The organism is Streptococcus sp. 27098_8_148 (assembly GCF_041432105.1).
Taxonomy (GTDB): Bacteria; Bacillota; Bacilli; order Lactobacillales; family Streptococcaceae; genus Streptococcus; species Streptococcus parasanguinis_AE.
The window spans coordinates 1-93,899 of record NZ_JAPVYY010000009.1 but is presented as its reverse complement, the minus strand read 5'-3'; the positions used below and the strand labels follow the sequence as shown (position 1 = coordinate 93,899).

The 93,899-nt window shown below is 42.9% G+C and carries 64 protein-coding genes, 1 tRNA gene, 1 other RNA gene and 2 pseudogenes; 11 read left to right on the top strand and 57 right to left on the bottom strand.

What is annotated here, in order from left to right:
- Nucleotides 1-200: 200 nt before the first annotated feature.
- The 3 genes from O3646_RS08415 to O3646_RS08405 all read right to left on the bottom strand — a co-directional run bounded on the left by O3646_RS08415 (nucleotide 201) and on the right by O3646_RS08405 (nucleotide 2,105).
- Complete coding sequence (locus tag O3646_RS08415) at nucleotides 201-965, bottom strand: ABC transporter ATP-binding protein (RefSeq protein WP_371609037.1); 765 nt, start codon at nucleotides 963-965, stop codon at nucleotides 201-203.
- A complete protein-coding gene (locus O3646_RS08410; RefSeq protein WP_003008955.1) occupies nucleotides 962-1,828 on the bottom strand; it encodes an ABC transporter permease in 867 nt (288 codons plus the stop codon). The genes O3646_RS08415 and O3646_RS08410 overlap by 4 nt, the downstream gene beginning before the upstream one ends.
- 124 nt (nucleotides 1,829-1,952) lie before the next feature.
- The gene (locus O3646_RS08405) at nucleotides 1,953-2,105 is read right to left on the bottom strand and encodes a hypothetical protein (protein ID WP_368385453.1); all 153 of its coding nucleotides are present in this window, start codon (nucleotides 2,103-2,105) and stop codon (nucleotides 1,953-1,955) included.
- A 264-nt stretch (nucleotides 2,106-2,369) separates the two neighbouring features.
- On the opposite strand from O3646_RS08405, the gene O3646_RS08400 reads away from it, so the two are divergent.
- Nucleotides 2,370-6,257, top strand: coding sequence for a glycoside hydrolase family 66 protein (locus O3646_RS08400; RefSeq protein WP_371610776.1), 3,888 nt, complete (start codon nucleotides 2,370-2,372; stop codon nucleotides 6,255-6,257).
- A gap of 435 nt (nucleotides 6,258-6,692) precedes the next feature.
- Here the strand turns inward: O3646_RS08400 and O3646_RS08395 are convergent, their stop codons facing one another.
- The 6 genes from O3646_RS08395 to O3646_RS08370 all read right to left on the bottom strand — a co-directional run bounded on the left by O3646_RS08395 (nucleotide 6,693) and on the right by O3646_RS08370 (nucleotide 21,955).
- Nucleotides 6,693-18,080 carry a Spy0128 family protein gene (locus O3646_RS08395; RefSeq protein WP_371610775.1) on the bottom strand — a complete coding sequence of 3,796 codons (11,388 nt, stop codon included), beginning with the start codon at nucleotides 18,078-18,080 and terminating at the stop codon, nucleotides 6,693-6,695.
- Between the two features lie 250 nt (nucleotides 18,081-18,330).
- The gene (locus O3646_RS08390) at nucleotides 18,331-18,825 is read right to left on the bottom strand and encodes a carbonic anhydrase (RefSeq protein WP_003008959.1); all 495 of its coding nucleotides are present in this window, start codon (nucleotides 18,823-18,825) and stop codon (nucleotides 18,331-18,333) included.
- 288 nt (nucleotides 18,826-19,113) lie between these two features.
- Nucleotides 19,114-20,472, bottom strand: a complete 1,359-nt coding sequence (gene radA / locus O3646_RS08385; RefSeq protein WP_195623606.1) for a DNA repair protein RadA — start codon at nucleotides 20,470-20,472, stop codon at nucleotides 19,114-19,116.
- Nucleotides 20,473-20,485: 13 nt separating this feature from the next.
- On the bottom strand, nucleotides 20,486-21,025 hold the full coding sequence (locus tag O3646_RS08380) for a histidine phosphatase family protein (RefSeq protein WP_195623598.1): 540 nt from the start codon (nucleotides 21,023-21,025) through the stop codon (nucleotides 20,486-20,488).
- An 18-nt stretch (nucleotides 21,026-21,043) separates the two neighbouring features.
- The gene (locus O3646_RS08375) at nucleotides 21,044-21,499 is read right to left on the bottom strand and encodes an isochorismatase family protein (RefSeq protein ID WP_049491772.1); all 456 of its coding nucleotides are present in this window, start codon (nucleotides 21,497-21,499) and stop codon (nucleotides 21,044-21,046) included.
- A gap of 9 nt (nucleotides 21,500-21,508) precedes the next feature.
- Nucleotides 21,509-21,955, bottom strand: coding sequence for a dUTP diphosphatase (locus O3646_RS08370; RefSeq protein WP_023919767.1), 447 nt, complete (start codon nucleotides 21,953-21,955; stop codon nucleotides 21,509-21,511).
- A 427-nt stretch (nucleotides 21,956-22,382) separates the two neighbouring features.
- On the opposite strand from O3646_RS08370, the gene O3646_RS08365 reads away from it, so the two are divergent.
- Nucleotides 22,383-24,203: an LPXTG cell wall anchor domain-containing protein gene (locus tag O3646_RS08365; RefSeq protein ID WP_023919769.1), complete on the top strand. Its 1,821-nt coding sequence runs from the start codon at nucleotides 22,383-22,385 to the stop codon at nucleotides 24,201-24,203.
- A gap of 92 nt (nucleotides 24,204-24,295) precedes the next feature.
- Here O3646_RS08365 and O3646_RS08360 read toward each other — a convergent pair whose 3' ends face one another.
- From O3646_RS08360 to O3646_RS08340, 5 genes are all read right to left on the bottom strand, one after another.
- Nucleotides 24,296-27,223 carry a YfhO family protein gene (locus tag O3646_RS08360; RefSeq protein ID WP_371610774.1) on the bottom strand — a complete coding sequence of 976 codons (2,928 nt, stop codon included), beginning with the start codon at nucleotides 27,221-27,223 and terminating at the stop codon, nucleotides 24,296-24,298.
- 17 nt (nucleotides 27,224-27,240) lie between these two features.
- Nucleotides 27,241-28,200: a glycosyltransferase family 2 protein gene (locus tag O3646_RS08355; RefSeq protein WP_023919773.1), complete on the bottom strand. Its 960-nt coding sequence runs from the start codon at nucleotides 28,198-28,200 to the stop codon at nucleotides 27,241-27,243.
- A gap of 70 nt (nucleotides 28,201-28,270) precedes the next feature.
- Complete coding sequence (locus O3646_RS08350; RefSeq protein ID WP_371610773.1) at nucleotides 28,271-30,331, bottom strand: Ig-like domain-containing protein; 2,061 nt, start codon at nucleotides 30,329-30,331, stop codon at nucleotides 28,271-28,273.
- A 163-nt stretch (nucleotides 30,332-30,494) separates the two neighbouring features.
- Entirely contained in the window at nucleotides 30,495-32,498 is a 2,004-nt protein-coding gene (locus tag O3646_RS08345) for a DUF2079 domain-containing protein (RefSeq protein ID WP_049491183.1), read from the bottom strand.
- Between the two features lie 114 nt (nucleotides 32,499-32,612).
- Entirely contained in the window at nucleotides 32,613-33,302 is a 690-nt protein-coding gene (locus O3646_RS08340) for a gamma-glutamyl-gamma-aminobutyrate hydrolase family protein (protein WP_003002057.1), read from the bottom strand.
- A gap of 273 nt (nucleotides 33,303-33,575) precedes the next feature.
- Between O3646_RS08340 and O3646_RS08335 the strand changes: the two genes are divergently transcribed.
- Entirely contained in the window at nucleotides 33,576-34,592 is a 1,017-nt protein-coding gene (locus O3646_RS08335; RefSeq protein ID WP_118227777.1) for an NAD(P)H-dependent glycerol-3-phosphate dehydrogenase, read from the top strand.
- 45 nt (nucleotides 34,593-34,637) lie between these two features.
- Nucleotides 34,638-35,546, top strand: a complete 909-nt coding sequence (gene galU / locus O3646_RS08330) for a UTP--glucose-1-phosphate uridylyltransferase GalU (protein ID WP_118396341.1) — start codon at nucleotides 34,638-34,640, stop codon at nucleotides 35,544-35,546.
- A gap of 161 nt (nucleotides 35,547-35,707) precedes the next feature.
- On the opposite strand, the gene O3646_RS08325 is transcribed toward galU, so the two are convergent.
- The 24 genes and pseudogenes from O3646_RS08325 to O3646_RS08210 form a co-directional block, all read right to left on the bottom strand.
- The gene (locus O3646_RS08325; RefSeq protein ID WP_371610772.1) at nucleotides 35,708-37,726 is read right to left on the bottom strand and encodes a C69 family dipeptidase; all 2,019 of its coding nucleotides are present in this window, start codon (nucleotides 37,724-37,726) and stop codon (nucleotides 35,708-35,710) included.
- A 449-nt stretch (nucleotides 37,727-38,175) separates the two neighbouring features.
- Nucleotides 38,176-38,853: a rhomboid family intramembrane serine protease gene (locus O3646_RS08320; protein WP_049514399.1), complete on the bottom strand. Its 678-nt coding sequence runs from the start codon at nucleotides 38,851-38,853 to the stop codon at nucleotides 38,176-38,178.
- Entirely contained in the window at nucleotides 38,837-39,376 is a 540-nt protein-coding gene (locus O3646_RS08315) for a 5-formyltetrahydrofolate cyclo-ligase (RefSeq protein WP_195189310.1), read from the bottom strand. The genes O3646_RS08320 and O3646_RS08315 overlap by 17 nt, the downstream gene beginning before the upstream one ends.
- Before the next feature lie 109 nt (nucleotides 39,377-39,485).
- On the bottom strand, nucleotides 39,486-40,619 hold the full coding sequence (locus O3646_RS08310) for an N-acetyldiaminopimelate deacetylase (RefSeq protein WP_195189309.1): 1,134 nt from the start codon (nucleotides 40,617-40,619) through the stop codon (nucleotides 39,486-39,488).
- Nucleotides 40,620-40,827: 208 nt separating this feature from the next.
- On the bottom strand, nucleotides 40,828-41,526 hold the full coding sequence (gene dapD / locus O3646_RS08305; protein WP_368385444.1) for a 2,3,4,5-tetrahydropyridine-2,6-dicarboxylate N-acetyltransferase: 699 nt from the start codon (nucleotides 41,524-41,526) through the stop codon (nucleotides 40,828-40,830).
- Nucleotides 41,527-41,591: 65 nt separating this feature from the next.
- Nucleotides 41,592-42,833, bottom strand: coding sequence for a hypothetical protein (locus O3646_RS08300; protein WP_371610771.1), 1,242 nt, complete (start codon nucleotides 42,831-42,833; stop codon nucleotides 41,592-41,594).
- A 38-nt stretch (nucleotides 42,834-42,871) separates the two neighbouring features.
- The gene (locus O3646_RS08295; protein ID WP_371610770.1) at nucleotides 42,872-43,777 is read right to left on the bottom strand and encodes a hypothetical protein; all 906 of its coding nucleotides are present in this window, start codon (nucleotides 43,775-43,777) and stop codon (nucleotides 42,872-42,874) included.
- Nucleotides 43,778-43,791: 14 nt separating this feature from the next.
- Nucleotides 43,792-44,469, bottom strand: coding sequence for a hypothetical protein (locus tag O3646_RS08290; RefSeq protein WP_368397771.1), 678 nt, complete (start codon nucleotides 44,467-44,469; stop codon nucleotides 43,792-43,794).
- 17 nt (nucleotides 44,470-44,486) lie between these two features.
- The gene (locus tag O3646_RS08285) at nucleotides 44,487-45,185 is read right to left on the bottom strand and encodes a hypothetical protein (RefSeq protein ID WP_371610769.1); all 699 of its coding nucleotides are present in this window, start codon (nucleotides 45,183-45,185) and stop codon (nucleotides 44,487-44,489) included.
- A 117-nt stretch (nucleotides 45,186-45,302) separates the two neighbouring features.
- On the bottom strand, nucleotides 45,303-46,391 hold the full coding sequence (locus tag O3646_RS08280; protein ID WP_371610768.1) for a hypothetical protein: 1,089 nt from the start codon (nucleotides 46,389-46,391) through the stop codon (nucleotides 45,303-45,305).
- Nucleotides 46,392-46,667: 276 nt separating this feature from the next.
- A pseudogene (gene pgi, locus O3646_RS08275) lies at nucleotides 46,668-47,144 on the bottom strand (glucose-6-phosphate isomerase); the annotation flags it as partial.
- 440 nt (nucleotides 47,145-47,584) lie between these two features.
- Nucleotides 47,585-47,956, bottom strand: coding sequence for a PTS glucitol/sorbitol transporter subunit IIA (locus tag O3646_RS08270; RefSeq protein WP_008808177.1), 372 nt, complete (start codon nucleotides 47,954-47,956; stop codon nucleotides 47,585-47,587).
- A gap of 98 nt (nucleotides 47,957-48,054) precedes the next feature.
- Nucleotides 48,055-49,035 carry a PTS glucitol/sorbitol transporter subunit IIB gene (locus tag O3646_RS08265; protein WP_020992831.1) on the bottom strand — a complete coding sequence of 327 codons (981 nt, stop codon included), beginning with the start codon at nucleotides 49,033-49,035 and terminating at the stop codon, nucleotides 48,055-48,057.
- 13 nt (nucleotides 49,036-49,048) lie between these two features.
- Nucleotides 49,049-49,594 (bottom strand): PTS glucitol/sorbitol transporter subunit IIC, encoded by a 546-nt coding sequence (locus tag O3646_RS08260; RefSeq protein ID WP_001015684.1) that lies wholly within the window; start codon nucleotides 49,592-49,594, stop codon nucleotides 49,049-49,051.
- On the bottom strand, nucleotides 49,591-50,088 hold the full coding sequence (locus O3646_RS08255; RefSeq protein ID WP_001086645.1) for a transcriptional regulator GutM: 498 nt from the start codon (nucleotides 50,086-50,088) through the stop codon (nucleotides 49,591-49,593). The genes O3646_RS08260 and O3646_RS08255 overlap by 4 nt, the downstream gene beginning before the upstream one ends.
- Nucleotides 50,088-51,914 (bottom strand): PTS sugar transporter subunit IIA, encoded by a 1,827-nt coding sequence (locus O3646_RS08250; RefSeq protein WP_080981318.1) that lies wholly within the window; start codon nucleotides 51,912-51,914, stop codon nucleotides 50,088-50,090. Before O3646_RS08250 ends, O3646_RS08255 begins: the two co-directional genes overlap by 1 nt.
- 62 nt (nucleotides 51,915-51,976) lie before the next feature.
- On the bottom strand, nucleotides 51,977-52,777 hold the full coding sequence (locus O3646_RS08245; protein ID WP_001000837.1) for an SDR family oxidoreductase: 801 nt from the start codon (nucleotides 52,775-52,777) through the stop codon (nucleotides 51,977-51,979).
- Between the two features lie 186 nt (nucleotides 52,778-52,963).
- Nucleotides 52,964-54,313 carry a glucose-6-phosphate isomerase gene (locus tag O3646_RS08240; RefSeq protein WP_008808173.1) on the bottom strand — a complete coding sequence of 450 codons (1,350 nt, stop codon included), beginning with the start codon at nucleotides 54,311-54,313 and terminating at the stop codon, nucleotides 52,964-52,966.
- A 485-nt stretch (nucleotides 54,314-54,798) separates the two neighbouring features.
- An RNA gene (ffs, locus tag O3646_RS08235) (signal recognition particle sRNA small type) lies at nucleotides 54,799-54,894 on the bottom strand.
- Between the two features lie 38 nt (nucleotides 54,895-54,932).
- A complete protein-coding gene (gene tadA, locus O3646_RS08230) occupies nucleotides 54,933-55,442 on the bottom strand; it encodes a tRNA adenosine(34) deaminase TadA (RefSeq protein WP_003016809.1) in 510 nt (169 codons plus the stop codon).
- Between the two features lie 302 nt (nucleotides 55,443-55,744).
- Nucleotides 55,745-57,322, bottom strand: coding sequence for an ATP-binding cassette domain-containing protein (locus O3646_RS08225; RefSeq protein ID WP_371610767.1), 1,578 nt, complete (start codon nucleotides 57,320-57,322; stop codon nucleotides 55,745-55,747).
- 144 nt (nucleotides 57,323-57,466) lie between these two features.
- Entirely contained in the window at nucleotides 57,467-57,745 is a 279-nt protein-coding gene (locus O3646_RS08220; RefSeq protein WP_003009004.1) for a hypothetical protein, read from the bottom strand.
- Nucleotides 57,746-57,863: 118 nt separating this feature from the next.
- Nucleotides 57,864-58,508: an HAD family hydrolase gene (locus O3646_RS08215; protein WP_070665064.1), complete on the bottom strand. Its 645-nt coding sequence runs from the start codon at nucleotides 58,506-58,508 to the stop codon at nucleotides 57,864-57,866.
- Nucleotides 58,509-58,722: 214 nt separating this feature from the next.
- Nucleotides 58,723-60,015: an adenylosuccinate synthase gene (locus O3646_RS08210; protein ID WP_070594607.1), complete on the bottom strand. Its 1,293-nt coding sequence runs from the start codon at nucleotides 60,013-60,015 to the stop codon at nucleotides 58,723-58,725.
- A gap of 375 nt (nucleotides 60,016-60,390) precedes the next feature.
- On the opposite strand from O3646_RS08210, the gene hslO reads away from it, so the two are divergent.
- On the top strand, nucleotides 60,391-61,263 hold the full coding sequence (hslO, locus tag O3646_RS08205; RefSeq protein WP_368397767.1) for an Hsp33 family molecular chaperone HslO: 873 nt from the start codon (nucleotides 60,391-60,393) through the stop codon (nucleotides 61,261-61,263).
- Nucleotides 61,250-62,227 (top strand): tRNA dihydrouridine synthase DusB, encoded by a 978-nt coding sequence (dusB, locus tag O3646_RS08200; protein ID WP_368397766.1) that lies wholly within the window; start codon nucleotides 61,250-61,252, stop codon nucleotides 62,225-62,227. The genes hslO and dusB overlap by 14 nt, the downstream gene beginning before the upstream one ends.
- A 304-nt stretch (nucleotides 62,228-62,531) precedes the next feature.
- On the opposite strand, the gene O3646_RS08195 is transcribed toward dusB, so the two are convergent.
- The 12 genes and pseudogenes from O3646_RS08195 to O3646_RS08140 all read right to left on the bottom strand — a co-directional run bounded on the left by O3646_RS08195 (nucleotide 62,532) and on the right by O3646_RS08140 (nucleotide 82,267).
- Nucleotides 62,532-63,218, bottom strand: coding sequence for a YoaK family protein (locus O3646_RS08195; RefSeq protein WP_070594610.1), 687 nt, complete (start codon nucleotides 63,216-63,218; stop codon nucleotides 62,532-62,534).
- A gap of 129 nt (nucleotides 63,219-63,347) precedes the next feature.
- Nucleotides 63,348-64,124: an NUDIX domain-containing protein gene (locus O3646_RS08190; protein ID WP_371610766.1), complete on the bottom strand. Its 777-nt coding sequence runs from the start codon at nucleotides 64,122-64,124 to the stop codon at nucleotides 63,348-63,350.
- A 24-nt stretch (nucleotides 64,125-64,148) separates the two neighbouring features.
- Nucleotides 64,149-64,340 (bottom strand): annotated as a pseudogene (locus O3646_RS08185) (hypothetical protein); the annotation flags it as partial.
- Nucleotides 64,341-64,350: 10 nt separating this feature from the next.
- Nucleotides 64,351-65,412, bottom strand: a complete 1,062-nt coding sequence (locus O3646_RS08180; RefSeq protein ID WP_023919820.1) for an AAA family ATPase — start codon at nucleotides 65,410-65,412, stop codon at nucleotides 64,351-64,353.
- Between the two features lie 163 nt (nucleotides 65,413-65,575).
- Nucleotides 65,576-66,301 (bottom strand): hypothetical protein, encoded by a 726-nt coding sequence (locus O3646_RS08175; RefSeq protein ID WP_023919822.1) that lies wholly within the window; start codon nucleotides 66,299-66,301, stop codon nucleotides 65,576-65,578.
- A gap of 320 nt (nucleotides 66,302-66,621) precedes the next feature.
- Complete coding sequence (locus O3646_RS08170; RefSeq protein ID WP_070506050.1) at nucleotides 66,622-67,029, bottom strand: DUF4430 domain-containing protein; 408 nt, start codon at nucleotides 67,027-67,029, stop codon at nucleotides 66,622-66,624.
- Nucleotides 67,007-67,495, bottom strand: a complete 489-nt coding sequence (locus O3646_RS08165) for an ECF transporter S component (RefSeq protein WP_118227762.1) — start codon at nucleotides 67,493-67,495, stop codon at nucleotides 67,007-67,009. Before O3646_RS08165 ends, O3646_RS08170 begins: the two co-directional genes overlap by 23 nt.
- A gap of 9 nt (nucleotides 67,496-67,504) precedes the next feature.
- On the bottom strand, nucleotides 67,505-69,934 hold the full coding sequence (locus tag O3646_RS08160) for an ATP-dependent Clp protease ATP-binding subunit (protein ID WP_371610765.1): 2,430 nt from the start codon (nucleotides 69,932-69,934) through the stop codon (nucleotides 67,505-67,507).
- The gene (locus O3646_RS08155; RefSeq protein WP_003009029.1) at nucleotides 69,935-70,399 is read right to left on the bottom strand and encodes a CtsR family transcriptional regulator; all 465 of its coding nucleotides are present in this window, start codon (nucleotides 70,397-70,399) and stop codon (nucleotides 69,935-69,937) included.
- A gap of 217 nt (nucleotides 70,400-70,616) precedes the next feature.
- Complete coding sequence (locus O3646_RS08150) at nucleotides 70,617-74,327, bottom strand: alpha-L-fucosidase (RefSeq protein WP_371610764.1); 3,711 nt, start codon at nucleotides 74,325-74,327, stop codon at nucleotides 70,617-70,619.
- A gap of 104 nt (nucleotides 74,328-74,431) precedes the next feature.
- Nucleotides 74,432-81,256, bottom strand: a complete 6,825-nt coding sequence (locus tag O3646_RS08145) for an Ig-like domain-containing protein (RefSeq protein WP_371610763.1) — start codon at nucleotides 81,254-81,256, stop codon at nucleotides 74,432-74,434.
- A 489-nt stretch (nucleotides 81,257-81,745) separates the two neighbouring features.
- Nucleotides 81,746-82,267 carry a DNA starvation/stationary phase protection protein gene (locus O3646_RS08140; protein ID WP_003001978.1) on the bottom strand — a complete coding sequence of 174 codons (522 nt, stop codon included), beginning with the start codon at nucleotides 82,265-82,267 and terminating at the stop codon, nucleotides 81,746-81,748.
- Nucleotides 82,268-82,421: 154 nt separating this feature from the next.
- On the opposite strand from O3646_RS08140, the gene O3646_RS08135 reads away from it, so the two are divergent.
- Nucleotides 82,422-82,892 (top strand): small multi-drug export protein, encoded by a 471-nt coding sequence (locus O3646_RS08135; RefSeq protein ID WP_003002130.1) that lies wholly within the window; start codon nucleotides 82,422-82,424, stop codon nucleotides 82,890-82,892.
- Between the two features lie 327 nt (nucleotides 82,893-83,219).
- On the opposite strand, the gene tsf is transcribed toward O3646_RS08135, so the two are convergent.
- The gene (gene tsf, locus O3646_RS08130) at nucleotides 83,220-84,260 is read right to left on the bottom strand and encodes a translation elongation factor Ts (RefSeq protein WP_003001949.1); all 1,041 of its coding nucleotides are present in this window, start codon (nucleotides 84,258-84,260) and stop codon (nucleotides 83,220-83,222) included.
- An 82-nt stretch (nucleotides 84,261-84,342) separates the two neighbouring features.
- Complete coding sequence (rpsB, locus tag O3646_RS08125; RefSeq protein ID WP_003002189.1) at nucleotides 84,343-85,125, bottom strand: 30S ribosomal protein S2; 783 nt, start codon at nucleotides 85,123-85,125, stop codon at nucleotides 84,343-84,345.
- Between the two features lie 264 nt (nucleotides 85,126-85,389).
- Here rpsB and O3646_RS08120 point away from each other — a divergent pair.
- Nucleotides 85,390-85,460, top strand: a tRNA-Cys gene (locus O3646_RS08120).
- Nucleotides 85,461-85,604: 144 nt separating this feature from the next.
- Nucleotides 85,605-86,363, top strand: coding sequence for a hypothetical protein (locus O3646_RS08115; protein ID WP_371610762.1), 759 nt, complete (start codon nucleotides 85,605-85,607; stop codon nucleotides 86,361-86,363).
- 50 nt (nucleotides 86,364-86,413) lie between these two features.
- Here the strand turns inward: O3646_RS08115 and nusG are convergent, their stop codons facing one another.
- The 3 genes from nusG to rpmG all read right to left on the bottom strand — a co-directional run bounded on the left by nusG (nucleotide 86,414) and on the right by rpmG (nucleotide 87,627).
- Nucleotides 86,414-86,950: a transcription termination/antitermination protein NusG gene (nusG, locus tag O3646_RS08110; RefSeq protein WP_003002077.1), complete on the bottom strand. Its 537-nt coding sequence runs from the start codon at nucleotides 86,948-86,950 to the stop codon at nucleotides 86,414-86,416.
- Between the two features lie 338 nt (nucleotides 86,951-87,288).
- Nucleotides 87,289-87,465, bottom strand: coding sequence for a preprotein translocase subunit SecE (gene secE, locus O3646_RS08105; RefSeq protein ID WP_003002261.1), 177 nt, complete (start codon nucleotides 87,463-87,465; stop codon nucleotides 87,289-87,291).
- A gap of 9 nt (nucleotides 87,466-87,474) precedes the next feature.
- On the bottom strand, nucleotides 87,475-87,627 hold the full coding sequence (rpmG, locus tag O3646_RS08100; RefSeq protein ID WP_003009043.1) for a 50S ribosomal protein L33: 153 nt from the start codon (nucleotides 87,625-87,627) through the stop codon (nucleotides 87,475-87,477).
- A 144-nt stretch (nucleotides 87,628-87,771) separates the two neighbouring features.
- Between rpmG and O3646_RS08095 the strand changes: the two genes are divergently transcribed.
- Nucleotides 87,772-88,683 carry a neutral zinc metallopeptidase gene (locus tag O3646_RS08095; protein ID WP_049492562.1) on the top strand — a complete coding sequence of 304 codons (912 nt, stop codon included), beginning with the start codon at nucleotides 87,772-87,774 and terminating at the stop codon, nucleotides 88,681-88,683.
- Between the two features lie 41 nt (nucleotides 88,684-88,724).
- Here the strand turns inward: O3646_RS08095 and pbp2a are convergent, their stop codons facing one another.
- Nucleotides 88,725-90,959, bottom strand: a complete 2,235-nt coding sequence (gene pbp2a, locus O3646_RS08090; RefSeq protein ID WP_371610761.1) for a penicillin-binding protein PBP2A — start codon at nucleotides 90,957-90,959, stop codon at nucleotides 88,725-88,727.
- A 103-nt stretch (nucleotides 90,960-91,062) separates the two neighbouring features.
- On the opposite strand from pbp2a, the gene O3646_RS08085 reads away from it, so the two are divergent.
- Entirely contained in the window at nucleotides 91,063-91,926 is an 864-nt protein-coding gene (locus tag O3646_RS08085) for an RluA family pseudouridine synthase (protein WP_070661561.1), read from the top strand.
- A gap of 447 nt (nucleotides 91,927-92,373) precedes the next feature.
- Here O3646_RS08085 and O3646_RS08080 read toward each other — a convergent pair.
- A partial coding sequence (locus O3646_RS08080; RefSeq protein WP_371610760.1) for a GBS Bsp-like repeat-containing protein occupies nucleotides 92,374-93,899 on the bottom strand: 1,526 nt, incomplete at its 5' end.

Genomic DNA, 93,899 nt, shown 5'->3' with positions numbered 1-93,899 from the left:
GCATGCAGACAAACTACTTCTCTATCAAACAACCTAAGTGATGTCGCTTCTGTCCTACTCCCATTTTACGGGCTTTGTATCTTAGCGGAATGCGACAGGACGAAGGTGGATCGATACCATCCACCTGAGGAGTTAGTGAGTCGTGTAGGCAAGATACCATAGTACTTGCCGTTATACGAATTGAACACGGGCTTTGTATCTTAGTCTTTCTCAAACAATTGATAGTAGTCTGCGATGGTCATTTGGGCTTTTTCTTCTTGATTGAGATCTTGGACGATGTGTCCGTCTTTCATGACAATCAAGCGATTTCCATATTTCAAAGCATCTTCCATATGGTGGGTGATCATAAGAGCTGTGAGGGCATCTTGTTTCACAAACTCATTGGTTAAGGTCATGAGCGCCTGACTGGTTTTTGGATCCAAGGCTGCAGTGTGTTCATCTAAAAGTAAGAGTTCTGGACGTTTCAGTGTCGCCATCAACAGACTCAAGGCTTGTCGTTGCCCCCCTGATAGAAACTCAACGGCTGTATCGATATGATTTTCCAAGCCATTGCCAATCTTAGCAAGGACTGTTTGAAACTCTTCTTTATAGCTGGCCAAGTGACGCGGAATCAAACCACGTTTTTCTCCACGAAACTTCGCTACCAAGAGGTTTTCCGCTACTGTCATGCGAGGCGCTGTTCCCATTTTAGGATCTTGAAAGACCCGCGATAGGTACTTGGCTCTCTTTTCAGGAGAATAGTTGGTTACATCTTCTCCCAAAATATAAATCTTTCCACTGCTCACCGGAAGCGTCCCAGCAATGGTATTAAAGAGGGTTGACTTTCCAGCTCCATTGCCCCCCAAAATCGTGATAAAATCATGCTCTCGAATTTCCAAGGAAACATCATCCAGAATGACTTTTTCTTCGTTCATCCCATTGCTCACGGCTTTGGTTACATTTTTTAATTCTACAATTGCTGTCATTTACTGAGTTTCGCTCCTTTCATGATTTTTCCCTTAAAGGTTGGAATCATCAGGCAGATAGCCAAGATCAAGGCACTGAAGATTCGAATATAGCTGGTATTGATGCCAAGCGCAATCACGGCCCAAATCAAAAATTGGTAGGCGATCGATCCGATCGCAATACTGAGCAAGCGCTCTGTCAAAGTGACATTTGAAAAGAGCACCTCTCCAATAATAAGGCTGGCAAGCCCAATAACGATGACACCAATCCCACGTGAAGCATCCGCATAGCCTTCTTGCTGGGCCATCAGTGCACCAGAAAGAGCAATAATCCCATTTGAAATGACCAAGCCCATCAATTCCATCCGGTCGGTGTTGATCCCAAAGCTCTTGGCCATATCTGGATTGTCTCCTGTCGCAATATAGGCTTGACCCAAGCGTGTATCCAAGAAGAAGATCAAACCAAGGATCACAAGCGTTACGAAAATTAAACCAATCAGGATCTCATTGAACCCACTGGCAAAAGGAAGAAATTCCTGAATTTTTTTATAGCCCAGAAGTCCCAAATTAGCCCGCTGCATGACAAAGAGAATAACCGAGTTACAAGACGTCATTACAAGGATCCCTGACAAGAGTGTCGGGATTCTCCCTTTTGTGTAGAGAAGGCCCGTCGCAAGTCCCGCCAAGCACCCTGCTCCAATAGCAGCCAGCGTCGCAAGGAGTGGATTGACCCCTTTGGTAATCAAGGTTACTGCCACCGCTCCTCCAAGCGGGAAGGAGCCTTCTGTTGTCATATCTGGAAAATCTAGAATTCGGAACGTCATAAAGATTCCTAACCCTAAAATGGCCCAAATCAAACCTTGTGAAACAATTGAATTAATCATAGTTTCTCCCTTCGATAATAGTAGTTTAATTGTAACATAAATATGGAAGAGAACCTATAGGAAATTGTTATCAATTCCCTTTTCATGCTTTATAAAAAAACCAAAAGGTTGTGCCTTCTGGTTTTTAATCGTGATATTTTTTTAAAGGATTAAAAGAAAATCTTAGTCTTCTTTTTTCTTTTGAGCAAGACCAAAGCCTGTTGCGATCACACCAAGCAAGCCAAGGCTCGTAAGAGCTGTTGCTGATTTCTTTTAGTAATAAGGTTTGTACAAGCATTTCTCCTCTATTTACTTTTATCACTAATTTGTACCTTTTTTAAAATGCGAGGAAATTTTGTGTCACGCTTTTCGTTTGTTTATTTTTCTGAATCAAAAACCCTTATTTAGTACGGTTTTCTAACAATTTCATGAAAGTTTACACGCTGGCTTTCTTTCTTAAATTGACACTATCTAGTGAAAAATCGTATACTAGTTAGTATTAAATCGACATTATTGAAAATACTGTTGAACAAACTATAGAAACAGTATGTGGGAGAAAAAAATGAAACAAGAAAAAAATAGTGTCTCTGAAAAAGGGCACGGCTATGTCCGCAAACGCAACAAGGCATTGGTCTCTATGATCACCCTTTTTGGAGCCTTGATGGTAAGCTCTGTTGCCATGGCTGACGAAGTCAATACCAATCCGAATTCTGAGATCCCAGCAACCGCTCAACCAGTAGCAACCAATAGCAGTACTCCTACCACTACTAGTGAGGAAGGTGCTACGACGGAAGCAACTTCTTCGCCATCGGAAACAACACCAACTGTAACTGCCACTCAACCGGTCAGTGCAGCTCCAGCAACTACTTATAATACTCCAAAAATCACCAACGACGTCACCTTTGATAAAGCGACTTATAAAAGTGGAGAAGATGTTCGGATCTCCATCAACAACCCTGAAGTGGTTTCTTCTGATGTCACTGTCTCTCATTTAGATCAGGTCATTTATGAAAAGAAAAACGTTGAAGGTAGCGAGCTGACGATTCCAAGTACGGTCTTTTCACCTAATGCTGGATTTATCGTTGATGTCCTTGGTAAGAAAGCAGATGGCTCCCAAGCCTTTCATAAAGCAGCGGGTCTTGCTGTTGAAGATGACTGGACGATCTACCCACGTTATGGGGTGGTTGCCGGCTCAAAAGACAATCACAACTCCATCACCAATGATCAGGTAGAAGGCTACAAAAATAGTATTGACCAATTGGCCAATATGCACATCAACAACTACTTCTTCTACGACGTTTACAATACACCTGCCAACCCATTCCCAGCAAATGTTGAACGTTTCACTCAAGACTGGGCGACTTTCTTAATTCCAAATAGCGAAACAGATCCTGACAAGCGCAAGTCTTACTTACCTGTCATCGATACAGAAGCAGTCAAAGAGCTGGTGGCTCATGTCCATACAACTGGTGCCAAAGCCATGCTCTATAACATGATTTACGCAGTTTCCCTGGAAGAAGGGGTTCCAAATGAAGTGAAAAGCGCCATCGTTCGCAATCTAGAAGACCATTTCAATTTTGGCAAAAAGGGTGATGTCACAGCGACTGATATCCAACAATTTCTTGATCCAGGCGATCCAAATTGGCAAAAATTTATCATTGAAGTCATGACTAAAGCCATGAAAGAAGGGAATTTTGATGGATGGCAAGGGGATACCATGGGATCTAACTGGGTGGAAAAAGTCAGTGAACCTGGAAAAGGCTTCTCTTTGAGCGAACACTATCCGGAACTAGCCACAGCTGCGACAGAGGCCCTCAAAAAAGAAGGCTATGACTTCATGATCAACGATATCTCCACTGGAGATGCTGATCGACTAGGAAAGACCAATGTCTCTGCACCTTATGCGGAAGTTTGGGGAGATAGCATTGCCTATGACTCTACCTACCAAGCCTTGACGCGTCTCACCGAACGGATGCGTGATTTATACAAGGGGAAATCTCCTATCATCGCAGCCTATACCCATCGTGGTAAAAATGCATCAGCCCTCAGCAAAGACAACGAATTGCTGACAGATGCCATCATCGCAGCGAGCGGTGGTTACCATATGACGACTGCAGCCCTCAATACTTCTCAGGATGCTAAAGGTTTTGGGGTGATCCAAGCAGAATGGTATCTCAATCAAAACCTACCAGTCAATGCCGACTTTGCCAATGCAGAATTCAACTACCAAGAATTCATCGTTGCTTACCAAGAACTTCTCCGTGGGCGCGACACCTTGGCGCATGATACTCGTCGAATTGTAGACAATACAAATGTACTGGTAAACGGCAACTTCATCGGATCCAACCTGGATAATGCTGACGGGGTTCAACCTGGAACCGTTTATACCATTACAAAAGAAACCAAGACGGGTGATCGGATTGCTCACTTGATCAATTTGGTCGGCATCACTGAAAACAAATGGAACAGCGCTGTGAATACAACCGAAAAATTGACCAATATTCAAGCTTTTGTTCCACTCGGAAAAATCACAAAAGACCAGGCTGAACACGCCAGCATTTACTGGGCAACACCTGATGCTGTTGAAGGAAAATACAACATCAACCTCCGGGAAACAAGCGCAAATGTTTATTATGACGGAGGGGCTGGCCAATGGATGGCTGCTATCGATGTTCCTAGTCTAGATGTATGGGATATGCTCTATGTCAAACTCAATGAAGCCGCCCATGTTCTTTATCAAGATGAAAACGGAGTTGAGCTCGAGCGTTCCAGTGACTTGGTTGGTCATACAGGTGAAAAGATCAACTACTCTACAAAAGAAACCATTGCCAACTATTTGAAGAAAGGCTATGAACTAGTAGAGAATGGCTTCGATGCAGAGGGACAACCAAACTTTGACCGCGACGCTACCAACACCAATGAAGATGGAGTTCAAGAGTTTATTGTCCGCTTGGCACCAAAAATTGTAGAATTTTCTGCAACACAGCCTATCCAAGCCGGTCAAGTTGTTCCAGGAGATAGCGAAGGTCGTGTCTATCCAACTCCTCTAGCTCCAGCTGGTCAAACAACTGCTGATCTGGATCATTTATCTGAAACAGTGACACGTACAGTGACCTATGTGACAGAGGACCAGGATGGATCTAACCGCCAGCCTGCAGGAATAGCTGACCAAACTAACAGCCTTCATTTCACTCGCAAAGGTACCATCAATTTGGTGACAGGCGAGACAAGTCTTGAAGACTGGACAGCTCAAGACGGCACAAGCTTTGCAGCTCTTGAAAATCCCGTCAAAAAAGACTATGTTGTCGTAGCAGAAGAATCGACTGATGCCGTCACTTCTGATCTGACAAAAGCAGGAGAACATACTGGCATTCATGCTGATGCAGCAGACATCACAGATACGGTCATCTATCACCCAGTCGGTGCCTATAGGATCAGCTATGCTACTGGTAAAGAACCAGCTCATGCTCAAAAAGAGATCACTTATCTAAACGATCCCACAAATCCAACCGCCATCGCATCTCCTACTGCTATCCTTCCTTACGTAGAGGGATTAGAGCCAAAAGATGCTCGTGGACAAGTCTTAAACCTTGTGGATCCTCTTGACGAAACAAAAGGCTATCTTCTTCCAAGCCCTGAGTCTCCAACAGTTGATACTGCTATTTCCTACACTATCACCAAAGGATCGGTCAGAGTACGATTCCTCACTGAGGGAGGCGATACTGATCTGCAAGAGGCGCAAGACCTCGCTACAGAGGTAGATTTCGGCACCAAGTACACCAGTGAGGCCCCAACAGAAATCACAAAAGATGGTCGTATCTACCATCTAGTTGGACACCGTGCTGATTCTGCTGATCCAAGTGGCACAGTCACTAAGGGAACGAAAACTGTCATCTATGATTACAAGTTAGCTACGGGAACGGTCATCGCGCGATTTGTCATCCAAGATACTAACACTGAATTGCAACCAGAGCTTGCTATTGCAACAAATGTGGACAATGGAACCCATTACGTCGCTAGCGCACCAGATGAGATCTCCTACGACGGCCACATTTACGAACGGATCGGTGCAGCTGAACAAACTGGGAACGTAGAAGTGGGAACAACCATCTTGATTTTTGCCTACAAGGTCAAAGAAATCCCTACTCCACAACCATCCCCAGAAACAGAAAAAGAAGAAACAGTTAGCCCTCTTCCTTCCGTGACAAAAGCAAACACGACTGATGCTCATGAAGAAAAGGGATCAACACTTCTCTCTAACAAAGAAGAGGAGAAACCTCTTGAAACAACAAGCCAAAAAGAGGAACTCCCTGAAGTTGTTCCTAACACCCCTCAAGAAGGAACTCATCTACCTGCAACAGGTGAAGAAACCTCTCAGCTAGCCCTACTTGGACTTGGCCTCTTAGCAGGTTTGTCCAGTCTTATCCCTTACAAAAAGAAACAAGAGTAGATCCCAAACACAAAGAAACTTCCTATGGAATTCTGTTCCAAGGAAGTTTTTTTATATTTATACAACTCATTCAGAGTCTAGATCCCTTTTATGAGGGTGACTGACGACAATAAGGGTGTGAAGTACTACCACTCCAAACCCTACTGTATTCCAATTCAAAGTGGATTCATTCCCCTTGTTGCCGGCAGTTTGAAAGATCAAATTGCTTTACTAGTATACTGTTTTCTCTACTTCAAGTCAATGGAATTTTACTGAAACTAGTAACCGAATGAAATGAATATATAGAATTTTACTGAAACTTTTTCATCACATTTATGCATGTTTTTCTAAGTTTCCAATACCAAACAAAGAGGCCTTGCTCTTTCGAGCAAAGCCTCTTCCTGTTGGATCTAAAATTGTCACCTCATCAACAAGTTTGCTGATGTCACCTCAATTTTAGTCTTCGCGTTTTTTGCGTTTTGCAAGTCCCGCAAGGCCAACCATACCAAGTGCAGCACCTAACAATGCAGCAGATGCTGATTGTTCTTCACCAGTTTCAGGAAGTGCTGGAGCTGGAGGAGTTGTAGGTGTTGGTGGCGTTGGTGGTGTTGGCGGTGTTGTTGGTGGTGTTGGTGGTGTTGGTGGTGTTGGTGGCGTTGTCGGCGGTGTTGTCGGTGGTGTATTCGGTGGTGTTGTTGGTGGTGTATTTGGCGGTGTTGTTGGCGGAATAACAGTATTGTTAAACTCTGTATCTTCTGGCAACTGAGTAATAGCCGTCAATACTTTACCGTCTTTGTTAATCATAATACCCACAGTGGCAACCATCTTATCGTATTCAACGCTAGAATCTGTGCCACGGATTTCTTCTACATGGTAGAGATGAGTTCCTTCTTCACCACGTTTGAATTCAAGATTTGAGAAGGTGATCTTACCAGCCGCATCATTGGTTACGGTTTCGATCACATTTCCTTTTTCGTCCTTAAGAACGAAGCTGAATTCACCAGCCTTCAATGCCCGACCTTCCAATTTCTTAGTGAATTGGAATTGAACCTTAACTGGAATGTTGACTACACGTTTTTCAGTTGGTTTTTCTGGTTTTTCTACAGTCTTCTTAGTTGGATCGTATTGGTGTACGATTTGTGAAGCTGTATTTTCAATGTCCACACCATCTTGAGCAGATTGTTTAATTTCTGCAGGAATTTCAAACTTGTAGTAACGTCCAAAGGCCAACTTAGTTGTGTCGATAACTTGTGTATTTTCTGCGTCTCCAAGTGACTTAGTCAAGTCTGCTTTAGATGTTGCAGTAATCACACCGTTTTCAACCTTGATATCAAACTTAGCTGTTACATCTTCTCCTGTTACAGAGTCGTATGCCTTAATATCAGCTCCGTTGACAGTCAAGTTTGCACTGTCATATTTATCTGTCACACCAACAGATTGAATATTGTGTGCTTCAGTGAATTTAGTTGTATCCAACCATACTTGGTAGTATACTTTATCACCTTTCTTGAGTGTCTTCGTATTGATATTTTGAGCTTCGTTGTTATCAGTCTTATCAACGTAAGGATTTGCATTTGTGTCCGCAACCTTATCCTTCAACTCTTTATCATCGTCGAGAAGTTTCACACCTGTAAGATCGAATTTAGATTCGTTCAAGATGTATTTCTCTGGGTTGAATTCTGGAGTTTCAGGTGGGCGAACAGTGTTATTGAATTCTTTGTCTGATGGATCCGTTACCTTAGTAAGGAGAGCTTTCGCTGTTCCATCATGAGAAACTTTAACTGTCACAACTGCTTTCATCGTGTCATAAGTAACGGTTGTATCAGTTCCTTTGACTTCTTCTACAGTGTAGTTGTAAGTTCCTTCTTGACCTTTCTTGAATTCAAGAGCTGAGAACTTAACGTTACCAGATGCATCGTTCTTCACAGTTTCAAGAGTCTTACCATCTTTATCCTTAAGAACGAAGCTGAATTCGTTAGCTTTAAGCTCACGGCCTTCCAAGCGTTTCGTGAAGTTGAATTCTACTGAAACAGGGATGTTCACAACACGTTTTTCAGTTGGTTTGTTTGGTTTCTTCACTGTCTTGCTTGTTGGATCGTATTGGTGAACGATTTGAGCTGCAGTGTTTTCAATATCCGCACCACCCTTAACAGTATCTTTCACTGTTGCTGGGATGTCGAACTTGTAGTAACGTCCAAACGCAAACTTAGTTGTGTCGATCACTGGAGTATTTTCTGCGTCTCCAAGTGACTTAGTCAAGTCCGCTTTAGAAGTTGCAGAGATCACACCGTTTTCAACCTTGATATCAAATTTAGCAGTCACATCTTCGCCTGTTACAGAGTCGTAAGCTTTGATGTTTGCAACATTGATGTCAAGCTTGTCTTCTTCGTAGTCATCAGTAACACCAACAGATTGGATGTTGTGCGCTTCAGTGAACTTAGTTGTATCCAACCATACTTGGTAAACAACCTTATCGCCACGTTTCACAGTCTTAGTATTGATGTTTGCTGCTTCATTATTGTCAGCCTTATCAGCGTAAGGATTTGCGTTTGTTTCCGCAACCTTGTCTGCCAATTCTTTATCATCATCAAGAAGTGATTTACCAGTAAGGTCGAATTTCTCAGCGTTCAAGATGTATTTCTCTGGGTTGAACTCTGGAGTTTCTGGAGGAGTCACCTTGTTGTTAAATTCTTTATCCGCAATGTCGCCAACTTTCGCGATCAGAACTTTAGCTTTTCCGTCGTGTGAAACTGTGACTGTTACATTCGCTTTCATAGTGTCGTATGTAACGGTTGCGTCTGTTCCTTTAACTTCTTCTACTGTGTAGTTGTGAACGCCTTCTTGACCTTTCTTGAATTCAAGTTTAGAGAACTTAACGTTACCTGAGGCATCGTTCTTAACAGTTTCAAGAGTCTTACCTTCTGAATCTTTAAGCACGAAGCTGAATTCATTGGCTTTAAGCTCACGGCCTTCCATACGTTTAGTAAAGTTGAATTCCACTTCAACTGGTACGCTGTTTACACGTTTTTCAGTTGGTTTGTTTGGTTTTTCAACTTTCTTAGTAGTTGGGTTGTAGTAGTTTACAACTTGAGCCGCAGTGTTTTCGATGTCTACTCCGCCTTTAACGTCAGCTTTCACTGTAGCTGGGATATCAAACTTGTAGTAACGTCCGAATTCGAATTTAGTTGTGTCGATGACTTGTGTGTTTTCCGCATCGCCAAGTGACTTAGTAAAGCCATCTTTAAGGGTTGCAGTAATCACACCGTTGTTCACAGTAATATCGAATTTAGCTGTTACATCCGCACCAGTCTTACCGTCATAAGCTTTGATTGCTGAACCATCAACATCAACTTTAGCCTCATCGTAGTCATCTGAGATTCCTACTGATTGGATATGGTCTTTGTTGTTTGCATCAAATTTAGTTGTATCCAACCATACTTGGTAAACAAGTTTTTGACCTGGTTTAACTGATTTAGTATTGATATTCGCTTTTTCGTTATTAGATGCATCGTCCGCATATGGGTTTGCATTGGTATCTGCGTACTTGTCTGCCAACTCTTTATCATCATCTAATAATGAAGTTCCAGTCAAATCAAATTCTTTTTCGTTTAGAACATATTTTTCTGGATTGAATTCTGGAGTTTCAGGAGGTGTTACACGGTTGTTAAATTCTTTATCCGCAATTTTGCCTACAGTCGCTACGAGAATCTTAGCTGTTCCGTCGTGTGAAACTGTGACTGTTACATTCGCTTTCATAGTGTCGTATGTAACGGTTGCGTCAGATCCTTTAACTTCTTCTACTGTGTAGTTGTGTACGCCTTCTTGACCTTTCTTGAATTCAAGAGCTGAGAACTTAACGTTACCAGATGCATCGTTCTTCACAGTTTCAAGAGTCTTACCTTCTGAATCTTTAAGAACGAAGCTGAATTCGTTAGCTTTAAGCTCACGGCCTTCCAAGCGTTTCGTGAAGTTGAATTCCACTTCAACTGGAACGTTGTTTACACGTTTTTCAGTTGGTTTGCTTGGTTTTTCAACTTTCTTAGTTGTTGGGTTGTAGTAGTTTACTACTTGAGCTGCAGTATTTTCGATGTCTACACCACCAGGTACATCAGCTTTCACTGTTGTTGGGATGTCGAACTTGTAGTAACGTCCGAATTCGAATTTAGTTGTGTCGATCACTTGTGTGTTTTCTGCGTCGCCAAGTGACTTAGTGAAGCCATCTTTAAGAGTTGCAGTGATCACACCGTTGTTCACAGTGATATCGAATTTATCTGTTACTTCTGCGCCTGTTACTGAATCGTAAGCTTTGATCTTAGTAGAATCAAGTTCCAATTTAGCTTCATCGTAGTCATCTGAGATTCCTACTGATTGGATGTTGTCCTTGTTAGCTGCGTCAAATTTAGTTGTATCCAACCATACTTGGTAAACCAACTTGTCGCCACGTTTCACAGTCTTAGTGTTCAAGTTTTCTTTTTCGTTGTTTGATGCATCGTCCGCATATGGGCCCGCATTGGTATCTGCGTACTTGTCTGCCAACTCTTTATCATCATCAACGAGTTTGTCGCCTGTGATATCGTATTTCTCTTCAGAAACAACATATTTCTCTGGTTGGAACTTAGGTTCTTCTGGAGGACGAACTGTGTTATTGAATTCTTTATCAGCTGGTTCTGTCACGTTTGTGATCAAGGCTTTCGCTGTACCATCATGACGAACTTCAACTGTTACAACAGCTTTCATTGTGTCATAAGTTACGGTTGCGTCAGTTCCTTTAACCTCTTCTACTGTGTACTTGTAAGTACCTTCTTGACCCTTCTTGTATTTAAGGGCAGTAACAGTTTCACCAGCTTTATTAGTGTAATCTACTGGAGCAAACTTGATCTTACCAGCTGCATCGTTGGTTGCAGTTGCAATCACAACATTGTCGCTGTCTTTCAACTCGAAAGTGAATTCGCCAGCTTTCAGTTCACGGCCTTCCAATTTCTTAGTGAAGTTGAATTCTACTGAGATTGGAACGCTGTTGACACGTTTTTCAGTTGGTTTGTTTGGTTTTTCAACAGTCTTGCTTACTGGGTTGTAGTAGTTAACGACTTGTGCTGCCTTGTTTTCGATATCTGCACCAGCTACGACATCGTCTTTCACTGTTGCTGGGATATCAAATTTATAGTAGCGTCCAAATTCGAACTTAGTAGTATCAATGATTTGAGTATTTTCAGCGTCGCCAAGTGACTTAGTGAAGCCATCCTTAAGGTTAGCTGTCAGAACACCATTGTTATCAGAGATATCAAATTTAGTCGTAACATCCGCACCAGTAACTGAATCGTAAACCTTGATATCTGAAGCATTAACAGTCAATTTATCCTTGTCGTAGTTATCTGTGATTCCTACTGTTTGGATATTGTCTTTGTTGTTTGCGTCAAATTTAGTTGTATCCAACCATACTTGGTAGTAAAGTTTTTGACCACGTTCAACTGGTTTCGTATTCAAGTTTTCATCTTCGTTGTTGGCAGTTGTATCGACATATGGGTTTGTATTTGTTTCACCATATTTATCTGTCAATTCAGAATCGTCATCAACGAGCTTCGTACCTGTGATATCGAATTTCGCTTTAGAAACAACGTATTTCTCTGGTTGGAACTTAGGTTCTGTTGGTGGAGTGACACGGTTGTTGAACTCTTTATCAGCAGGTTCTGTCACGTTTGTGATCAAGGCTTTGGCAGTACCGTCATGAGACACAGTAACGGTTACAACTGCAGACATTTCATCATAAGTGACAGTTGAGTCTGTACCCTTAACCTCTGTTACAGTGTAAGTGTAAGTACCTTCTTGACCCTTCTGGTATTTAAGGGCAGTGACAGTTTTACCAGCTTTATTTGTGTAATCAACTGGAGTGAACTTGAAGTTACCAGCTGCATCGTTGGTTGCAGTCGCAATCACAACATTGTCGCTATCTTTCAACTCGAATGTGAATTCGTTAGCTTTAAGATCACGACCTTCCAATTTCTTAGTGAAGTTAAATTCTACTGAGATTGGAACATTGTTTACACGTTTTTCAGTTGGTTTGTTTGGTTTTTCAACTTTCTTAGTCGTTGGGTTGTAATAGTTTACAACTTGAGCCGCAGTATTTTCGATATCTGCACCAGCTACCACATCGTCTTTCACTGTTGTTGGGATATCAAATTTATAGTAACGTCCAAATGCGAATTTAGTTGTATCGATGACTTGTGTGTTTTCTGCATCGCCAAGTGACTTCGTGAAGCCAGCTTTCAAGTTAGCAGTGATCACACCGTTGTTGACAGCGATATCGAATTTATCTGTTACTTCTGCGCCTGTTACAGAGTCATAAGCTTTGATGTCAGCTTTATTAAGATTTAATTTAGCTTCATCATAGTTATCTGAGATACCAACTGTTTGGATGTTGTCCTTGTTAGCTGCATCAAATTTAGTTGTATCCAACCATACTTGGTAAACCAATTTAGAACCACGTTCAACAGTCTTGGTATTCAAGTTTTCTGCTTCGTTGTTTGATGCATCGTCTGCATATGGGTTCGCATTTGTATCTGCGTACTTGTCTGCCAACTCTCTATCATCGTCAACGAGCTTGTCACCAGTGATATCATATTTCTCTTTAGAAACAACATATTTCTCTGGTTGGAACTTAGGTTCTTCTGGAGGTGTTACACGGTTGTTAAATTCTTTATCAGCTGCATCTGTTACGTTGGCAACGATTGCTTTAGCTGTACCATCGTGTGAAACAACCACTTTAACAGTAGCAACCATTGTATCGTATTTGACAGTTGCATCTGTACCAGGAGTTTCTTCTACTGTGTAGTTGTAAGTCTTACCAAGATCATCACGACCGAATTCAAGAGTCTTGAAGACAATCTTACCAGCAGCGTCATTCTTCACGCGCTCAACTTCAACGCCGTCTTTCTTCAATACGAATTCGAATTCCTTGGCTTGAAGTTCACGACCTTCCAAACGTTTCGTGAAGTTCATTTCCACTGGAACTGGAACGCTGTTGACACGTTTTTGTGTTGGTTTTTCAGGTTTTTCAACTGTCTTGCTTACTGGGTTGTAAACGTGAACTGTTTGGTTGGCTGTATTTTCAATATCAGCACCAGCTTTAACAGATTCTTTCACAGTTGCTGGAATATCAAATTTATAGTAACGTCCAAATTCGAACTTAGTTGTGTCGATAACAGGAGCATTGACTTTATCTTTGATAAATTCATCTTTAGAAGTTGCAGTGATTGTACCATTTTCAACTTTGATGTCGAATTTATTGGTTACTTCTGCACCAGTTACTGAATCATATGCTTTGATGTCCGCTGCATTAACGTCCAATTTTTCTGCATCGTATGTATCAGATACACCAACGTATTGGATGTTGTTCGCTTCAGTAAATTTCGTAGTATCAAGCCATACTTGGTAAACCAATTTAGAACCACGTTTAACTGTCTTGGTATTCAAGTTTTCTGGTTCGTTGTTAGTTGTCTTGTCTACATATGGATCCGCATTTGTTTCAGTGTACTCATTTGTCAACTCATTGTCGTCATCCATCAACTTGTTACCAGTGATGTCATATTTCTCTTTAGAAACGACAAATTTTTCTGGTTGGAATTCTGGAGTTTCTGGAGGAGTAACTTTGTTGTTGAATTCTTTATCTGCAGTACCATCAGTAGCGTTACCATTGGCATCTTTACCACCAGTTGATGTCACGTTTGTAACAGTTGTCAATGAATGACCGTTCTTGGCAACTTCAACAGTCACTGTAGCCTTCATTTGGTCGTAAGTCATTCCAAATTCTTTGTTTGCCGGAATCACTTCTTCTACAGTATATGTGTGGGTACCAACTTTTGTATTGTCAAATGACAATTCTGAGAAGGTTACGTTACCGTCAGCATCATTTTTCACAGTTTCAACTTCTCTACCAGTTGAATCTTTCAATACGAAGCTGAATTCGCCTGCAGCCAATTTACGACCAGCCAATTTCTTAGTGAAGTCAAACTTGGTCACAACTGGTGAAACCACATAGTTGTTGAATTCCGTGTCTTCAGGCATTGTAACAGCTGCGCTCAAGAGACCTGTAGCTGCATTTTTGGTTACATTAACGGTTACGACTGCGTTCATTGGATCGTAATCGATGTTTGTATCGTTACCAGCTTTTTCACGCACAGTGTAAGTGTGTTCACCTACAGCGTTGTATTCAATCGCATCAAATGTAATAGATCCGTCAGCTTTGTTTTTCTTAGTTTGGATCACATTGCCATTTTCAAGCAATTCGAATGTGAAGGCATCCTTTGTAAGCTCTTTCCCTTCAAGACGTTTAGTGAACTTGAATTGAGCTTGAGCTGCAGCAGGTGTGAAGGTGTTGTTGAACTCTGTATCTGCAGGAAGTGTGTTTGTTGCTTTAAGAACATGACCTTCCTTAGTAACAGTGATTGTTACTTCAGCTTTCATTGGGTCGTAAGTCATGCCAGTTTCTTTATTTTCTGGGATAACTTCTTCTACAGTGTACTTGTGAGTACCAACTTGAGTATTATCAAAGGTCAAATCATCAAAGGCTACAACACCTTGTTTAGTATTGGTCTTGGTTTGAAGAGTCTTACCATTTGAATCTTTCAATACAAAGCTGAATTCGCCTTCTTTCAACTCACGGCCTGCAAGGGCTTTGCTGAAGTCGAAACGAGTCTTAACTGGAGCTACTGCAAAGTTGTTAAACTCTGTATCTTCAGGCATTGTAACCTTAGCAGTCAAGACACCAGATGCAGCATCTTTCGTAACGTTAACTTTTACGACTGCATTCATATCATCGTAGTCGATGTTTGTATCTGTTCCAGCTACTTCACGTACAGTATAAGTGTGTGAACCTTCTTTATCGTAAGAAATCGCGTCGAATTGGATGGTTCCATCAGCCGCATTTTTCTTCGTTTGGATGACATTACCATTTTCAACCAATTCAAATGTGAAGGCATCCTTCGTGAGCTCTTTCCCTTCCAATTTCTTAGTGAACTTGAATTGAGCTTGTGTAGCAACAGGTGTGAAGGTATTGTTGAACTCTGTATCTGATGGAAGAGTGTTAGTTGCTTTAAGAACATGACCTTCCTTCGTAACTTTAATCGTTACTTCAGCCTTCATTGTATCGTAAGTCATACCAGCTTCTTTATTTTCTGGAATAACTTCTTCTACAGTGTATTTGTGATTACCAACTTGAGTATTGTCAAAGGTCAAATCATCAAAGGCTACAACACCTTCTTTAGTATTTGTCTTAGTTTGAAGAACTTTGCCAGTTGAATCTTTCAATACGAAACTGAATTCACCGGCTTTCAACTCACGACCTGCAAGAGCCTTGCTGAAGTCAAACTTGGTCTTAACTGGAGCTACAACGTAGTTGTTGAAGACTTTATCATCTGCGCTTGAGGCAAATCCACCAGTACCACTGTATTTAACTGCAGCTTGCAAATCACCTTTAGAGTTTTCAGTTACAGTAACAGTCATCTTAACTGTCATACCATCGTAATCGACGTTTGTATCTGCCCCTTTAACCTCAGTGATTGTGTAAGTGTAAGTACCAACTTTATTGAAGGTTAATTTGCTAAATGTTGCTTTACCGTTTTTGTTCGTAACAGTTTCTTCATATCCTGGAAGTGATTTATTTTCTTGATCTTTTTTAATCTTGAAGCTAAATTCACCATCAACAAGTACACGTCCTTCCAGTTGTTTTTCAACTTCTGGAGTGACTTCAACTGGTTCTTGTTTGACATAGTAGTAAACCGGTTGTTTATATGGTGTCAAAGTGTTGAGCAAGTCAACGTTTGTACCAATACCATTTACTCCTCGAATCAATTGCTCGTTTGGAGAAAGGTGACCGATATTGTCTCCTAAGAATGGTACGAATACAGTTTTATATGGTGTATATCCAGCAGCTTTTTGGAAGTCAAATGGAACTTCTTTACCATTTGCATAGGTTACACCTTTACTATCAGTGAAAGGAATTGTGTGAAGTGGTGATTTCTTAACTGCTAATTCTTGTTTGTTATAATCACCAGGTTTAATAGGCTTTGTTTCTGCTAGCAACATGTAGCCATCGGTGCTCAAGGTACCGTCAGAACGTTTGCTTTGTTGTTTTGGATCTAGAAGATAAACGCGAACAACTACAGTTCCATCTTCACCTACGATTTCTTTAATCCGTTTAATCCCTGCACGCTCAGCGTCCATGAATTTCGTACCAACAGTGTAAGGGCGACTTACATAACCTGATTGATCATTTTCATCAGCTGCTTGATACAATTTGTAACCATCAAATTGACGCTCTCCAGATGCTGTGAAGTTTTGCCCTTCCATAGCTTTAAGAGTGTATGAAGCTAAGTCTACTTCATTACCATTTGCTTTATAATCTTGAACAGTTACATCAGTTTTATTCGCATTAAATGTTGGATTATTTTTATCAACTACTTTATAGTAAGTTGTTTTATTAACTGATGCTGGAATCTTGGCATTAGTATCCGTAATCGTACGACCGTTATAAGCTGGTTCTACAACGTTGATAATATCTGTTGATGTACGAGCAGCATAAACATCATCGTATAATTTTTTCTCATCCGGAGTAAGGTTATGTCCTGGAGCTACTAAAGCTTGGATACTTGCCCCAACTTCATACCCTAATTGGATGAATGGTTGGTCCGTTTTACCAGGGCCAGCTCCTGTACCTGGATCGTAATCAACTTGCCAAGTTAATTCTCCTCTAGATGCAGTAGCAGTAGTAGTGAATTTTTGAATACCACTAGAGGCAGTAATCTTTCTGGTTTCTACTACATTGCCAGTGTTTTTATCGATCAATTCAACAGTCGTATCTGTCGAAGCATCAAATCTCTTATAAGCACGTGTGTAGTAGTTTGTATGATACCGTTCGTTAAAGCGAGTAAGGTCTACGATACTGTATGTATAGACATCGCCTTCTTTAGCAGCATATCCTGATGGTACTGTTTGTGAACGAACACTTGCACCGTTAGGATCCGTCATATCAGGTGTAGCAACTTCACCGTCTTTTAAGAAAGTTGCTACAGCAACTGGCTCGTTATTGTGGTCTGTAGCAGCACGACGGCTACGACGACGACTACTTACTGCTAAAGCTCCTGCATTTGTACGTTCTGTAGCAGCGTTTGCTACAGCCGCAGCAGCATCTGTACTTGTTGCTTTATCTGTTTGAGCAGCTGCTCCCGTACCAGTGATTGGAGCTGCTGAACTTACAGTTGCTGAAAAAGTAGTTGTTGCAGCTGGTGTAGTTGCTTCTTCTCTTGCAGCTGCTCTTTCTGAGCTTTCACCTGCTGCAGCACGAGTTGCAGTAGGTTGTGCTGTAGTAGAAACTGTGGTAGAAGCTGGTTTAGAGCTGGTTTCTGCCATTTTCGCTGTTGGTAGAACGATTTCTGGCAATGAACCAACGTTTAGTGGTTTTGAAGCTTCTTCAGTTTTTTTAGTTTCAGCTGGCGCTACCTGTTTTTCTGTAGCAGCTGGTGTTTTAGCTACTTCAGCTTTTTCAGTTGCTGGAGCTGGTGTTTCTGAAGTTGCAGCAGCAGTCCCAGAAAGGTCAATTTTGGGAACTGATCCCCCTTCCCCGTATGCCTTAGAAGCAGCTGGTGCTTCTGCTTGACTTGACTCTGTTGTAGCAGGTTGTGCTGCTTCTGAAGCTGCTGTTCCCGCAGATTCAGAGGCTGCTGTTGCCTCATCCGCTGACGCAGATTGAGCTCCTGCAGCAAAGAGCGCTGTTCCTAAGAGAACAGAACAAACCCCAATGCTATATTTTCGTAAAGAAAAGCGTTGGCGTCTATTGAAAATATCCTTCATTTATAGGATCTCCTTTTTCATATTTCATGATTCCATGATACAAATAAAATTGTAACATCCTTGACATCAAGAGTCAATCTGTCGAAATAAAAATGTAACATTCTTGTTAAAATGTCATATTATACCACATATTTTTTAATAATTTGTGCTAAATTGTAACATTTTTTCCTATCCGGTTCACTTTTTTTACACCAAAAAAAGAATACAGGAAAACAAAGATCGTTCTTTCTTCCTATACTCTTCTATATAATTATTTCACTTCTGAGATCAATCCGGTGTCCACATCATACACCGCTCCCGAAATAACGACATCCTCTGGAATCAAAGGAGAAGCCTTTAAAAGCTCCATATCTTCACGGACACTCTCCTCAATATCTTGAAAGGGAAGGAAGTCGCGATCTCCTACATCCACACCCAGTTCTTTCTTGAGATGCTGACGGAAACCTTCGTTTTCAAAGGTCTGTGCGCCACAGTCTGTATGGTGCAAGACCACAATTTCACGGGTTCCCATTTGCTGCTGCGAAATGACCAAGGAGCGAATCATATCATCGGTCACGCGCCCTCCAGCATTCCGCAAAATATGGGCATCTCCAAGAGCCAGACCTAGTGCAGGCGCCACGTGAAGACGGGAATCCATACAGGTCACAATGGCGACTTGTGTTTTGGGCTTAATCGGAAGACGGAGGTCTCCATGTAGCGCCACATAAGCTTGGTTAGCTGTTAAAAAATTATCAAAATAAGACATGGTCTCTCCTTTATTCCTTTGAAATTCAAATCATCTATTATTTTACCACATCTCACTATTTCTGTCAGAAAGGATCTCCCGTCATCTGTCACATCTGAAAAAAGAGAGTGGGACAGAAATCGGTAATTCGTTAGAATTCGATTTCGTCGTCCCACCTCCGCACAGTTGAGCAGGGCTGTAAAAGCTGATGAAATCAGCGTAGTAGAGCCCACTCAACCACTGCGTCTTGCTCGATAATCCAAAAACAATTGAGATGCTAGGACTTTTGTCCCAGCCTCTTTTCTTCTATTAAAATACTTTCTTCAAGACTTCAGCTAGTGTACTCACACCGACCACTTGGATACCTGATGGTGTCGTGATCCCCGTCAGAGAATTTTTAGGCACATAAATCTTGGTGAAACCGAGCTTAGCAGCTTCATTGATCCGTTGTTCGATCCGATTGACTCTGCGGACTTCTCCGGTCAAGCCCAACTCTCCAACGAAACACTCTTGCGGGTTGGTTGGCTTGTCCTTGTAGCTGGAAGCAATGGCTACGGCTACGGCTAGGTCGATAGCTGGCTCATCCAACTTGACACCACCTGCAGACTTGAGGTAGGCATCCTGATTTTGAAGGAGCAAACCCGCTCGTTTTTCTAGCACTGCCATGATGAGACTAGCTCGATTAAAATCAAGCCCCGTTGTCGTCCGCTTGGCATTTCCAAACATAGTTGGCGTCACCAAGGCCTGCACTTCAGCTAGAATTGGACGCGTCCCTTCCATGGTGACCACGATGGACGAGCCAGTCGCGCCATCCAGGCGCTCTTCCAGAAAGACCTGACTAGGATTGAGAACCTCGACCAAGCCACCTGATTGCATTTCGAAGATACCGATCTCATTGGTCGAGCCAAAGCGGTTCTTGACCGCTCTCAGAATCCGGAAGGTATGGTGGCGCTCGCCCTCAAAGTAGAGGACCGTATCCACCATGTGTTCCAGCATCCGAGGTCCTGCCAAGGTTCCTTCCTTGGTCACATGGCCAACAATAAAGATGGCGATGTTATTGGTCTTGGCCAGCTGCATGAGCTCAGCCGTTACCTCACGTACCTGAGAGACCGACCCCTGCACCCCTGAAATCTCAGGAGACATAATGGTCTGGATGGAGTCAATGATCAGAAAATTAGGTTGGATGCGTTCCACCTCTGCTCGCACGCTCTGCATATTGGTCTCGGCATAGAGATAAAACTCACTGTCGATATCTCCCAAGCGCTCTGCACGGAGTTTGATCTGCTGGGCCGACTCCTCCCCACTGACATAGAGAACCGTTCCCACTTGAGACAACTGGGTTGATACTTGTAAGAGAAGGGTCGATTTCCCAATCCCTGGATCCCCACCGATGAGGACGAGACTCCCTGGGACCACTCCTCCACCGAGTACACGGTTGAATTCCTCCATCTCGGTCTTGGTCCGATGGACATTGATAGAGGTCACATCCGCCAGTTTCATGGGTTTGGTCTTTTCACCCGTCAAGGACACCCGTGCATTCTTGACCTCTGCAACCTCAACCTCCTCGACAAAAGAAGACCAAGACCCACAGTTTGGACAGCGCCCTAAATACTTGGGGGAATTGTAGGCACAATTTTGACAAATAAATGTCGTTTTTTTCTTAGCGATGATAAACCTCTTTCTAAATCTCTATGTCACACTCAATCACTTGGCAAAAATCAATCTTCTCATTTGGCACAAACTGGCGCATGAGCATTCCGTGAGTTACAATGATAATATTTTTATAATTTTTATATTTTTCCAAAGCTCTTAAAAAACGATGACGCATCTCTAGATCAGTTTCATAGCGATAAGGAGAATCTTCAGATAAAGCTCCTTGATATTTTAGATAATATTCATGAGCTACCAATACACTAGTTAAATCAGAGTTAGTGCCATCTAAGTCTGGACGCCACTCATGAAAAAACGGCTCCACAAACAAGTCCAATCCTGTTTCAACTGCTATATAATGTGCTGTTTCTAAGGCCCTCGTCACAGACGATGAAATAATAATCTCTGCCTTTCCAAAACATGCAGTTTTAGCAACTTCTTTTGCCAGACTGCGACCTTTTCCTGTCAATGGTGCTAAATCACGACCAAAACCACTATAGAGTTGCGGATTTTCAATTTTATCAAGCATACTATAATCTGGCTCCCCGTGACGGACAAAGATAATCTTCATATTAAGATCCCCATAAAACTATCCAATCTTGATTCCGCAATCTTGCCACTGCTTCAGTGTTTTAGAGAATTTCTTCTGGTTGGCAACTCCGACAGCAGACAAATCGACAGAAACCTGATAATTCTCCTTGACAGCTGCCAAAACGGAAGCCTTGACACAGCCATTGCCATCCACCCCTATAAACTCTATGCTTTTAGCACCGTTTCCCTCTAAAAAATCTTTTAAATCTGGATTAGTAAAGCAAGAAGCCCGACGCTTCTCAAAAATACGAGAAGATACAACCAGCAAGCCGGTCGTAAATTTCTTCTTTCTATCTTTTCTCTCCCAGAAAAAACGATTGAGAATATAGATAACTCGTTCGCTAGGATAGGTAGCAATTTTGTCATTTACAGCTGCAGTCAGTTCTTCATGATATGCTTTTCCTACAGCAACATAATCTGACTGCATGTCTACAACTAATAAATAGTCTGCCATTTTATTCCTCTATTTCCCTGTCGAACCAAATCCACCAGTACGCACGCCGTCTGCTTCATCTCCATCGGCAATCAAGAATGGTGCAAAGACAGCCTGAACCACACGTTCACCAACTTCAAGAACAACTTCCTGGTCGGTAATATTTTTCATCTGAGCAAAGATATGGCCTTCATTTCCTGGATTGCCATAGTAGTCTCCATCAATGACCCCCACAGAGTTGATCAAGACCAGGCCTTTTTTGCGAGGGTTGGACGAGCGATCGTAAAGATAAAGCACTTCACCCGCTTGCATATAGGCCTTGACCCCAGTTGGCACGAGGACGATTTCCCCTGGAGCAATCACCGTGCGCTCTGCCACCTTTAAGTCGTAACCAGCCGCGTGGGCCGTTTCCCGTTTTGGCAGTAAGTCCTGATTGGTATAGCTTGATACAAGCTCAAATCCGCGAATTTTTGTCATCATAATTCCTCTTTTATCTAAATAGTTTCCATCTCTTCTATTATACCATCACTTTGCCCTAGCGTCTCCCCTATACTACTATTCGTATTTTTTGAGTAAAAACCTCCTTTTTCACCTTCATTATTTGTAAATTATATGATACTTTCATGGTTGTTTTCTAAAAGAAAGTGAAAGTTAATGAAACAGCTTAAAAACACCTAATTTCACCGATTTTAGCTTGAAGCCAATTATTATTTTTGCTATAATTCCCTGTGTAGGGAATAATTTTAAAAGTAAAATATTTTACCCTATAAAATTATTTAATGGAGGTCGTGTCTCAGCACTCAATTCTAATTACCAACAGATAGGATTTGAAAGGTCCATATCGTTAAAAGTAATCAGGTATTGATGATTAGGCACTAATTTTTTTATGAAAAGGGAAGATAAGATGAAGAATAGGAATATCAAAATTTTCTCATTTGTCCTTTGTTTAGTGGCCATGCTTTTCGCTTTAGGTCTGAATCGCACTTCAGCAGAAACTCCTGGAGTGACAGTAAGCGGAAAATTGGTCGATACAATCAAAAATATCAAAGTTACCAATAATGAAGGTGGCAACCTTGATTGGGAATTAGGACAATGGGCAACATTTCGTATCAATGCTGATTTCGACTTAGCTGGTAAGAATGTCAAAAAAGGTGATACGACTGATCTCACCGTTCCAGATGCTTTGATCATTACGTCGCAAAGTTTTGAAATTCGTGATGTCAATACGAATGAGGTCATTGCCCACGCAACGGTTGACAAAGACAATAAGAAATTGTCATTGACTTACACTGACTATGTCGAAAAACACTCAGATACCCAGGGATCCTTCTTCTTCTATGCGCGGATCGACTTTAAGAAACACCCTCAACAAGGGGAAGTCCCTGTTGAAATTACCGTCAATGGAGAAACCAAGATCGGCGGGAAGGTTACCTTTAAAGGAGTCGGAGACGGTAACCCAACTCCATTATCAAAAACTAGTTGGGTGAATGACAACGACCATAAAACAGTCACCTATACTATTTCTGTTAATAAAAGTAAACAAAATATCAAAGAAGTCACTATTGAAGATCATTTGAGATTTACAAATGCTTCCTATGTAAAAGACAGCATCAAAGTCATCAAAGGGAAGTTCTCATTTGAAGCAGGTGAATGGGTCTTTTCAAATCGTGTTGATGTAACGGATCAACACCCTGTTACCATCAGTGAAGATGGTCAATCTTTTGTTGTCAATCTGGGGGACATTAGCGAAAACGATCAATATCGGATTGATTATGATGTTCGCTTAAATTACGAGCCTGTAGACGGGGAACTTCTTAAAAACGATGCTACCCTTAAAGGAAAGCAGTTTGAAACAAAAGATGTGACAAACACAGCCGCTGTCCAAGTCGCAGGAGGATCTGGTGTCGGTTATGTCTTTACAATTCATGTCCACAAGGTAAACGATGAAAGTCAGCCACTTGCTGGAGCTAAGTTTAAAATCGTTCGTCAAGCCAACAACCAAGTGATTGGGGAATACGTTACAGATGAGAACGGAGATATTACGGTTAATGCGCTCTTAAAAGATAAATACATCTTAACAGAAACCGAGGCCCCTGCGGGTTATACGATCAAGGAGGCTGACACCGTCGTAAATGCTGAAGATTTTGGTAAGGATCATAAGGTTACGAAGACGATCGTCAATCCAAAAGAACAGACAACGACTACGACAACCACTACAACTACTACTACGACAACAACCTCTACAACGACTCAAGAGCCGACAACAACTACTACGACGACTCAAGAGCCAACAACGACTACGACAACAACTGAGGAACCTACACCTACTACCACTACAACAACTCCAGAGTCAACAACAACTTCAACAACAACTGAAGAACCTACAACAACGACTACGACGACTCAAGAGCCAACAACTACAACAACGACGACAGAAGGTCCAAAACCTACGCCGACTACGACAACAACTACAACGACGACTACAACCACGTCTGAAAAACCAGTGCCGACTCCAACGACCACTACGACAACAACTCCAGAAGGGCCAACAACGAATACGACCAAACCTGGTAACCCAGATGATTCTGGCACCACAACTTCAAACGGAGGTCGCAAGACATTCCTGCCAAAAACAGGTGAAGCAGTCGCTACTGGTGTCATCTTGATCGGTGTTGCTATCCTATCAGGAGCCGTCATCTTGAAACGCAAGATTTCTAATAACTAATCGTTTGCATTGCGGATCATATAAAAAAGGATCGCATCCCATTGGATGCGATCCTTTTTTGTGTTGATCACAGTTTTTGATACTCTCACACCTTATTGTTCTTCATCACTTCTACTTCTTCTCATTTGAATGACGAGGTAAGCAACGGAAACAATAGATAGCAAGGCACCCAGGATCACTCCTTTTTGTCTAAAGACGAATTCAACCTTATGATTTCCCTTTGAGATTGGGAACGATAAGAATGCATTCCATGCTTTTTCAGTTTTGACAAACTTCCCATCCACTTTCACTTTCCAGCCATCGCTGTATGGAATGGAAGTCATCATATAGTTACTATCATCTGTAATAGACACATCACCAACAATATGGGTATTTGAAAACTTGGTTACATGTAAACCTTGTTTCTTACGGTTTTCTAATACCTGTTGAATTTGATCAACGTCAGCGCGATAAACACCTGCATTGCTCATATCGATGTGATCTGTTCTAAATCTAAATTCAATAACGGTTTCTTGGTTTTCAGTTTGATCTGTCAACTGCCAAATTTGTCTTTGCGTGAAAATTTTAGCATTGAGCAACCATTTATTATTGAGTAAAACCGAGTAATCTTGGTTTTGGATCAAAGATACAGGAGTAAAGAAATAATAGGTGTAATTGGTACGTGGAGTGACCTTATAACGAATAATGGCATCTTTTGACGAATCCGCTCTCTTATAGATGGCTTCTCCCGTTTCCTTATTAACCTTTTCTTCGATCACATTTTCTGTCTCGATCGAGCTGAACGCCAAGGGTTTAAAGTACTCAACGGTATCATTATTGGCCTTTTGATGCCCCTCCATGGAGTTCAAAATGATATTCTGGTTAGCAAAGGCATTATTGGCACCAAATTGAATATTTCTTACCAGGCTGTTAGTCCCGTATGCAAGTGGGAAGGAATTTGGATTCTTATAGACGACATAACGCTTGTCCTCATAAACCTTGTCTGTGAAATAGCGATGCAGATCAAAGCGGTCTGTAAATCGATAAAAGTACATCTTATCCGGATTGGCTTCAATATCTTTGGGATCAAAATCCTTGGCACTCATAAAGTAACGAACACCATATAAAGCATCTGTCAAAGGTGTCCCATTTGAATATTGGGTCGCCGCATTAACGCCAAGATCTCCCATGAAAGCAAAGTGATCCATGGTGCTACGTTCCAAACTTGAACTAAAGGTACTTAGACCCGGATAGGACACCAAGGAAGGAACTGTTCTGGAATAGGCAAAATCCGTGGCAATCCGATAGAATTTTTGATCTGCATTTTCTTGGATATTATCTGTCACGCGCTTGACCGAAACGGTCGCATCTGCAAACTTGTGCACATCATCATACCCAAATGTTACTTGGGACAAATAGGCATTATAGCCAAACTCAAAGATTGTCAGTACTGATACGACAATCATGGATAAACGTGAGATCTTAAAGTTTAGGATAAAGAGAATGCTCAAGTAGAGCATCGCTGTAATCCCCACTTGCGACAAGAGATAGCCTGTCTTTAACAAGACTGCAGCCAACACTAAGATGACCGCTGCTAGAGCCATTCGGATTATTTTTTCCAATTGACTCTTCTGAGATTTTTCCCAATACGCATAGAAGATGAAGCAGGTCACCGCTGCTATTCCCAGAACACTTAGAATAGAGAACTTAGAGAGGAAACGGCTGATCGCTTGCGGTTGAGTCTTTGAGATAAAACTATACTGATGGAAATAGAGATAGACTACCGACAAGAGCAAGCCCAAACCGATGATGCAGTTGGTTCGTTTGGAAATAACGATCTTCTGCTTCATCGCTTGATAAGCAAGGACTAGCATAAAGAATGAAAACAGCCAAGAAAAACGGAAGAAGAAACCGGCTGGGTTTTGTCCCATATGCCATATCTTACTGACAAATTCATTGACAAAGGAAATCAGGAAAATGAGGGTAACAATCCCTGCAGCCCATTTTTTGGCTTTTCCAACTTTTTGCGATAGGAAATAAAAGATAAAACCAAGAAAGCCGAGCGCTCCAATATAAATATTGGGAAGGTTGGGACCCGCTGACCACCCTGATGTCGTATCAAAGCCACCAACAACCAACTTAGAAAGAATATCTAAAGGGTTAATTTGGAAGGCAAATGAGAAGGTCATGCCTCCTCCAACTTGCCCCTTACTTTCAATCAGGTTGAAAAATACAGGCAAGAGCAAGACTGAGGCTGTCGCAATCCCAATAATCGAATAGATCACCGCTTGCAATAAAGGGATACTAAAGTTTTTAATCTTTGCCTTTAGATCCCCCTCAATCATCAATCTTGGCGATACATAGTAGCAGGCATACAGAGCGATGAAAATGGAGATCATATAGCCCATGTAAAACTGAAGCAAGACCGTCAATCCCAGAGCAAAAGCATAGCGATAAGGAGATTTCCCATCTAATAATTCTTCCAAATACACAATCACAATTGGCAGCATGATCATGGCATCATAGAAGATGACGTTCATCTGATAGGAAACCAACATCCCTGACAAGGCATAGGCTGTCGAGAATAATGGAACCAACCATTTTCTAGATTCTAATCCTTTGTAGCGCTTGATTAAAAGGAAAGCAAAGGATAGACCGATTGCCCCGTAGCGGAGCCAAATGGTTAAAAATACCGCTGCCCCAAAATATTTGAGGGGAGCTAGAATGTAGATGATGTTGAAGGGACTCATTAAATAGTAGCCGAGCACACCGATCATATCTCCACCAAGAGACTTGGTGAAAGAATAACTCAAACTAGATAGATCCCCCGTCAAGATGGCATTTTTTAGCAAGCCAAAGAAACTGATATATTGCTGTCCAAAGTCAACAGCCATCAGACTCTTGCTTCCAAAAGGATACATCCCTATAAAAGCCCACACAATGAGCATGATGGTCATTGGGAGCAGGGCACTTGCAGCATAGAGAACTTTCTTTGGATGTTTTTTCCAAAACTCTTGCCAACGCATGAACCAGATTAACATGTTTTCTCCTATCTTCTTTAGCCGATATGATTTTTCTTCGCTTGTTCGATATTGGTCTCTTCAATGATGAAATGAGGACGACGCTTCACTTCGTAATAGATCTTGCCAATATACTCTCCAAGAATTCCGATGAAGATGAGTTGCACTCCGCTAAATAATATAATAGCCGCAATCGTTGTGAAATAACCACTCACATAATTCCCAGCAGCGAAGATATATTTCATCAACTCAAAAACTAGATATAAAAGAGCCAGCCCTAAACAGATGAAACCGAATTGAATACAAACACGGAGAGGACGATCATTAAAAGAAATAATTCCTTGAATCGCATAATTCAAAGATTTCTTAAAACCAAACTTACTCTTTCCAGCCTTACGGGTTTCATTCTTATAAGGGATTACTTTCTCTTTAAAACCAATCCATTCATACAAACCTTTATTAAAGCGATTGTACTCTGGCATTGACACAAAGGCTTCCATCGCTTTTCGGCTAAGCAGTCTTAATTCAGATTTTCCATCTGTTAGGTGCACATCCATGGAGCGATTTGACAAGAAGTAAAACAAACGTGCAAAGGAACTTCCTACAAAAGATTCTCCTTCACGAGTTCGTTGGCCACTAACAATATCATAGCCCTCATTATAAGCTTCTAAGAATAAGGGAATCAAGTATGGTGGATGCTGGAGATCCCCGTCCATGACCATAACCGCATCCCCACTGGCATATTTAAAACCAGCCAAGATACCGCTCTCTCGTCCAAAATTTCGACTGAAACGGATATATTTGATGCGGTCGTTTTCTCTTGCAAATTCTTCAATTAACTCAAAGGTCTTGTCACTACTTCCATCATCGATGTAGAGGATTTCATAATCAGAGAGCTCTTTCCCTAGCATTTGCTCAAGCTGATTAGAAATTTCACGATGGGTTTGAGGAAGTACCAGCTCCTCATTCAAGAGGGTTATTAAGATTGATAATTTCATCCCTTTTCTCCATAATACATTCCCAAAAAAGAGAGAGCTCATGCTCTCCCCTTATATAGAAACTCATTGTTTATTTAATAGACAATTTTCGTTTCAATACGACTGCACCTGCTAACACAAAGGCTCCTGAGAATACAAATCCAGTTGCTGCAACTTCACCTGTATTAGGAAGAAGCACTTTACGCCCTCCTCCATTGTTTCCACCTTTTGGTCCTGGTTTTCCAGTCGTGGTCGTCGTTGTTGATTCTTCATTTCCTGGAGTCACCGGTTTCTCTGGAGTTGTTGTTGTTGTGGTGGTGGTGGTGGTTGGTTCTGCAGTAGTCGTTGTTGTCGTCGTTGGCTCTACAGTAGTCGTAGTAGTCGTTGACTCTCCTGTTGTTGTGGTTGAAGTAGTCGTCGGCTCTTCTGTTGTTGTAGTTGTAGTAGTCGTCGGCTCTTCTGTTGTCGTAGTTGAAGTAGTCGTCGGCTCTTCTGTTGTTGTGGTTGTAGTAGTCGTCGGCTCTTCTGTTGTCGTAGTTGTAGTAGTCGTCGGCTCTTCTGTTGTCGTGGTTGTAGTAGTCGTCGGCTCTTCTGTTGTCGTGGTTGTAGTAGTCGTCGGCTCTTCTGTTGTCGTAGTTGTAGTAGTCGTCGGCTCTGCAGTAGTCGTTGTGGTTGTCGTTGGCTCTGCAGTAGTCGTTGTGGTTGTCGTTGGCTCTGCAGTAGTCGTTGTGGTTGTCGTTGGCTCTGCAGTAGTCGTCGTTGTTGTTGTTGGCTCTGCAGTAGTTGTTGTCGTTGTCGTTGGTTCTGCAGTAGTCGTGGTGGTGGTTGTTGGTTCTGCAGTAGTTGTTGTGGTTGTTGTAGTCGTGGTGGTTGTTGTAGTTGTTGTAGTTGTAGTTGTTTTTTGGTCTACAATATTCTTAGCTACAGGAGCTTTTGGTGTTTTGAATTCACCAGCTTCAACTACAGTATCAGCTGCCAACTCATAACCTTCTGGAGCTTTAACTTCTTTAATGATGTATTTGTCACGCAAGATGTTCTTAACAGTGAATTCACCATTAGCATCTGACTCAAACTCACCAATGATATCTTGGTTAGTTGCACGGATAACTTGGAATTTCGCACCTTTAAGTGGAGCACCGTTTTCGTCTACTTTTTTCACTTGAATGCTAAATTCGTAACCGACACCTTCACCACCAGCGATTTGGATGTTTACTTTACTATTTGAAGGGTACTCCTCTTTGTTATCACCTTTGATTGTCGCTGTATTCTTAATTTGTTCGCCGTCAACAGTTTCATAGTTAGCAACTGCTTCATATTCTACTGCAAAGTGATCGTTAGCAGAAATATTACCAAAGTCAATAGAGAATGACTTATCTGTTGCATTTACTGTATAGTTAGCAGTAACGTCTTGTTTATTTGTAAGCGTCCATTTACCACCACTGTATACCCAAGTACCTTTGAAGATTTTGAAACTGCCAGCTTTGTAGGTAACCCCTGCTGATGCTATTGAATCTGAAAGGACTGCATTGTTGATTGCTTCGTTAGTTCTGTTTACAGAGATACGGAATCCAAGGTTTTTGTGATCTCCATTATCCCAACCAGATTTGATGATTGTGTAACGTTTACCTTCACCAACTGTTGTACTTGTTACTTTACCGTTGAATTTTACATTACCGTTAACAGAAACCTTAACAGGAACTTCACCATCATTTGGGAATTTATCTTTGTTAACACCAGCGTAGAAGAAGAATGAACCTGAAACGTCATTTTTCGTTTGAGCGAAATCTGTGAATGTCAAGACAATCTTACCAGTTTTTGCATCAACTTTTGCATCGGCAATCTTTTTACCAGTGATTGTATCGTTGATTTCAAAATCCTGAGACTTGATATCGATTGGTCCATCGATAGTGACTTCAGTTGTATCCCCTGCTTTAACATTTTTTCCTTCTAAAGCAAATTTTGCATTCAGACGGAAAGTGTCATAACGACCTAGACCGGTTGCTAATTCTTCACCTTTGCTATTTTGGATCTTGATCTCCGTGATGACATCGACTTTTTTAGACGTTTCCGCCTGTACAGTTTTAGAAAAAAGTGTCAATGACACAATCAATAGCGAACAAACTATTGACAAATAAACTGCTAACTTTTTCATTTTTTCTCCCTTTCTAGGCTGATTTTTTATAAATCAACGCATATAATATAGCAAAACATAGTGAGAAAGTCAAGATTATTGAACAAAAAATCCATCTTTTGTATATTTAAGGTCTATTTAGCTTGTGAATTTTTTTCTAAATAAACCTCCCTCTTTCAAACAGTTATTTTTCCAGAATCAGCACATCTTTTGTAGATAAGTTGCTCTCTTTATATCCTGATTCTTTATAGAGATTTAGAGTGGCTGTTTCAGAATAGCCTTTTTTCTCCTCTTGCATTTCCCTTGGAACTACCACTATGTCAATCTTAGAATCAAGCTTTTTGTCATTATGGTAGAAAATATCATACAATTTTTCATGACTGCGAAGACTTGGCGTATAGCCACCTGCTGCTAAGACCGCTTTATCTTTAGGGATGGCCTGCAAGGTCTTTTCGAGCCCATCAAAATAGTCTTTGCGTGTTTGATAGTATTGGATTTCAAAATTCCAATTATGTGTGAAACTATATAGAATGGCGCTTGAAAAAATGATGGAAGAAGCTAGTAGAGCCACCAATACATTATCTGATGCCAACTGATTCTTGCTTAATTGATCGATAGATAATAAAGCCATCAAAAACAGAAGCGTGACCGAACCATAGCTATACTGAAAACCAATATCATATTGGTAAGGCCAATCCATCAATAAATTAATGAGAAAAAGGGGCAACATCAGAAAATAGGTAGACCAACGTCGCTGAATCAGTGGTAAAAAGCTAAAAGGAAATAGGACCAAAAAGAGGTAACCAAGTCGTTTCGCTGTAAATAGACTTCCCAAAACATAAAGCGGATTTAGGACTACATTTTTCACAACCATCAGGAGGCCGTTTTCGCCACTCAATAATAGATTATTGTATCGAGAAACCATAGCTCCCTCGCCATATCTTGCTAAGAGGAACATGGCAAATGCAAAATAAAGTATCGGTAAGGCAAACAGGCTGAGATACAACCACTTTTTAAACTTGGCCTCGAAGGTAAAACGATGTTGAAAAGCAAAATAAAGTCCTAAGGACAGCACGTAGACAAAGGCATCCTCTTTCACAAAAAGGAGCAACAAGGTGAACAAGATAGTTCTTCCACGCCACTGAGAAATCAGGCTGTAGAACAACCAAAGTATCAATGGAGGCAAAAAACAATTTTCATGCAAATGGAATCCACCACTCGTTGTCATGACCGGAGTCACAAAAAAGAGGGCAAGTACAAGCGGCGTCATGACTTTTGGTAATTGTATTTTCTTTAGAATCAAACAAAGCGGGATAACTGCTGAAAATACAATCACTGTTTGAGCGATATCCAATGTTTCCACATAAGGAAATAGCATATAAAAGGGCAAGATCAAATAATAAATAGGAGAAATATGGACTCCGAAATGCGATAATGCCCTATCTCTTTCAAGGGTGGTAACTTGTGAAAAATCATGTCTCATTCTCTCAAACATCTGTGAAAAGATTCCAATATCAAAGGAAGAAACCGCATTGGCTTTAATCTTATAATAGGCAACAATCGATAGATAGAGCACGTAGAAAATACCACCGATTATTGTCACCACTGTGAGTCTTCGAACCCAGGTTTCATTAACTTTAGCCAAAGAAACCTTGGAGAGAAGAAAACCGATCAGGACGGCAACGATAACGGCTACTAATACTGGCCAAATCAAAGTAGGCAACTTCGATTCAGAAATCGTAAACGTAAAGATTCCCAGTTCCTTATCTTGAAGATTGGCACTGGTTTGTAGCAACAATTTCGGAAAAGACAAGACATCTACCGCTAAGAAGATATAAGCGATTTTTTCTTTTCCTAAATAAAAATATAGAAACAAGACCAGTGAGAGCAACACTAGGCCCAATGACATAAAGAGACTCGGACTTTTCAAAATAGAAATAAATAGGATACCTGCCACGAACCAGAGATTCAATTTTTGTATGCAGATATACTTCTTGCTCTCCGTCAAAAACCAAAGAATAGGATAACTAATGAACAAAGCAAGGACCGTATGGGTCCATCCCACTTTACCCAGTTCTAGAAATAATTCCTTTGTTGAAAAACTCAATAGATTGACCATCATGGCCACAAAATAAGAACCTAGAAGCAACCATAAATAGTTACGGTTCATTGTCTTAGCAAGTTTCATTTCTATCAATACCTCCCAATTGTAGTTCCTATTCTAGCACAAAATCCTTACTATTTCTAGATAGTAATAACCATACTAAAAGAGAGGCTGATATCAATTCAACCTCTCTTTTTCTTATAATTCCTGTAATAAATAACGGAAGAGTTCTAAATTCCCTTTTTCTTCATTGACCAAGTATTCTGGATGCCACTGCAAACCCATAATCCGATGGCCGTCTACTGCTTCAATCGCTTCGATGGTGTGATCACGCGGATCAAAGGCGGTTGCACGGAAATTTGGTGCAAGATCCTTGATACTTTGACGGTGAACGGAATTGATCCGACTGGCCTGACCAAAGAGTTGCTCCACCACACTACCTTTTTTAGTCTCGATAGAATGGGAAGTCCCAAATGGAAGACCTTGCCAATGCCCTTCAATCTCTTGATTGAGTGTTCCTCCAAAAGCTACATTGATCAACTGAACCCCGCGGCAGATTCCTAGAACCGGTTTGTTTTGGCGAACTGCTTCCTTCAGTAGGGCAAGCTCAAATTGATCGCGTTCGATATTGTAATCATCGCTTTCGATGGTTTTTTCTTCGCCATAGAGACTAGGATCGACATTTTGACCTCCACTTAGGATCAACTTGTCAATCGTTTCAACATAGTCCTTAACCAAGGAAGGGTCTCCCATCGGGATGACCATTGGAAGTCCACCTGCTTGACGGATCCCTTCCGCAAACTGACTAGACACGGAGGAATGAAGGTTTTTCCCTTCCGGGTCCACCGGACAGAGATTAGCGGATACTCCAACAATTGTTCTGCACATATTCATTCCTCCTTCATTTTAACTACTACTTATCTTACCACCCATTAGTGATAGTGTCTAATATGTATTTTTTAAAACCGTGATAGATTTTATTTATCACCCTCATCTTCCTCACAAAACAATTGATGATCATACAAGTTTTTTTACCTATATTATGTTAAAATAGAGAGGAAAATAGAATCGTCCTTCAAGGCACACATTAGGCCGTTTCGAAGGTGCAAGCGCTAGATTCCTAGCCTTGTTGAAAAAATAGACATAGAAATGGAAGATACAATGGAAAAACAAACCGTTGCAGTATTGGGTCCTGGTTCATGGGGAACAGCCCTTTCACAAGTCCTCAATGATAACGGCCATGAAGTCCGTCTCTGGGGAAATATCCAAGAACAAATCGATGAAATTAATACCACTCATACCAATCAACGCTATTTCAAAGATATCGTTATTAGCGATCAAATTACCGCTACGACTGATCTGAAAGCTGCTTTAGACGGTGTGGATGCCATCCTTTTTGTCGTTCCTACAAAGGTGACCCGCTTGGTCGCTAAACAAGTCGCTGAAACACTGGATCACCCTGTCACAGTCATGCACGCTTCTAAAGGGCTAGAACCTGGTACACACGATCGGATTTCTCAAATCCTTGAAGAAGAAATCCCTGCTTCTCTTCGCAGTGAAGTAGTGGTCGTTTCTGGACCGAGTCATGCAGAGGAGACTATCGTACGGGATATCACCCTCATTACAGCAGCCTCAAAAGATTTAGAAGCTGCACGCTATGTTCAAGAACTCTTTAGCAATCACTACTTCCGCCTCTATACCAATACAGATGTTATCGGAGTGGAAACTGCGGGAGCCTTGAAGAATATCATCGCAGTCGGAGCTGGAGCCCTGCACGGTCTTGGTTATGGGGACAATGCCAAAGCAGCCATCATCACGCGCGGTCTCGCTGAAATCACGCGCCTTGGCGTTAAGCTCGGAGCTAGCCCATTGACCTATAGTGGTTTGTCTGGGGTTGGTGACCTGATCGTTACCGGAACTTCTGTTCACTCTCGCAACTGGCGAGCTGGGGATGCTCTCGGACGTGGCGAAAAATTGGAAGATATCGAAGCCAACATGGGCATGATCATTGAAGGGATCTCTACGACCAAAGTCGCCCACGAGCTGGCCCAAGAATTGGATGTCTACATGCCGATTACACAAGCCATTTACCAAGTCATCTATGAAGGAAAAGATATCCGCGAAGCCATCCACCACATGATGAGCAATGAATTTAAAGAAGAAAATGAGTGGAAATAAGTCAACCACCCTATCATCAATCCTACCTTTTAGAAAGGAAACTATATGACTAAAGTTAGAAAAGCAGTCATTCCTGCGGCTGGTTTGGGGACACGCTTCCTCCCAGCTACCAAAGCTTTGGCAAAGGAAATGTTGCCAATCGTTGACAAACCTACGATCCAATTCATCGTAGAAGAGGCTCTGAAATCTGGGATTGAAGAAATCCTTGTCGTAACAGGGAAGGCCAAACGTTCGATCGAAGACCATTTCGATTCTAACTTCGAATTGGAATACAATCTCGAGCAAAAAGGCAAGACTGACTTACTCAAGTTGGTCAATGATACAACAGCGATTAATCTTCATTTCATCCGCCAAAGTCACCCTCGAGGTTTAGGGGACGCTGTTCTTCAAGCCAAGGCCTTTGTTGGAAACGAGCCTTTTGTCGTTATGTTGGGAGATGATCTCATGGACATCACCAATGATGATGCCTTGCCATTGACCAAACAATTGATGAACGACTACGATGAAACCCATGCGTCAACCATCGCTGTAATGGAAGTCCCTCACGAAGAGGTTTCTTCTTACGGTGTGATTGCACCTCAAGGCGAAGGCATTAACGGTCTTTATAGCGTTGAAACTTTTGTCGAAAAACCAAACCCAGAGGACGCTCCAAGTGATCTCGCTATTATCGGACGCTACCTCTTGACTCCTGAAATCTTTGATATTCTTGCAAATCAAGAACCAGGTGCTGGCAATGAAATTCAATTGACAGATGCAATCGATACCCTCAATAAGACCCAACGAGTCTTTGCCCGTGAATTTAAAGGCCAACGCTACGATGTGGGTGATAAATTCGGCTTCATGAAAACTTCGATCGACTATGCCTTGAAACACCCTCAAGTCAAAGATGATCTTAAACAATATATTATCGACCTTGGAAAAAAATTAGAAGCAACTGAACAAACTTCAGACTAATCATTCATAAATCAAAAGAATACAAAAGAGACTGGCCATATCATGTAAGAGCTTTACTGCCTTACAATGGTCAGTCTTTTTTTATAAAAAAGAGGCTGGATAAAAATCCGGCCTCTTTCGTTTCATTGGACTTGGTCCAATTTACTTTTTATTCTTATTGTTTAAGGATGAACATTGTAAGAATAATTTGTATTTGGGAAAGTTTCAACAGTTGCTTTCGCAAAAGATGAACCAAAACGATTGTTCTCATTGCCACCATTACCAGCTGAAACTGCTTCGGATGGATCTTGAGCTTTTGCTTCTGGTTTCACAAATGTTTCAACTTTAGTAGAAACATAAGATTCCTTATCTTTTGTAGCTGCATAACCGAAGCGGTTATTTGGATTGCCTTCTTCATTGACTTTGGTTTGAATTGGCTGAGTTTTTTCTGGCTGTACTGGTTTTTCAGGTTGAACTGGTTTTTCAGGTTGAACTGGTTTCTCAGGTTGAACTGGTTTCTCAGGTTCTACTGGTTTCTCAGGTTGAACCGGTTTTTCAGGTTCTACTGGTTTCTCAGGTTGAACTGGTTTCTCAGGTTGAACTGGTTTCTCAGGTTCTGGATCTTTGTAATCATCTGGCTTAGAGGCACGATATGGATCATCTTTACGACCTAACTCAATCAAATGCGCATGCATATCTGCTTCATAAGATTTGAAGTGTTCAAATAGTTTTTTAGAAAGTGCAAGAGCATTTGCTGTAACTTCGTCTTCTACTGCTTTAGCAGCTTCCGGATTATCTTTCAAAGCTTTATATTTCGCATCACTAGCTTCTTGTTCGATGATCAATTGTTTTTCAAGAGCTTTCCAGTGATCTTGGACTGATTTTCCAAAGACATCTTGGTTATTGATGGCCATCTGGTCAATATGCCATACTGTCCAATACCATGAATTTGGATCATAAGTTGCTGTTTGAGGTTTGAAGGCTTCGTAAGTATCTTTTAGATTACCATAGAATGGAACATAAGGAGTGTTCCGAGATGGTCCCATACCAAGCCATAAAGTACCACCAAATGATTTTGGAAGGTTTGGATTGATTTGGTAGACATGGGCATCGATAACGTTTTCGTTTCCTAAAGCATACTTGTATTGGTCTTTACGAACAGCATCATTGCTACCATTATCCCCTTGTTTCTTGACACCAATTTGATCGTCTGGAACAAAACGACCATTCAAATGTTCAAAACGGTTGCGTTGGAGAGCAAAGGCATCTTCCAAAGTAAATTTCTTGTTTGGATCTGTTGGTGAGCGGAAGAGTTCGTATTCATCATCTTCATAAGTCACTTTTGATTTTGGATCCAAAAGAGTGATTCCTGCGTAAGTACGTGAACGGTCTCCTTCAGCATATTTTTCTGGTCCATAAGATTTAGCGATATGGAAATTGCCATCTTTATCAGTCTTGTAACTACCTGATTCTTTAGCTACTTTTTCAACATCTTTTGAAGCAATAACATTTTCAGTGTCATTCAAGTTTACATGGCCAAGGTAGTAGGTATTGGCAAAAACTGCATATTTATCTTCTGGAACTTTAACAGCTACATATTGGTGTCCAGAAAGAATTTCCATGTACCAAGTTTCTTTCTGGTCGGCAATAACAACTGTATTCCCCTCAGCTGAACCTTTTTCTTCAATGACTTTCGCAAGTAGTTCGATTCCTTCACGAGCAGACTTAACGCGTGGTAAAACCACGTCCAACATAGCAGCTTCTGGAATTCCCTTTTCTGTCAATGGGTCAGTCTTCAAGACTTTTTTATTTGGAATTGCTGTAACAGTTGAGGTCATAGAGACACCGGCTTCGTTAAATCCATGTTCACCAAAGGCACCGTTACTACCATCTCCACGAGCAGAGTCATAAGTCGCTGTGTATTTCATTTCACTGGCAGCATGTGGATAGGTAAAACCATTAGATTCGTCTTCCAGTTGATCCCCTTCCTTATAGTTCTTCGCATCAACAACTACAAAGTTTTTGTTGTGCTTTCCACCATTTGGATAGTAAGGGTAGTCTTCTGTCCGACCAAAGAGAGTGGTCCCATCCTTGGTCAATTGGCGACCAATGATAAAACCGCAACAGGCTTGAACAGCTTGAATCGGTAGGAGTAAGAGTGTCATCGCTACCAATGAGAGTTTTAACAACCATTTTTTCATGGCAAATCTCCTTTATTTTTGCACTACTTCTGACAAAATAGCACTATTTTTGATTTTTATATCTCCAGTTTACACCTTTCTCAACCTTTTTGCAAACGCTTTTTATTTTGCATTTTTATACCTCTTTACCCATAATTGCCTTCTCTATGGACCTAGCAATAGAGGGCTCTCTTGACTCCTGCAAACATATTATAATAAATATATACAATTCTTTGCATTTCAAACAATTTTCTGTTAGTTTACGATTGCGCTACATTTTTTAGGAAAAAAAGAGAGTGGGACAGAAATCGGTAATTCGTTAGAATTCGATTTCGTCGTCCCACCTCCGCACAGTTGAGTAGGGCTGTAAAAGCTGATGAAATCAGCGTAGTAGAGCCCACTCAACCACTGCGTCTTGCTCGACAATCCAAAAACAATTAAGAGGCTAGGACTTTTGTCCTGGCCTCTTCTTAAAATAGAGTCAAGATTTTACCTAAGAAATAAAGCAAAAGCAAGAGATAAGATAGAGCTGCACTCATCTGATAGGTTCGGTTCATAAAGCGAGCTTCCCCTCTTACTGGAAAGACATAAGCCAACATGACCCCAGCTACTAAGCCACCGATGTGCCCCGCCATACTGATTCCTGGCATGAAGCTAAAGATCAAATTGACCACAATCAAGCTGGTATAGGACTGACTCAAGTGCCGAATATAGGGGCTTTGGACAATAAAGCGCAAAGCACCAATGGTCCCAAACAGTCCAAACAGGGCTGTAGAAGCTCCTGCCGCAATCACATCTGGCGTAAAAATAGCTACAAAGACATTACCCATCATGCCTGATAAGAGATAAAGAGCTAAGAAAGCCTTCGATCCAAAGAGATCTTCTGCCAAACGTCCTAAGTAATAGAGGGTGATCATATTGAGCACAAAATGTTCTAGGCCGATATGAACAAATGTAGCTGTCACGATTCGCCATAACTGGCTAGGATCGACTTTCACAACCTCTCCAATAATACCACCGCTATAGTAAATAGCAGCACCTGTTTGGTAGTCGCCTCCAAATCGGATAAACATGGAAAGAAAGACTGCCGTTGTCACTAACAACAAGAGGCTAGTCACAGGATAACGACGATCAAAGAGTAACTTCATAGACTAGCACCTCCTGAACTGCCTGATCAAACGTATCTGGCTGGAACTCCTTCTGCTGAATGGAATAAATCGTACTAACCGTTTTTCCAGTAAAATCTTCCAAATAACGATCATAATAGCCACCACCATAGCCAATTCGGTAGCCTTTTGACTGGAAGACCACGCCTGGTACATGGATCAGATCAATCTCTGACTTATCCACAAGCTTTCCTTTTTCATTGGGCTCCAGCAAACCAAAGCGTGTCTTTTCCAAAATATTAGGATCGTATTCCACAAATTCCATTCGCCCTTGTGGATAGGTACGGGGAACACAGACGCGTTTTCCAAGTTGAAGAGCTGCTTGGATCAAGCCAGCTGTGGAAACTTCATGGTCAAAAGACAGATAGGTCGCAAGGGTCTTTGCCTCCTGAAAAGCTAGTAACTCCAAGAGGCGCTGAGTCAGCTCTTCATCTGCTTGAGTTTTTACGGATTCTGGCAACTGTTTCATGGCTGCAATGGTTTCTTTTCGTAGTGTTTTCTTCATTCCCTACTCCTTTTGTCTAGCTTTAATTGTATCATTTTTTAGGAAAGATCCGAACAGTTTTTATACAACAAAGAAAAAATCCAACTCCAGACGGAGTTGAATCATTCCTTTATTGGTTGGCCTTCATTTTCAAAAATTTACCAATGTTTTCCACAGCAAAGGGAAGGGCTGCTTCATTTGGGCTCATCTTCGGATGGTGTAAGGCATAAGGGGTATCAATCCCCAACCAGAACATGACACCAGGGACCTTGCTCAAGAGAAAGCCGAAGTCTTCTCCTGTCATCGCAGGCAGGATATCAATCAGGTTTACGTCTTCCTCAGCTGTGAAAAAGTCCATGAGTTCTTTGGCCAATTCTGGTTGGTTTTCCACAGGCAGGTAACCTCCTTGCTTGAGATCCAGATCCAATTTTACATCAAAAGCGGCTGCAACTCCTTCTGCAATGGCTTTGACCCGTTTTTGAGTCAAAAGATTCATCTCCATGGTCAAGGTCCGAATGGTCCCATGAAGGAAGGCTGTCTCAGCAATCACATTATTGGTTGTCCCTGCATGCATGGAACCAAAGGTCACCACAGCACCTTCAATCGGATCGACATTTCGACTCACGACCGATTGGACTTGGGTAATGAAGTAAGAGGCTGCTACAAGAGCGTCATTGGCCTCATGTGGAAAGGCGGCATGCCCTCCCTTTCCTGTAAAGGTGATCTTGACTTCACAGGTCCCCGCAAAAAGGGTACCCGTATTGGTCGCAATGTCCCCCACCTTCAAATCAGGGCGCACATGCAGACCATAAAATTCATCAGGGAGCCAGTCGCCAAAAGCATTGTCCTTATACATGAGCATCCCACCAGCTTCATTTTCTTCAGCTGGTTGGAAGAGAAAGAGCAGGTTATTTTTTGGTTGTACTTGAACCAGTTGATCCAACAGTCCAAGGGCTGTCGTCATGTGCATATCGTGACCACAAGCATGCATCCGTCCTTCGTGCTTGGAGGCAAAATCAAGGCCCGTTTGTTCCACGATCGGTAAGCCATCGATATCTGTCCGCCAACCAATGGTTTTTTCAGGAGCAGACCCATGGAGATAAACCAGGATCCCGGTCCGCCAAGTCCGTTGCTCTACAAAGTCCTTGCCCGCTGTGATCTTTGCGATTCTCTCTAAGAGGTAGGCTTGGGTTTCAAACTCTTCCAAGCCAATTTCAGGGATTTGGTGCAAATCCCGTCTGATTTTGATTAAATCCAATGTCATAGTCGTCCTCTTTCTATTAGAATAGGGAGTGGGAAAGAACTCCTATTATTTAAAAGGAGTTCGTCTTCCCACCCCCGCACAGTTGATTAGGTCATCTTTGGAGCTTAATCAAGCGAACAAAGATGCCAATCAACCACTGCGTCATACAATTATTCCTTTCAAACATCAAAGGCTGGACAATTTTTGCCCAGCCTCTACCATTCATATCTTACAAATTACGCAAAGCGTCTTCGAGTGCTGTTTTTTGTTGTGTTTTTTCATCGATTTCCTTGATGATGCGAGCTGGGACACCAGCTACGACCACATTTTCAGGGACATCTTGAGTAACGATAGCGCCAGCGGCAACGACTGAACCGTTCCCTACTTGAACCCCTTCAATCACAACTGCATTGGCACCGACCAAGACATTATCACCGATCCGAACAGGCTCAGCAGAAGCTGGCTCAATGACACCTGCAAGAACGGCACCTGCACCGATGTGGCTGTTTTTACCAACTGTAGCACGACCACCAAGGATAGCCCCCATATCAATCATGGTTCCTGCACCGATTTCAGCACCAATATTGATGACAGCCCCCATCATCACGACAGCATTGTCTTCGATGGTCACTTGGTCACGGATAATAGCACCTGGTTCAATACGTGCATTTAGATAGCGCTTATCCAGCAAGGGAACAGCTGAATTACGGCCATCTTGTTCGACCACATAATCCTTGTTCTCTGTCAAGTTGGCAAGAAGGGGCTCGATATCTTTCCAGTCACCGAACAAAACATTGCCAAGCTTGGTAACAGAAGCAGGAACAGCTGTTGCCAATTCCCCTTCAAAGGTTACTTTCACATTTGTTTTCTTTTCTGCATTTCCAATAAAAGTGATAATTTCTTGAGCAGACATTTTTTGTGCAGTCATGAGATTCTCCATTCATTTCAATTAAAGGTATCCATATTATACCACAAACCCAAAGAGATGAACACCTAAGGCGACGTGGTTGTAGCCGAATCCTCCATGCCTGTCATTTCACTGATGGTGCGATTGCTTCCAAAGTGAATAATGACTGAGTGCGAATCAGAAAGTTTATAGTAAAAGATTAAGAAGGACTCTGAACTCATCATACTCGACCAAGAAACACGGCTAGGAATTCCGACTGTATTCACAAGATCTGCATAGCTGGTTCCTATTTTAATATTGGCAAAATCCTCTCTATTCAAACTGCCATTTTTATTGGCTAATCGCTCACTGTTTAAGTTCTCAAAATTAAGAGAAGATAGACGGCTACTAATCATATTTGAAAGCAAAACAGATACAGAAGAAGGGGATCCTTCAACCTCATAATCCAAGCTTGTCATGAAAGGACCGACACTACCCTCTTGGTAGGTTTCTTCCCCACTACTAGCCTTGCCCAGTACAGCTACTACATCCTGCGGGGACAGATAAGTTGAAGAGGTACGACCTTGATCCCCCTCACTTAAACCAGGAATCAGGGAAATCGCCTTCTCATAGGTAACTTGAAACTGAAATTCACCTTCCGGTGCAATCAAGGTACTCGTACCACTCTTCAAGGTTTCCTTTCTGGTTCCATAAGACCGGCCAGGACTTCCGTATTCACTAGTAGTAGAAGAAGGAGCTTCCTCACTATGGATACCTCCTGAAGCCAGATAGGCAAATAATCCCAGCATGGCCAATAATCCAAAAAAGGCTGCCAGCGAAGACCCTCCACTATTAGAGGAAGGAGAGTAGGTTTTCGCCCTATCCGATTGGGAGTCTAGTACCGTTTGTCTTGGTTCTGAATGCCTGCCTCCCCCTATTGAAGCCAGGTCAGCTTCTGAAATCAAGTGGCTCCCACCCTGGTGCTCTACTTTTTTCTCAGCTGAAGGAGACTGCCCTATTGTATCTTGTGCTGGTGTTTCTGACCTTGCTTCTTCTGTTAGTGGTGTAGCAAGAACGACCTGAGCTGATTCGTCTTCAGGTGTAGCAAATGAGCCTTCCTTTGGATCATACGATTCCTCCTTCACACCAATCGCTGGTTCGTCTTTTCGTTCCTCTTCTTGTTTCACCTCTTCCTGAAAAGCAGGGACTTCTACCACTTCTGGCTCTTTTGCGAGCGTATCTTCTAGCTTCTCAGGACTTCCTTTTTCTAAGGGTGCTTCTTTCGGCTGGCCTTTCGAAAACCGACTCTGGTGCTCATTTCGTAGATGCGACCAGTCTTTATTTCCCATTGTCCTCTCCTTTTATTTAAAATGCTTCGGCTGATTTTTTACTGTGCTGTAGATGTAGAGGAAGCTGGTGTGGTCGCTACCTCTTTCGATTTGATATCCTTGATGGTTTGCCGGCTATCAAAATGGATTTGAACCGTTTGAGAATCCGATAATCGATAGGTAAAGGAAGGCGCTTCCCCGTAACCTAAAAGCCCAGATACATATATTTCATCCGGAATCCCTACCGTATTGAGTAGGTCTAAATAAGGCATTCCGACCTTGATAGTGGCAAAATCGTCCTTCGTCAAGCTCCCATTCTTATTCGCAAATCGGTCACTTTTTAAGTGTTTCAAACTTAAAAGAGAGATCCTGTAAAAGGCACCTGTTTTTTCAAGAAGAACCTTCCCATCTGCATCCTTTGATTGATAATCTAAGGTCAGCAAAAAGGGACTAGAACTGCTACCACTATACGTTGCTTCCCCACTCCTTGCTTTACCTAATGCTGCAACGACATCTTGTGGATCTACCGTCCCAAAAGAGGTCTTTTTTTCTTCCACTGCAAAATTAGGAATGAGAGACATAGCCTTTTCATAGGTTGGCTGAAATTGAAATTCATTAGTTGAGGCGATATAAGAACTATTTTCACTGGTCAGATATTCCGTTCTGATACCATCACGTGATAAACCATTGATCCCCTCACTCGAAGAAGATGAAGAAGAGCTTTTATTAACTTCGTTTTGAAGCACAAACACAAAAGCCATAAACAAGGCGAACCACCCAAAAAATCGCAAAAGCGAACCAATCCCCTCTTTTGAGGAAGAAGGGGAAGACTCCATCGTATCTGAATGGCTTCTAGTATCCTGATGATTGTCTATCCCTATTGAAGCCAGATCGGCTTCTGAAATCAAGCGGCTTCCACCCTGGTGAGAGGAAGCTGCCTTGATGTCTGTCCGTTGATCGTCCAATGATGTCTCCTTTCTTATACCAACACCAATTTCTTGGCTTTTTTCTTGAATTCCATCACCACTTCTGGCTGCCCTGGCACCTGGTAAGTCGCGCGATAGCCCATTCCGCCATCTGGCATTTCCCCCCAGACCAAGCGTTGAGGATTTCCTAGTTGCATAATGAGCTGGGCGAATTCTGTACCTTTTTTCTCTTTTTCAGTAGTGATTTCTTTCTCACTGCTTGTCTTCTCTTTTGCGTCCAACAAATTCGTCGCATCCACTGTCGTCAAGCGATACCCCTGGTCTTTTTCCTGTTCAAACCACAAGGTTACACTTTTCTTGCCCTGATCGGTTTGCTTAGCTGCATAAGTCAAGACAAGAACGGTTTTTTCTCCTTGAGCTGTCTTTGTATACTTAATTTTTTGGGCTTTTCCCCATTCCGTCACAACTGTTTCCAAGCGGGTTCCTGGTTGCTGACTCTGCTTGAGACGAACTTTCAAATTCGCCACAGCTTCGATGGTCCATTTAAACTGCTTGATTTCTTGTTCCTTGCTGACCAAATTCTTGTAATCCTTTGGCTGGAAATAAGTCAGTGTTTGGTCCTCCTTGGTATCGGTTCCTTGCTCTTGCACCTGGATGCTTGCAATCGCAAGTAACAATCCTAAAACAAAACACAAAAACGGCAGCAAGAGCTCTTTTCGATTCTTTTTCATACACTCGATCATCTGCTTCACCCCTTCTTCGTCAAACGATACTGACCAGTCTGGTCGCGTTCAAAGGTCAAAGAGACCAGCCCATCTGTCACCTGATAAGACAGGGCTAAGACTTGCTTGTCCTTTGCAGAGGTCAAACTAAGAGAATTGGGAAGACCTGATTTTTTCAAAACATCTTCTACCGCTGTCCCCTTTTCCTTTTTTCCATCTAGCGTCTGATAGCCTGTAAAATCTGCCAGTTTTAAGTTCTTTTTGCTCTGATAGTGAGCCGACTTGGGTGAAAAGCTTTGAATCGAGTTCAAATAAAAGGTATCATCCTGCTTTTGAAATTCTATGGTATAAGGATGAATCCCTTGCACAGGAGTCCCATAGCCTAGCTGGACTTGCGCTCCAAAAGTCGTATCTTCTTGTGTAAAACTTGCTGCTTTTCCAAATTTTTTGACGAATGCAGACAAAGCCACCCAATTTTTTTGTGTCTTCCCTTCTTCCCTTACAAGCTCCAATGACAACAAGTCTTCTAAAGCCGGCTCTTTGGAAGAAGACGCGACAAATCGCTGGCTGTCTGCTTGCATGCGAGACAAACTCAACAAGCGATCTTTGGGCAAGGTTTTCACTGGATGAATCATAAACACCAAGCAAACACCAACCATAAAAGCCAGCAAAGCACTTGCAGCTTTTTGGAGGATCCGCTTATGACGTTCTATCCACTGTTTCATTTCTTCCATCCTTCATGCTCTTTCTATTCAAACTCTTTCTATTGTATAGAAAATTAGCGTATTTGTCTCGTCTTATCCCAAAAAAGAGGCGCTTGCCTCTTTCTTTTATTCAGTGATTTAGTAGCTGTCTTTACTGCTCAAGAGAAAATCTCCATTTTCTTGGCGAATAAAGGTCAAATCCACGTAGTCCCCATTTTTCTTTTGGAAGTCCATGACCAATTCTATCTCGTCTGAATCATCAGATGAACTCACCGTCAGATTGACTGCATCACCGTATTTTTCTAAAAGCTCTTTGTAAGAGGTCCCTCCAGCACCGGTTTCACTATCTCCAACCTTGAACCCATCTGCAAAGTTATCCTCAACCGTAAGATTTTTCCCAAATTGATTAAATTCAAATTTGACAAGCTGGAATTCTTTCCCTTTCTTAGAGTAAGTCGCTTTGACCTCTTTATTATAAGAGTTATCATCCCAAAATAATTTCAATTCTCCACTTTCAAATTGAACGGAGCTAGCTTTCCCATAAGCTTCAATCATTTCCTCAGGAGTCTCCCCAGCATCACTTCCTGTTAAAAACTGAAGTTGCTCGATATCAGACTGTTTCCAGCTAAAATCAACTTCCGCGTCTTCTGCGGTCAATTGATCCAAATCGATATTGGAAGACGAACCAGACTGGTTACCTGACCAAGAAGTCTGCTTTCTAGATGATGACGTGCTAGGGCTAGCATGACCAATCAAATAACCACTGACTCCACCGATAAGAAGCCCAACTAAAATCCCAAGGGCAAAACGAATCGCCTTCTTGTCTGCAGTATCCATCGGTCTTCCAACAGGAGAAAGAGGAGCTTGTGGAATAGGTGTCTCAGGAACAGGCACTGTTTGCGGACCAATTGGTTCAGCTGCCATGTTTTGAGGAGCTTGAGGCGCAGGCTGGAATGGAGGAGTCGGTTGGGGAGCGGCAACTACATCCGGATGTTCTCCAACAGTCACTTCATCCACCTTTGGAAGCTCCACTGCTTCTGACATAGCTAGCTTGTCTGCCTCTTCTTTCATTGCTTCCGTCTCCGTCACTGAAAGACCACTAGCTTCTGGAACGACCAAGTCTTCGGCTTCTTCTTTTGGGACAAAGGCTGGCGCAGCCACATCAAATTGAGGCGCACCCTCTACGGGAGTATGTTTCATAAATTGTTCTTGATCTTTCTCGGACATTTCGAATTCTCCTTTTTATTCTTCTCTTCTACTATAACATAAAACCAAGCAAGGACCAACTCCTGTCTTGATAGACTAAAAAAGATCGGAGAGATATCCGACCTTTTAGAAACTTATCTTAAAATTTCTTGCGAAGGGAGACAATAGCAATCAGTTAACCATATGATTGAGAAACATAACTAGATCGTGTTTTTATAATTGATTCCAGGGGACAAAAATATGAGTTTGTTTAGCAAGTAAAAAAACGACCTCTTGCGAGATCGTTTTGTCTATTGATTAAAGACGAGCGTTGAGTTCTGCTCCAAGTTCTTCAAATCCTGGTTTACCAAGAAGGGCAAACATATTTTTCTTGTAGGCTTCAACACCTGGTTGGTCAAATGGGTTGATCGCGTTCAAGTAACCTGAAAGGGCGATGGCCAACTCGAAGAAGTAGATGGCATAACCAAGAGTGAAGGCATCTTGCTCAGGAAGAGTTACGTACATGTTTGGCACGTCACCGTCTGTGTGGGCAAGAAGAACACCGTCAGTTGCTTTTTTGTTTACAAAGTCAACGTCTTTCCCTTGAAGGTAACCAAGTCCATCAAGGTCTTCTTCCAATGTAGGGATGATCACGTTCTTACGTGGTTTGTCCACACGGACAACTGTTTCAAACATGATACGAGTTCCTTCTTGGATAAATTGACCCAATGAGTGCAAGTCTGTTGAGAAGTTTGCTGAAGTTGGGTAAATACCTTTTTGGTCTTTTCCTTCTGTTCAGGCACACCTTATGGATGCATCTGCTGGAAATTCCCTTGCACTGGCTGGCTAGTTTGATTGACTTCAAGCTCTTTGCGCTTGACCTTGACCGTCTTTTTCTGGCATGCTTTTATCCTTATAAATTTTGTTGATTTGTCATATTGCGAAAACATTGAAAAACAATGACAAATTTTACAATATTAAAACATAAATTATTTTCCCTATCAAAAAGGGAGTGGGAAAGAACTTCAAACAAGTTAAAAAGTTCATCTTCCCACCCCCGCACAGTTGATCAGGCAATCTTTGGGGCTTAAAAAGCGAAGGAAGATGCCAATCAACCACCGCGTCATCTATTTTTTCTAATTTAGACCCAGAAGCCTGGACTTTTTGTCCAAGCTCTGAATCAATTTTTTTGACTTTTATGTTTCTAAATTGCTTGATTTTAAATTTTGTTATGGTCAAGCAGTTTCGAAAATCTGAATGGTAGAGTCCTTTTCAATTACTACTGCTTGGTCTGCTGCAACATGGAGAGTGCCCGGCAGGCTGCCCTCTTTTGAACCATCAAAAGAAATCGTGATATGGCCCAGTCCAGTTAAATTTTTTTCTACTACATTTCCTACGGCAGTAATCGAATATTCCTGACTATCTACCACCAGCTTTCCACCTTCTAGTATTGCACCTAGAAGATTTTTGTTATCGATTTTAAAACAATACTCTGCTAAGTCTTCCGGAGCTTCTTCTCCAAACAAAATGAGCATATTGGCATCTTGAATCATATTCTGAGCTTCAGGCCCCACTTGAATTACTTTAGCTTCAAAAATTTTCTTCATCTAATTCCTATTCATCCTTTCTCAAATCTGTCATAAACTTATGCTTATAGATAAGTTTAACATAATAGTTGCTATGTTTACGTGCATCTATCAAAGGTTTACTGATAAAGGCCAATACTAGCTATCCAAGCTACTAGCACCCGCGGAACACCATTGAGAAAGCGTGAATAAAGCACAGAAGGGACACCAACCTCAACTGTTTCAGCCTTGGCTTCAGATAGACCGAGTGCTACAGGAATGAAATCACAACCGTTTTGAGTGTTGATAGCAAATATAGCTGGCAGAGCCATTTGGGGCGGAATATTCCCTTTGCCGATTTCAACTCCAATTAAGGTTCCAATAATCTGACTGATAACAGCTCCGGGGCCTAACAAAGGAGATAGGAATGGCAAGGAACAGATAAAGCCAATCAAAATGAGTCCCCAGATGTTCCCAGCTAGGGGAACCATTAATTTTGCCAGCCAATTTCCAACACCTGAACCTTGAATAACCCCAATCAGCAAGGAAACAAAGGCCATGAAAGGAATGATCGTGTTGAGCATTGTTTGGATGGCTTCACGAGCAGCCTGGTTGAAAGTCGCAACGACCTTCCCAGCGCCCATCCCAATTCTTGCTACAATACTTGTTTCAGCTTTTTGCTCTGTAATTTTTTTACTAGTATCGTAAGTTGGCTTTTCTGTTACCACAGTTGTCGCTTTTTCGTCTTCATTAGCAGCAGAAATTTGATTAAGGCCAACTGCTGACACATAGATTTCCTCGGTTATATATTGAGCTAGAGGCCCACTTTTCCCTGTAGCTACAATATTTATTGTAGGGATCCCCTTTTTAGGATAAATACCACAGCGAAGAGTACCGCCACAATCCACGATTGCTAAAGCAATTTCCTCATCTGGGATAGAAGTTTTAAACCCATTAACAGCTTCCATACCGGTCAAATCAGCAATTTTATCCACAATATCTGGCTTTTCTCCTCCGCCAGTGATATAGATGAATTTATGCTTAGCTTCACTAGGTGTAATGACCAAAGGTCCTCCGAAACCGCCATTTCCTTTAACAACTTTTATACTCTTATATGACATAATTTCACTCTTTCTATAAATCAAATGTTTTACTCAAGGTAACACCTTGCTGTTTTGCTACATAAGCAGTTGTAAAATCGGTCACCCAACCGCCTACAAAGTTCATGACAAGCCCAACAAGCATGTAACGAATGGCTAAGTCCATTTGACTTAAACCTAAAGTTTGAATTCCTGTTGCAATTCCCATCCATACAAACAATTCCCCAGGATTGATATGCGGAAATACACCATTTGAAGTATGGCAGAACTGCATCTGAGCTGCTACAAAACTAGGTTTATAATATTCTGGTAAGAAACGTCCCATACTGATTGCCATCGGATTCCCCAGCATAAAGGCTGAAATGAAAGGTAAAATCATATACCGGCTAACAGGATTTTTGGCAGAAATCTTAGCCAGGGAATTGACCTTCTCTTCTCCCAAGAAAGCGATAAGGGTATTCATTGCAATCAATAGCATTAAGACAAGCGGTACAATATTTGTCATCCAGCTAATAAAGGTTTCTCCACCTAATTGGAAGAGTTTCATAAAACTCTCTGCAAAATTTGTAATGTGATTCATAAGGAACTCCCTTTCTTATTTTTTTTAAATAACTGTTTAATAGATAATTGTAAGTAATTCGCATAAAAGCCGAATCCCAGAAAAGAATCAGATGAACTTGTCTCTTTCTCAATACCTGCCTCATGCCAAAGATAGACTTTTCTAGCATCTTCTATGGCTGATTGCATCAACTTATTTTCTTTTCTCACAAGAGGATTATACTTGTCAAAATAATGGATGTCTTCTCCAACATAATCGTCCATATTTTGAAAACGTGCTAAGATTGTGACTCCTTGCATTTTGCTAGCTTTAAGAACCCGACCGTTTTCATCAACCGCGAACATGACAATCGTACCGGATTTGATTCTTCCGGACTTCCTGCCAATCGCTACGCGCCCCAGTCTTCGGAGCATCGTATAGGTCTTATTGAAGTCTTTGAGTTGCTGCCAGCCGAGGAACATTTGAAATATATAAGCTGCCATGACAAATACAGCGAAAATTATTAGCGAATTCATTAAAATACTCCTTTGCTCTTAGAAAATGATAGAAACTCTGTCTCTGTTTCTACAGCCCTCAAAGCTTCTTTTAGAGAAGGCTCTCCTGCAATTCGAAAAATGTCGTCATACAATTCCAGCAATTCACTCTCCATTTTGCTTTCAATTTCTGAGGGAATGGCGACTAGAAAGATAAATTCAATCCAATCATCTCCTTTTTGATAAGGCTCTTCTAGCTTTCCAAACATTAAAATAGTCTTTGCATAACCCTGGTTAATTGTATGGGGGAAGGCAATTCCTCCACCAAAAATGGTTGATTGTTTTTTCTCCCTATCAATTATCCGATTTCTAAAACCTTCATCAATCATCTGAAGTTTCTCTAACTCTGCAACCATATTTAGCAAGTATTGCTGATAGGTTTTTTGGGGACTCAACCGAAGAAAACGTAAGCTGACTGTTTCTAGATTTTTTTGATGAAAAGCATTGGCCCTCTGCCATTCTTCCCGCAGCCATTGATCATCAAAAAGATGATTAACTTGAATGACTGGAGATTTAGAATCTTTATATTTTAGAGGAACTGTCGTAAAAATCGCGAAATAGTCCTGATTCAAATCCAGATTAAAATCCTCTTCAGAATACTGAGTAATGTCTACATCATTTCCAAGGATTCGTCTGAGTTGCTGAATAATCATCGCAGCAGTTCCTCTTCCTGTTGTGCAAACTACTGCTATCTGCTTGCGAGAACCATTTACAACAGAGTTTTGCTTTCTTAAAATCATTTCAAAATACAAAGCCAGATATCCGATTTCAGATAATTCCAATTCAGAACCAAAAATTGCAGACAGTTCTTCTCCAGCAATTTTCGCCATTTCAAAAGCAAAAGGATATTGAGTTTGAACCTCGCCATGGAATATATCATTAGCTTGCACATGGAAAATCAGTCGATTGATTAAGGGGCCTAGATGAGACTTGATTTCTTCAAATAATTCTTCATCATCAAAGTTAACCAACATTGTTTCTTTGACTTTCTTGACAATCCCTTGAAAAATGTTTGCAAGCTGTTCAGATTGATAAGACGGCTTGCTTAAAGTGTCAATAAAACGGATATTAAACGGAAAACACAAAAAGTCTATTTCAAACTGACTGAGGGAAATCTTATAAGTCATCTCAATATGATAGATTAATTTTTCAACCAAAGGTGTCTCTGTTAAATCATTCCTATAGTAAGGAATAGGGCAACTCAACACCCTAGATGCATAAATACGCTCCACCATAATTGAAATTGTCTTTCGAAGGAGTTCCTTTGTTTCTTTCGGGATTTTATACTCCTGGAGTAGCGTCTCCAGAAAAGAAGATGTTGCCTCGGTGAGTGTCTTTCCTTCAAAGTAAGGGGCCACTTGGTGAATATAGAGCAAGCGCAAATTCAGCTCGGACCCCAAGACCTCCAGCCCACGGTTGGGCTTTCCTGAAATAGTGATAGAGTAACTCTCTGCCAAAGATTTTACTTGTTTTAAATCCTTATTAAGGGTACTTCTACTAACACCTGCCTCCTCAGCCAAGTCGTCAATAAGAAGAGGGGAGGTTGACTTAATTAAACGTTTTAGTAAATAGGCAATTCTTTTACTGGAAGAATTGAAGTCACTCTCCCGTTTTAAACTACCAGATAAAATCCTTTCCAACTCAGTATAGTCATACACCTCTAACATTAACTTATCATCTTGTGAGATAATCTGGATACTCGGAGCCAAAACATCATTTAATTGTTGGATACTCTTTTGCAAGGTTTGCATACTAATATCCAGCTCTGAGCGCATATCTACCAAGGAATAAGTTGGCTGTGAGACCATTTTTTCTAAAATGTTATACCATCGATTTACTATGGTCAACTCTCTTCCTCACCTTCATTTTTTTAACCGCGAGTTTTCCCCCCGGCAATATTTGTAGTGACTCCAGTTATATAGCTAGAACGGTCTGAAATATAGAATGCTACAAGGTCAGCTACTTCCCGTAGTTTACCACTTCGTCCCAAAGGAGTTGTTGAAGTTGAAGCATAACCAGCTCGAATATCTTCTACCGTCTTTCCACGGGTATAAGCAAGAGCTTCCTCATAAGAAAGAGTTCGAAGTCCCGTAGCTTCCATAATTCCTGGAGCAATTCCAACCACACGTACACCATGCTTACCCAGCTCTTTTGCCCATGAACGAGTGTAACTATAGACTGCTGCTTTTGTGGCAGCATAGGCACTTTGTCCTTCAGAACCTTCCAAGCCTGCTTCTGAAGCCATGTTCACAATTACACCTTTTCCATTTTTCACTAAAATACGTCCCACTGCCTGACTAACCAGATACAAACCTTTTTGATTAATCATCGTTACTTTTTCGAACGTCTCATCGTCCAATTCGTAAGGACCTTTAGGATTTTCTGCATCGATTAATAATCTAGGGATATTAATCCCTGCATTATTGACCACTGCATCAATATTGCCAAATCTTTCAACTATTTTGGCAACACCCTCTTCTACTTCAGAGCGAGAAGTTACATCAACTTTTACAAATAATAGATTTGGATGACGCAAATCGTTGTCGCTAAGATCGAAATTCGCTACATTGACACCTAATTCCAGCAATTCTTCAACGATTGCCTTACCGATCCCAGATGACGCGCCAGTCACAAGAACTGTTTTGCCTTTTATGTTTAACCAATCATTCATTTTGATACCTCTCAAATTTTATTTACAAGGCAATTATACAGCGCTTTCATAAAAGAATTAAGACACTCTTTTTTATACTGTTCAAAAAAATAATAAACTAATTATGAGGCTTGTACTAAAAAATCCACAAGAAATGAACTTGTGGATCTCTTTTTATACTCTAAATGAACTCAAGGCATATAAGAATCAAAGGCGTGCATTCAGCTCAGCACCCAGCTCTTCAAAGCCTGGTTTTCCAAGAAGGGCAAACATGTTTTTCTTATAAGCCTCAACTCCAGGCTGGTCAAATGGATTGATACCATTCAGGTAGCCAGAAAGAGCAATAGCCAACTCAAAGAAGTAAATAGTGTAGCCCAAAGTGAACTCATCTTGCTCAGGCAGTGTCACAAACATATTTGGAACTCCACCATCAGTGTGTGCTAACAGCACTCCATCTGTAGCTTTTTTATTGACAAAGTCAACATCTTTTCCTTGCAAGTAGCCAAGACCGTCCAAGTCTTCTGCCAATTCAGGAATCAGCACATTTTTGCGAGGTTTATCTACACGTACAACTGTTTCAAAGAGGATACGGGTACCTTCCTGGATAAATTGTCCCAGAGAGTGCAAGTCTGTTGAGAAGTTGGCTGAAGTTGGGTAAATCCCTTTTTGGTCTTTCCCTTCTGACTCACCAGCCAGTTGCTTCCACCACTCAGAGAAGTATTGTAGAGATGGTTCATAGTTAGCTAGAACTTCTGTCAGATAACCTTTACGGTACAAGATATTGCGTACAACTGCATATTGATATGCTTCATTTTCAGCCAACTTATCAGAAGCATAAGCCTTGCGAGCAGCATTTGCTCCTTCCATTAACTTGCTGATATCAGCCCCTGCAGCTGCGATTGGCAAGAGTCCCACTGCTGTCAATACTGTAAAACGACCACCTACACTATCAGGCACTACAAAAGTATCCCAGCCATTAGCATCTGCTTCAACCTTAACTGCACCTTTAGCGCGGTCTGTAGTTGCATAAATCCGTTTATTTGCTTCTTCCTGACCATACTTCTTAACCAAGAGTTCTTTGAAGACACGGAAAGCAATAGCAGGCTCTGTAGTCGTTCCTGACTTAGAAATAACGTTGACAGAGAAATCTTTGTCTGATACATAGTCTACCAAATCAGCCAAATAGCTTGAAGAAATAGAATTTCCAGCATAGAGGATTTGAGGTGCCTTGCGTTCTTCCTTGCTTTGTAGATTTACAAAAGAATTATTCAAGAAATCAATAGCTGCACGAGCTCCTAAATAGGAACCACCAATACCGATTACGATCAATACCTCACTATCAGATTGGATTTTAGCAGCAGCCTTTTGAATACGAGCAAATTCATCTTTGTCATATTCTTCAGGCAAGTTCAACCAGCCAGTCATTTCTGCCCCAGGACCTGTACCATTTCGCAGAGCAGAATCTGCAGCAGTCACTTGAGGCTGCATATAATCTAGTTCATGTGGTGCTACAAATTTATCTAACACCTTTGAGTAGTCAAATTTAATATGTGACATGTTTATCCTCCAATTGTTCTTTTCTTTTATGATAACGCTTTAAGAAAAAATAAGCAAGTGCTTTCACTATTTTAAAACGTTTACATTTTATATTCTATACTATTTTTCTAAATAAGCTAACCTTAGGACATAACCGAGAGCACTCGTTTGCGTAAGACAACAAATTTTAGGCCTATTGAGAAGAACAATTTTGATTGACAAGAAAACAAATACGCTTCTTAAGATTGGATGTCAGCTGAATTCATTTCAGGTCCGTTCAAACTAGATTCGCTGCTCCAATATTCATCTGCACCTTTTAGGCTTGATTCATTATACTTCGGAACCTAGTTCTCACTTTGTTCGAACTGCGTCAATGCACCTAAGTTCATCCGCGTCCGTTGGACTTGATTCACTAAGGGCTATCATAGGTTTACAGCTTTTTCCCTAGCGGGAAAAACTGCATCCATTGCTCTAGGATTCTTCTGCGTCCCTTGGACTTGACTCATCAAGAGCAATAGAAAAGAGCACACAGTTCACTTCGCTTAGGGCTGCTGGATTCCTCCCCTGACCCGCTTCACGCAGAACTGTTGCTCCGATAGGTATTATATCATAATTTGTTCGATTTGCAAAGGTCCGGTTTTTATTCTTGTGTTTCGGCCTTGGCTGCGAGTTTGGCTTGTTTTTTTCGTTCTCGACCTTGGCGGAAGAAGGTCTGCATGATGGCTGCACATTCTGCTTCCAAGATTCCTGTTTCTACTTCGACTCGGTGATTGAGGCGTTCATCTGCCAAAATGTCGTAGAGACTACCTGCTCCACCGAACTTCTGATTGGTCGCCCCGTAAATCACCTGGGGAATCCGAGCTAGACCAATGGCACCACTACACATGACACAGGGCTCAATCGTGACAAAAAGCGTCGTATCCAGCAGGCGCCAGCTATTTTCACGCTGATTGGCCTCCTCGATCGCCATGATTTCCGCATGCATGACCGCCCGCTGCAGCTCCTCACGCGCATTATGTCCACGCCCGATAATCTGACCATCCTTGACCAAGACACAGCCAATCGGTATTTCATCATTGGCGAGGGCAATCTCCGCCTCCTTCAGGGCTTCCCTCATAAACATCGCTTTTTCCTCTATCGTGTAGTCCATCTCTTCCTTCTTCCTTTTAGTTTCTTTGTTCATTATACCATAGGCAGCTTACGACTCACAAAAAAAGCCGCCGATTGGGCGACTCTTATGGGAGATTATTATGAAAAAGTTTAGGAGGTTTAAACAAAGTTAGGAGGTCTTTGTTTATGCTTCTAGTATAGCTGGCCTATCTTAAATAAATCTTAAGTTCTCTGAGTATTGATGATTTTGGAAATATCACCACTTAGAATCTCAAAAATATCTGACAAATTGCTGGCTTACTACTATCCGCTTTGTCGCAGAACCAACTATTGTGGCATCGCTCATCCTCTACGTAACTCAAGGATTTGGTCATAGCGCTCTTCTTCATCAATATGATGGGCTATTTCTAGTACCGTGATCGGCAAAGAAAAGATTAGGTCTCTAACCAGACGACTATTTTTTTCGTCCAAAGCTGATGTCACTTCGTCCGCTAATAAAATATCCTTCTCGCGTAAGAGAAAACGAGCCAACTCTAATCTGACACGCTGACCTCCTGAAATGTTTTCACCATTATTATGAATTTCTACATTCAAAATATCCTGAAATTCGTCTATTAAGCCAACTCGGTCCAATACCTCCAATAATTCATGGTCCTGAAAAGGCTGACCAAAAGTTAGATTATAGCGGATAGTATCGTTAAACAGGAAGGGATGCTGGCTAATTAAACCGATATTCCCTTGGAAATGACTCGTTATTTGATTTCCATCATACTGAACGAAAATGTCACCCTCATCACATACTTCTTCTCCTAAAATCAAGCGAAAAAGAGTCGTCTTTCCAGACCCGCTCGGTCCTTTGATTAAGACCTTCTGACCTACTGAAATCGTCGCCGTCAAATCAGAAAAAAGCTGACGTTCAGCAAAACTTTTTGAAATATGATTTAAGCGCAACGATTCGAGATTTTCAACAAATTGATCCTTTGTCTCTTCGAAATCAGGTTCTTCCTCGATAATCTTAAACAGGCGGTTCGCAGTCGGCAAGGCACCTTGGAGATTGGCTGCACTGTACATCAGAGTTTGGATCGGTTCTACCAGCATCCCCGCAGCAACATACATAGAGATGAGGCTTGTAATAGAAATAGAATTTCCCTGTAAACTCAAATAAAAGCCTAAAGCAAGAGGAACAACCTGACTAAAAAAGACCATAAATCCATTAAAGAAAAAAATAATATTATGTGTGAAACAAAATCTTTGGATGGCTTTTTGATATTCTCCGTTTAAATCATTCACGCGCTCTTCATTCAGCCTCATGGCCTGATTAATCCGTAAGGTTTGGCTGCCTTGCATACTATCCGAGACAAGCCCATGTAATTTCGTTCTAAGCTTGGACCAGCTGTCTCCCGAATCTTGTAAACGACGATTCATGATGAACTGAGGAATAGGTCTCATAATCGTAAAAATGACAAAAATAAGTCCTAAGAGAAAATTTTGTGAAACAATATAAATGGCTGTAACAAGGGCGACAAATCCCCAACTCACCATAACATTTATATTTTCCAAATAATTATCGCCCACATATTCCATATCTTGAGTTAGCAGACTAACTTTTTCATCATTGGAAAATTTAGGATTCAATATGACTTTCTTAAATAAAAGGGCACGGACACTTTTGTTGATTTCTCTTCGGAATATATTGTGCGAATGGTTTGAAAACAGCATCAGACTATAAATAACAAGATAGACAGACAAACCAAATAAAACAAAATTGAGAATTTTTCCATAAGAAAGGCCGTCTTGATCTAACTTCAAGGCCTTCGTTAAAATCAGAGGTTGCGCCAACACCAAACCACTATTCACAATACGCCCTAAAAAAATAGGAAAAAGATACTTCTTATCAATGTACTTATAAATATTTCTCATAATTATCATCCATCAAAATAGAGGGCTAGCACAACCCTCTTCTCTAATTTATTTAAAATCGTGATTATTTACAATCACAATTATAGTTAAATACTCTAGGTTTAGCATTCATTTTGTCATCGAATTTGTTATTCACTTTAACCTTCACCGAAAATTACAATCTCCATGTGTCAAAATTGTTAGTTCCAATAATTCAGCATCTGTATCGCTTATTTTAGATAGATACTTTTCGACCTCATACTCACCCTCACTTAAATATTTATTTTTATCAAGATAAGCATGAAACTCTTTCCTAATCACATCATTGCTGTCGACTACTCTATTCAATTCATTCGTAAGAAAAAATGAATGATTGGTTTTAGTATTAAAATACAACGTACCATCATCAGTACTATATTTTAATATATATCGTGACAAATTCATATTATCACCTCTTAATCTGTGTGACTTAACCTACAGTAAGTGTACGCCGATAGAAATATTAAATCAAGCAATATTCAGCAGATTAGAAAAGTTCCAACTTTTAATATTTTGGAAAAGGTTATCCTATAAAAGCTGCAATTTCGCCAACTTCTTGAGCAATATAGGTGGCGCCGGCTTCTTCCAATTCTTCCCTGCTTCCAAAGCCATAAAGGACACCGATAGAATCAAGCTTTTGCGCTTGAGCGCCAAGCACATCGTGCTCCCTGTCTCCAATCATGATGGTATGCGCCAAATCTGTAATCCCATTTTGCTCCAAGGCATACTGGATAACATCGCTTTTTTTACTACGTTTTCTATCCATGGTCGCACCAGCGACAAAGTCAAAATAATCATACAAACCAAAGTGTTTGAGAATTTGAATGGAAAATTCTTCAGGCTTTGACGTATCTACAATCAACTGTTTGCCAGCCTGCTTGAGAGAAGCCAGCAAGTCAGGAACGCCTAGATAGACCTCATTTTCATAAAGGCCTTTTTCGGAAAAATACTCATGATAGTAGTCAATGGCCTTTAAACATTCTTCCTTAGAAAATCCATAAAAGCGCTCAAAAGACTCCTGCAAGGGCGGACCGATGAAAACTCTCAATGCTTTCTTGTCTGGCACTTGAATCCCATATTTTCCTAAGGCATAGGCCACCGAGTTGGTAATCCCTAGTTCTGAATTGGTCAAGGTGCCGTCTAGGTCAAATAAAATCGTTTGATACATTTTTTCCTCTTTCTGCTTTCAAAAAGAGGCTGGGACAAAAGTCCTAGCCTCTCAATTGTCTTTGGATTGTCGAGCAAGACGCAGTGGTTGAGTGGGCTCTACTACGCTGATTTCATCAGCTTTTACAGCCCTACTCAACTGTGCGGAGGTGGGACGATGAAATCGAATTCTAACGAATGACCGATTTCTGTCCCACTCTCTTATCTTCATTTGCTTATAAACTAGACCAAACACTTTCCAAGATATTGGTTTGCTCGCGACCTGGTCCGACTGAGAAGGTCGAAATGCGGACTCCAACCAGTTCGCTGACACGGCGAACATAATTGCGGGCATTTTCTGGCAGGTCTTCTAGGCTGCGGACACCAGTGATGTCTTCTGACCAACCTGGCAATTCTTCATAGATCGGCTTGCAGCGCTTGAGCTGCTCCAGACTTGCTGGGTAATGGTCGATTCTTTGACCGTCCAAATCGTAGGCTACACAGATTTTGACTGTATCTAGACCACTCAAAACGTCAATGGAGTTGAGGGAAAGGTTGGTAATTCCTGATACGCGGCGGCTGTGGCGCATAACAACGGAGTCAAACCAGCCCACCCGACGCGGACGGCCAGTCGTTGTACCGTATTCATGCCCCACTTCACGGATGCGCTCGCCCACTTCATCAAACAGCTCTGTTGGGAATGGTCCATCACCGACACGGCTAGTGTAGGCTTTACATACACCGACAACCTTGTCGATCTTGCTTGGGCCGACACCTGATCCGATGGTCACCCCACCTGCAACAGGGTTTGATGAAGTAACAAACGGATAAGTTCCTTGGTCGATATCCAGCATAACCCCTTGAGCTCCTTCGAAGAGCACGCGCTTGCCGTTATCCAAAGCATCGTTCAAGATGACAGAAGTATCGGTTACATATTGCTTGATTTGTTGACCATATTCATAGTATTCTTCGAAGATATCGTCAAATGACAGAGCCTCTGCATCATAGAGTTTGGTAAATTGACGGTTCTTTTCTTCCAAGTTGATGCGAAGACGTTCCGCAAAGACGTCGCGGTCCAAAAGGTCCGCAATCCGGATTCCCACACGCGCAGCCTTGTCCATGTAGGCTGGTCCAATCCCTTTGATGGTCGTTCCGATTTTGTTGTCGCCTTTAGACTCTTCTTGGAGACGGTCCAATTCGATATGGTAAGGAAGGATGACATGGGCACGGTCAGAGATGCGAAGGCTGTCCGTTGATACTCCTTCTTCATGGAGATAAGCCAACTCTTTGACCAATGATTTAGGGTTGACCACCACGCCGTTTCCGATGACAGAGATCTTTTCAGGGAAGAAGATACCAGAAGGAATCAAGTGCAACTTGAACTTTTTGCCGTCGATTACGATGGTGTGTCCGGCATTGTCCCCACCTTGATAGCGAGCAATGACTTCTGCATTGGCTGATAGGAAGTCTGTAATCTTCCCTTTTCCTTCATCACCCCATTGGGTTCCTACTACAACAACTGATGTCATAATTCTTTTTCATATACCATAGATAGTTCCCTATCTATGCCTTTCTTCAAACTAGGGGCAGGAGTCTCACCTGCAAGTTTGTCTTACACTCTATTATAAGAAATTTCCTCGTTTTTTTCAAGGTCGGCTATTTCTTTACTTGGTTTTTTACCCTTAAAATCCGCTTCTCATTTTCCGAACATCCATCTTTTGATCGTCATTTTAAACGTTAAAGAATGATTGTTCGTCTTTTGCCTTCTTTACTTCCTAAAACAGATCCTATTCTATTCAGTTTCTAAGCGAAGCTCTCCCCTGAAAGATTTTATCCCTTCACCGTCTAAATAAATCAAGTTACTCCCTTCACCTCTTTCCCTTTTTTATGCTAAAATAGAAGCTATGGACAAAATTATTAAAACTATCTCAGAAAGTGGCGCTTTTCGTGCCTATGTACTAGACAGTACAGAAACTGTACGAACAGCCCAAGAAAAACATCACACACAAGCTAGCTCCACGGTCGCACTTGGCCGTACCCTCATTGCCAGTCAAATCTTGGCGGCAAACGAGAAAGGAGATACTAAAATTACGGTCAAAGTCCTTGGAACTAGCTCACTCGGAGCCATCATCACCGTGGCAGATACCAAGGGAAATGTTAAAGGCTACGTGCAAAATCCTGGAGTGGATATCAAAAAGACTGCGACTGGTGAAGTTCTGGTGGGACCATTTGTCGGAAACGGAGAATTCTTGGTTATCACAGATTATGGTACGGGAAATCCTTATAACTCCATGACCCCTCTTGTAACCGGTGAAATCGGAGAAGACCTGGCCTTTTATCTGACGGAAAGCCAACAAACACCATCTGCAGTTGGACTCAATGTTCTTTTGGATGACGAAGATAAGGTTAAAGTGGCTGGTGGCTTCTTGCTCCAGGTCTTGCCCAATGCCAAGGAAGAAGAAATCGCGCGCTTTGAAAAACGGATCCAAGAAATGCCCGCCATTTCTACCCTTTTAGCGTCTGACGACCATATTGAAGCCCTTCTTGCTGCTATCTACGGTGACGAACCATACAAACGTCTCTCAGAAGAAGAGATCCGCTTCCAGTGTGACTGTAGCAAGGAACGCTTCATGAATGCCTTGGCAAGCTTGCCGGTTAAAGACCTTCAAGAAATGAAGGACGAAGACCATGGCGCTGAAATCACTTGCCAATTCTGTCAGACAACCTACCACTTTGACGAAAATGACTTGGAGGAACTCATTCGTGACAAATCTTAATACGCCATTTATGATCGGGGATGTCGAAATCCCTAACCGTACCGTCCTAGCCCCAATGGCTGGTGTAACCAACTCAGCCTTCCGGACCATTGCCAAAGAACTGGGGGCGGGGCTCGTTGTAATGGAAATGGTCTCTGACAAGGGGATCCAGTACAACAATGAAAAGACGCTTCACATGCTCCATATCGATGAAGGAGAAAATCCTGTATCGATCCAACTCTTTGGAAGTGACGAAGATAGCCTGGCACGCGCAGCTGAATTTATCCAAGAAAATACCAATACCGATATCGTCGATATCAACATGGGCTGCCCGGTGAATAAAATCGTCAAGAACGAGGCTGGTGCCATGTGGCTCAAAGATCCAGACAAGATCTACTCCATCATCAACAAGGTTCAATCCGTCCTTGATATCCCCCTCACTGTTAAAATGCGGACGGGTTGGTCGGATCCTTCCCTAGCAGTTGAGAACGCCCTCGCTGCTGAAGCTGCGGGTGTCTCTGCCCTTGCCATGCATGGACGGACTCGGGAGCAAATGTATACGGGTCATGCGGACCTTGAGACCCTTCACAAGGTTGCACAAGCTCTGACCAAGATTCCATTTATCGCAAACGGAGATATCCGTACAGTTCAAGACGCCAAACAACGGATCGAAGAAGTCGGTGCTGATGCGGTCATGATTGGTCGCGCTGCTATGGGCAATCCTTATCTCTTCAACCAAATCAATCACTACTTTGAAACAGGAGAAATCCTGCCTGATTTGACTTTTGAAGACAAGATGAAGATCGCTTACGAACACTTGAAACGCTTGATCGATCTCAAAGGTGAGCACATTGCCGTTCGTGAATTCCGTGGCCTCGCTCCTCACTACCTCCGTGGTACCTCAGGTGCAGCCAAACTCCGCGGAGCCATCTCTCAAGCCAGTACCCTTGCTGAAATTGAAGAACTCTTACAATTAAAAGCATAGAAATACAAAAAGCAGGACCTCATGTGAGGTCCTGTACTATTTTTAAATAAGTTAAGCAATTCGGCAAAGAAATATAAATATGTTTTAATTTTTTGAGCGAATCAAAAAAATACCGAAACTTTCCGCTGTGAGAAAAGTGCCTGAAACACGATTGTTTCAGGCACTCGGGAGTTTTGAGACCTTAGGCTCAAAACTAAGTCATGGAACTTCTTCGAAGTTCGCTGACGTCCGTACTCACCTAAGGAAAGTTTCTAAGATGGCTTTGTCATTAATCTAAAACAGGATCTCACACGGGGTCCTGTTTCTATAGATTGTCTGTTTGCAGGCCGAGTTGTTTGACTCTGGCGGTGTAGTAGGTCATGATCAAAAAGAGGTTCACTGTGATCAGCCAGATGGCCCATTGGTGAATGAAATGCATGAGGATGGCTACGCTAATAGCTCCTGCAACAAAGCTCCCAACGACAATCCCGTAATTCATGGCTTGACGCCGATACTCGTCCAAATCTCCCTTTCCTCGAGTGATTCGGTACAAGGCCGTCAGCATCTTGCGGTAATTTCCAGAAGTCATAAAGATCACATAAGGGTGATTTTCGATGAGGCTCCCTGTAAAGGTCAACATCATCATCCCTGTCCCAAAAGCAATAAAGGGAACTTCTACAGGTGGTATGACAGACACCAAGGGAATCAGGAGTGTCACCACAAACAAAGGAATTAACATCTTGGTCCGCCAAAAGGCTGTCTTGCGATACTCTTTGATATGGAGGGCAACCACAAAGCCGATCGAGAAAAATAAAATAGATGAAAAACGCATGATGGTATTTTCGACACGGGGATCGTGCCAATCAGCGATGAGAAGCAGGAGGTTCCCAGTTTGAGTCGCGACCAAACTCCGGTAGTGCATGTGGCAAAAAACATCAAGGCCCCCTCCGATAAAACCAAGCAGAGCCCCCATCAGTCGTGTATTTTGCGGTAAAATTATTTTTTCTTCCATAGTCTTGTCTCTTTTGATTTCAATTATGATTATTATACCACTTTGCACACAAGTGGAGCAGGAAAAATCAGAAAAAGCCCTTCCGTTACTAAAAGTAAGGGAGGGCTGATAGAATGAACTCCGCTCGATCTACTGTTTTAGACGGTAGGTCTTGCGTGGTTTTTTCTTAGGTACCCGCTTGACGCCCACTTCTTCCACGAATTCTCCGAATTTTACGAGGAAGTTATTACTAACGATGGGACGTCCAGGATTGATCAGATTGACCAATTCGGTTGCTTCATAAACGGTGAAAGGCTCCTCTAACAGATAGAGGAAGGTTGGATTCCAGTCTAGACGCCCCTGAATCCGCTTGATCGATTCTTGAATAATCTGGTAGTGGTCAAAGGCAAAATCAGAAGCAGCTAAGGGTTCTCCATCGAGCAAACACTGGGACTTTTTGAAATCGACATCGAGAAAAACGACTTCCTTGGCATCATCACCTGCATGGGCTAAGTCTACTGCTTCTGCTGGCAGATAGACCAGATGAGCGATGGTAATGACCCAGCCTCTGGGATCCCGCCCAGGGGTGGAAACCGTCATGAGCTGCTCCACCTTATTAACTGGAAGATCGAGCCCGACTTCTTCTTTGACCTCTCGAATACAAGCATGGATTGCATCTTCATCCTTGTTCACAAAGCCCCCCACCAAGGCTAGGCGGTGTTGATATGGGTGGGCCTTGCGGCGAATGGCTAAAAGCTTGAGCTGTCCATCAACAAAACAGTAAGCTACCATGTCCGCTGTGACACTTGGAGTTTCATAAGTCGGCAGGTCTTGCTCCTTGTACCACTTGAGAAAGTCTGCTTCACTAGCGGCCGTCTCAAAATACTCTTTCTCCGTCATTCCTGCTGGAATTGAGAGACTTGCCATCTAAGCCACCTCCTTCTTGAGGGCTTTGGTCCATTCTAAGAAGAAGGGAACGCTGGAAAGAAGCAGGAGATAGATCCATTGAAAGGCTGTGAGTCCTACAAAAAGGTCCTTCCACAGGAGTTTCATAATATTGACAAAGCCTTGTTTTTTCGCTTCTTGGTTAACATTTTTAAAGTCTTGGATAAAGGTTGTGAATTTTTCAGATAGGTTTTTCATAAGCTGCTCCTTAGTCGGCTTGGTAAATGGCATCGATCACCTTCTTGGCTTCTTCGTAGTTGCCGAGGTAGTCTGATGCGAGGAAAGTGGTCGGAATGTTTCCTAGGTATTGCTGGCGCAATTGGTCTAGGTAATTTGAAAAGCTGGTGCGGATCTCTTCGTCAGCCATGGTCATATCTCGGAAACCATCATTGACATAAGAGCCGATCGGCTGTACAAAGAGTATCAAATCCCATTTTTCTTTGGACAAAATACTGACAAAGAGGTTGTCAAAGGTATCGGTCATACTGGTATCCTGGCCTTCGACTTCCATGTAGTAGTCGTAATAACCCTTGGTTACCAGGGAATTGGTATCGGCGATGACCAGGCCTCGATTGGCACTACTATCGATGAGCTTAGAGGTTTGATCATACTGTCCTAAGAGTAGGTAATAGTAATCTTTTGGCGTGAGCTCATCATCTCGAACATTGTTTTTGATCTGGTATTCACGGGCATACTCAAGACTAACAGGTGCATCGTAAAAGCGAGCCAAGTCCTTTGCAAGGGTCGTTTTCCCGTTGCTGGCGCTCCCCATGATCAAAACTTTTTTTGTGAACTGGCGACGGAAGGGCTGGGCAATGTATTTCCAGTATTTGCTTGGATTTTCCCGGATCATGGTAGCAGAGATCCCGAAGCGACGCTCTTCTAAGTGAACTTCAAACCCTCTAGCTTCCAACTCTTCCTTATAGGCTTTCTCCCCTACATAAAAGATCAACTCTTCTGTCTCTGTTTGATACTGGATGGTGTCTAGGGCTGTTTGTAACCAAGGCTCCCAGCCCAAGGGATAACGAGGAAGTTCTGTCTCATCTAGCTTATAGACTTGGGTCAACTCATCATTAGAGAAGGCTTCGCGGATATAACGGAAGCGTTTTTGTAAAGTCAACCCGACTTCTTCGCCACGATCTCCTTCATAACCAGATACGATGACACGAACGCGATCACACTGACGCTTGGCCCGCTGGATCAAGTCAATATGCCCTTGATGAAGAGGCGCAAAGGTTCCAAAAACCAGGGCAATTCTTTCTTTTTTCATATGAACTCCTTTTTATAATTTTTTATAAATATGTTTTCTTTATGTTTTTATTATAAACTATATTTTCTATCTGTCAATAGTTTTTTATAAAAAAATATATTTTTCTTCAAATTAACAAAAAAGATCTGAAAAGAGAAGCTTCTCCTTTCAGATCTTTCGAATTTTATTCACGAGTGAGGGAGTGGCTGACACCGTCTTTCAGAACCGTCACACTAGATACAGAGCCATCTTTTCCAACTACGATATCTAGAGTCGCTGCAGACCCATCGCCTGCTGAGAGATTAGCATGGTAATGACCATCATCCAAGGTATAGTTATAAGCACTGATACCATAGGCTACGGGTTGGCCACCAGGCAGTTGGATGGTCACTTGACCACCTTGGCCAATAGTAACTCCAGTGTCGCGTTTGTCAGACCAATTCCCTGCTGCTGCAGAGAAATCCCCTGCTGCTACAGAATAGACTCCCTTGTATTGGGCATTCTCAGTGGCAGAAGCTTGCTTCTTAGCATGGGCATGACCGTCTTCTAGACTTGGCAATTTTGCTTTCGCTGGTGTTGCTGGAGTGGCTACTTCTTTTGTTTCTTTTGTTACGGGTGCTGCTGGTGTCGCTTCTTTAGCTGGAGCAGGTGTTTGACTAGCTGCTGCTTGGTTATTTTTGCTACCAACAGTATGACTTTCTTCTGATTTGCTATCAGAGGATGAAGAGGCAATTGGATCTTTACTAGTGATCACTTTTTTCTTAGAAGAAGAACTTGTTTGTTTAACCTGACTGGTCTTTGAACTGCTTGCTTCTGAAGTTTTTTCTTCTTTATTCCCGCCACAAGCTCCTAGGAAAAGACTAGCTGTAAGAGCTAGAGCTGCTAGGGAAATGATTTTTTTGTTTTTCATAACAGAACCTCTTTTTTGTAACATTTGTAATATTTTGTAATATTATTGTAACACTGTTATATGAGGCTGTCAATAGTTTCTCAAATATTTTTCTAATTAGAAAGAAGTTTTAAATAAGCTCCTAAACTTTAGCAAAAAAGAGGCTGGAACAAAAGTCCTAGCCTCTCAATTATTTTTGGATTGTCGAGCAAGACGCAGTGGTTGAGTGGGCTCTACTACGCTGACTTCATCAGCTTTTACAGCCCTACTCAACTGTGCGGAGGTGGGACGACGAAATCGAATTCTAACGAATTACCGATTTCTGTCCCACTCTCTTCTCATTATTTATACACTTCTTGATAGAATTCGATCTTGTCTCCTTTTTTAACGGTGGTTTCAGCAGCACCTTTTGGAGCCATTTCGCCATTGATCTTGTACATCCAGTAAAGGCCTTTGGCTTCGTCTTGGCTGTGACCGTCAATCGAGGTGATCATGCCATTTTTTTCTTCAATCTTGTAGTTGGCTTTGAGCACTTTCATGAGGTTGCTCTCTTCTGCTACTTTCAAGGTTTTCGATTGCACTTTTTGACCTTCTGGCGTCACACTAATCGTAATCGAAATTTCGTTTTTCTTGGCAACTTCTGCGCTAGAAGCAGTTGTTTGATTGTTTGTGCTATGAGACGGAGCGCAACTCGCTAAAAGAAGAGCTGCAAGTAAGGTCATCAAGCTAGAAATGGTTTTTTTCAACATAAAATCTCCTAAAGATTTGATAGATAATGGGATAGAAAATGATCGTCGACAGAGCATGGGCAAGGTTAAAACTAAAACCATTGACCAAAGCATAGGTCCACCAAGGAATATGGTACATCAAGGCATAAACACTATCGATCAAGACCCCATAAGCAAAGGACAGTAAGCCCACAAAAAGGATCTGAAGGACAAAGGGCAACCACTTGTAACTGATGCGCCAAATGAGCATCAAACAGCCAAAGGCGACAATCTGAAAGAACACAATCAAGCTCATCCCCAGGAAAAAGGCGGAGACAAACATGGTGATCATCATCACAAGAAAAGCAAAGCTATACCCTTCAAATATCACCAAGAGAAAGAAGATAGCAGAAATAGGTTGGACATTTGGGAAAGGGGCAAAAGCCTGACGTAGAGCGACACAAAGGGCCGCCAAAAGCGAAATACGGGTTAATCGCTGAAGCGTCATGACGTCCTCCTAGACAATCTCGAACTTGATCGTTCCGGCTGTCGTTCCAACCTTGATGGTTTGCCCTTCTTGGGCTTGGCCTTTCAGCAATAGCTCTGCTAGTTGATCTTCCACTTCGGTCTGCAAGACACGACGGAGTGGCCGAGCTCCCATTTCTGGATCGTAGCCTTTGGTTGCTAGCAACTTGAGCGCTGAAGGCTGGAATTTGAGGGTCATGCCTTGTTCGGCCAAGGTCGCAATGAGCGGTTTGACCATGACTTTCACCACCTGCTGCATGTCCTCGCTTGAGAGACTATGGAAGACTACCTTTTCATCAATCCGGTTGATAAACTCTGGACGATAGGTCTTCTTCAACTCTTCAAACATGCGTTTTTCCATATTGGCTTGGTCAAAGCGGATATCTTTAGCACCAAAGCCAACTGTCTTATCATCCCGAAGGGCTGTTGCTCCCAGGTTTGAGGTCATGATGATAATGGTATTGGAGAAGTCGATCTTCCGGCCTTTGCTATCGGTTAAGACTCCGTCATCCAAGACTTGCAAAAGGACATTGAAAATATCTGGATGGGCTTTTTCCACCTCATCAAATAAGAGAACTGAATATGGTTTGTTGCGGACTTTCTCGGTCAACTCGCCTCCTTCTTCGTAGCCCACATAGCCTGGAGGAGCTCCGTTGAGGCGACTGGCCGCGAATTTTTCCATGTACTCACTCATATCAAAACGGATGAGGGCCGATTCATCATCAAACAGAACTTCCGCCAAAGCTTTGGCTAACTCTGTTTTTCCGACACCGGTAGGTCCTAAGAACATGAAAGAACCGATCGGACGTTTATTGCTACGGATACCTGATTGATTGCGTCGAATAGCCCGACTGATACTCGAAACGGCTTGGTCTTGACCAATCACGCGCTTGTGCAATTCTGCTTCTAAGTTTAGGTACTTCTTGGCATCGGTTTGGGTCAGTTTTTGAGTTGGAATACCAGATAATTGGCTCAAGGTCACCAAGACATCTTGGTCAGTGACTTCTTTTTTGTAGACAATGGGAGCGGCCTCTACTTCTAAGAGCTGGGCTGCTTTCTTCCACTTGCCGTCCATCAAGGCCCGGTCTAAGGCGGTCAACTCTTCTTTTACGTGACCGTTGGAATCGCGGTTTTGTACAGTAGCTGCCGCTTCATCCAAGAGATCAATAGCTGAATCTGGCAATTGACGGCTGGTCAAATAGCGGTGGGCATATTTGACAGCTGTTTCGATCGCTTCATCGGTAATGGTCACATGATGGTGGTCCTGGTAGGTTTCTTTCAAACCTTGGAGAATTTGGATGCTATCTGCAACACTTGGCTCTTCAATGGTGACTTTCGCAAAACGCCGAGAGAGGGCTGCATCTTTTTCGATATGCTTTTGGTACTCATCTTGGGTTGTTGCTCCAACTGTACGCAAGGTTCCCCGTGCCAGGGCTGGTTTTAGAATATTGGCTGCGTCTAAGGTCGAATCAATACCGGATCCTGACCCCATAATGGTATGCAGTTCATCGATAAAGAGAATCACGTGACCGTCTTCTTCGATGTGCTGGATGATATTGTTCATCCGTTCTTCAAAGTCCCCACGGAAGCGCGTCCCTGCAACGACATTCATGAGATCCAATTCAAGAACACGCATCTGTGCGATTTCAGCTGGAACATTGCCACTAGCGACACGCTGAGCCAGACCTAAGGCAAGGGCGGTTTTTCCGACCCCTGCTTCTCCCACCAATACAGGATTGTTCTTCGTCTTGCGGCTGAGGATTTGGATCATGCGTGAAATCTCTGCATCCCGGCCAATCACAGGCTCAAGTTGGCCTGCACGCGCCATTTCTGTCAGATCACGGGTATAATCTTCAAGACCTCCACTGGTGCTTGGGGGCATGCCCATCATATTTCCCATGGTTTGGCGGTTAGGATTTTGGGCCCGATAGAGACTCCGGATGGCTTTGATATCATTCTTGTCCCAGCCTGCCTTGTCTTCTAAATTCTTGCGAAGGGAGGCAATAGGGACTCCCTTGTCTTGCTCTGTAAAGGCAAAGCCGGCAAATTCCATGACTTGGCTCGCCAAGGTCCCACGGTCTGCTAGAAGAGAGAGGAGCACATGCTCTGTTCCCAAGGTCTTGGCATGAAGGACCTGGGCAATCTCTCTTGCGTGTTTCATAATGGCTTCCATCCGATAAGAAAATGGGAAGATTTCATACCGATTGTCGCTTTGAAAAGCTTGGCCTGTAATATGCTCCGCTGCATCCTGAAACTCATCGATCTGCATAGGATAATCGTTCAGTACAGAACCTGCCACGCTATAGGGATTATTGGCCATAGCCGTCAGGAGATGCCAAGTATCTAAGGTATGCCCCTGATAGTGGCCTGCTAGTATTTGGGCCGCTTCTATACTTTCTAACAGTGCTGTTGAATAGTTCATCTAGTCGGTATTTCCTTTTCTATCTACTTGTTGAATGATTTTTTTCAGCATACTTGCTCGTAGGATGAGAGCATCTCGACCTAGGACCTCATCGGAGGTCGTCGCAAGCAAGAGCTGAGTCTCACGTTGTGTCAATAATTTTTCTTCATAGAGCATCTGGAGGATATCATTGAAGACCTGCTGGCTGATGGTCTCTCCAATATTGGCTGCCAAGTCTTGGAGCATCTGATGGTGATCTGAAAACTGGACCTTGCCAATACGGATATAGCCCCCACCACCGCGCTTGCTCTCTACAATATAGCCTCGGCTCTCGGTAAAGCGAGTCTTGATAACATAGTTAATCTGACTGGGTACGACCTGAAAGACATCGGCTAACTCACTTCTTTTGAGCTCTGCCATGCCAGCTTGAGCCAGCAAGGCCTTGATATAAGCTTCAATGCTATCAGATGTGTTCTTATTTGCCATGATGCTCCTTTCTGACTTGTTTTTTTCTAGATGGATGCTCTGCTCTTTGGCCCATAAAAAATGGCCTTGGAGTGTTCCTTCTCATCATTGACCTTATTTGACTATTATACAATTTTTACGGCTGTAAATAAAGTAAAGACTCCATGGAAATAGGAATCTCTTAAGAATACAAAGCAAAAGAGGCTAGCGAGAACTAACCTCTTATGCAAAGAATGAACTACTCTTTGCGACGAGCGAATTTGGCGCCTCCGCCCAAGAAACCTAGACCAAGAAGGCCTAACCAAGCAAAGAAACCACCTTCTTTTGTACCGGTTTGAGGTAGTTTTCCTTCCGATTGTAGAGAAGGACTTTCAACCACTTCTTTTTCCGGATGGTCTGAAGTCGAAACAGAAACTGCTTCTGGGATTTTCGGTTGAAAGAGAACTGGTCTTTCTTTTTCTTTTTTCTCTTCAGCTTGAGAAAGAGTCGCAACTTCTGGTTGCACCTTACTTGGAGTTACAGGAGTGGTTGGAGTCGGCATATCAGCTATCAACGGACTTTCTTCCGCTTCCTTCGTTCCGACTTCTGTGATCTGGTCCTGGGCCTCCACTTCGACAAAGGCATCGACTTCTGTCCGAATTTCTTTGCCTTCTTCTTGTCGAACCTCGATTAATTTCAGCCGGCGTCCGACCTTCCCTGCTTGAAGGATCCGGCTCTCGTCCTTAGCCAAGTCCTTGTTCTCACGTGTTTGACTCTCAAATGGAATCTCCTCCGCTTCGATGAGAAGTTCTGGTTTTTCAAGAATCAAATCCCGGACACCTTCTTCTGGTCGTGTCTGCGTCAGCGGTTCATAATTGTGAGTATCTTCTAAGATGGTTTCAAGGGCTTCGACTTGATTAGCTGCAGCAACCAAATCTGGCCGCTCTTGATCCAACAACTGAGTCAAGGCCGTCAATTGTCCTTGAACCGTTGGTTTGAGGTCTGCTTTCAAGCGATCGAGAGAAGCAGCCTTGATCTTTTCTACTCCTTCTCTGATGATCTGTTGCAGCTCTTCTTGACTGAGCAACTGACTATCTTTCCCTGATAGGATAAATCGGTCTACCTGGATGGCTCTGGATGATTGAGGGTCATTGAGAGACGGATCCAGATGCAAGCGTAGCTGGTGGTAGCCTTTTGCTAGACCTTGTAGATTGACCAAACTCTGGTCGAGCTTGCGTTGATCTCCGTAACCACTGAAATAATGATCGCCTTCGATCTCATAATCATGACCACGCCCTTCTTCGAAGGCTATTTCTTTTCCATCCAGAGTGACGCTGTAGAGACCATGGCTTGGATCGACCACTCCTCGGACCTCCACACCAGTGCCCTTAAAGGTAATGGTCACTTCAATGTGTTTCTTGCCTTCCTCATCGGTCACTTGGTTAAAGCTAGACCAAGATTCTGTGCCATTTGAGAAGTTTGGATTGTCTGTCTCGTGCTGCCAACCCTCACTGTAATGCAGTTTTGGATCTTGGTCATCTACTTCTTTGCGATTTTCTGGGAGCTGGTCCTCGTTCATCACTTGGACTGTCAGTTCTGGAATAAAGCCGACCAGACTTCCTTGATCCGGATGGAGCAATTTGACCTTAAAGTCATAGACGTCAGTCGCTTTTCCTGCAAAATCAAGGGTTGGAACTTGGACTGTTTTTTCCGTCTCTCCATCTGCGAACTCAAGGGTGACGTTGGTATCTTTGTAGACCTTGCCATGAACTCCTGTTCCTGGTTCTGTGATCAATTTGAGACTGGCACTTCCTTTAGAGCCACCTTTTCTCTTGACGACGACTTGCGCTGGGTCGCCTTTCTTAACAGCTAGGGTTGGCTGAGCAAACTCAAAGAGACCCTTTTCTTGATTATTGAGGGCATAAATCCCTTCCGTTGCGATCGCATCTCCCTTGCTATTGACCAAGGTCAAGGTGTGAGATCCTGCTGCCAAGTCCGGTGTTTCATAGACCTTTTGGCTGCGTTTGCGGCTTGGGCTTTGGGTATTGACCGTCGCTAGTTTTTGGCCGTCGACATAGACATCCATTTCCCCATGACCAGGGTCGACAGTTGCGACGACATAGGCCTTGGTGCCTTCAAATTGATAGGTCACGGAAGCTCCCTTTTCCTTGGTCCACATAGAGGTGCCTCGAACGCCTTCTCCCTCTTCATTCCATTGGCCATTAGCCCGCTCAGCAGTCCGGTCAGAATGATAAGTCAAACCAAGCGGATAGCCATCGGTTTCTTCAATGCTGGCTGGCGTCTTATAGACAGAGACTCCGTTCAAGATTGGAGTAGCTTGGGCATCGGTGATGGACACCCGGATATAGCGACTATCAACTGGTTGCCCTTTGATCAAACGGCGATATCCTACGGTTGAACCAGCCCCAAAAGGAACCCATTGACCATTCACAGCCACATCAATGTTGAAACCAGAAATCCGTTGGCCTTTCTCGATCGTTTCCTTGAGCTCGACTACATCAAAGTGTTGCTCTTTTCCAAGATCGAGGACAAAAGAGCCGGTTTTTGCATCATCTGCAGGTGCCCAACTGGTCTTTTCATCGCCATCTGTCAAATGGCTGGCTGAATAATGAGCATTGCGTCGTGTCGAGTCAGCTTCGACCAAAGCTCCTGCCGCATAGTCCACACTGTAGAGTTGGTCCAAGGTCTGGCGGAATTCTTTCAAACGGGCCACATCGGCATCCGCAAATTTTCCGTCTGGATTGGGTGGAATATTGAGTAAAAGCGGGGTTCCACGGCCGACCGATTTGAAGTAAATGTCCATCAATTCGCGCAAGGACTTAGGCTCTTGGTTGTCATGATAGAACCAGCCGGAGCGAATAGAAACATCCGCTTCTCCCACTGAGTATTGCTTCCCTTCCGGATCCCCGTGATTGAGGTAACTATTCGATGGATTGTTGCGAATCTTATCCGGATTGACCTTATGCCAAACTGGATCTCCAGCGATTCCCTTTTCATTTCCGATCCAACGAACATTGGTCGGCTCAGCTGAGAAAATGGCAATGTCCCCTTGGGCCTTACGAATGGCATCAAACCACTTATCGAAGGTATAAGTGACTTTTTGAGCCCCATCGCCCCGCGCTCCATCCATCCAGACTTCTACGAACTTGCCCTTGTTTCCATATTTTGGATCTTCAAGGATTTCTTTGAGCTGGTTGAGATAGTATTCGTTGTATTGGTCCTCTGTATCCACATGGTAGAGTGGGCTGTGAGCATCCCAAGGCGAGAGGTAGACCCCCATATCCATGTCATACTTGCTGGCAGAAGCAGAAACCTCGGCTAGGATATCGCCTTTCCCTTCCTTCCAACCGCTTTTAGCAATGGTATGGTCGGTGTATTTGGATGGGTACAAAAGGAAGCCATCGTGGTGCTTGACGACCATGATGGTTCGTTTGAAGCCAGCATCCTTGAGTGTTTTGATCCACTGATCGGTATCTAGATGCTCTGGATAGAAATAATAAGGGTCTTCTTGCCCATCTCCCCACTCACGATCGTAGTAAGTATTCATCCCAAAGTGGATGAAAGCTGCTAGTTCTTCGCGGTGGTATTGCATCTGAGCCTTGCTTGGAAGTGGTCCATAATCCGCAATCTCAGGCTCCTCATCTAGAGAAGGGGCTGGTTGGCTTGCTTCTGTCCCTTGGCTAACTGCGCGATTTTCTTTCTCACTAATAGCTGGTGAGGACTGTTCTGATTCTTCTTGGTGCTCGTTCACAGTTTTCTCCTCCTTTCCTTGATCTCCTGCATTGCTCGTTTCAACCCGTTCTTCACGTGGTTCACTATTCTCAGCTTGTTCCTCTGCGTAACTGGTAGTAGCTCCTAAAAAACAAGTCGCTACAACTACCGAGCAGACACCTACTGAGAGTTTACGAATGCCAAATCGATTTCTCTGATCAACTAATCTTTTTCCCATATTCTATTCCTTTATGTCACCAGGTAAAGAGGGTGGGGCTTCCCCATCCTCCTTCTTTTTACCTGTGAACTTTTCACCGTTTTTTGCTAGTTTCTCTAGCTGTTTTACTTGGCCTTTTTGGCTCTTTTTTTCTGATCGTCCAGCACAGCACTGGCAAGGCCTGCCGCTAGGATTCCAGCAACGAGGCTTGCGACGCTTTCTTCCGTTCCTGTATTTGGTAATCTACCTTCGGAAACTGAAGTTGCTGAAACTGCTGGTGTTTGAGCTGTTTTCTCGACTTCCTTCCCTGCTGCATCTGTCCCTTCCTGACGCACTGCTTTGACCTCAAGAGATGCTTGAGGAGTTGGGGTAGCTACTGGTCTTTCTGAGGCATGAGGATGTTCTGGGTTCGGAAGCGGTTGTGGTTGTGGTTGTGGCTGAGGTTCTGGCTGTGGCTCTGGTTGTGGCTCTGGTTGCGGAGTGTCTGGAAGTACTTCTTTCGTGCCCACCTCTGTGATTTCTGCCACTGGATCTAGCTCTACAAAGGCATCCAGTCCCTTCCGGCTTTCCACACCATTTTCTTGAGAAACTTCCACCAAGCGCAATTTGCGGCCTTTTTGACCTTCTTGAACCACACGTTTCTCACCTTTTGGAAGATCCACATTTGGACGTTCTAAGCGTTCAAAGTCCATCTCTTCTGGCTCAATCACCAACTCTGGTTTGGTATGAACCAGATTCTTAACCCCTTCTTCAGGAATGGCTGAGCCTGTAGGTGCTTTTGCGGAGAGAGAAAGTTGATATACTTTTTCGAGCTTGCCATCTTCTGAGACAACCTTGACAAGAACAGGGGCATTGGCACTTTTAGCATCCACGACCGTAACGGCTGTTCCATTCTTGCCTTGTGCTGAAACGATTGGACGGTCTCCCTCATACTCTAGATGATAATCTGTCACATCTGGTTTAAAGCCTTCTAGGTCTTTGCCATTCACTTGGATGGTGACATCAGTTGTTGCCTGAGCCTCTTCTGTTGGGGCATAGGCGCTCATTTCAACGATTCCAATTCCTTTTAGATTTTCATCACGGACCATTCTTAAACGGATGGCTTTCGTTCTGGTTTCGTTGAAGCTGAGGTTAGAGATATAACCAGGTTCAAAGGCATAATCCAAGCTATACGGGATTTCTTCCCAGTTAGAGGCCTGGTTAAATGGATGATCTGGAAGATTCTTCAGATTGCCATAATCATCCGGAACATCAAAGTCTGGACCAATGTAGCGTTCAAGAACCGTTTTCGTTGGCAGACCTGTTTCCTGATCTGCAAAGAAGTCGACCGCTACTTTATTGACCAATCGCTCTGTTACCTGGCCATTTTTCTTGAAGATGAGACCAGCAAAGGCTTCGGTTTGATCCGGCTCTCTCTTCCAGTTGGTCCAACGGTAGTACTCGTTGTAGCCACCATCATTGATGTAATCGATATAGTCGATTTGATTTGGATCGAGATCATTGGTTTCACTAGCAAATGCCCTGGTATCTTCTGCATTGTAGTCACGGTTCACAGAGAGGTTTTCTCCTGTCTTTTCTGACACCCGGACGGTCAGCTGAGCTGTCAGATCATAGCCAATGACTTTTCCTTCCAGCGTGAAGCTACCTTCGTGAGAAAGCGCATCAGCTGGTAGAGGCTTCCAGTCCACTGTAAGTTCCTTGCGTTCATAGCCTGTATCCCCTTGGAAGTAAACGCCTACGGTAGATGGTAGAACCAGATCTTGACCAACTTTCACAAAACGGCTACCTGCTTCCACTGCTACTGGGGTAGCTTGTTTCAGTTTTTCTGCATCGCTTGTGAGATGGAGGCGGTATTCTTGTAAGATGGTACCATCTTCCGCTTTATGGATGACACGGATTGGCTCCCCTTCATGGACACTTGGCACAACCGTTGCAAGACCGTGATGGCTAGCTGTCGCTTCCACTTGTGGATAAGCCCGATCACGCGCATCGATGTAGTAATCGGTCACACTTGGGTTGACACCTGGCAATACATCGCCATTGACGCGAATGGTCAACTGGCTCTTCTCTTCTGCCGCAACCTTATTGGCAAAGATCTGAATCTCTGAAATAGAGCTTCCACGTTTGCCTTCTGGTGTCTTCATGCGAATACGAACAGCATAGGTGTCGACTTTATCAAAACTGAAATGATTCATCTTGCCAGCTGCTACCGGTTCTTCAACGGTTAGGTTGCTGACTTCTTTCCAGTTGGCTGGATTGTTAAATGGATGGTCTGTTTCGTCTTTGACGCGATTTGGATTGCTTGGAACAGTTGGGATTTGTTCCCCTGTATAGTACTCAATCACATACTCACTTGGAGCCCCAACGCCGTGGTCTTCATGGAAACCAACATGGAGGTTGTCCACTGCTCGCTTGGTCAAGATACCAGAATCCCCAAACAAGATACCAACAGAATCTTCCGCATTGTCACGGCCCCAGTTGGTCCAACGGTTAGCTGGAGCATCGGTAAAGGAGATGACCTTATCATTGACCTTAGCAACTGGATCCGCATCGTTAGAGTCACTTGCAAAAGCGAGTGGCAAGACTGATCCTGTCCATTGCTCTGCTACATTGGCCCCCTTGACTGTGATTGCGGAAACACGAATATGAAGACGCGTTGGAAGATCCGTTCCTTCTACACGACCGGCTATGACAACTTCTCCTTCTTTGGCCAAGAGTTGCGGATCGACCGCATCCCAGGCCACCTTAGCAGTATAGGTCTTACCATTAGAGTGATAGGTCCGCACGCTTTCTGGAAGAGCTGGTTTTTCTCCGACTGGAGTGGTGGTGCTGACTTCTTCTACAGCGATAATGCCTTCAACCGTCACTTGAGCTTGGGCTTCTTTTTCCACACCCTCTACATGACCTGTGACTGTAAAGCTATGGTAATCCTTGACTTGATCTGCTGTCACGGCATCCCAGGTCACACGTTTTTCTTTCGGGAATCCCTTGTCATACTCGACCAAGACGGTCTCTGGAAGAGCTGGCAAAACGTTTCGATCGGTGCTGATCCGTACAGAACGCACCTTGACAACTGTCTTTTCTTCTGGATTTGGCGTGATGGTAAAGGTTAATTCCCCTGTTTGTCCTTGGAAGTTAGCTTGTAAATGAACCAATCCTGCTTCTCGCAATTCCAAACCTTTATTGGTTGCGACGGCTTTTCCTTGGCTACCAGCTCTTGTTTTCACATCGATTTGATCTGCTTTGAGACTTGCCTGGCTACCATCTTGGTAATGGGCAATGACTTCAAGTGGTACCGTTTGGTCTTCCTTGAGTTCCTGTCCTTCTAGCAGACGCAATTCCAAACGCTCGATCTGTGGACTTTCTTCTTGGAATTGGACCACATAGGTCTGTACAGCTCCCGTATCCTTAGCAGTCACAAAGATTTGGGCTTTAAAACCATTTTCGCGATTAGCTTGTAGGACCGTCACTTGAGCATTTTCTGCACTTGCTGTGACTTGACCTGGTTCTTGACCATAAGCGAGGGAACGGAAAATAGTATGGTTGCCACTACCAAATTTTGGAAGAGCTACTCCATCTAACTGAACCGTTGGTTTCTTAGCCTTGGCTACATCTCCTCCTGCAACCACTAGTGTCGCTTGGACGGTTTCCCCATTGCCTAGGAGTCCTGTCGCTTTCAAGCGAGCTCCTGGTGTGGACAACTGATCTTCTTGACCAGCTTCCAAGGTCCATTGATCGACCTCATAGTGAGCAGTGGTCCCATCGGTGAAGACTAATTGCACAGCCTTATCCACTGTCGCTAGATCTGCTCCCTGTGGGATTTGTTTGATGACCGGAAGGACTTGTTCCACGCCGATCACATCGACCAGAGCTTCGACCGTGCGTCCTTGAACATGACCTGTCACACGGACTTGGCCAGCACGGCTATAGTCTGCCGCATCCCATTCAACGGCTTCTTCTTGGGCCTTGCCATCACTATAGACCACATTGACCTTACTTGGCAAGGTTGGTTTTTCTCCTAGATAAGCACTTTGTCGAACAGGTTCCACACCTAATACAGTGCGTTCTGCTTGGTCCTTCTTACCTGTAAAGAGGCTGACTTGGTCTGATTGCAAGCGATCTGAGTCTGCATACAGAGTAAAGGCACCCGCCTGCTCAGTTGATTTGACAATCACAACCCCTTTGCCGTTGAAGGCTTTGCGTTGCCATGAGCCATCTTCCTGCGCTTTGTAGCGTTCACGGCTGGCTTGTTCCCCATTATCGACACCGACAATTTGGCCTTGTCCATGCAAATGGAAATGCACCAAATTATTGGCAGTTGGGACCACACGACCTGCTTCATCGACGATTTCATAGGTAATATAGGTCAAATCCTTGCCGTCTGCCGCAATCGCGTGTTCTTCTTTCAACAAACGGACACCCGCAGGCTTGCCGGCTGTTTCGACTTGATCTTTCGCGATCACTTCACCCGCTTCGTTGCGCGCAATAGCTTCCACTTTACCTGGTACATAAGGGACCAACCACTCTAGATAGAGTTCATCTGGATTTGCCCCTTCTTGGTAGGTCCGGCCATCAGCTGTGGTCTTCTTGGTAAAAGTCTTCACTCCTTGTGATTCCCCATTGACAATCAATTCCACACTGTGGGCATTGGAGAAGGTCCGAACAGGGATCCGTCCTTCTTCATCCATGACACGATTGGCTAATTCTGGATTTTCCCAGTTCCAATGTGGCAAGAGATGGACCATTGGATGTTTCTCGGCCGATACCCATTGACTTTGGTAAAGGTAAAAATCATTCTTTGGAAGGCCAGCAGTATCGACAATACCAAAATAAGAACTTTTCACAGGTGTGTCATTTTGGTTGTGCCATGGTGTTGGCTCACCGATATAGTCGGTACCTGTCCAGATAAATTGACCTGCATAGCCGGCATGATCGCGGTCAAAGGTCCAAGAGGCGGTCGCTGTCCGACCCCAACCAACCCGGTCATTGCCGTAGTCTGATTGTTCATAGTGGCGATCTTCTTGGTTGCTTCCGACCCATTCTCTTTCAGGGTGGTAGTAAGAACCCCGTGTCCGCGTTGCAGAAGAGGTTTCAGAACCATAAATGAGCCAGTTTGGATGTTTAGCTCGTAGACTTTCATAGTTGGCCTCTGAATAGTTAAATCCAACCGCATCAAGCTCTGCTGCTACTTTTTCATGGCCTCCTGAACCATCGCCAAAGCGGAATTTATCAGCTCCCATAGTGACATAGCGGGTTGCATCCACTTCCTTGATAGTCTTGACCAGACGACGAACGGTTGCGACAGATTTGTCTGAACCATCTGCTTCACCGACTTCGTTACCAATTGACCACATCACAATAGAAGGATTGTTCTTGCCCCGCTCTACCATGGTCCGTAGATCGTAATCTGACCAAGTATCCCCCTTACGAGCTTCTGGGTGAGTGGCATCCTTTTCAAAGAAACGACCGTAATCGTATTGTTTCTTGCCACCATACCAGGTATCAAAGGCTTCTTCTTGAACCATCAAGCCCAACTCAGCAGCAATTTTTAAGGTTTGTTCACTCGCTGGGTTGTGGGTCGTCCGAATCGCATTGACTCCCATGTCCTTCATCTGTTTGAGACGACGGTATTCAGCCTTGTAATTTTCCTCAGCTCCAAGAGCCCCGTGGTCATGGTGAAGAGATACCCCGTGGAATTTCGTCGCCACCCCATTGAGGAAGAAGCCACCTTCTGGCGTCCAGTTGAGATAGCGATAACCAAAGCGTTCCTTTTGAACATCTACTAACTGCGAATCCCGATAAACCCGCGTATACAAGGTATAGAGAGCTGGATGATCCGTTTTCACATCCCAGAGGGTTGGTTTTTCAACATGGAGGGTTTGAGATAGGTTGATCTCTTGACCTGCTAGAACAGCTTGTGCTTCACTGCGCGTTTTTTCGCTCACCACTTGGCCATTTTGATCGACAATTTCATATTCCGCATAAATACTATGAGCTTGATCATCTTGGTTGACAATGCGGCTCTTCACCACTGTATCCACTGCCCCATTTTGCTGTTTTTCCAACTGAGGGGTCGTAATCGTAGTCCCATACTGCGCTAAATGAACCTTGTCCGTTACACTCAGCTTAACATCCCGGTAAATCCCACTACCAGAATACCAACGGCTACTTGGTTGTTGATTGACCACATGAACGGCGATGGTGTTCTCGCTTCCATCCGCATTCAAATAAGGAGTAATATCATAAGAAAAGGCATTGTAGCCATTTGGATAATGACCAACGAATTGTCCGTTTACATAGACTTTAGAATCCATATAAACCCCGCCAAATTCCAAGCGGACCTTCTTATCTAGATCTTTGTCGTCCAAACGGAAGGTCTTACGATACCAAGCATCCCCTCCGTTTAATTGCCCCCCTTCATTTTGAGCAGGAGAGTTGTGATCGAAATCAAAGAAAATAGACCAGTCATGAGGAAGATCTAATTTTTTCCAATCCTTGACATCCACTTGACGCCCTTCTGCACCAGGAGCTGCATTTAATTTAAAATACCAATCTTTATTAAAATCACGTTCTCGATCTTGCACAATATCCTCCGCTACACGATTTTGGTCTGGAGCAGCTGTTTCTTCCGTTCCTGTAGCACGCTCAGATGAAGCTGAAACGGGCTGGCCTTCGCCTTGATGCGCTGGCTTTTCCTCAACTCTGGTAGGGGTGATGACAGCTGGAGCTTCTGAAACCCTTGCACCAGCTCCAGGAACTTCCGCTTCTGAGTTTTCCGTCACAACACTTGGTGTCTCAATCGAAGTCGGTTCACTTTCGAGGGCTGGCTTTTCTTCCGCATGGACCCTTGAAAGACCCAAGGCAGAAATCCCAATCACAACAGAACAAGCTCCAACTGAGAGCTTACGAATACTAAAAACAGGACGCTTTTCAAAAAAAGACTTTCCCATAAAAACCTCCTCTTAGGATTAACAATTAAATTTGTAAGCGCTTTCTTCTGTCTGCGAACACTTACAGAAAATCACATATTAACTATACCAAAAAAATAGGAGCGATAGGCCTCGATTTCGCTCCAACTATAGTTAGATTAAGAATTCCTTTAATTAGTGGAAATCCCCTACGAGGCAAAAAATAGAAGCCAACGGCTCCTATTGAGAGCATAGACAAACTGTTCTTTTTTACAAATCTTATAAATTCTATAATATAAAAAAATTTATTCGTTAGAATTATTCAATCATCTACTGAAACTTTCCGCTGTGAGAAAAGTGCCTGAAACTATTCAGTTTCAGGCACTCGGAATTATTGAGACCTTAGGCTCAATAATTAGTCATGGAACTTCGTAGAAGTTCGCTGACGTCCGTACTCACCTAAGGAAAGTTTCTAAGAAGACTTTGTCTTCAGTCTGAAATAGAAGCCAACGGCTTCTATTTTTTATGATCTTATAATCCTGGTTCTTGACCAAGTTCAGCAGCCACCATCCAAATGTTCTTTTCAAGTTCTGCTTTAGCCCCAACAAAGATATCGTTGGTTACATCGTCGCCTTCAGCATCGGTAACATCCAAAGCTTTTTGGTAAAGGCCATCAAGGTAATGGAAGATTTCAAGAACACGTGTCAAGCTTTCTTCTACATTTTTTGTAAATGTTCCACGGCGTTCTTCAATATTGCTGTGTTCCAAAAATTCAGTCATGCTAGAATATGGCGCACCACCAAGAGTGATCAAGCGTTCGCTCACTTCATCTAAGGTTGCATCCAAGCTGTCCATGTATTCGTCCATTTTTGGATGCCAAACCATAAAGCCACGTCCACGCATATACCAGTGTACTTGGTGAAGGGCAATGTGAGCCACGTAGAGATCTGCTACGACTTGGTTCAAGAGAGCTTTTGTTTCTGGAAGAGTTTCTTTATTTGAAGGTGCAAAAGTTGCTACATCAGTAGCTGCTTCATGTTTCATAGTTGTCATGTCATTTCTCCTTTTTATAATGATTCTAATTAACTATGTCTTTATTATATGCTTCCTCCACCAGAAAGTCAAGATAAAAGATTAAAAAAGATCATAGTTGTCAATTGAGAAAAGATACGATAGAATGAAGAAGACTAATCGAAAGGCTTGACTAATGAAATATATCTTTACCTTCCTGATCTCCATGGTGCCCCTTGTTGAATTGCGCGGGGCCATCCCTTTTGCCATTGCAAATGGTATTCCCTTATGGACAGCGCTCCTGATCGGAGTGATCGGAAATCTTCTCCCTGTCCCTCTGATCTTCTTTTTCGCCCGCCATATTCTTACTTGGGGGGCAAAAAAACCGATCATCGGAGGCTTTTTTAGCTGGTGTCTCAATAAGGGCCATAGAGGCGGACAGAAATTAGAAAAAGCTGCAGGAGACAAGGGAATCTTCTGGGCCTTATTGCTCTTTGTGGGAATTCCTCTTCCGGGAACTGGTGCCTGGACCGGTGCCCTTGCAGCTTCTATCCTTGACTGGGACTTCAAACGCAGTAGCCTCGCAGTCATGCTCGGAGTGATTCTAGCTGGCCTCATCATGGGAACCCTGTCCCTGCTTCTAGGAATCGATACCTTCGCACATTAAGCAAATGAATGAGCCCATGATATCAGTTCACATAATATCTTCTCTGAATCTTTCCTTAGGTGAGTACGGACGTCAGCGAACTTCTATGAAGTTCCATGACTTAGTTTTGAACCTAAAGTTTCAAAACTCCCGAGTGCTTGAAACTTCATTGTTTCAAGCACTTTTCTCACGGCGGAAAGTTTCAGAAAGTATATCGATGAATCTTCGGTAACGTCTGTTATTTTTTGAAAACAAACTTTGTTAATATTTTAAAACAGCTTAAACAATGATATAAGATATTTTCCACACAAAAAAGAGGTTTCCTTCGAAACCTCTTTTTGTTTATTCTTAGTTGTTAAGAGCTGCTGCCATTGTAGCTGCAACTTCTGCTTCAAAGTCATTTGAAGCTTTTTCAATACCTTCACCAACTTCAAAACGAACGAATTCGATAACTGAAGCATTTACTGATTCAAGGTAAGCTTCAACTGTCTTGCTGTCATCCATGATGTAGACTTGTGCAAGAAGAGTGTAGGCTTGGTCAACTTTTGTGTTGTCCAAGAAGAAGCGATCCATTTTACCTGGGATGATTTTATCCCAGATTTTTTCTGGTTTACCTTCAGCTGCCAATTCAGCTTTGATATCTTCTTCAGCTTGAGCAACTACTTCGTCAGTCAATTGAGCTTTAGAACCAAATTTCAAGTGTGGAAGAGCTGGTTTACCAACCATTGCACGGCTTTCGTTATCTTGGTCGATGACGTGGTTCAATTGTGCCAATTCATCTTTCACGAATTGTTCATCCAATTCTTTGTATGAAAGAACAGTTGGTTTCATTGCAGCGATGTGCATTGAGATTTGTTTAGCAAGTGCTTCGTCTCCACCTTCGATTACAGAGATAACACCGATACGTCCACCATTATGTTGGTAAGCACCGAAGTGTTGTGCATCTGTTTTTTCAAGCAAGGCAAAACGACGGAATGAAATTTTTTCACCGATTGTAGCTGTTGCAGATACGTATGCAGCTTCAAGAGTTTCACCTGAAGGCATTGTCAAAGCAAGAGCTTCTTCGTTGTTAGCTGGTTTACCTTCAGCGATCACTTTCGCTGTTGCGTTTACCAATTCAACGAATTGAGCGTTTTTCGCAACGAAGTCAGTTTCAGCGTTTACTTCAACTACTGCTGCAACGTTACCATTGACATAAACACCAGTCAAACCTTCAGCGGCAACACGGTCAGCTTTCTTAGCTGCTTTAGCCATACCTTTTTCGCGAAGCAATTCGATCGCTTTTTCGATATCACCTTCAACTTCAACCAATGCCTTTTTAGCGTCCATAACACCGGCACCAGATTTTTCACGCAATTCTTTTACAAGCTTAGCTGTAATTTCTGCCATTTTTGTTCTCCTATATTTTTTAATAAAATAAGAGGGTCGGGCTGAGCCCTGCCCTCTTAGGTTCGTTACTTATTGAATGAAATTAAGCGTTGTCGCCTTCTACAACTTCAACGATTTCTTCGATTGAATCAGCTTGACCTTCAGTAGCTGCCAATTCAGCTTCTACTGTAGCAACACTGTCTTCACCTTGACGTCCTTCGATAACAGCGTCAGCCATTTTCGCAGTGATCAATTTAACAGCGCGGATAGCGTCATCGTTCGCTGGGATGATAACATCGATATCATCTGGGTCAGTGTTTGTGTCGACCATCGCTACAACTGGGATACCCAATTTCTTAGCTTCTTTAACAGCGATTTGTTCTTTATGTGGATCCACAACGTACATTACGTCTGGGATACGAGGCATGTCTTCGATACCGCCCAAGAATTTTTCAAGACGAGCGCGTTGTTTGTTCAACAATGCAACTTCTTTCTTAGGAAGAACTTCAAAAGTTCCATCTTCTTCCATGCGTTTGATTTCTTTCAAACGAGCGATACGTTTTTGGATTGTTCCCCAGTTAGTAAGAGTTCCACCCAACCAACGGTGGTTGATGAAGTATTGACCTGCACGAACAGCTTCTTCTGCAACAGCATCAGCAGCTTGTTTCTTAGTACCTACGAACAAGATAACTGCATCGTTTGCAGCTGCATCACGCATGAAGTCGTATGCTTGGTCTGCATATTTTACAGTTTGTTGCAAGTCGATCACGTGGATTCCGTTACGTTCTGTAAAGATGTACTTAGCCATCTTAGGGTTCCAGCGACGAGTTTGGTGACCGAAGTGTACACCAGCCTCAAGAAGTTGTTTCATTGAAATTACTGCCATGAGTAGTTTCTCCTTTTTTGTTTTTTTCTCCTCTCTCAGACGTCAACTTGCAGCACGACCACAAGGGCAACGGTGCCACAATGGATCCGAGATGAGTATTTGCTGTCTTAGACAACTCTATAAGTATAGCAGAAATCCCTAGAATTCGCAAGCTATTTGAGAGATTTTTTCAATCCCTACGATGAAATGGTTTTCTAAAGTTGTTTGACGTAAAAAGTTTTTCTTGACCTATCTTTATTTTTAGGTTACAATATTATATGTTATGGCGGTATAGCCAAGTGGTAAGGCACGGCTCTGCAAAAGCTTGATCGTCGGTTCAAATCCGTCTACCGCCTTGATAATAAAATTTTTTATCATCTTTTATCTTTTAAAAATTCCCCTAGCAATAGGGGGTTTTTTTGTTGCCATTTGCTCCTTTCCTTGATTATTGATATAATAAAACCTCGCCTGATCGGCGAAGCACATTAGAAAGGGTATTTATGAAAAACATTCGTTACCTTACGATCGGCCTTCTTTCACTAGTGACACTAGCCGCTTGCTCACCCGCCAATTCTGCGCAACCAGCAAAAACAGCTTCTAGTTCCAAAAAGTCGGTCCAATCATCTTCAAGCAAAACATCATCGAGTAAAGAGACAAGCACGTCTTCTGAAAGTAATAGCTCAGATGATTTTTCAGATCGCTTCAGTATGGATCCAGATGATGGTGCATCTCTTCAATATGTGCCGGGAGCTGCATCCATTCCTGAGATCGAAAAGCTCAAAAACCTCCACCCTACCACCGGTTTTGTATTAAGAACCGAAGATGGACAAGAGGTTGGTGGGCCAAAAGAAAGAAGCAGTTACGATGACGTAGTTGCAGCCTTTGGTCAACCCGTAAGTAGCACAGACAGTGCGAATCCTGGCGATGGGGTCAATGTTTGGGCAACAGACAATGGCGATATCATGGCTTTCTTCCGCAATAATGTGTTAACAGATATCACCTTCCGACTAAGAGGGGGCGATGCCAACCACCAGTCTACTGGCAGTATTTCCAAATCCGATACACCAAAAACGGCCCTCGAACGTCTCGGAAAACCCTATGCCATTATGCGTTCAGAAAATGGGACCAGCTATGTCTATAAAGATAGCAACGGAGATGAATCTAGCTTCTCTACACAAGGCAATAAGATCTTCAATGTTACGTCTACTGCAGAAACCAAGCAGTTAAAAAAGATCACTGGCCTGGATAAAAATCAATAACGATCCATACAAAGAACCCTCCAAGTTTTTCTTGGAGGGTTCTATTTTTCTTACAATTCAGCAATTTGGTTCAGGTTCACTTCTGCAACCGTATCGTTACCGAACATAGAAATGACCATTTTTACCTTGTTGTTATCAATTTCAGTGATCTTACCAGTATAGTCTGTGAAGGCACCGTCGATGATGCGAACTGTGTCGCCCACCTTGACATCCAAATCAAACTCTTGAACGGTTTGACCCATAGAGAGCAAGATGCTGCGGATTTCTTCTTCCAACAATGGAGTTGGTTTTGAACGGTTCCCGTGGGATCCAACGAAACCAGTAACGTTCGGTGTATTCCGAACGACAAACCACGCTTCATCTGTCATGACCATTTCTACCAAGACATAACCTGGGAAGCGGTTTTCTTCGATTTCTTTGGTTTTACCGTTTTTCTCAACTTGTACGGTTTGAGTTGGAATCTCTACACGCAAGATGTTTTCTAACATATTGTAAGTTTGCGCACGTTGCAAAAGATTCTCTTTTACCTTGTTTTCATATCCTGAGTAGGTTTGTAGTACAAACCAGCCTTTATCAAAACTGTCCATTTGGGCATCCTTTCTTTCTGTTTAGCCTGCTCGAGCTTTTGTGAACATACTAAAAAAAGCCTCTTGGCTTTCCTTTTCCTAGCTTCATTATACCACATTTTGCAGGAATGCAAAGAGGTTTGCTGATTTATTTTTTAGAAAAGACTACAAAAAGTGGGAGTGGGAAAGAACTCTGACTTGTTAAAAAGAGTTCGTTTTCCCACCCCCGCACAGTTGATTAGGCCATCTTTGAAGCTTAAAAAGCGAACAAAGATGCCAATCAACCACTGCGTCTTGCAGTTATTCCTATCAAAAATCAAAGGCTGGACAGTTGTTGCCCAGCCTCATGGCTTCTTTTCTTAAAAGAAATTGATCATGTGCAATAGGCCACGTGCAATGACTTTGTCGAACAAATAAATCAATGCAACAAAGAAAGCGGTGTACTCAATCACTGAGATAAAGTTTTTCCATCTTTCCTTGCGATTTGGCCAAGTTGTATCTTTTAGTAAGACGAAAATATCTTTAATGAATTTCACAACTCTCTCCTATCGTGTTTCTTTATGGATGGTATACTTACTGCAATGTTTGCAGAATTTATTGACTTCTAGACGTGTTGGTTTTGGCGTCCCACTCAACTTAATGGAGTAATTGCGTGACCCACAAACCGTACACGCTAGACTTGCTTTTTTTAATGCCATAACGCCTCCGTTCACCCCATTATAGCAAGTTTTCCACGTTTTGACAAGAACAGAAAATCTCCTGTCAAGAAAAAAGCAAATCTAAAGCGTTATCACTCTGGTTTTTTCCTCATTTTTGGTAAAATAAAACAAAAGGAGACGAATATGAAAAGTGATAACCTAAAAGAAAGTAGAAATATCGAAGACCGTCGAGGGCAAAGCTACTCCCAATCTTCAGGAAACAGTAACCTTGGCGGGGGCATTTTACAGATCTTACTATCGCCCGGAAGCTTCAAGAGTAAGATCGTCCTCATCCTTCTTCTGGTTCTTCTAGGAGGTGGTGGCGCTAGTCTTGGTGGACTCTTTGGAAACGAGACTTCTCATTCTTACCAGTCTAGCCAGATCACGCGCACCAACAAGACCCATGTCGACGATGCAGATGCTGAGTTCGTCAGCAAGGTCCTTGCCACAACAGAAGATCATTGGCACAAGGTCTTTCAAGCCGAAGGACGGACCTACCAGGAGCCCAAACTAGTCTTCTATACCGGACGGACAAAGACAGGCTGTGGAGTTGGGCAAGCATCGGCTGGTCCCTTCTACTGTCCAACCGACAAAAAGATTTATTTGGATATGAGCTTCTACAAGGAATTAACAACCAAATACAAGGCTAGCGGGGACTTCGCCATGGCCTACGTGATCGCTCACGAAGTCGGCCACCACGTGCAAAATGAGCTGGGAATCCTTGGTAAATACCATCGGATGCAACAAGGTCTTTCTGAAAAGGAACGAAATGCCATCAGTGTCCGCATTGAGCTACAAGCTGATTATCTAGCCGGTGTCTGGGCCCGCTCCATTCAAGACCGAAACCTTCTAGATATCGGCGATATCGAAGAAGCCATGAATGCAGCCCATGCAGTCGGGGATGACACTCTCCAAGAGCAAGCCTACGGCTACTCGGTACCAGATAGCTTTACCCACGGAACTTCAGAGCAACGCATGCGCTGGTTCAAACGAGGCTACCAGTACGGGGATCTCCAACACGGCGATACCTTTAGCTTGTCAGATAGTGAACTTTAAATAAAAAACGATTCAGAAGAATTTCTGAATCGTTTTTTTGATTAGAAACCAAGCCAGCCTTTGAAGGTATCCCAAGCGTTTTTCGCTTTTCCTGGGATATCGGCCTCGTCGATTGCTTTCTTCGCATTATCGACCATATTCGACGCCTTTTCTTTGACATCCTCAAAGAAACCTTTGTCTTCTTTGCTATCTGTTTCTGTCGTTTCTTCACCGACTGGTGCAATGCCGTTTTCAGCATAAGAGTTCTTCACTGAGTCAAACTGGGTACCGTCTGTATAAGGCAGGACACTGTTGGCAACATTGCGGAAGATCTCGGATGCCGTTCCAGCACTACTGTCCGTCAGGTAGTGATTTTCATCGGTCGTTGGGAAACCAAGCCACTGACTGATGACCACATCTGGCGTGTAGCCGATCACCCACTGGTCTCCAGAGAGGTCCTTGTTAAAGCTGGTCTCTGTCGTACCGGTTTTCCCTGCCATGGTATAACCATAAGGCGCAGCGTTCACCCCTGTACCATTACTAAAGGTACCAAGCATCATATTGGTCATCTTATCTGTCGTTGAACCACTAAGCACTCGGGTTGATTTCTGGCTGTGGCTCTTGACCACTTGGCCACTAGCATTTTCGATCTTGGTAATGAGGTGGGCATCATTCATGACCCCTCCATTGGCAAAGGTTCCATAAGCCTGAGCCATCTGCATCGGATTAGTTGTCACACCAGCTCCCAAGGCAACGGCAAGCGACTTGTCTACCTTATCCATGTTGAGTCCGAATTTTTTCCCGTATTCAAAGACCGTATCGAGACCCAAATCATTAGCGGTCGCTACGGCTGGAAGGTTAAGGGACTCTGCCAAGGCCTGGTACATCGGTACCGTTGGGCTAGACTGGATTCCCGCATAGTTATTGACCTCATAGTTTCCATATTGGGTGGTACTATTGTCCAATTCCTTATTGGTCGACCAACCTTCAGCAACAGCTGGGCTATAGACGACTAACGGTTTGATGGTTGATCCTGGACTACGGGCAGCCTGGGTGGCGTAGTTGTAGGTACGAAAACCTGGATTTTGATCGCTTCCGACACGCCCTACGAGAGCCCGAACCCCTCCGGTCTTAGGATCGAGGGCGACACTACCAGATTCCGCGCGCGTGCCGTCTTCCGCTACTGGGAAGAGAGCTGTATTGTCATAGATCACCTGCATGCTTGCTTGGTAATTTTGATCCAGCTCAGTGTAGATCCGGTAGCCATTTTTGACAATATCTTCTTCGGTCAGGCCGTATTCATTGACCGCCTCATTGATCACCGCATCAAAATAGGATGGATAGCGATAGTCCTCTGACTTGCCTTCATAGGCATCGACCAGCTGGCCATGGATATCCACAGCAGCCGACTGATCAGCTGTTTTCTGGTCAATATAGCCAGCCGCCACCATATTTTGGAGGACCGTATTGCGACGATTGGTCGCATTCTCTACTGAATAGAGCGGGTTATAGATTTCCGGTCCCTTGAGCATACCTGCGAGAACCGCAGACTGATCCAGGCTTAATTGACTGGCTGAAACCCCAAAATACTTCTTGGAAGCATCCTCAATACCCCAAACCCCATTTCCAAAATAGGCATTGTTGAGGTACATGGTGAGGATCTCTTTTTTACTGTATTTCTTATTGATTTCAAGCGCTAGGAAGAATTCCTTGGCCTTGCGTTCCACCGTCTGGTCCTGAGACAGGTAAGCATTCTTGGCTAGCTGCTGGGTAATGGTCGACCCACCACCTGAGCGACCCAGGGTCAAAATCGCTAAGAAGAAGCGACCATAGTTGATCCCGCTATTCTTGTAAAAGCTCCGGTCCTCTGTTGCGACCACGGCATTTTGCAGATTCTCACTGATAGCATCGAGTTCGACATAGGTTCCTTTTTGCCCGGTCAAACTTCCCGCTTGGTCCCCATTCTTATCATAGATAATAGTGGTCGCCTTGAGTGCGTTCTGCAAATCTTTGACGTTGGTCGTCTTAGCAAGATAGAAGAGATAGCCCCCTGTCAAGAGGCTAAAGCCTAGCCCAATGATCAGGAGAATCTTGGTCAAATGGAATCTGCGCCAAAAACGACGGAAGGGATGCTGAGAGAGAGGCTTGCTTCTGTGCTTGCCTGAGCGACTATAGGTCGGCTCTACTGTCTCTTCCGGTAGTTCCGTGTCTGGCACTTCTTCTGCCACCGCTTTGGGCGGATGATCCTTTCTAAAAAAAGTGATCAGGTTTTCAAATAATTCTTTTATTCTATTCATACCTGTTATTGTAACACCTTATCCTTGTCCTAGCAAGAAAAGATAGCTCATCCCTTTCTCCCATTTAGTTTTCTTTAAGCTTAGATTTTGCTACAATAGGGTCATGAACTATCAATTTACCATTCCACAATCCTTTCCCCAGATGACTGTGAAAGAGTTGCTTGAGGACTACTTCCTCATTCCCCGTAAGATCCGGCATTTTTTACGAACCAAGAAGCACGTCTTGGTCAATGGCGAGACCATCAACTGGCAGAGCCCCGTTCAAAAAGGAGACCAGATCCAGCTGATCTTTGACGCGGACGATTACCCTGAAAAAGAGCTCCCAGCCGGAGACCCGAGTCTGGTCGAAGAACTCTATCAGGATGAGCATGTCATCATCGTCAATAAGCCTGAAGGTATGAAAACCCATGCCAATGAGCCGACAGAAATTGCTCTTCTCAACCATGTTTCCAGCTATGTTGGATCTACCTGCTACGTCGTGCACCGGTTAGATAAGGAAACCAGCGGAGCGATTTTATTTGCCAAAAATCCTTTTATCCTGCCCATTCTCAACCGTATTTTGGAAGATAAAAACATCCAACGCGAGTACTGGGCCTTGATCCAAGGCAGCTTAGCACAAAAAACCATCGTCTACAAGGATAAAATCGGACGCGATCGCCATGATCGGCGCAAGCGCCTGGTCGATCCACGCAAGGGGCAGTACGCAGAAACTCAGGTGACGCAACTGAAAAAAATCGGACGAAACAGCCTGGTCAAATGCCAGCTCAAAACGGGGCGTACCCATCAGATCCGGGTGCATCTCTCCCATCATGGGCACCCGATTGTCGGGGACCCTCTCTATAACCCTGCACGCGGAGAGCGACTCATGCTCCATGCTCACCGCTTGACCTTCACCAATCCATTAACCCTTGAAACCATACAAGTCGAGGCCCCTTCCAAGAGTTTCGAAGAAGGGTTGAAAAAATAAGAAAAGAACCGAAATAGTATTCTTAGAGACTTTCCTTAAGTGAGTACGGACGTCAGCGAACTTCAAAGAAGTTCCATGACTTAGTTTTGAGCCCAAGGTCTCAAAACTCCCGAGTGCTTGAAATTCTAATATTTCAAGCACTTTTCTCACTGCGTAAAGTCTCCAGTCATTATCGAATAATTCAAAAGATAAAAATCATTTAAAACAATTGACAGAATCTCTCATTTTATTTTAAAAACTTATCTGCATTCAAAAAAGAAGCCACAAAAAGAGGCTGGACAAAAACTGTTCAGCCTTTTTATATTTGATAGAAATAACTGTATGACGCAGTGGTTGATTGGCATCTTTGTTCGCTTTTTAAGCTCCAAAGATGACCTAATCAACTGTGCGGGGGTGGGAAGACGAACTCTTTTTAACTAGTCAGAGTTCTTTCCCACTCCCTTTTTATTATTGATAGCGTGGGGTTGCAAATCCACGAATATTGCCATGTCCGATTCGGTAGGTATTGCGACGGACTTGGTTGTTGGAGTTTCCTTCAATGGTATGAATGATTCCATTTGAGACGCTCTCAACAATTCCGATGTGATCCGCAAAGCCATTGTTTTGTTGGCTATTTTGATCCCAGTTAAAGGTGATGATGTCCCCTGCTTTTGGTGTAGTGGTACCATCCTCATTCCAAATACCCAAGCGTTTGAAAATCTGGATGTGACGTTCGACTCCACATTCACGGCCAATCAAACCGCTCAAACCTTCCCGCTGGAAGACTGTTGTGACAAAGATATCACACCAGTCATCGGTCGTCTTCACTGCATAACCAACCGGAAGTGGTTTGACACTGTTATAATCATTGACCAATTGTTGGTGAGCTGCAGTGCCGCCACGAACGCCCACTAGACTAGCTGCTGCCCGTAAGACACGGTCCCGTTGTCCATTCGTTACACGAGGACTAAAAGCAGTTTGATCTACTGTCGCACGGGGATGAAGGGCTGTTTGACCAAGGTTAAAGCCTTCAACGCCACCATCGACATAATCCACATAGACGTGAGTGGTATAGTTGCCTGATTGGTACTGGTGATTTACTGCAGAGACCTGCACTTCTGTATGCATACCAGAAGGTGCTGTTGAATACCAGAAAAGATTTTCTTGGTGTGCTTGAGACCAGGCTGCGACACGGATGTTCTTAATCCGACGACCTTGAGGCGCTTGATCCACCGTTACCGTATAGGTTCCAGCACCAGAATTGACGTTCTTAATAGAAGCTTGCGTCTTAGTCATGGCATTTCGGAACTCCACTTCTGTAGTCGTGGTACCAACACCTACACGAGAACCATCATTTTGGATATAGTAAAGGTGAATATGGTACTTACCAGTAGAGTTCTTGTGATCGCTCGCTTTGATGGATACCTTGTAGTCTCCATTTGATTGGCGAGTCGCTTCATACCAACGAATATCATCTTGGCCATCCTTATCAGACCAAGTTGGGACTTGAACGGTCCGCACACCTTTAGGATTGTAGACATCCTTGATGATGACGTCAAAGGTACCCGCATCCTTGTTGTTGTTTTGGATTAGGATCGTGCCAGAGCGGCGGGCTTGACGCACTTCTGTCGTAGTTTCTGTAATATAGCTTCGTTGGTTATTTTGATCTACATAGTAGACATGGACATTGTACTTCCCATCCTCATTTTTATGATCGCTTGCCTTAATCGTTGCACGGTAGCTGCCGTCACTTTGACGGACTGCTTTGTGCCATACTAGATCATCTTGCCAGTTCTTGTCTGACCAGGTTGGAATCAAGACTTCCTTCAAGCCATTTGGTGCAACAACATTACGAATAACTGCATCAAATGTGCCTGTTTCAGAATTATTGTTCTCAATGGTGACAGTGCCACTTGGTTTAACGTGGTGTACTTCTGTAGTGGTTTCTGTGATGTAGTTTCGTTTGTCAGATTGATCCACATAGTAGACATGGA

Coding starts and splice junctions, on each gene's coding strand:
- O3646_RS08155 (WP_003009029.1), bottom strand. CDS start 70,399: ATGGCAAATAAGAACACATCTGATAGCATTGAAGCTTATATCAAGGCC.
- O3646_RS08195 (WP_070594610.1), bottom strand. CDS start 63,218: ATGGAAGAAAAAATAATTTTACCGCAAAATACACGACTGATGGGGGCT.
- O3646_RS08220 (WP_003009004.1), bottom strand. CDS start 57,745: ATGAATTTGTCACGATATATATTAAAATATAGTACTGATGATGGTACG.
- O3646_RS08160 (WP_371610765.1), bottom strand. CDS start 69,934: ATGAACTATTCAACAGCACTGTTAGAAAGTATAGAAGCGGCCCAAATA.
- O3646_RS08300 (WP_371610771.1), bottom strand. CDS start 42,833: ATGGGAAATAAAGACTGGTCGCATCTACGAAATGAGCACCAGAGTCGG.
- O3646_RS08340 (WP_003002057.1), bottom strand. CDS start 33,302: ATGTGCAGAACAATTGTTGGAGTATCCGCTAATCTCTGTCCGGTGGAC.
- O3646_RS08210 (WP_070594607.1), bottom strand. CDS start 60,015: ATGACATCAGTTGTTGTAGTAGGAACCCAATGGGGTGATGAAGGAAAA.
- O3646_RS08345 (WP_049491183.1), bottom strand. CDS start 32,498: ATGAAACTTGCTAAGACAATGAACCGTAACTATTTATGGTTGCTTCTA.
- O3646_RS08240 (WP_008808173.1), bottom strand. CDS start 54,313: ATGTCACATATTAAATTTGACTACTCAAAGGTGTTAGATAAATTTGTA.
- O3646_RS08365 (WP_023919769.1), top strand. CDS start 22,383: ATGAAGAATAGGAATATCAAAATTTTCTCATTTGTCCTTTGTTTAGTG.
- O3646_RS08280 (WP_371610768.1), bottom strand. CDS start 46,391: ATGTCCGAGAAAGATCAAGAACAATTTATGAAACATACTCCCGTAGAG.
- O3646_RS08215 (WP_070665064.1), bottom strand. CDS start 58,508: ATGTATCAAACGATTTTATTTGACCTAGACGGCACCTTGACCAATTCA.
- O3646_RS08115 (WP_371610762.1), top strand. CDS start 85,605: ATGAAAAACATTCGTTACCTTACGATCGGCCTTCTTTCACTAGTGACA.
- O3646_RS08175 (WP_023919822.1), bottom strand. CDS start 66,301: ATGAAAAACAAAAAAATCATTTCCCTAGCAGCTCTAGCTCTTACAGCT.
- O3646_RS08265 (WP_020992831.1), bottom strand. CDS start 49,035: ATGTCATATAAGAGTATAAAAGTTGTTAAAGGAAATGGCGGTTTCGGA.
- O3646_RS08290 (WP_368397771.1), bottom strand. CDS start 44,469: ATGAAAAAGAATCGAAAAGAGCTCTTGCTGCCGTTTTTGTGTTTTGTT.
- O3646_RS08335 (WP_118227777.1), top strand. CDS start 33,576: ATGGAAAAACAAACCGTTGCAGTATTGGGTCCTGGTTCATGGGGAACA.
- O3646_RS08395 (WP_371610775.1), bottom strand. CDS start 18,080: ATGAAGGATATTTTCAATAGACGCCAACGCTTTTCTTTACGAAAATAT.
- O3646_RS08390 (WP_003008959.1), bottom strand. CDS start 18,825: ATGTCTTATTTTGATAATTTTTTAACAGCTAACCAAGCTTATGTGGCG.
- O3646_RS08135 (WP_003002130.1), top strand. CDS start 82,422: ATGAAATATATCTTTACCTTCCTGATCTCCATGGTGCCCCTTGTTGAA.
- nusG (WP_003002077.1), bottom strand. CDS start 86,950: ATGGACAGTTTTGATAAAGGCTGGTTTGTACTACAAACCTACTCAGGA.
- O3646_RS08170 (WP_070506050.1), bottom strand. CDS start 67,029: ATGTTGAAAAAAACCATTTCTAGCTTGATGACCTTACTTGCAGCTCTT.
- O3646_RS08375 (WP_049491772.1), bottom strand. CDS start 21,499: ATGGCAGACTATTTATTAGTTGTAGACATGCAGTCAGATTATGTTGCT.
- tsf (WP_003001949.1), bottom strand. CDS start 84,260: ATGGCAGAAATTACAGCTAAGCTTGTAAAAGAATTGCGTGAAAAATCT.
- O3646_RS08260 (WP_001015684.1), bottom strand. CDS start 49,594: ATGAATCACATTACAAATTTTGCAGAGAGTTTTATGAAACTCTTCCAA.
- pbp2a (WP_371610761.1), bottom strand. CDS start 90,959: ATGAATAGAATAAAAGAATTATTTGAAAACCTGATCACTTTTTTTAGA.
- hslO (WP_368397767.1), top strand. CDS start 60,391: ATGGACAAAATTATTAAAACTATCTCAGAAAGTGGCGCTTTTCGTGCC.
- rpsB (WP_003002189.1), bottom strand. CDS start 85,125: ATGGCAGTAATTTCAATGAAACAACTTCTTGAGGCTGGTGTACACTTC.
- O3646_RS08245 (WP_001000837.1), bottom strand. CDS start 52,777: ATGAATGATTGGTTAAACATAAAAGGCAAAACAGTTCTTGTGACTGGC.
- O3646_RS08270 (WP_008808177.1), bottom strand. CDS start 47,956: ATGAAGAAAATTTTTGAAGCTAAAGTAATTCAAGTGGGGCCTGAAGCT.
- rpmG (WP_003009043.1), bottom strand. CDS start 87,627: ATGGCATTAAAAAAAGCAAGTCTAGCGTGTACGGTTTGTGGGTCACGC.
- O3646_RS08360 (WP_371610774.1), bottom strand. CDS start 27,223: ATGTTAATCTGGTTCATGCGTTGGCAAGAGTTTTGGAAAAAACATCCA.
- galU (WP_118396341.1), top strand. CDS start 34,638: ATGACTAAAGTTAGAAAAGCAGTCATTCCTGCGGCTGGTTTGGGGACA.
- O3646_RS08150 (WP_371610764.1), bottom strand. CDS start 74,327: ATGGGAAAAAGATTAGTTGATCAGAGAAATCGATTTGGCATTCGTAAA.
- O3646_RS08285 (WP_371610769.1), bottom strand. CDS start 45,185: ATGAAACAGTGGATAGAACGTCATAAGCGGATCCTCCAAAAAGCTGCA.
- O3646_RS08370 (WP_023919767.1), bottom strand. CDS start 21,955: ATGACAAAAATTCGCGGATTTGAGCTTGTATCAAGCTATACCAATCAG.
- O3646_RS08140 (WP_003001978.1), bottom strand. CDS start 82,267: ATGACAACTATGAAACATGAAGCAGCTACTGATGTAGCAACTTTTGCA.
- O3646_RS08415 (WP_371609037.1), bottom strand. CDS start 965: ATGACAGCAATTGTAGAATTAAAAAATGTAACCAAAGCCGTGAGCAAT.
- O3646_RS08165 (WP_118227762.1), bottom strand. CDS start 67,495: ATGACGCTTCAGCGATTAACCCGTATTTCGCTTTTGGCGGCCCTTTGT.
- O3646_RS08320 (WP_049514399.1), bottom strand. CDS start 38,853: ATGAAGTTACTCTTTGATCGTCGTTATCCTGTGACTAGCCTCTTGTTG.
- O3646_RS08355 (WP_023919773.1), bottom strand. CDS start 28,200: ATGAAATTATCAATCTTAATAACCCTCTTGAATGAGGAGCTGGTACTT.
- O3646_RS08380 (WP_195623598.1), bottom strand. CDS start 21,025: ATGAAGATTATCTTTGTCCGTCACGGGGAGCCAGATTATAGTATGCTT.
- O3646_RS08400 (WP_371610776.1), top strand. CDS start 2,370: ATGAAACAAGAAAAAAATAGTGTCTCTGAAAAAGGGCACGGCTATGTC.
- O3646_RS08225 (WP_371610767.1), bottom strand. CDS start 57,322: ATGAGAAATATTTATAAGTACATTGATAAGAAGTATCTTTTTCCTATT.
- O3646_RS08250 (WP_080981318.1), bottom strand. CDS start 51,914: ATGGTCTCACAGCCAACTTATTCCTTGGTAGATATGCGCTCAGAGCTG.
- tadA (WP_003016809.1), bottom strand. CDS start 55,442: ATGGACTACACGATAGAGGAAAAAGCGATGTTTATGAGGGAAGCCCTG.
- O3646_RS08255 (WP_001086645.1), bottom strand. CDS start 50,088: ATGAATTCGCTAATAATTTTCGCTGTATTTGTCATGGCAGCTTATATA.
- O3646_RS08180 (WP_023919820.1), bottom strand. CDS start 65,412: ATGAAAAAAGAAAGAATTGCCCTGGTTTTTGGAACCTTTGCGCCTCTT.
- O3646_RS08310 (WP_195189309.1), bottom strand. CDS start 40,619: ATGACATTGGATTTAATCAAAATCAGACGGGATTTGCACCAAATCCCT.
- O3646_RS08315 (WP_195189310.1), bottom strand. CDS start 39,376: ATGAAGAAAACACTACGAAAAGAAACCATTGCAGCCATGAAACAGTTG.
- O3646_RS08095 (WP_049492562.1), top strand. CDS start 87,772: ATGAAAAGTGATAACCTAAAAGAAAGTAGAAATATCGAAGACCGTCGA.
- O3646_RS08085 (WP_070661561.1), top strand. CDS start 91,063: ATGAACTATCAATTTACCATTCCACAATCCTTTCCCCAGATGACTGTG.
- O3646_RS08190 (WP_371610766.1), bottom strand. CDS start 64,124: ATGGCAAGTCTCTCAATTCCAGCAGGAATGACGGAGAAAGAGTATTTT.
- O3646_RS08145 (WP_371610763.1), bottom strand. CDS start 81,256: ATGGGAAAGTCTTTTTTTGAAAAGCGTCCTGTTTTTAGTATTCGTAAG.
- O3646_RS08410 (WP_003008955.1), bottom strand. CDS start 1,828: ATGATTAATTCAATTGTTTCACAAGGTTTGATTTGGGCCATTTTAGGG.
- O3646_RS08350 (WP_371610773.1), bottom strand. CDS start 30,331: ATGAAAAAGTTAGCAGTTTATTTGTCAATAGTTTGTTCGCTATTGATT.
- dapD (WP_368385444.1), bottom strand. CDS start 41,526: ATGACTGCACAAAAAATGTCTGCTCAAGAAATTATCACTTTTATTGGA.
- O3646_RS08405 (WP_368385453.1), bottom strand. CDS start 2,105: ATGCTTGTACAAACCTTATTACTAAAAGAAATCAGCAACAGCTCTTAC.
- O3646_RS08325 (WP_371610772.1), bottom strand. CDS start 37,726: ATGAAAAAATGGTTGTTAAAACTCTCATTGGTAGCGATGACACTCTTA.